Source organism: Paenibacillus sp. sg306046, from assembly GCF_059821225.1.
Genome location: NZ_JCAMRT010000013.1, coordinates 1 through 115,343, shown reverse-complemented (window position 1 = coordinate 115,343; position 115,343 = coordinate 1). Strand labels below are relative to the sequence as shown.

Here is a 115,343-nt window from a genome sequence, read left to right as displayed (position 1 = left end):
ATTTCGCCAAGCCGGATAACAGCGCCTTCGATGTACTGGCGGCAGCCAGCGGCAAGGTGACCATGGTGCAGAAAGATCCGATTGTCGGCAATCTCGTTGAAATTACACACAACAACGGCTTGGTTTCCGTCTACCAAAGCTTGGCTGATGTGAAGGTCGCACCGAACGCCGAGGTTAAAAAAGGCGATGTACTCGCTAAAGCAGGCCGCAATGAGCTTGAGAAGGATCAAGGTATTCATTTGCACTTTGAGCTTCGCCAGGGCCAAGGCGGACCGGCTCTGAATCCGGAGCAGCACATTCTGGAGCAATAACAGCAAGCGTGACACACCGGCAGGGGAGCAGCTCCCCCTGCTTTTTGCTTTGTCGGCTCGCTTGCAGGCGGTCGATCCCGTTCACCGAAGCTGAATATTGAAAATAATTGTACATTCCAGGCTTGTCATGGCCGTGAAACAAAGAATATAAGCGGTTGCTCCTCATATACTGTACCAAACTAACTCGAGTGAGGGAGGCGAGGGGAGTGCACGATTACATTAAGGAACGAACCATTAAGATCGGACGTTGCCTGGTGGAGACCAAGCATACGGTTCGCACCATAGCCAAGGAATTCGGTGTGTCCAAGAGCACGGTGCACAAGGATCTCACGGAGCGTCTGCCGGAAATCAATCCGGAGCTTGCCAATCAGGTCAAGCATATTCTGGAGTATCACAAGTCAATCCGCCATCTTCGCGGGGGAGAAGCGACTAAAATCAAGTACCGCAAAACCCGCAACCCGAAGGCACAGGAGAAGCTCGTTACGGTCAAGTAGCTCTGCTCTGATCACCTTCCCCTCGCTGGATCGGCGCACGAGCGAGATTTGTCGAAATAGCAGTCGTAAAAAAGAGGAATTTCCAATTCGATGACGAATTTACTTACATAACGCATATCACTCGCAGTGCCGCTTCTTCATTGAAGGTTGGACGGTTGGTTAGGGAGGACTAGGAAGGATGTTAAGCAAGGATATTGGAATAGATCTGGGGACCGCGAACGTCCTGATTCATGTCAAAGGTCGGGGCGTGGTCCTGGATGAGCCGTCTGTCGTAGCGATTGAAAGCGACACGAAGCGGGTGCTCGCAGTCGGCGAGGAAGCCCGTCGTATGGTTGGGCGGACACCGGGCAACGTCGTGGCGATTCGCCCGCTGAAGGACGGGGTGATTGCCGATTTCGAAATTACGGAAATGATGCTGAAATATTTCATTAATAAAATTGGCGGGAAAAACTGGTACAGCCATCCCCGCATTCTCATCTGCGCTCCGACGAATATCACATCCGTCGAGCAGAAGGCGATCCGCGAGGCGGCTGAGCGCAGCGGCGCACGGGAAGTGTTTCTGGAGGAAGAGCCGAAAGCGGCCGCGATCGGCGCCGGGATGGACATTTTCCAGCCGAGCGGCAATATGGTCGTTGATATCGGCGGCGGAACGACGGATGTGGCGGTATTGTCGATGGGCGACATCGTCACGTCCTCTTCCGTTAAAAATGCAGGGGACAAGTTCGACTTGTCCATCACGAAATATATTAAATCGAAGTACAAGCTGCTGATCGGTGAACGGACAAGCGAGGATATTAAAATCCGGATCGGAACCGTACACCCGGACGGAAAAAAAGAAACGATGGACATTCGTGGCCGCGATATGGTCAGCGGTCTGCCGCTGACGATGACGATCAACGCTCAAGAGATCAAGGAAGCGCTCTGGGAGCCGGTTTCTACGATTGTAACGGCGGCCAAAACCGTGCTGGAGCGGACGCCTCCGGAGCTGTCGGCGGATATTATTGACCGGGGCGTCATCCTGACGGGTGGAGGCGCTATGCTGCATGGCATCGACCAGCTGCTTGCGGACGAGCTGCGGGTTCCGGTGCTGATCGCCGAAGATCCTATGCATTGTGTGGTCAAAGGGACCGGCATTATGCTGGACAACCTCGACAAAGTTTCGAAACGAAAATTTTAGGGAGGCACAACATCCATGCTAAGAGGTTTGTACACGGCCGCTTCCGGGCTGGTCGCGCAGCAGCGCCGACATGATATTGTGACGAACAATATATCTAATATCAATACGCCCGGCTTCAAGGGAGGCAACGGCATCAACCGTTCTTTTCCCGAGATGCTGATCTCGCGTATGCGCGGCGGACAGGACGAGCCGGGTTCAACCTCGATCGGCGGCATTTACACGGGGGTACTGGCTGAGGAAAACGTATCGCTGCACGCGCAGGGCGATATTCAGGAGACGAATAACCCGCTCGACTTTGCGCTCGTATCGAATATTCAAGTGCCGGGCGCGCAGTTTGATCGGTCTGGTAAATACGTCGATGAAAATGGGCAGCGAATTATCCAGCCGCAGGCGTTTTTCACGGTCATCAATGCAGAGGGCGAGCAGCGGTATTCGTTAAACGGCAAGTTTTCGCTGGATGCAACGGGGCAGATGATTGATTCGGACGGACATCAGGTGATTGACCGCGACGGACAGCCGATCGTGCTCGTCGATCCGGCTACGAATACGCCGATTACGAACTTCCGGATTACACGCACCGGGGTGTTCACCAATGTCGATGGACAAGCCATCAACGGAGCGAATGGCCAGCCGATGGCGATGAGCATTACGCGCGTCGAGGACCCGAACGCCCTCATACGGGAAGGAAACGGGCTGTATCGGTTGAACAACCCGGACGACGGCGGTTTCCGGCTGACGAACGATCAGGATCAGGTTGAGGTGCGGCAAGGGTTTATGGAGCGTTCGAATGTGGACGCCGGCCAGTCGATGGTCGATCTGATGTCTGCGCTGCGGTCGTATGAGGCGAACCAGAAGATGGTGCAGTATTATGATAAAAGCATGGAAAAGGCAGTTAATGATATCGGGCGGATCTAATCTGCTGTAGGGGGAGGAGCAGTTCCATGAATAATTCGATGATCAACTCTTCGGTAAGCATGCATGCCCTGCAGCAGAAGCTGGACTTGCTTGCGAATAATATTGCCAACGTCAACACCTCCGGCTACAAGCGGAAGGAGGCTTCCTTCCAGGACGTGCTGACGAGTGTCAAGCAGCAGCCGCAAGGCTTTCAGAAGGATGGACGGCTGACGCCGCTCGGGTACAATCACGGCTGGGGGAGCAAGCTGGTGGAGGCGCAGCTGAATATGGAACAGGGTTCGCTGGAGAATACAACCAACCCGCTTGATTTCGCCATCGAGGGCAACGGTTTGTTTGAAATCGCGACCGTTGCGCTGGATGCGAACAACCAGCCGGTACAGACGACCCGCTGGACGCGCAACGGGGCGTTTGACATCTCGCCTTCCGTCGATCCGAATGACCCGAACGGCTTTCTGACGACCAAGGATGGCCATTATATTGTAGGAGCCGACGACAATCCGATTCGTGTGCCGCAAAATCATCGGATTATGGTGCAGCCGAACGGAACTGTAGTCGGTTATGACGAAGCAGACCGGACGGCGCCGCCTATTGATCTGGGGCAGATGAAGACGGTTCGCGTGATTCGGCCGCAGCTGCTCCAGCAGGTCGGAGACAACCTGTACGGCTTGTCCGCTGACATTACGCCGGCGCAGCGGGAAGAAATTTTACAAACCGTGACGGCTGAGAACAATGCGGTGGACCCGATTACGGTGCGCCAAGGCTTTATTGAGCAGTCCAATGTAAACCTGCCGCAAGAGATGACGGAGCTGGTCACCGTACAGCGGGCGTTTCAATTGAATGCCCGGGCGATTTCCTCCTCCGATCAATTGATGAATATGGCCAACAATTTGCGCATGTAACGGCCTTACGCAAAGCGAGGTAGAAGGGTTGAGCGATAACCGAAAGAAAGCGAAGCCCGCAGCCAAGACATGGGTCAAGGTAGTTAAGGCGATCATCCGGTGGACGTGGATTCCGGTGGCTTGCTTGGCGGCGCTTTTTATAGGGCTTTCGATAGGATATGTGGTGATTGGCAAGCAGCCGGCGGATGAGGTGCTTCGGTTGGAAACCTGGCGGCATCTGTTTGATCTGGTATTTGCCAAGACGTAAATCAGCAGCGTCAAGACTCCCGTGCAGGGAGTTTTATTTTTTTTCTGAACTAGGTATAATGGAAGGATGTAGGGAGGAGCTGGCATGGTGTGGAATGTGCCTAATCTATTAACGGTCGGCCGCCTGCTTCTGATTCCCTTGTACGGATTCGTGTTTGCGGCTGGGTTCGTCAAGAGCGCTTTCTTCATCCTGCTGGCCGCAGGGCTGACCGATGTGCTCGACGGCTATATTGCGCGAAGGCGCAACCTGGTGACTGCGCTCGGCAGCATGCTTGATCCGCTGGCGGACAAGCTGATGATGCTGACGGTCATTTTGTCGCTCGTCGGCTCCGGCATGATTGCCTGGCAGGCGGCGGGAGCGATTTTTTTGCGGGATGCGGGGATGATTGCGGGCTCTGCGCTGTTTCATTTCCGGGGCAAACGGACCGTGCCGGCAAACGCGCTGGGGAAGCTGACGACCGTTTTGTATTACATCGCTATTTTCCTGATCGTATTCCAGCTGCCGATGGCTCATGTCTGCCTGTGGTTTGTCATCATCGTCTCGTTTGTCACGTCAGGCCTCTATATTGTACAATTCATACGGCTAAACCAAAAGAGCGCTGATGCCTAACTGCGGCTTCCGCGCCCTATTTTCCCCATAAAGAAGAGCCTATGCCCGGCTTGCAGCGATTTGCTGCTTGTTGCCGCATAAGCTCCCTTATATCAACCTTCATTACTGCAGATCATGAAGGGACAAGCGTTATTTTTTGCCAAACAACGTCCGTTTATTCGGAGAAGGGAGTTTGTCCATTTATGTATAATGCTCAACAAATTCAAGACATCATTCCACACCGGTATCCGTTTTTGCTCATTGACAAAATTTTGGAGGTAGAGCCGGGGGTTCGTGCGGTAGGCTTGAAAAATGTAACGATTAACGAGCCGTTTTTCCAAGGGCATTTTCCGGGGTATCCGGTGATGCCGGGAGTGCTTATCACCGAAGCTCTGGCACAGGTGGGTGCTGTAGCACTATTGAAAGTGGAAAGCAATCAAGGTAAAATCGGGCTGCTGGCCGGCGTGGACGGCTTTCGGTTCCGCGATCAGGTTAAACCTGGCGATACGCTCATCCTGGAGGTTGTCATTACCCGTCTGAAGGGAAGCATCGGCAAGGGACAGGCAACCGCCAAGGTCGAAGGCCGCGTCGTCGCCGAAGGTGAAATTATGTTTGCGCTGGCGAACAAAGAGTAAAGCATCCGGGCAAGCGACATCTCGGGCAATTTCAGTTATATATATAACAATTGGGCAGAGGAGATGGAAAAGGATGAGCACGCAAACCCATGTACAGGAGCAATACGAGCTGTGGTTGAACGACCCGGCGATTGACGAGGCAACCAAGGAGGAGCTTCAGGCGATCGCCGGCAATGCCAAAGAAATCGAGGACCGGTTTTACCGGGACCTGGAGTTCGGTACGGGCGGACTGCGCGGCGTAATCGGAGCGGGCACCAACCGGATGAACGCTTATACGATTGCACGGGCTACGCAGGGGCTGGCGCAATTTTTGCTGAAATCGGGCGCGGCATCTCCATCGGTTGTTATTGCTTACGATTCCCGTAATCAGTCCCCGGAATTTGCACTGGAAACGGCTAAAGTTTTAGCTGGAAACGGAATCAAGGCGTACGTGTTCGAATCGTTGCGGACGACGCCGGAGCTATCGTTTGCCGTCAGGTTTTTGCAGGCGACTGCGGGCGTCGTTATTACGGCCAGTCATAACCCGCCGGAATATAACGGCTACAAGGCTTACGGAAGCGACGGAGGACAGCTTGTCCCTGATCAGGCAGAGCAGGTCATTGCCGAAATTCGCGGCGTGCAGTCGTTCGCGGATGTGCGCCGGTTGTCCCGCAGCGAAGCGGAAAGTCAGCGGCTGCTTGAATGGATCGGCGACGCAGTCGATACGGCCTACATCGAAGCTGTGACCTCGGTGAGCCTGAACTCCGAGCTGATCTCCAGTCTCGGCGACAGCTTCCGGATCGTGTTTACTCCGCTGCACGGTGCGGGCAACCTGTCCGTTCGCGCGGCGCTGGCGAAAGTTGGCTTTGAGCATGTACAGGTGGTGGCGGAGCAGGAGCTGCCGGATGCCAACTTCTCAACGGTCAAATCGCCGAATCCGGAGGAGCGCGAGGCGTTTACGCTGGCGATTGAAGCGGCGCGGAAGCTGGATGCCGATATTATTATCGGAACCGACCCGGACTGCGACCGGATGGGGGCTGTCGTGAAGGACCCGCAAGGTGAATATTTCGTGCTGACCGGCAACCAGTCGGGAGCGATTATGGTGGATTACCTGCTGCGCAGCCTAAAGGAACGGGATGAGCTGCCGGGGAATGGCGTCGTTGTCAAAACGATCGTCACCAGTGAGATGGGCGCGGTCATTGCCCGGCATTACGGGGCCCAGGTGGTTAATACCTTGACCGGCTTCAAATATATTGGCGAAAAAATGACACAATACGAACGTACGGGCGAAGCCCGGTTTTTGTTCGGGTATGAAGAAAGCTACGGGTATTTGGCCGGTACTTATGCCCGCGATAAGGATGCAGTAATCGCCTCCATGTTGATTTGCGAAGCGGCTGCGTATTACAAAAGTCAAGGCAAGACATTGTACGACGTGCTTCAGGAGCTGTATGCCCAGCATGGCTATTTCCTGGAGAAGCTGGAGTCGCGTACGCTCAAAGGCAAGGATGGGGTCGAAAAAATCCAGTCGATTATGCAGGACTGGCGGTTGCAGCCTCCAGCTGAGCTGAACGGGCTGAAGGTTGTGAAGGTCGAGGACTTCTCTGCGGGCTTGTACGGCTTGCCGGCCGAAAATGTACTCAAGTATACGCTGGAGGATGATTCCTGGTTCTGTCTGCGTCCGTCAGGTACAGAGCCGAAAATTAAAGTATATTTCGCGGTTCGCGGCGAAACGGGTGAATCGGCGGCCGAAGCGGTGGCCGGTCTGGTGCAGAACGTCATGGCCCGTGTCGATCAATTTCAGTGATAGTGGGAGCTGACAGCGTGAAGGAACGGTTTGGAAGATGGAACAAGTGGGCGTTGAAGGGGTTATGGTGGCTGGTCATCCTGGGGATGCTTGCTGCGCTGCCTGTTGCGTATGAACGGCATCAGACGGAGCAGCAATCCGGCCGCAAGGTGGATGTCGTCTTCGATTACCGCGACCTGCTCGAAATTTCGGATACACAGCCTGATCCGCGCAGCTTTATCGACAAGCAGCTGGAGCTGCTCAAGCAGCATGGCGTAAGATCGCTGGCTGTTTATGAAGCGACGCTGAACGAGCTGAAGCTGGCCCGGCGCATTGAGGTGTTTTCATCTCATGACGCGACGGCGCTGACGCAAACGCCGATTTCCCCCAACGAAAATTTTACCTATATCTTGTTGACCGAGAAGGAATCGGAGCAGCGAATTCGCGCGATGGTGGAGAAAAGCTTCAGCCAGCTGAATGTTCAGGTCCGTCCGTGGAGCTATAAAAACCAGCCAGGGCTCATTATTCAAATGGGGCTGGATGAGGCGCTTATGCAGACGATGGACCCTGATTTTCTGACGATGCAGAAGCTGAAGGAACAAGGGTTCTCCCTCGTTATCCGATTGTCCAATCGACGGCCGTTCCAAACGAATCCGATGGATAAGCTGTTAGGCGATCTTCAGCGGCTTGGCGTCAAATGGGTGATCGTCGACGGTGATTCCGTGCCGGGTTATGTCAGCGCCGAGGATACATTAAATCTCGATAAAATGGGCGAAATGCTGCGCGAGCATCAGATCGGCCTGGCGGCGATCGAGATGCAGAAAACGCCGCAGAAGGGCTTTAACGGCTTGGCCAAGCGAATCCACCATCAGGTCGTGCGGCTGCACTCCTTTACGGAGTCGGATTCGACGAAGCTGACGGAAAGCTTGACCAAGGAAGAATTAGACGGCCGCATCCAGGGGATGGCCGACCGGCTTGTGCTGGCGGTGAAAGACCGCAATATCCGGATGCTGTTCTTGAACGCCCGCGCGGTGAAAAGCGCCGAGCAGGGCAAAATCGTCAATCCGCTGAATGCGATGTATGAAGCGCTGGACGGTAAGGACGGGGCGCTGCCACGAATTGAGCAGGCAGGCTATAGCTTCGGCAACGCTCAAAGCTTCCAGCTCGTCCATTCCGGCTGGCAGACGGTCGCCAAGCTGCTGCTGTGGATCGGAGCGGTGGCGCTGATTGCGTTGACGATTTCGTATTTTGTCGCCGAGCTGGCGCTGCTCGTATTTTTGTTAGGCATGCTTGGCTCCGCCGGACTATTCGTCCTCAGCTCCAGCATATTTGCCCAGGCGCTGGCGCTCGGTGCGGGGACATGCGCCTCCTCGCTTGCCATTATGTTCGCTCTGCGGGCGGCAAAGCGTAAGCGGGAGCAGCCGTCGGGCTCGCGAGTCGGGTTCGCGGTCGGGCTGCTGCTGCGGTCGACGCTTATCTCGGTCATCGGCATTCTCTTTATCGTCGGCTTGCTGAACCAGATTACGTATGCGCTTGTGCTTGAGCAATTCCGCGGCGTCAGTGTGCTGCATCTGGCCCCGATTGCCATCGTTGCGTTGTACTGGCTGCTGTTTCTGGAGCCGATTAGCCACAAGGAGCGGCTGGGGCGTGCGCGTGAGCTGCTGTCGAAGCATATCAGCGTATTATGGGTCATTGCGGCGGCTTTGATTGCCGCAGTTGGCTTCTACTATTTGTCCCGGACCGGCAACGAGGGAACAACGACTGGCGTTGAGCGTTATTTCCGTTCGTTCCTGGAAAATACGCTGGGTGTCCGGCCGCGCAGCAAGGAGTTTTTAATCGCGCATCCGCTGTTTATTCTCGGCGCTTACTTGAGCTTTAAATACCGGAGTGCGTTGATTCTGATTTTGCTTGGTGTGATCGGACAAGCTTCGGTTGTTGACACTTTTGCGCACCTGCATACGCCGCTTGTTATTTCGTCGATCCGGGTTGTCTACGGACTGGCCTTCGGTACGCTGATCGGCTTCGCGTTTATTGGCGTCTGGGAAATTGTCACAAGGAGCTGGCGCCGATGGCTACCCCGAATCAACGCATCGTAATTTCCGGTTATTACGGATTTAATAACAGCGGCGACGAAGCTGTGCTGCAGTCCATCCTGTTTGCTTTGCAGGAGCAAGGGGCACGGCAGGGCGTAAAATTTACCCCTGTCGTGCTGTCCATTAATCCGGAGTGGACTTCCCGTACGTATGGCGTGGAGGCTGTACACCGGATGAGAATCAAGGAAGTATGGCAGGCGCTGCAGCAGGCCGACGGATTGATTAGCGGCGGGGGGAGCTTGCTTCAGGATGAGACAAGCGCCAAGACGATTCCGTATTACATCGCCGTTATTCGTATGGCCCAATGGCTGCGCAAGCCGGTATTTATTTATTCGCAAGGGATTGGACCGGTTCACCGCAAGCTGTTTTACGGCTTGATCCGGGGCGCCTTCCGCCGCTGTGAGCTGGTGATGGTTCGCGACGAGGAGTCGAAGGCGCTGCTGCAGCGGATGGGGCTCCATGAAACGCAAGTGAGTGTCGTGCCTGATCCTGTGATGGGCATGCCGCTGCGCGAAGGGGTTTCAATCCGGCCCAAGGAAGGAAAGCCAATTGTTGGCGTGTCTGTTCGCTGGTGGAATGAGGATCGCTCGGAGCTGAACGCGGTAGCCGAGGCACTTCGTCAAGTGCTGGAGCAGACGGAAGCGACCGTACGGTTTCTGCCGTTTCATCTCCCCTCCGATGAGCAGGCGTCCCTGTATGTCCAGGAGCGGCTGGGGGAACGCTACAAAAGCAGGATCTCCATCGCCCGCGATGTGACGCATCCGCAAGATATGCTGGCTGAGGTCGCGGGCTGCCATACACTGCTGGGCATGAGGCTTCATGCGTTAATCTATGCGGCCGGCCAGTACGTACCGATGGTGGGGCTCTCTTATGACCCGAAAATTGACCAGTTTCTGAACCGGCTCGGCATGAAGGCTGCTGCAAGCACGGCTCGGCCGGATGCGGACGCCATGGCTGCGGAGCTGTTGAATCAGCTGCGAAGCCGGGATAGCTGGCTGAAGGAGAAGCGGCGGAAGATCGCCAACCTGCAGAAGGAAGCGCAGCTTCCGGCAGATGGAATCGCTCGTTTTTTTGCAGATCGGTTGAAGAAATAGCGAATCAGGCGAGTAAACGTCCGGCGTACGGGGTAATATTTTTTTGAAAAAACGTGTCTGAGGGCGTAATTCGTAGTGAAAGTGATTTGCACGTAGGAAATTGTCCGAAAACCTTGAATAAACTATGAAAACCACAAAAAAACCGCCCAAATTGATTGAAATTGCATATGGAGTTTAGCTGAACGCGCGGGTATAATTTGAAGTGTTTGGGGCTTTCATAGACAAAAGGGGTTGTGAACAGGCATATGAGTTGGTTATACGCGATCGGATTCGTCGCAGCCATGTTAATCGCATTACTTATGACGCCGCTGGTCAAACGCTTCGCTTTCAAGGTTGGAGCCGTTGACGCGCCGAACCACCGCAAGGTACATAGCCGCATTATGCCGCGGCTTGGCGGCTTGGCTATCTTTATTGCTTTTGTTGCTTCCTATTTCGTTGTTTCACCGGCTATGGATGCGTTGAAGTCGGATGTCGTATTCGGGCTGCTGGTCGGCGGCGCAATTGTTGTCCTGATTGGGGCGTTGGACGATCGCTTCGACTTATCTCCGAAAATCAAGCTGCTCGGTCAGATTTTGGCCGCCAGTGTAGTTGTGTATTCCGGCGTTGTGATTGATCTGGTTAATGTACCGTTTGGCGATCAGGTGATTTCTCTAGAGTGGCTTGCAGTACCGCTGACGATTTTCTGGATCGTTGGTGTGACCAATGCCATCAATTTGATTGACGGGTTGGATGGGCTGTCGGCAGGCGTTTCCGGAATTGCCACGACAACGATTCTGATTCTCGCCTTGATGATGGGCAATGTAACGGTCGTATTGCTGTGCACGCTGCTGCTTGGCAGCATCGGAGGCTTTTTGTTCTATAATTTTCACCCGGCGAAAATTTTCATGGGCGACTCTGGCGCGCTGTTTCTTGGCTTTACGCTGGCTACCTTGTCCGTGCTCGGATTCAAACAAGCGACAGTTGTTTCCTTGCTTGTTCCGATTATGATTCTTGGTGTTCCCTTATCAGATACGTTTTTCGCGATCCTTCGCCGCTGGGTGAATAATTTGCCGATTTCGGTAGCTGATAAAAGCCATCTTCACCACTGCTTGCTTCAGCTAGGGTTCAGCCATCGGACGACGGTGCTTATCATTTATGCGATTGCCGCTGTATTTGGTTCATCCGCAGTGCTTCTGTCTTACATATCGCAGCAGGAGACATTGTGGGCCGCGGTGCTGCTGGTTGTTATTTTGCTCTGCGTGCTTGTGCTTGGCGCTGAGGCAATCGGTATCATTAGCAAGACGAAGAAGCCGGTTTTGCGCTTCCTGAACAAATTGGGGCTGAAAACCAGCGTGCTCGCCAAATCACGCAATAATTAAATGAAGAAACGCGATAAAGCAACAACCCGGACCCGGAGGTTCGGGTTTTTTCGTGCTGCAAATGAACGGGAGCCTAAATTTTTGGTTGATTTTAGCCGATAACATAGGTACACGAAACTTTTTCCTGGTCGTTATGCGATACGGAAGCAGCGGTGGAAGGAGGGCCATCGGTACGTTGGGAGTCGGCACTGGTTTACAATACATTATTTCGCTATGCAAGGAGGAGTAACTTTTGAAACGGCAAGCAACCCGAGTCACATCAGCATTGCTTATCCTGGTGATGCTGCTTACGTTATGGACGCCCTTACCAGCACATGCAGCAACTGCGATCACAATTGATATTTCCAATCTGAACAACGTATCGGCTGCATCTGCGGGAGATGAGCATAAGCCGTCCTCAGCCAACACAATTGATACGTTTACGACGAACCCGATTACGTTGACTGCGAACTTCGCAGGCATACCGGATAACCAGGTTCAGGGCATCTATTTGCGGATTACAAATACGACAACCTTGAAGGTTACCGAGGACAAAACGATCAAGCCGATTCAGAACGGCAACGAAATTACGTTTACTAACGTACTGCTGACGCAGGGCTTGAATAAAATTGAGCTTAAGCACGACTCGTTCGGTTACACGTCTGTGCCGGGCTGGGCCAACTTTTCTGCGGCGATGTCGATCAGCGACCTTGCTTTGAATAGCCAACCGCTGGTTGAAAATTCGACCGTTACCAAAACAGGCACGCTGCAATCCATTACAGGTACAGCTTATAATGCGGATGAAATCACGCTTTATTTAAATGGCGAGGCGTATTACCCTGCGAGCTTCGCGCGCAATAAGTTTACTTTCTATTTTAATACAGGCCGTGTCAGCGATATGAAGCTCAAGCCCGGTAATAACGAGCTGACCTTCGTCGCCCGGCAAAACAACAACACGTATTCCTTGAAGCGCAAGTTTATTTATGATGATGGCGCCGCGTATCCCTATGACATTGGCGTTTCTCAGCTAACGACTCCGCTCGATTGGAAGGAAATCGTAACGCGCCCGACAATTGAAACAACCGGCGTAACCGATGTGACGGCGCGGCTCAAGCTGAAGACGATCACATCGTCGGTTTACGAGTACGAGTACGCGTACATCTCTCTGGCGGGTATGGAGAGCCAGTATAAAGTACGGTACGACTTTCTTACCAGAAGCTTCACAGTCATGTCCAGCTTGCCGACTCCGCTGCTGAATAACGGCAACCCCGGCGTTAATACGCTGACAGCGCCAGTTGCCGTATCCGGAGACTTTGCTACGCACGAGATTCAGATTGATTTGCCGATTTCAGTCGGCAGCCAGACCCAGATCATGAAAGTTCAATATGAAGACACCAATTTCCGCCTGCCTCCGATTGAGGAGCTTTACTACTTTGATTTTGTGGATAAAAACAAGCCGTATGTCGATGGTGACGTTCAGCTCGTTGTTGATGAAACCGTGACGCCGAATCGGACCGTATCGCTGAATAAACCTGATGTCAGCACACAAATTAACCGATTCCCGTCCAAGCTGCGTATATTCACCAAAAATGCCGATCAGGTGCTGATCAAGGTGAATGGTCAGCCTTACGATGATCAGGATGCAACAACGCCTAATACCGGCGGTTTGTATACGGTGACCAGTGATCAGGCCGATGTTATTTTGAAGGGGATTTCGGACGGCTTGACCGTTTTTGAAGTTATTCCTTACAACGCAGGTTCGCCATGGCCAGCTTCCACCAAGTCGTACAACCTGCAGATTTCATCGTCGCCGCTGCTGATTTTGGATAACGTGTACAACGGGATGGTAATTTCGAATAAAGACCAGCTTCGCTACGGGTCTTTGCATCCGACGATTACCGGGCGCATGATGAACCGGGCCGGAGCGCCGGTCGAAGTGCTGCTGAACGGGTCAGCGCTCACGCTTGATTTTTCGGCTGATCCCAATGGAGAAGCGTTCGTTATTCCGGCAGCGCAGTTGAATGCGACCGGGGTGCTTGACCAGGACGGCAAGAAGTCATTGACGTTTACAGTTAAGGTTGGGACGCAAGAGGTTGTGTTCAAGTATGACTTTTTCATTATTTCGGACACCGGCCCGTCTATCGCATCGTTTGATCTTGATTACATCACAAGCGATTCGCGTTTTGTGAAGACAACAACCGGCTACACGACTACAGCTTCGCAAATTAACGTCATTGGCCAAGTGGTTCAAGGTACGATGACCCCGACTATTACATTAAGTGTTCAATATCCAGGCGCATCGACGGAAGTTCCATTGACGATTACCCAGACGAACGTTGGCGATGCACAGCGGACCGTCCAGATTCGGCTGGACAGCTACAATTTCCCGGCAGGCAATTATGGGGAGTACATTTTCACCTTGAAAGTGCGGTCGCCGAATGGCTCTGAGCTTCGCCAGCAGCTGCGCGTCAAACGCGAGCCGCAGCCGTTCCGGATTATAGATCCGTTGTCAGTTGGGTCTACGACGCTGCAGGACCTGGTGTTGGTCAAAAATACAGCAGGCAAAAGTCAGCTGAACATTAACAAAAACTATATGACGTTGTTTATCTATGCTGAAAACTCGACTAGTGTGCTCGTTGGCAAGGAAACAGCGCTGGCACAAAAAGCTTACCCGGGTTTATATCGTTATGATGTGACAAATTTAAAGGCAGGCAACAATGAGATTAAGTTTACGATTGTACGGGGCGACAATCAGCAGCCTGGCTCGATCGTGCTTAATAATACGAATACGCCAATTGAAGGCTTGCAGTACAAGGCGAAGATGAATACTTCATTTAAAGTATTCAGCGGCGACATCAGTCTGACGTTCCCTAAAGACACGAAGCTGATTCGCAATGATCGTGACAGCCGGTTTATTTCCACGGATCGCAGCCTGCTGTTTGCTATTGCGAGTACGGTAGACGGCCGGGTTGAAAAAAGTGAAACTCCGGCATTTAAAGATTTCCTGGTTGAAAAAACGGGACGCTTCCGTCCTGCGAGCAAACGTTATTGGATTGATGGGGGAACAATCGAAGAAATTTCAGACGTTGACCCTGATCGCGAAAACTTGATGACGCAAGCCTTGATCAAAGGCGGCGGACGTTTGCCTACAGAACGGTCCGATATCAACTCGGCGTTGGGCCAATTTCATAACCGTGATATCAAATACTTGGTTGTGCCAAGCAAGCCGGGCACGCTTACTTTGAAATTCGATACGGCCATACGTGATGAAGCCTGGAGATACTTGAGCGTATTCCAGTACAACGTCTTTGAAAATCCGAATGGCGGCAACATGCCGTCCCGTCCAAACGGCGAGTGGAAAAACATTGGCGGGGTGGTCAACAGCAAGGATAATTCGATTACTGTGCCGATTGACTCCTTCGGTTATTTCCAGGTCATGTACATGGATAACGGTTTTGGGGATTTGGATACAGCGTCCAATAAGCACTGGGCGAAGCTATTTATTGAAGCTCTGTACTCCAAAGGCGTTATGCGCAGCAAGGATACGGAGACAAGCCGTTTCCTGCCGGATGAGTTTATTACCCGTGGTGAATTTGTGCAGATGCTGGTCAATATTTTCAACATTCCGTTGGAAAACCCGGATACCCGCGTCGACACAAGCGATCGCACCTATAATGGTATGTTTATCGACGTGCCGCGCGGCAGCGACTTGCGCAGCGGATTCGGCTTGTATGACTTTAAGCATATTGAAGCTGCAGCTCGTGCAGGTATTGTACGCGGAACGGCAGGCAATATATTTGGGCATGATCAGACGCTGACGCGTTCGCAGGCCGCTTTGATGATTGCCCGTGGGCTCGACTTGAAATTATCGGATGTAACGAAAGCAACAGCGTCGCTTCAAAAGTCGTTTACGGACGGAGTAACGATTACTGACCCTGAGTTTATTCCTGCAATTGAAGCTGTCACCAAAGCCAAGCTGATGGATGGTATTCCGAATGATTTGCTGGAAGGCCAAACCAAGCAAACGGTTCGATTTGACGGCGGGTCTAACATTACGCGTGCGCAAGCAGCCGCCATTGCTTATCGTGTGCTGCAGCAGCAAAAGAAATTCCCTTAATAGCACAAGCACATAGAAAAGGCATCTGTTTCGGACCATGTCCGTTCAGATGCCTTTTTTTGTTGACTCCATATGGAGGCGGTCTAGGATTGGGTTCATGATTTTAAGCTATACGAATTGTATGGCAGATGGAAAATACTTAGTAATGACGCAGTTGATAGATAACGTGTATACTAAGTTTCGTAAGCGGGCGGCGCTGATTTAGACGAAGCGGGCTGCCGAGATGCGAAAGTTGGGGCATTAGAAAAAAACAAAAAGTTTTTTTCAAAGAGCGCAACTTTTCAAAGAACCTTGCGTTTAATACATTGAAACAACAAGGGCGCACAAAAAAAAGCAAACAAAGAGCAGGGTTTGGATAATATTCACAAAATACGCTCTTTACCTTTGTTGGCATGTCAGTGTATAATGTTCAATGGTATGTAATTGTCTATGATTAGTGTTTACTAGTTTCTGCAATTTTATACGTTGCAGACTTAACTAAGCTATATGACATTTTGCTCGCTCAACTCTGGGAAGGGGGTGAATCGGCTAATGAGGGAATCGGGCTATAATTTTTCTACAGAAAATTCTCAACAACCGAAAGATATTCGAGGAGGAGAAAAAAAGGTTATGAAAAAAAGTTTATCCGCAATTCTGTCTTTGGCTATGGCATTCTCGATGTTTTCTTCCGTGGCATTCGGTGCTGACGAAGCTGCTACAACAACGAAGAAATCATCTGCTGACTTTGATGATCTGAAAGATCTGACTGCAGAGCAAAAAGCAATTTTCGATAGCATGATCGGCGCTGGCATCTTCGACGGCACTGGCGAAAAAGAATTCGGTTTGAAAGACAAAATGAACCGCGCTCAATTCGCTAAAGTTGCTGCTTTGATTTTTGACCTGAACGTTGATCAATCCGTTAAAACTTCCAGCTTCTCCGATGTTAAAGCAGAAGATCCAGCTAACGGCTACGCTCTTCCTTACATCGAAGCTCTGAAAGCAGCTGGCTTGACTGATGGCTACGCTCCAGGCCAATACAACCCTGCTGGCGAAGTAACGAAGCAAGAGCTCGCTACTTTCTTGGTTCGTGGTCTTGGTTGGGAAGCTGATGCAAAAGCAAGCGCAGGCGTAAGCGACAAAACTGTGTCCGACTGGGCTAAAGGTTATGTAGCAATCGCGATCGAGAAGAAAATCTTGGATAGCGGCGCTGACGGTACTTTTGGCGGTTCTTCCGCAGCAACTCGCGACCTGCTGGTAATTGGCGCTTATAACGCTGACAAAGCTTATGTTCCAGCTGGTAAAGTAAGCCTGACTGAAGCTAAAGCAGCTGGCGCAAAAACAGTTCAAGTAACTTTCAACAAACCAGTTGATACAGATAAAGCTAAAATTTCTTTGAAAAAGGGAACTCTTGAGCTTGCTACAACTACAAAGTTCTCTGAAGATAAGAAATCTGCTGTACTGACACTAACTGACAGCAAAATTAGCGCTGGTTCTTACTCGGTTGCTGTTACAGGTCTTGATGCAGCGGTTGTCGACAAGACTACTGCTGAATTTACAGCAGAAGATGAGAAGCTGGTTAAACTCAGCTTTGTGAATCCAAGCGAAAAAATCGCTAAGTCGCCTAGTGTAACGATTAAAGTTAAAGGCGAAAACCAGTACGGTGAAAATGCATCTATTACTGGTGGAAACTACACAGCTATGGCTGGTGGCGAAACTAAAACTGTAAAAAGAAATGAAGATACAGGCGTCCTTGAAATTGAGTTGAACTCTGCTGTTAAGCCTGGTACAACAACTCAATATACAAGTGAGTTGGATGTTATTCCTGTAAACATCTACTTGACTAACTCTAATATTTCTGCCCAAAAGACGTTTAAAGTAGGCACAGAGCCTATGGTCAGCAAAATTGAGCTGGGAGCACCTGTTTACTCAACTGGCGCTTCGACTTTGAACGGCGAAGGCGAGTATGTTGAGTTGCCAATTACAAGATATGACCAATATGGTGATGTCTTTAAAGACAACGATAAATTTACTGGCGACTTTGCTGCTTTGAGTGATCGCACTAAGGCTGATGTTATTATTACACCTTGGAATGATGAGGCTTTGAAGTATGATGATACAACAGCTAAAAAAGACAAGCTGAAAATTAGCTTGAATAAAAATGTTGATAAAGCTGGCGAATATACTGCAACAGTATATGTTAGTGGCTCTTCCGCTACAGCTACACTTTCTGTTAAGTCGACGAAGCTCGCTACTACCGTAGACTTTGGAACATTTAACGGCGTGCTGGCGACAGGTGATCAAGAGAAGTACATTCCTATTGTTGCTTACGATGCTAATGGCGCTCAGTTGAGTGCAGATGATATCGTAGATAACGCTAAGAACAAACGCTTTACAATTTCTGTATCCGGTGCTTCGTTCCCGACAGGCTCCCTGGGTAACGGAAATGATGCAATTGTGACTAGTGGTGAGCACAAAGGTAAGATCAAGCTTGATTCGATTACATCCGGTAAAGGCGGAGTGGTTTACGTTAACTTCGGCATTTACACTGCTAACGTTCAAGTTAACAAAAACCAACAATTTACAGTTCAAGACTACCGGACAGCTGATACGATTAGATTGGTAAGCAGCGAGCCTAAGCACAAGGCTGTTGAAGGTGGAGCTTCCAAGGTTAAATGGGAAGTTAGAGACCAATACGGTGAAGTTCTTGATGCACTCAGCGCAGCTAACAAAGATAACTATCGCTTGGTAACAACTATAACTGGCGATGTTAATGTTAGTGGACCAGTTTCAAATGGTTCCGTTATTAACGGTGATGGGTTTAAGGCATTCAACGGCAAAGAAATTAAGCTGACTGCTAAAAATCCAGGTCCAGCAGCAACAAAAGTTAAGCTTGAAGTGAAATTGCTTGAAAATAAAACAGCATTTGCAGATTCTTCGAAAACAACAACTCTTAAAACGGTTGACAATGAAGTAGAAGTTCTTCCAAATACAAGTGACCTGACTTATACGGTTGCTGCTGTTAAAGATCTGTATGCAGTGTTGGATAGTGGTTTGACTGCAGCATTCAAAGGCGAAAACTATAAAGAGTACTATAACTCTTTGGGGAGAAACCTTGATGTTACGGCTAAGGACAAAGGCGGTAACGATGTAGCAGTACCAGAGAACCTTATTACCGGTGTTGCATCTTCTAACAACAACGTAGCTCACGCTGTTTATAACACTGGCTTTGGCTTTAGCTATGATGCTGCAACTGGAACTGTATCCCAAACTGCCTCTACCTCAGATGCTGGTAAAGCAGTAGTTGTAGGTAATAAAGCAGGTACTTCGCAAATTACTGTTCAGTACAGAACGGTTCTCGGTGAAACAAAAACTAGCATCGTTAACGTTAATGTAAAAACTGACGCAGTTTCTGTCGCTAGTGTAACTGCAGGTAATAAAAATGTAGATGCATTACGTAAATTTGCTGACCCTACTACGCTGGTAGATAATGCTACGGCATTGCTTGATCTGAAAGTAATTGATAATTATGGAATTGAGTATACTAAAGCCGAAATCTTTAACTTTAAACAGTTTACAGGTATTCTTTACTCGGTTTCGGACGCAGTAGGTGGTACTGTTTCTGTATCGGCAGACGGTGTAGTTACAGTGGGTAGTGGCGTTACTAAGTTTACTTTGAAAGCTGTATCGGGTAGCTTCTCTGTACAAACTGATGTAAAAGTTACTGGTACTGCTACTCCTTAGTAATTAATTAACAATTTTGCTTAAACAAAAGGGACCCGGAAGGGTCTCTTTTGCTTGGAGAGGAATGATAAGTATCAACTCCACGTATAAGTTTATTTTCGTAACTTCAATTTTATTTCTATGCATAACTTATATAGCGAATGCTACTCCGCCTGTTAATCAGCAACTTTCAGGTTCGATTGAAGATCCAATTATTACTAAAAGCTATTTTGATAGTAAAATAAAGGAACTAATAAACAATGGTTTTAAAGTCGAAGATACGGGCCCAAACAGTTTACCCAAAAATACTGATAATTCTCTACTAACATCCAACCTCACCGTCATCCAACTCCAACAAAATCAAACCCTGTATGGCGGAGCGGGTGCAGAAATTATCGTTCGGAGCGGGAAAGTAATTGCTACCAGCTCGGACGAGAGCGGGATGGCCGATGTTACCATTGGTAAAGACATAACGGCAGGGATGCCGGTTGAACTGAATCATTTACTTATTGTCCCGCGTGAGGGCCGTGGCATTAAAGCCGATCCGAAAAATAAACAAGATATTTATGTGATGGTTCGCGGAAGCTATTCCATTGTAAATGCCGACGGTACTAAAGTTTCTAACGCAGTGACTCCATAATTTTACCCGCAGCACCAATAGTTTATACGTGTTGTGCTCTTGGTTGGGGAGATAATAATCGCACATCAATCAAGAGGAGGTTTACTTATGTCGAAAAGCAATAAAAAAGTGGTACCAGAATGCGGAAAAGCGTTGGATGTTCTTAAATACGAAATAGCCGCTGAGCTCGGACTGCCCGTTGGCAAACAAGCCGCAGCGATGAATGTCGAATTTGCTACGGAGCTAGGAACAATTCCAGCTTATTCGGTTAAGGAAGACTACTGGGGCCATATCGCTTCGCGTGATGCCGGAGCTGTCGGAGGAACAATCACTGCTAGGTTGATCAAAAAAGCGGAGGAAACCTTATTTAGTTTATAAAACCCGGATAGTTTGAGTTTGAACTGATAATTTATTTAAACTAAGTACTTTGGCTCTAATCTAGAGCAATTGTTAATTTTCTAGAGCTGATTCCTCATGCATTGACACTATAGGGCAAATCCAGTAACATACAAATTGAAGGTAGCCAGAAAAAAACCTTTTCCTCCCGGAAAAGGTTGATTTTTTATAACAGTCAAAATTTTCTATTTATAACTAGTAGTAGGAGGTTATTGTTCATGTCTGTTCCTTCTGGTCGTCGTTTATTTACTTCCGAGTCCGTTACTGAAGGTCATCCGGATAAGATTTGTGACCAAATTTCTGACTCAGTGCTGGACGCCTTTCTGGCAAATGATCCGAACGCTCGTGTAGCTTGCGAAGTTTCCGTAGCTACAGGGTTGGTTTTGGTTATTGGTGAAATATCGAGTCAGTCCGAGTTTGTGGATATCCAAGCTATTGCTCGCCAAACGGTTAAGGAGATCGGCTATACACGTGCAAAATATGGCTTTGACTCCTCTACCTGCGCCGTATTGGTTTCTTTGAACGAACAGTCGGCTGACATTGCGCAAGGCGTTAATAAAGCGCTGGAAGCTCGTGAGGGCCAAATGTCCGATGATGAAATTGAAGCAATCGGCGCAGGCGATCAAGGTATGATGTTTGGCTTTGCTGTAAATGAAACGCCTGAGCTGATGCCATTGCCGATTTCGTTGTCTCATCAGCTTTCCCGTCGTCTGTCTGAGGTACGCAAAAACGGAACGTTGACCTATTTGCGTCCTGACGGTAAAACGCAAGTGACTGTTGAATACGATGGAGACAAGCCTGTGCGTGTGGATACCATTGTTATTTCGACGCAGCATGCGGAAGAAATTACCCTGGAGCAAATTCAAGCGGATATTAAGGAGCATGTCATCAAACCTGTTGTTCCTGATCACTTGATTGATGGCGATACCAAGTATTTTATTAACCCAACAGGCCGTTTTGTTATTGGCGGACCGCAAGGGGACGCTGGCTTGACAGGCCGCAAAATCATCGTGGATACGTATGGCGGGTATGCTCGTCATGGCGGCGGCGCGTTTTCCGGTAAAGATCCGACAAAGGTTGACCGTTCCGGCGCTTATGCAGCACGTTATGTAGCCAAAAACATTGTGGCTGCCGGTCTTGCCGATAAGTGCGAAGTTCAGCTTGCGTATGCAATTGGTGTTGCTAAGCCGGTTTCGATTGCGGTCGATACTTTCGGCACAGGCCGAGTTAGCGAAGAGAAGCTGGTTGAAATTGTTCGTCAAAACTTCGATCTGCGTCCTGCAGGTATTATTAAAATGCTTGACCTGCGTCGTCCGATTTACAAGCAAACTGCGGCGTACGGCCACTTCGGCCGTACGGATGTGGATCTTCCATGGGAGCGCACAGACAAAGCGGAGCAATTGAAGGCCGACGCACTGGCGTAAGGAAGTCTGGACGCTGACTTCTATTTTTCGCTTTTCTGCGAAAAAAGCTTTCCTGACGGACTGATGGCGGAAAACTATGTAAGCTACTTTAATGGAGATCATGTTGAACAGAATATGAGGTTCAATCTTTGACCTCTGATCTCTAACGGTTGATCTGTCTAAGCAAGACGATCCGAAAGCATGACGCGGATCGTCTTGTTTGCGTTCGAAGATTTTTTTACCTCTCAACTTTCGTAACTTTTCCAATAGAATCAGAGTCTATACATAGGGAGAGAGCAAATAGAGAGGAGCAATAACGAAGTGATTTTGCAAAAAAAATGGAGGAAGCTGTCGTGTGTCGTCCTTGCCGCATCCTTGTTTCTGTCCACCATGTCGATTACGCCGATGGCCTTGGCCGCAACTGACCCTGTTTTAACGAAGGTCGGTGAAGAAATTTTAACATCAGGCGCTATTTTGAAACGATACACCTGGGAAACTGTTCGCAGTAAAAAGGATGTCAAGGTGAATGCCAATGTCATTGAGGTTGATTTGACGAACCCGTACGTGAAGCTGGATGTGATGACAGGGACAAACAACCAGTTTACGAAAAAGCAAACGGTGCTGCAGATGGCGAAGGAAACGAAGGCCGTAGGTGGTGTAAACGGCGACTTTTATAATACGCAAGCAGAGGGCGTGCCGATGGGTCCGCAAATTTCGAACGGACAGTTGATGGCAACCCCTCCGTACTTGCCGGGATTTTATACGTTTGCGTTAGATCAAAACAATAAGCCAATCGTTGATCTGTTTACCTTTGCAGGAAATATCATCGCCAAGGACGGGGTAACCTATCCATTAGGCGGCATTAACAAAACGTACTATTGGTCGGAGCCGGAGGGCATTCACAGCCATATCGACGGGATGTTCATGTATACGAACGCCTGGGGGCAAGAGGATCGCTCCAATGATGGCGTAACGGTTCCGACGGAGGTATTGGTTCAAAACGGCATCATCAAGCAAATTGCAGATAATGGCGTGATTCGTATGATCGCTCCGACCGATGGATACATCCTGCGAGCTTCCGGCAAGGCGGCTGACTATGTGCGCACACACTTGAAGGTTGGCGATCCGTTGAAGGCGGACTATAAGGTTAGCGCGCAAAATCCAAACACCGCGTACGACGTGTCCAAGTTCAAAATGATGATCGGCGGGCATACGATTCTTGTCGATGAGGGGCAGCCGGCGGCATTTTCTCGGGAGGTTGCCAGTCTGTGCTGCACGCGTTCCCGCACAGCGTTAGGTTATTCCCAGGATCAACGCTATGCCTATATCATTACGGCCGATTATAGCGGTGAAAGCAAAGGTCTGACGATGGCTGAGCTGCAGCAGTTTATGATTCAGGTCGGCGTATGGAAAGGGTTAAATCTTGATGGCGGCGGTTCGACACAGATGGTGGCCCGGCCACTCGGGCAATTCGAACCGGTGCTTGCGAATAAAACGGAAACGGGCATTCAACGCCGGGTCGTGAATGGAGTGGGGGTATACTCGACCGCGCCGCAGGGTCAGCCTAAATCTTTATTCGTGCAAGCTCCGGGTGCGGTATTTATCGGCGAGGCCGCGGCTCTTGGCACAGGCGGCTATGACGAGTTTTACAACCCGATTGCTGCGGGCACAGTTAAAGCGCAATGGAGCGTAGCTGGCGGCATGGGTTCGTTTCAGGACAACGTTTTTACCGCGAGCCGGGCAGGAACCGCTAAAGTTACCGCAGCGGCCGGAAGTGCCAGCTTTACGACCGATCTCCAGGTTGCGGGCCGCAATCAGCTTGCCAGTCTGAAAATTATGGCTGACAGCATGGCTTTATCTGAAGGTGAAACGTATAAAATTCCGGTTGTTGCGACGACGACGTCCGGCGTAACACGCGAGGTGCCGCCTGAGCTGATTCAGTGGGAGCTGCGAGGGATTGAGGGCAAGGCCGAGAACGGCAAGCTGACGGTGACCAGTCTCAAAGGCAGTACAGGCGCCCAGCTTATCGCGCGTTACGACGGGTACAGCACGATGGCCTCAATCCCGATCGGGATTGACAAGCCGTTTTATGATCTGGACGAGCATGCCGTGATGACGCTGCCCGCACATAAGCCGGAGGAAGTTACGGCTGCGGTTTACATTAAGCCGTCCGAGACCGGCAATAAATATTTGGAGCTGAAATACGACTTTACCGGAGGAACCGGGAACAAATGGGCTTTTGCCACCATGGATACGGGAGTGCTCGTGGAAGGCCAGCCACAAATGCTCAAGCTGCGTGTAAATGGCGATGAAAGTCTGAACTGGCTGCGTGCCGAGCTGCTTGACAATAAGGGGGAGACGATTCGTGTTGATCTCGCCCGCAATGTAAACTGGAAGGGCTGGAAGCAGCTGTCCGCCGATCTGACCGAATACAACATTACGTATCCGATTCGCTTGCAAAGCGTCTATCTCGTTAATGAAGAAATCGGCCAGGATGAGCGTGCGGCTCAGGGCAGCATCGGAATTGACGATATTACGTTTACGTACCGCGGCGCTGTGTCGCAGCCTGCCAGGAATTCCGTCGGCTTGACCGTGGACAAAAAGTCGGTTACCGTTAATGGTAAGGGAATGACGTTGGAGGAGGCTCCGTATATTACGGAGGGCAACACCTTGATCCCGATTCGGTTCGTCACCGATGCGCTCGGCGGGACCGTCCGGTGGGATGATCAGGAGCGCAAGGTAACGATCATTCATGGAACGAAGCTCATCGACCTGTGGATCGACAATAAAGACCTCATCGTCAACGGGCAGCGCGTGACGGCTGAGGTCGCTCCAGTGATCAAAAGCAACCTGACAATGGTGCCGCTGCGCATCTTATCAGAGAACTTAGGCTGGAAAGTGACCTGGGATGCGAAAACAAGACAAATTACGCTACAATAATTAGTACTAGAAGCTCTCACAATCTTTTCTGAATATGGTACTATATTGCTAGTAACTTGAGAAAAATGGCGAAGGGGCTCTATCCGGATGCAAGTGGATGTCTTTGACCGCGTCATCAAAAATGCCATTGATGTCATGGAAAACAGCAAATATCAGGTCTTCGAAATCTGCGAGAGCGTCCGGACCGAACGCGAAGCGCTCAATAATGAGCTTCAATTAGTCATTGAAGAAACGAAGCGAATGATCGACACGGTAGATCGGTTTGAAGTCGAATATCGGCGCTCACGCGTCCGGCTGACCGAGGTAAGCCGGGACTTCAAGCGGTTCAATGAAGAAGATATCCGAGCTGCCTATGAGGCGGCTACACAGCTTCAGGCGCAGCTGGCTATTCATAGGGAAAAGGAACTGCATCTCAAGCATCGGCGGGACGATTTGCAGAAGCGGATCAAAAATGTGGACCGGCAGCTGGAGCGTGCAGAAGCGCTTGTTTCCCAGTTTAATGTGGTTTTGGAATATTTGTCAGGTGATCTGAACCAGGTGACCCGATTGCTCGAATCCGCGAAAAACCGCCAGCTGCTTGGCTTGAAAATCATTCTTGCTCAAGAGGAAGAACGGAAGCGCATTGCCCGGGAAATTCACGATGGGCTGGCGCAAAATATGGCCAACATGGTGTTGCGGACGGAAATTACGGAACGGATGCTGGCCAAGGAAGCTTATTCTGCGGTCAAGGAAGAACTGAATGATCTGAAGTTTAGCGTGAGGAGCGGGATTGAAGAGGTGCGGAAAATTATTTTCAATCTCCGCCCGATGGCGCTGGATGATCTTGGCTTAGTTCCGACGTTGCGCAAGTTTGTACAGGATTTCGAAGAAAAGGCGAAAATCAGCACCAAGTTTGAGATGGTGGGCAAAGAAATCCGCCTCCCGTCAGGCATGGAGGTAGCGGTGTATAGGCTCGTGCAGGAGACCTTCTCCAATGTGCTGAAGCATGCACAGGCTACGCACGTGACCTTGGAGCTGATGTTTCAGCAGCAGATGATTAAGCTGACCGTAAGCGACAACGGCGTCGGCTTCGCCGCTGATACGATTGATAAGAAAATTACAAGAGGCAGTCACTATGGCATTATGGGGATGCGGGAACGGGTTGAGCTGCTGGAGGGCAGGCTGGACATCCAGTCTGCGGTAGGAGCGGGCACAAAGTTTTCAATGGTGATTCCGATTAAATCCGAAAATAAGGAGGAGTAATTCAATATGGACATCATGGGCAATGTCAAACGTCCGATCAAGCTGGTGCTCGCTGATGACCATCAGCTGTTTCGCGAAGGCGTCAAACGTATTTTGAACATGGAAAGCGATCTGGAGGTTGTCGGGGAATGCGGCGATGGCATACAGGTTCTGGAACTGTGCAATACGCTTCATCCGGATATTGTGCTTATGGATATCAATATGCCGGTAGAAAATGGTGTCGTGGCGACGGAAAAGCTGAAGGATATTTTCCCCGATATTAAGGTCATTATTTTATCCATTCATGATGATGAAAGCTACGTATTTGAGACGCTGCGCAAAGGAGCCTCCGGCTACTTGCTCAAGGATATGGAAGCCGAGTCGCTGATCAATGCGATCCGTTCCGTAGTGGCTGGACATGCTTATATTCATCCTAAAGTGACAGGCAAGCTCATTAACCAGCTGCGCCGCATGACGTATCTGGATGAGCAGGGCGTATCGGGTACCGGTACAGCGGCGAAGGAAGCCGGGGTCAAATATGTACATATGGACAACAGCCCGTTAACCCGGCGTGAAGCTGAAGTGCTGAGGCTGATGGCTGAGGGCAAAAGCAACAAGATGATCGGGGAATTTTTGTACATAAGCGAGAAAACCGTTAAAAACCATGTCAGCAGCATTTTGCAAAAGATGGAAGTTGACGACCGGACGCAAGCGGTCATTATCGCGATCAAAAACGGTTGGGTTACGCTCTAGCTGCATCCGGGCAAGCTGATTTTATGCATTTGGTGGCACCATCCCTTTATAGGCGGCATATACTGCTTGTAAGGGAGGGAGCCTCTATGCTGATAGGCTTGATTTGGATTGTGTGCTTTTACGCCGCTGGAATCGCGGTCATCCATGGACTTCATTGGCGCTCCCCGCGCCGATCGCCGCACCATGTGCTGCATTATGTTCTTCAGACCAGAAACAACGGTCATCAGGTGGAATGGGTCATCCGCTCGCTTCATTTCCTGGCTTGGGTAAAGGGACGGGAAATCGTAGTCACGATTGCGGACAGCGGCTCTACAGACGATACGATTGCCATCGCAGAACGGTTAAGCAAGGAGCATCACCTGAGCATCTGGCTGGATGCCGGAGAGAGCTGGGAAGCCCGGTACCCGGAAGTTGAAGATGAGCAGCTTGTGATTATCCGGCTTAGCCGGGAACAAGATTTAGCAACCGCTTACAAAACCATGTGAATCCGGAATCGGAAAAGGAGAACCATGCGAGCATTTGTATATGCGTTGGATACCCCGCAAGGCACTTCATGGCATATGTCTGTTGAGTTAAGAGCGGATCGGAAGCACTGGGTTCGGGTACACGGTCAAGCCTTCAGGCTGCGTGTGCTGGAGCCGTCTTTGTCGTTTGGACAAGCCTTCAGGCTCATTCAGGCGCTGCAAGGCGGGAAGGCCGGTCGGGACGAGCATGATTTTCAAATGCTGCATCATGCTGCAGCAAGCGCCGGGATCAGGAGGGGCGAACAGCAGCCATGGCGGCTTTGGGCGTGGGAGCCCGCACACGAACCCGCACACGAGGCAGCGCTTGTGAGCGAGGACAGTGTCCACGCGGATTGGCGTGGGGAGGAGTCTGAGTTGGAGCGGCAGTCGAACGAGCTGTCCGGTCTGCTGCGGGTGCTGGAGGGAAGGAGTCTGCTGCCCGAGGAGCTGGAAGCGCTGCTGGCTGGAGGTGGCGAGGTACAGGACGGTCTGGGCAAGAACAGCCTGGGGAAGAACAGTCTAGGCAAGAACAGTCTGGAAGGCACAGCATCAATCAAGCTGTTACTACAGCTGGGGTGGCTGTCCGGCCAAATTAACATGGAGCCGGGTATTCGCTTCGGACGGAGCGTGGATCGAGAGGACGGCTTGTCGCGTTGGTGGAGACAACTGGCGCCGCTGAAGCGGGCGGCTCCCCTGACTTGCTTGCGTTGCGGCAGCGAAGGAAGCGAGACGGCCAGTGGTCGTAAGAGTCAGATGAGCAGGGACGGCCCGGAGCTTATCCGCTGGACGGCTTGTCCCGACTGTGGCGAGCCATGTCCTTACTGCGAAGCATGCCTGACGATGGGGCGGGTGCAAGGATGCAGTCCGCTAATCAGTCGCAGTTGTTCGCAGCAAGTGCCGGAGATGCAGGCGCTTCATCACGATGTTTACTACTTGGAGCGCTGGGGATTAAGCGATGTACAGGCGGCTGCCTCGGCGCAAGCGCTGCGTTTTTTGAAAGCAAAATCCCCCCATTCCAAGCAGCAACAGGAAATCCGGAAGTTTTTGATCTGGGCAGTAACCGGCGCCGGTAAAACAGAAATGATATTCCCCATGATTCATTACACACTCGATACGGGAGGGCGGGTCGCTGTCGTCACCCCGCGCAAGGATGTCGTGCTGGAGCTGCAGCCGCGGCTGGCCAAAGCATTCCCGGACAGCCCGCCAGTCACGCTCTACGGGGGAAGTGAGCAGCGCTGGGAGCAGGGGGCGCTGACGTTGGCCACGACGCACCAGATGCTGCGCTTCAATCAGGCTTTCGACCTCGTTATCGTAGACGAAATTGACGCATTCCCTTATCACAACAACCCGATGCTGATGTACGCAGTGGATCGTGTATGCAAGCCTGGAGGCGCGTTCATCCTGCTGTCAGCGACTCCGCCGCCGAAGCTGCAGCGCGACGTCCGGCAGGGACGGTTGCCGCATGTTCGCGTGCCCGCGCGGTATCATCGTCATCCGTTGCCGGAGCCGCGGCTTCTGAGCTGCCCTCCGCTCCACAGTTTGCTGCAGACAGGCCGGTTGCCTGCCGCGTTGCAAACGGCGCTCCGCCGGTCGCTGGAGCGTGGGGCGCAAGTATTTGTGTTTGTGCCGAACATCAAGTCGGTCGAGCCGCTTGTCCAGCTGCTGTGCCGATATTTCAGCGGCTATCCCGCAGCCGGTACTTCCTCCAAGGACGAGGAGCGGGCGGACAAGGTGATCGCTTTTCGCTCTGCGTCGATTAGCCTGCTCGTCACGACAACGATTCTGGAGCGGGGGGTGACGATTCCGAAGTCTGACGTCTATATCCTGGATGCCGGTTCCATGCTGTTCGACGCTGCTGCGTTGGTGCAAATGGCTGGTCGGGCGGGAAGATCGGCGCAGGACCCGCAAGGTGCGGTGTATTTTGCCGCCAAGGAGAAAACTCGCTCGCAAGTCGAAGCGCTGCGCCAGATTTCGTCGATGAATAAGCTTGCCCGGCGAAAAGGATATATTCAGCGCGCGAAGGGAGGCATGCAGGTATGGCCGCACTGGTTAGGCAATTGGAAGCGTGGATGAACGGTGCGCTTGGCTGGCTGCGCTCTGCTGAACGGCTGCTGTCGCCTGCCGAGCTGAGCTGCCAGGTGTGCGACAGCCGGGTCAGGGGTGGCGGACAGCAGGGCTTGTTGTGCTTGTGCCCTGCATGCGCTGCGGGTATTCCCTGGATTCTGGCATCGGAGGTGGCCTGCTTGCGCTGTGGTCGCGCGGAGTTGTGCCCTGATTGTCAGCGGGGACCGGCCTACTTCGTCCAAAACCGCAGCGCCGTTCGATATAACGATCAGATGAAGACGTGGCTGGCGGCGTACAAGTACCAGCGCAAGGAGTCGCTGCGCGACGTGCTCGGGCCGATGCTGCTGCATGCGTACCATTTGCACCGCCTTTCGATGGCCGATGCTGCGCCTGAGCTTCGGAGCAGAAGCGAAGCGTCGGCAAGCGCTTCAGGGCTGGCTCAGATTCAGGAGTACATCACCTTCGTACCGGTGAGCGCCGAGCGCTACGTCGAGCGGGGATTCAATCAGGCGGAGCAGCTGGCTGCCTTGCTGAGCGGGCTTACCGGAGCGAGTCTGCTGCCGCTGCTGCTGCGCACCCGGCATACGGAGAAGCAAAGCGCCAAGGGGCGCCACGACCGGATCGAAAATATGCAGGGCCTGTTTCAACTGGAGCGTTCAGGCGCCATGCGACTGCTGCAAGCGGCCCGCAGCGGTCCGATTTGCTTGTACGTCGTAGATGATGTGTACACGACAGGCAGTACGATGAACGCTTGCGCCGCTGCGATCCGTTCGTGGCTCCCCATTGATATCTACGGCATTACATGGGCCAGATAGGCTCTGCGTGGCTGTCTCTACGCTTCGGAAGAGGCCAAAAGTTGCAAAAAGCATGTGCATTGTTTCTGGTTATACGCTACACTAGGGTTAAATTAACATCTTGCAAAGGCTGAGGAGGGTCCCCGAATGAGTCTGAATGTAGCAAACTGCAGTCGTTGCGGCAAAGTGTATATGAAAAATACGTATGGCCTTTGCCCGGCATGCATCAAAAGCATCGAGGCTGAGTATGAGAAATGCTTGAACTTTCTGCGTCAAAACCGGCAATGCACCATCCAGGAGCTGAGCGATGAGACTGGCGTCGATGTGAAGCAAATTATGAAATTTATCCGCGATGGCCGCATTTCGATCCGCAATAATCCGAATATGAACTACGATTGCGATGTGTGCGGCACGCCGATCCGTGAAGGCAACATGTGCGAGCCGTGCCGGACAAGACTCCAGAAGGACGCTTCCGGGATGCTGGAGGACGAGCGCAAGAAGCAGGATCGGGCCCAGCAGCAGAAGGGCGGCACCTACAATATCAAGGACCGTCTGCAGGACCGGTTCAACTAAGGATTTTAGAGAACTTCTAAACTTTCAATCTACTCCCACCGATAAAAGTAGTAATGCTTTTACTGGTGGGGGTATTTATTTTACGCTATAAATGAGGTGAAATGATGAAAATTAACGGCAGTGATCGGATTGGTTCTGTAAATCCTTATAAGAAAAGTCAGGACTCTCAGTTGGCGGCGGGCCATAATAAGACAGGCCACAAAAAAGACCAGGTTGAGATTTCAAGCGAGGCGAAGGAATTGTTGGGTAACAGTGCGGTCAGTCATTCGGAAAAGCTGGACGCCTTGAAAAAGTCAGTAAGCACAGGTACGTACCAGGTTGATGCGCGAGTGTTGGCCGAGAAGATATTCCCTTTTCTGAAGGGGTAAACGAGGTGGCGGAAGATGTCTTTTCAAGCTTTGATCGAGACCATGACAGCGTTGAATGATGTGCATGCCTCTTTGCTGGACTCGGCCGAGCAGAAGAAGGGAGCGCTCATTCGCAACGAGGTAGATCAACTGACGCAGATCGTGACCAAGGAAAACAAGCTGATCAAAAAAATCGCGGAGCTGGACCGGCAGCGCGTAGACGATATCGGCGGATTTTTGCTGGAGAAGGGGTATAAGCCGAATCCGAAGGTAACCGTCAGCGATTTGACCCGGATTATTTTTAACCCGGACGATAAGAAGCAACTGCTCGACGCCCAGAAGCAGCTGCTGTCCACCATTCGGAAGCTGCGCGAGATGAACGCGGTCAATCAGCAGCTGATTGAGCAATCGCTTGCATTTGTCGATTATTCACTCGACTTAATTGTCGGGCCTCCGGATGATGAAGCGGTGTACCATAACCCTCAACAGAGCCAGGGCGGTATGAAACGTCCCGGTATTTTTGATGCAAGAGCCTAGCCGTCACAGGACCTATATGTTACAGAAGCGAGGGATAACCAGATGAGATCCACGTTCGGAGGTATAGAGATTGCCAAGCGTGCGCTGTTCGCTCAACAAACCGCACTCAGCACGACCGGACATAATATCGCCAACGCCAATACGCAAGGCTACACGCGCCAGGTTGTCAATCTGACGGCATCCCGTCCGATTGAGGCTCCCGGCATGATGCGGAGCAATATCCCCGGCCAGCTCGGCCAAGGTGTAGAGTTCGATTCGATCAAGCGCATTCGAGAGTCGTTCCTGGACCATCAGTTTTATAATGAAAATAAAGAGTACGGCAACTGGTCGGTTCGCAAGGATGTTTTGGAGAAGCTGGAAGCGATCACGAATGAGCCGTCGGATACAGGTATTCGTCAAGTTGTCGAAAAATTCTGGAATGCTTGGCAAGTATTTAGTAAAGAGCCGGAAAATACGACGGCAAGAGCCGCGTTAAAAGAAAGTGCGCTGGCGATGACGGATTCCTTTAATCACGTGTCCACCCAGCTAAGCGATCTTAGAAGCGACTTGACGGAAAACGTGCGGGTGAAGGTTAACGAATCCAACACCATTTTAACCCAGGTTGCCCGGTTGAATAATGAAATTTTCCGCATTGAAGGTTTGGGGAACGATGCAAATGATCTGCGAGACCAGCGTGATCTGCTCGTTGACCAGCTTTCAAAAGTGATGAACGTAACCGTAGAAAATTCAGCAGGCGGCTACAACATCCGGCTAAGCAACAATACGGCGCTTGTAGAGGGAATTAATGTCGTTAATTCGTTTGCTTTAACACCGGTTCCGGCTGCGGACGGCACCGTTACTGAACCGGCAACCGGCGTGACCTTCGATGCCTTGTACAGAAGCGGCGAGCTCAAAAGCGGTGAGGTTTTCGGCATGATCGAGGCAAGGGAAACGTACTTGTCCAGCTATGAGTTTCAAATGAACGCCATGGTGAAGGCGCTCGTTGAAGGCTCGGTCAAGGTCACGCTTCCTGCGGGTTCTGTGCTGCCTAAAAATCTCCCTGCGGGAACCGTGCTTGATGGAGTCACTTATTCAGGTACAGAAGTGCTCACGGATGAGCAGCGTGTACTGAAGCAGGATAAGGAAGTCACGTTAAAAGGATTAAACGCACTTCATTCGCTCGGATATTCGCTGGAAACCCCGCCTCAATCGGGTATTCCTTTCTTTACACTGCGCGGGGATCAAACGGAGTTCAACGCCGCCAGTATTACCGTGAATCCGGACATTGTATCCAATGTTTCGAAGATCGTAGCGTCTTCCCGTGTATTAACAGATGCGAACGGCAACATCGTCAAGGATGCAAGCGGCAATGAGACGCTGGTCAAGGGGAACAACTCGATTGCGTTGCTTGCCGCTGGCTTGCGCAATTCGAGGTTCGATTTTGATCCGGTTGGCGCGACCGGCATTCCTATTTTGACAAATGGCACCTTCGATGAGTTTTTCCGTGCTGTGGTTGGGCAATTGGGCGTGCAAACGCAGGAGGCCAGCCGCCAGGCAAATAACCAGAAGGTGCTGGTGGAGCAGGTTGATTCCCGCCGCCAGTCGATCAGCGGTGTGTCCACAGATGAAGAGATGGCCAACTTGATCAAATATCAGCACGCCTACAATGCGGCTGCCCGAGCCATGACTACCTTTGACGAGGCGTTGGATAAAGTGATCAATAGCATGGGTGTCGTAGGCAGATAATGAAACGGGGTGAAGCCGTATGATGGGTCGTATTACACAAAACATGTTAAGCTCCCAGCTGATTCGCAACTTGAACACAAACCTGAACAAGCTGAATACGTATCAGGACCAGACGGCAACAGGGCGCAAAATCAATAAACCTTCTGATGATCCGGTAGGGTTGAGCTATTCGATGCGATACCGCTCCGATATTACAGCGAATGAGCAGTATCAGGAAAATGTCGATACCGCAATCTCCTGGCTGGATTTCACAGACACGTTGATGGAGCAGGCAGGCACAGCTTTGCAGCGCATTCGGGAGCTGTCTGTGAATGCAGCCAATGGCAGTAACGATACGACAGCGAAAAAAGCGATTAATGCGGAAATTTTGCAGCTTACACAGCAGTTGATTACTGTTGGAAACAGTGAATTCAACGGCAAGCACGTATTTAATGGTCAAATTACCGAGCAGCCGCCTTACGCGCAGGCTGTACAGCAGGTTGCGCCGAGTCTCAGCGTGCAGGGGAACGTGGATGTGAATACAGCCAACGTTACAGCGGCGAACAATGAGCTTGTGTTATCGGTGAACGGACAGGAATTAAGAGTGACGCTTCCGCCAAAGGACTACGCGGCAACAGGAGCAGCCGAGTTTGCAACCGATTTGCAGACGGCCATCAATTTGGCTTCTACAAAAGGTGGCGTTGAGGTAACGGTCACTGCGGCCAACGAACTGAAAATCGCGACGTTAAACAACAGTGCGCAGGGCAGCGTTAGAATCATGGGTGGGTCGCTGGCTACGCAATGGCTAAGCACGGCGCGCGATCTGTCGGATCTCACCGCTACTACTAATCCGGCCGCGGCTGCAAATACGTACGTGTACGATGCACAATTTTCGTCAACGGACGATAAAGAGATATATTTCGAAATTGCGACAGGGATTCGCATGCCGGTTAATTTGATCGGCAATCGAGTATTTGGCGGGCCTGGTGACGCCGATAATATGTTTAAGGTACTCGGTGAAATTTCGACCGCGATTGAAAAAGAGGATACAGCGGCTGTGTCCCAATTGCTTGGTAAGCTTGATTCTAGACTGAATACGTTCCTGGAGGCACGAGCCGATCTGGGAGCCAAGCTGAACCGGATACAGCTGTCCGAGGAGCGTCTGAAGGACATTGATCTTAATTTGAAGACGCTGCAAAGTAAAACCGAAAGTGCGGACCTGGCCGAACTGGTCACCATGTTTAAGGCTGCCGAGAATGTGTACCAAGCGTCTTTGTCTGTCGGGTCCAAGGTCATTACGCCGACATTGGTGGACTTTTTAAGATAACCAGCTTCATACAAGAAAGGGGACGGGGAACATGGTTGCTATGCCGATCGTACAGATTCGACAAACGTATGCCAAGGTGGGAATTGATGCCGATCTCGGCAAGTTTTCCATTCGTCAGCCTCGCCCCGAGCTTCAGATTACCACCAAGGCGGCCAAGCTGGAAACCACCTATGTTCCTGGCGAGCTGAAGATTGACCAAGGCCCATCTTGGTCAGCGTTGGGGGTTGGAAGCACCTTCGATTTTTCCCGGCGAATTTCGAGTGAATCCCGGCAGCTGGCCTTGCAGGGCATTGCGAAGCGCGTGGAGGCCGGTAATCGTTTGGCTGCTATTCAGCATAAGGGAGCTAACCCGATCGCGGATATGGCTGCGGAAAGCATGTTTGAGGACTTCAAATTTAATTATGAAGGTCCATTTACTGTAGATAGCCCCGATATCCAATATACGGCGAAGCGCCCTCAATCGCAGTATACGCCAGGGTCATTTGACACAAAGGCTACCCTGCATGCGCCGGAAATTTCCTACGAGCGAGGCAAGCTGGATATTTATTTGCTGCAAAAAAATTCAATCGAGCTGATTCCCCCCGTCATAGATACACGTGTATAGCTGTAGGGAATCCAGGACACATGAGGTATACTAAGCACATGGCAGGAGAAGTTGCTTCTCGACATGGGCTTTTTATTTATGGAATGAGGGAGTGCTAGCGGTGAACTTGAATACGTTACGGTTCGGGGAAATTTCAGTAGATGAAGATAAGATTATTACATTTGAGCAAGGGCTTCCTGGCTTCGAGCAGCTACGCCGGTTCGTTATTCTGACGCCTGACGAGGAGCTGCCGTTTTCATTTATGCAAGCGCTGGAGGATGGAGACATCTCGTTCATCGTGTCTAATCCATTTGTTTATGTAGCGGATTATGATTTCGAGCTCCCAGCTGCCACACAGAAAGAACTGCAGCTTGCCGATGCAACTGACCTGATGGTGTTTACGATGGTGTCAATTAAAGAAAACGATGAAATTTCGTTGAATCTGCTGGCGCCGCTCGTATTGAATACACGGGCCAAGCTGGGCAAGCAGGTTATCCTGCATCACACCTCCTACCGTACGCGTCATGTCATTGCTAACCTGAATGACGCATCCGTCGAGGAGGGTGAGCTATAATGCTAGTGTTATCCCGTAAAAAAGGCGAGGCAATCGTAATTGGGCATGATATCGAGTTGACGGTCATCGGCGTGGAGGGCGATACGGTTAAGCTAGGTATTTCGGCTCCCAAGGAAGTGGAGATTTATCGTAAGGAAGTATACCTGTCCATTCAAAAATCGAATCAGGAAGCTTCACAAAGCGTCTTAAAGATTAGTGATATCAAGGATATTTTGCGAAAAAGGCTGTAAAATCTTGATAAGACGAGTTATTTGGAGATAACGTGCGAATAATTGCTTATAATTCACGTTTTAACGGATTTTTGCTTGAAATTCGTCCTCATAAACAAGCTGTCAAATTTCGATAAAATAAATAGAAGCTGAAATCTGGGGCGGCCGACCCAGACTCGGTTACATATCAAGTGCACACATGGATGTGGGCACGTACATTCAGGGAGGAAACAAGCAATGAGAATTAACCAAAACATTGCAGCGCTGAATACTTACCGTCAGTTGTCTGCCAACAACGTTAACACTGGCAAATCCCTTGAGAAGCTGTCTTCCGGTCTTCGCATCAACCGTGCTGGCGACGATGCAGCAGGTCTCGCGATCTCCGAAAAAATGAGAGCGCAAGTTCGCGGCTTGGACCAAGCTTCCCGTAACTCCCAGGATGCTATCTCGCTGATCCAAACAGCTGAGGGCGCATTGAACGAAACACAATCCATCCTGCAACGTATGCGTGAGCTGTCCGTACAAGCAGCTTCCGATACAAACGTAGCTGTTGACCGCGGCGAGATCCAAAAGGAAATCAACCAACTGACTTCCGAGATCAACCGGATCGGTAACACGACTGAGTTCAATACCATGAAGCTGTTGAATGGTGAGAAGCTGAATGACCTGTCTACAACTTTAACTGCCGGTAAAAACAATAACGGTGTTACATTGACTGCCGCACTGGCAGATGTCGCTATCGGCGCGACTTCGCCGAAATTCGATGGCGATGCGATCACGCTTGTAGCAAACAGCGGTTCAATTGTTGGTTTGACAGGGGATGCTTCCGGTTCGTCAGGTGTGTTTGCAATTTACAGAAGTGGCAATGAAGTCGTTGTTAGTGGTTTCATGAACAACGTTAGTGGAGGCACGCAAGCCATTTCCGGTTATGCTCGTATTACTGCTGACGCAAGTGGCAACTACACTTACAATGATAATGGTATTTCGTTCAAAATTACTTCCATTGAAGGCTGGGCAAGCGGTTCGGCTGACGCGGTAGTTTATACGAAGGCATCTGGAGTAAGTGGCGCTTCCGACCTTTCGCTTTCCACGAAGCAAAATGTATGGAGCTCGTTCTCTGGTTCGGGCGCTACCCGTGGTGCTGATGCAGTAAGTGGCGGAACGATCGAACTGGCTAGCGGCCTTGCAGCAGGCACCTACTACATCAGAATGGTCAGCAATGGTGACGGAACAAGTGGTACAATTGAAATTACGAGATCCGGTGCGGATGGATCTATTGAGCTGCTTAACCTGAACTCCGGATTTTCCGGAACAAAAGGCGTGTACTCTGCAAATGGTATCACCTTCGGATTTGATATGTCCGGAATAGGATCGGGTGGTTCCGGTATCCTTAAAATTGAGGTTGTTAGCGATGTAACAACTACAACTGGCGCAGATAACTCCCTCACCTTCCAAATCGGAGCTAACCAAAATCAGTCCATGTCTTTGAGTATTAGCGACATGCGCTCGAAGGCTCTCGGTATCAGTGCCTCTGGTGGCGGTAGTGACTTCGGTTCGTCCGCTAGTGTTACAGACGGAACGAATTCCACAAACAGCGAATACAGCCTTGATGTTTCGAGTGCTGCAAAAGCTGCGAAGTCGATCACGGTTATCAATAACGCAATTGAAAAAGTTTCCTCAGAGCGTTCTAAGCTGGGTGCTGTTCAAAACCGTTTGGAGCACACGATTAATAACTTGGGAACATCGTCCGAGAACCTGTCTGCTGCTGAATCTCGTATTCGCGATGTAGATATGGCTCGCCAAATGATGGAGTTCACCAAAAACAACATCTTGACGCAAGCTGCTCAATCCATGCTTGCACAAGCAAACCAACAACCGCAAGGTGTTCTGCAATTGCTTCGTTAATCGAAATTGGTACTCAAAAAGAGGCTCCCTTCAGGAGCCTCTTTTTGAGTATATGGACGTAGAAGCAGAGTGAATATATGAATACACAAGGCCCCTGTGTAAGATGGACTCAACTGCGGCCCGTAAAGATGCCCAATAAATATTACCAGATAAAAGGCCTGAAATATCGGGGATGATTTGACGATATAATACTATAGTATAGGTAACGAGAAGGGTGATATCAGTGCAATTAATTATTAATGAAAAAGAAATACAGCTACATAATAATTTTCTTGAGGAGATTGAACGGCATATAAATGAATATCTAAAAGAGAACAACGTTTATTTTAGTCACTTCAATATTGATGGTGTTGATGTTTTTAGTAACTATAGCTCATATCTAATCGAAAACTTAGAGAGTATAAATAAGATTAGAGCGGTAGTTTTGTCGGCAGCAGTCTTGAAAGAGAACGTCTTGCAGGATGCTTTACTTTACTTGGATAAAATTCAAGTTCAGTTTACATTATTTTTGGAGAGATTGGAAGGAAGCTTTAATCGGGAGAACCGCCATACATTAGGGGAATTGCTGGAGGGTGTTAATTGGCTTTTTGATGTATGTAAAAACACGGATGAGCCTACTCTTCTCGAGGTAAGCAAGAAAGCCGAAGTCATTGTTCCCCAGCTAATGCTTGCATATGAAGATGATAATACTGTGTTGCTCCTGGATCTATTAAGATATGAAGTTAAGCCAATCCTAGATGGCCTACAAGGCTATATAAGTCAAATCATTTCTAGAGGTAACTAACATGATTCTTGCTGATAATACGATACTCTTAAAGAGATTTTTTCCGGCAGTGTTGAATTTTTTCGATCATTATGAACAGAAGGTCGAGTTGGACCAAGTACAGATTGTTGATGCTAAAAATGGGTTTAAGACAATGATTCTTATCGAAAATGAAAAACGCTATCATTTGCATAGTATGTATGACCCCGTTGAGGAAGCAAAGCGTTTTGTAAATAATAACTTTCAAGATATAGGATCATATAAGCATGTATTTTTTTGGGGGGTTGGGCTCGGCTATCATGTTGACATATTTTTAGAAAAGCACCCGAATGTAAATTTTAGTCTTTTCGAACCGAATATGGCTACATTTTATCGTTTTCTTGAGCTTCGAACTTTAACGGATTTTCCTATAAAACAGCTAAAAAATATATATGTGGATTATAAGCATATACAAGCGTATGTAGACAATTTACTTAATGGAATCTATGATCAAGTACTGTTCGTTGTTCCTCCGGTTTATGAACAAGTATATTCGGAACAATTAGATGCGTTTTATGAGATGTTCAAAAAAAACATAATGCAAACAAGGCAGGCAATGCATACAAACTTAGGATATGAGAAGCTTTGGAGCTTTAACAGCTTTAAAAACTTCCCTAAAGTTCTAAAGACTCCAAATATTTTGAAAGAAAAAAAGCCTTTTTTTCATAACAAACCTGCGCTTATTGTCGCAGCAGGTCCATCTTTAGAAGAGGAATATGACAGACTTAAGTACATAAAAGAAAATAAACTTGGTTATATTGTATCGGTTGGTTCTGCTAATAAAGCGTTGCTGGCCCAAGGTATAGTACCTGATTTGGTTACATCCTATGATCCGAACCCGCATAATATTGATGTTTTTTCGGAAATTATTGAATCTGGCCGTGGTGATATCCCTTTAGTATTCGGAAGCAGTGTCGGATATGAAACCATAAAAAATTACCCTGGACCTCTTTTACATATGATTACAAGTCAAGACAACGTGTCAGCGTACTACTTAAACAAAGAAGAGCTTATAAGTCAAAAACAAATCATATTGGATGCTCCGTCCATAGCGGTGCTCACCTTGCAATTGTTAGCTGAACTAGGCGCTAATCCTATTATTTTAGTGGGACAAAATTTTTCATTTAAAAAAGATAAATACTACGCGGATGGCATACAATATTCTTCACGTGCGACATTTTTATCTGATGAGGAAAAAGAAGGTATGCTGCATGTAGAAAGTACTTCTGGGGATATGGTTTTAACCTCTAGCTCACATAATAGTTCAAGAATGCACATGCAAAATATGATTGCTAAATACCGTGGAATCATCACTGTGTTTAATTCAACAAATGGTGGGGCACAAATCGAAGGTGCAAGTTATATAGAACTTGAAGAGTTAATTCGTACAACCTTAATCAAGAGAGATGTTGTTACTGCGAACTGGTTTGTTGGAGAAAGTAACGGCTACGATAGGGATTTCATAGGCAAGCAACAAGTTCATCATGATGAAATCAAAAGAACTTTTAGTGTCAAAATGGACAGGCTAGTTTCTCAGTTAAAAAAAATGGAGCTGCTTCATAATAAAAAAGATTTCAAGAGTATTAAGAAAAGTCTCCCACAATTTGACAGCCTTGTTACTGATTTTATGAATAATGAATATTTCGATATATTTATTAGACCTTTATTGAGAACGGAACACGACATACTTTCAAGAGCATCGAAGGGCATCCAGCAGGAATCGAATATGTTAAAAAAAGCAAAATTGGCTATTGATAAGTTCGGCCCGTTCTTGTTTTCTTGCCAACAGATGTATATTTTAACCTCGGCTTTAACCAACGAAATATTAGAAGATATAGATGCCTATTGTTCAAATGAAACAAACAGCTGAGCCCGGATTTACAAATATGGAAGCGGGGGTATAAGAAATGTTGACTCAACAAATGAAATTTTGGCAAGGTGAGTTTGGAACTGAATATACAGAAAGAAATACTTTTGATCCAAGCACATTAAATCAAATCTATTTAGATCAATATGGACTTACAAGGCAAGCGATGAATGAAGAGTTTTTAAAAGAGCTTTCTATAAAAAATGTTCTCGAAGTAGGCTGTAATGTAGGTAATCAATTAAATATCCTTCAGCGAATGGGTCTACAAAACCTTTATGGTGTTGAGCTTCAGTGGTATGCCGTTGAAAAAGCAAAATCACTTACTAATAACATAAATGTCATACAAGGCTCAGCTTTTGATTTACCTTATCGTGATCAGTATTTCGAGCTTGTTTATACAAGTGGAGTACTTATTCATATATCACCTAAAGATATCAATAGTGTACTTGATGAAATTTATCGAACCTCCAGCAAGTATATTTGGGGTATGGAGTATTTCAATGAGGATTACATCGAAATCAATTATCGGGGTAATGGAGATAAAATGTGGAAAGGGGATTTTGCCCAGTTATTTTTAGATCGTTTTCCTGATTTAAAATTAATAAAAGAAACAAAATACCCATATACAAAAAATGATAATATCGATCAAATGTATTTACTTCAAAAAACTACTAGCTGAACTTGGGTGATGTTATGAATGGTCGTAAAAGTGTTTTCATTCAAGGGAATAGTGTGTATCTCCGTGGATTAGAAGAGGAAGATATCAACGGAAACTACCGTTTCTGGTTGAATGATCCGAAAGTCACAGAAAACATGATGAAGGGTTCGTATCCTACGACCCAAAATGATCTCAAGGCTTATTATCAGAGCGTTGTATCATCTTCTCAGCATTTGATTCTTGCCGTGATTGATGAAAAGACTGAAACGCACATTGGGAATATAGGCCTTCATAACATTGACTTTTTGCATCAATCGGCCGAACTGGGAATCTGTCTTGGTGAAAAAAACTATTGGGGTCGAGGGATTGCTAAGGAAATAATGAGGCTGATTTGCCGGCACGGATTTGAGCAAATGAACCTGAGAAGAATAGAACTGGGTGTTTTAGCGACTCATGTTAGTGCCATTAAGAGCTACGAGTCTGTTGGTTTTGTGGTGGAAGGTAAGAGGCGCTCGGCAGTATACAAGAACGGAATGTTTGTCGATGTTATCATTATGGGCTTATTGAAAGAAGAGCTATAATTACAGGGTGTGATTCGATGTATACTGCTAGTGTTATTGGTCTAGGGCAAATCGGTTTAATGTACGATTTTGATCCGAAACGCAAAAATGTGGCATCTCACGTTAAGGCATATGAAAGCAACGAAGATATTTCACTAGTTGCTGCTTCGGATGTAAGAGTTTCTCAGAGCGAGTTGTTGAAGCAAATTTCTCCTTTCGCTCTATTTTTTAGTTCTTATACTGAAATGCTTGGAGAACATAAGCCTGACATCATCAGTTTATGTTCTCCGCCTCATTTGCATTTGGAACAGCTCAAGGGCATCATAGGGGTTTACACACCCAAAATCATTTTCTGTGAAAAGCCTTTGGTAAATAATCTGGATGATGTTGCGGCCTTAAAGAGGCTAACATCTGCGCGTGAAGTATTGGTAATACCTAACCTGTCTAGGCGATGGTTAACCGGGTTTACCCGGATAAAAAATGCGATAGATGAGAATTTATTTGGTAGCTTGCAGAAAATAAATATCAGATATACACGAGGGATATTTAATACAGGTGCTCATATTATTGACCTAGTTCACTGGTTTGCGGGTAAATTAACAGAAGTAATGGTATTGAACGAGGTGCAAACTTCTTCCCTTAAAGAAAATGACCCATCCTATACATTTTATTTTAATACGGAGAATGACGTTGTTGGTGTTGCCGAAGCTTATGATGATAGGCAATACTATATGTTTGAGTTTGACATGTACTTTGAATATGGAAAGATTGAGATTAGAGATAGTGGAGATATCGTAAGGTATTATCATGTAAATGAACATAGACTGTTTTCCGGTTTTAACGCCTTAGAACTAAGGGAAATAGACGAGAATGTTTTATTGGAATCGAGCATGCAAAACGCGGTTAGTCATATTGTCGACGTCTTGGCGAATCGTACAGAACCATGTTGCACTATAAACGAAGGGGTGTACCCCCTGTACGTTGTGGAAGCATTACTAGAGTCATTTAATACTAAAAAAAATGTAAAGGTAAGGGGAATGATGGTATGAGTAAAATAGCTATATTGGGTGGTAGTCCAGTTAGAAAAGAGGCTATTCCTTGGGTTAATATATTAGGCGATGAAGAAACAAACGCGGTACTCGAAGTCATGCAATCAGGTAATATCTCGGCGTTTATAGGCAGATCTGGAGAAGGATTTCTAGGTGGACCTAAAGTAAAGGAATTAGAAAATGATTTTAGTAAAAAATTTGGAAGTAAACATGCGATTTCAGTAAACTCTGCAACAACGGCGCTTCATACTGCTATTGCGGCATGTGAGATAGGGCCAGGTGATGAGGTTTTAGTGACCCCATATTCGATGGTTGCTACTGCTAGCGCTATATTGATGAATAATGCTGTACCAATTTTTGTTGATATAGATGAGAAGACATTTAATTTAGATCCCCTTCAGATTGAAAAATGGATAACGTCTAGAACAAAGGCTATTCTTACTACCAATTTATTCGGATTGCCTTCCAATTTGCCTGTGTTAAGAGAACTTGCTGATAAAAACAATTTATTTTTAATTGAGGACAATGCGCAATCGCCAGGTGCTTCAATAGATGGAAAGTCAGCAGGTACATTTGGACATCTTGGGGTTTTTAGCCTAAATTACCACAAAGTTATTCATAGTGGTGAAGGTGGTGTTATCGTAACGGATGACGATAGTTTGGCTAGAAGATGTCAATTGATTAGAAACCATGGAGAAATGGTTGTTCAAGATGAGAATGATTATGAAACGGTTGTACTAGGTAATAACTATCGAATGACAGAAATCCATGCGGCTATTGCCATTGAACAGTTAAAAAAACTGGACAATTTTTTGGTTGATAGAAAAAAGTTGGCGGCTCTGGTTTCTGAAGGTATAAAAAATTTTGAAGGACTATCAACAGTTCATATTCCTGAGGGTTACGAGCATACATTTTATGTTTATCCAATGCTGTATAATCACGAAAGCTGGGGGATTAAGAGAGAAACATTTGCTGCAGCTATGGAGGGAGAAGGCTTTCCTCTTGGCGCTGGTTATCAGAAGCCTATATATTTGTTGCCTATGTACCAACACAAAAAGGTATATAATCAAACAACGTTTCCTTTTAGCTTAATTAGCCCGCCAACCCAGGAGTATCAAACGGGTCTTTGTCCGGTTGTTGAAAGGATGTATACTTCAGATTTGTTATATGCTGATGTTTGTCGAAAACCATTTACTGGGGAAGATATTTCCGATTTCTTAACAGCAATTCAAAAAATATGGAACGAGAAAGAAGCACTGCAGAAATATGAAAAAAGTATGGTTTCTAGCACATGATCCTGGGGGATATGATGTTATTTATCCGCTTGTTCTTCAAGTAGAAAGAAGTCAAACGTTTTTTTACGACTTTTTTTGTATTGGACCAGCTGGGAAAAGAAATCAACGTTTTCAGTTTGACGAGGCCCGTTTTATTAAATATTTAGAAGAAAAACTTGACGAAGAGCGAATTGATTTACTAGTTACTGGAACGAGTTGGGGACAACATTATGAACTTGAAGCCATCGAGCTATGTAAGCAAAGAGGCATAAAAACCATGTCCATCATTGATTATTGGGCTAATTATCGGTCAAGGTTTATATATCCCAATAAAGGTATCATTTTCCCAGACAATATTGTTGTTATGGATGAGTTGGCAAAGAGGGAGGCTTGCGAAGATGGGGTGCCGGAAGAGCTTATTCAGATTCTAGGCCATCCTGGCCTGGATGAATGGGTAAATGCTGCTTCGTACTTACCCAGTAACTCCAATCCTTCAATTCAAGTACTACTGTTGTCTCAACCAATATCAAATCTTTATGGGGAGACAATGGGATTTACTGAGTTTACGTTCCTTGAAGACTGTTGGACGTTCTTTGAATCGTTTAAATCTAAATATTCAGTGAGCTTAAAGCATCACCCCAAAGATAGTCGCGATTTTATTGAAGCATCCCGAAGTTTATCTATCCCTGTGGTCGAAGGACATCTGGATAAGATACTAATGGACTACGATCTCATTATCGGTATGAGCACAATGGCTTTACTACATGCAGCTATTATGGGCAAGACGGTTCTGAGCTATCAGCCTGGTTTGCTGACACCAGATGATTGTATAACCAACAAGTTAGGGTTTTCAAGGGGTTTCACATCATTTTCAACTTTTTCACAGTGGCTTTCTCATTATGATATGAATACAACAGATAAAATGACATCTGGGAGCTTCAAACATTTCATCTGGCAAGATGGTAAATCTGTAGATCGAATTATGTCTTATATAGAGAAAGTTGTGAAAACAAAATGAATATTAACGTTATTGTCGCTGCTAGAATGACTTCTACGCGATTGCCTGGTAAAGTAATTAAACCGCTCTTCGGCAAGCCTGCCTTGTGCAGATTAATAGAGCGGCTTCGCTGTTCTAAATACATCAATCAAATAGTTATTGCGAGTACAACCAATAAAGAAGACGATATTATCGAAGAAATAGCACAGAGAGAGGGCGTTCTTTGCTATAGAGGTAGTGAAAATGATGTACTGGGCAGAACACTTCAAGCGGCCCTTTATAGCAAAACCGATTTGATTGTTCAAGTCACAAGTGATTGTCCCTTAATTGACTCGATGACTATAGATTCGGTAATTGAAAAAATGCTAGAAAACAGCTATCTTGACTATGTTACGAATCAAATGTTTCTCACCTTTCCGCTTGGTTTTGGCGTCGAGGTATTTAGAACAAGTACATTGCTTGAAGTGGAACAATTGACATCCGATCCTAGTGATCGAGAACACGTCACTTTGTATATGTACGAAAGACCGGAGCTATACCATTTATCAAACATAGAGGCAAACAGATTTGTTAGACATCCAGAGTTTCGGTTAACCTTAGACACCTGGCAGGATTACGAGTTAATTGAAAAAATTTTTTGCGAGTTATATCCGGGAAATCCCAATTTTCAGCTTCACGATATAATTCGTTTGTTAATCAATAAACCTGAGTTGTTTGAAATAAACCGTTCTGTCATTCAAAAAAAAGCTAGAGAGTAGTGTTGATATATGACAAGTTTTCTAACTAATAAAAATGTGTTGATTATAGGTGGGACCGGTACTATCGGGCAAAGTTTGTTAAATTATATTTTGTTGTTTAGTCCAAAAGTCATACGAATATTTAGTCGAGATGAGCATAAACAATTTGAATTATACAATAAATACAAGGAATTTAAAAATATAAGATATTTAATTGGCGATGTAAGAGACGCAGATAGAGTTCTTAGAGCTATGGAAGGGATAGACTACGTGTTTCATGTAGCTGCCATGAAACATGTGCCTTCATGTGAGTATAATCCGTTTGAAGCGGTGCAGACGAACATTATTGGAACTCAAAATGTAATTCAAGCAGCTCTTACTGCTAAAGTCGAGCGAGTCATTTTTACAAGTACTGATAAGGCCATAGCGCCGACGAATACATATGGAGCATCGAAACTAATGGCTGAGCGCCTTGTGGCTTCGGCACAGTATAATAGCGGTTCACATCACACCAAATTTGCAGCAGTACGTTTTGGGAATGTAATGGGCTCAAGAGGGTCGGTCATTCCTCTGTTTAAATCACAAATTGAAACAAATCGTAAAGTGACATTAACTGATATCAATATGAGTCGTTTTATGATGACTGTACAACAAGCAACTGAATTAACGATAAAAGCAATGAGTTATGCACAAGGAGGGGAAGTATTTGTCCTCAAAATGCCGGTCATCAAACTGGGCGACCTCGCTGAGGTAATAATAGATAGAATGTGCGATTTGTTAGGTGTCCCTGTGTCCGATATTTCCATTGAAACAATGGGACTTCGACCAGGTGAAAAAATGTTTGAAGAGCTTATGACCATAGAGGAGTCCAAAAATGCAGTCGAATTGGCTGACATGTACATTATTCGACATGCGTTTTTAGATGAACCAGTCAAATATGAAGGGAGTAAGCCTGCTCAAATTCAAGATTACAGCTCTCATCATATAACACCTGTTTCAAAGGAACAAGTTGTAGAGATGATTACGGAGTCCAGATTATTGTTGAACTAGAAGTCATGAATTTAAGGGGGTGCTATGTGCTTGCAAGTGTATTTTTACATAGCAGCTGGGAAATTAGTAGGGTTAGGTCATTATAAGCGTTGTGGCTATTTAGCTTCAGTGCTACAAGAGTCGGGACTTTCGGTTTCAACGTTCGTGTTAGATAATTCGGTTTATGGAGGGGGCCGTGAATCGTGGGATTTTCCCCGCTTTTTTCAACATTGCCTAGCTAGGCCTCCTCAAATCATTGTTTTAGACATGCCAGTATATCTTATTGACCTTGAAGTCCTTAAGCAAATAAATGAGTTAGGTATTTTAATAGTAGCAATAGATGATGATGGTGAATTGGACTCCAATCCTAGCTTTGATTTTCATTTTTCTTGTAGCAGCAGATTTTTGAACTATCCTTCACAAGCGGGGCATTACTATGGGCCTGATTATATATTGTTGGACCCACAGTTATATAAAAATAAAAATCAGACATGCAAACTGATTTCTGAATCAGCGGAAAAGCTTGTCTTGTCGTTTGGCGGTTCAGACCCTGGGCATATTACTAAGCAAGTGATCGGATACTTAAACGAAATTCATGAACGCAAATATTATGTCGATATTGTGTTAGGAAGATTTGCAGAGTACATAGTAGAGGAAGCACTGGGAGATAGCCATGTTTTCACAATACATAGAGATGTAGATTATTTAGGGAAACTTATGATTAATGCTGATATAGCTATTATCTCGGGCGGTATGACCATGTATGAAGCTGGTTGTCTGGGTACCCCGTCAATAATCATCAATCAAAACACTGAACAATTGGCTGAAGCTGAATGTATGCATCAACAACAGGCGGTTTTAAATTTAGGAATATACCAAAAGGTTTCACTGAACACATTCAGGGAAGCTTTGAATCAGATGGTCTCTTCGGATCTCAGGATGAAGTTTTCTAAAAATTCGATGGCTTTGATTGATGGGCAAGGCGTACAAAGAGTTACTAGAATCATTGAGGGGGTATTACTATAATTCCTTTGGTATCTCCAAAAGTAGAAAAAGATGATATTGAGGCGTTAATTGAGTCACTTACCCAGACAAGAGAAGCCGATAAATATATGTATAACTTCGAGCAAGAATTTTGTAAGTTGGTTAAAAAGAAATACGCGGTGGCCGTCAATTCCGGAACTTCGGCTCTTCATTTAGCATTAATTGCTCTAGACGTTGGGTCGACAGATGAAGTTATCATTCCTTCTTATACCTGCACGGCCCTACTCAATGCGGTGCTGTACGTAGGCGCTATACCTGTAGTTACCGATTGTAACTACGATGTCATAGAGGGAGACTTTTCAATGTCTATTAAAGACGTTCAGGAGAAGCTCTCGACTAAAACGAAGGCTATTATTTTTCCACATATGTTCGGTAAAGCTACTGACATAGATCCCTTATTGCAACTCGGTATTCCAGTTATTGAGGATGGAACTCTTTCACTTGGAGCAGTGACTTCGAAAGGTACTGTTGTAGGGAAACAGGGATTAATTTCAGTATTCTCTGTTCACGAATCTAAAATGATTTCTGCGATTTCGGGAGGCATAATGCTTACTGACGATCAAGAAATTTATAATAGGATGAAACAATCACTTGAATCTAGTGACCACGGAAGAGTATATCAGGTTAGATATAATTATGAGATGCCAGCACTTCATGCCGCTTTAGGACTGCGTCAGTTAAGTAAGCTTTCAACATTTATACAGTATCGAAAAAAGATTGCTGAATTTTATGATAATCAGTTGGCTCAATATGATGGGCTTATCCTTAAGCCAAGGTTGGGTTCAGATCATATTTTCTTTAGATATATCGTACATGTACAAGAGATTCAGCCCGAAGAAGTTCTAAAATATTTCGCTACAAAAGGAATTCAACTAGGAAGAGGCGTGTTTCCTCCGCTTCACCGCTTTCTAGAACTTGATCCAGCGTCTTTTCCTAACACTGAGCAAGCTATTAATACTGTCTTTTCTATTCCAGTGCACCCCTCGATTTCCGAAGAAAATGCGCTGTATATCATTTCAACTTTAACCGACTTTATTAGGCTTAAACATAGAGGAGTAAATCTATCATGAACATAGTGGCAGTTATTCAAGCAAGGACAGGGTCATCGAGATTACCTCGAAAAGTATTAATGCCACTGGCTGATAAGCCGGTTCTTGAAATTGTTGCTCAGCGTGTGGGGGCCGCAACTGGAATAAATAAAATTGTCGTTGCAACTTCCGTAAAGCCTGGGGATGAAGAAATTGTGGGTCTTTGTAAAAATATAGGGTTAGATTGTACAAGAGGTTCCGAACTCGATGTGATGGATAGATACTATCAAACGGCAATTGAACATGGTGCGGATGCAATTGTCAGAATTACGAGTGATTGTCCACTGGTAGATCCGATAACCATAAGCGAAATTGTTTCTAAGTATCGCAGTGATCCGAGTGTTGATTATATTCTAAAAGAAGGTATGCCGATCGGCACAACGGCAGAGTTGTTTTCAATATCTGCATTAACCGAGGCACGCGAATCATCAAGCCAGAAGCATCACCGCGAACATATTATTACCGCATTTCTTGAAGATCCGATTAAATATAAGAATTTGATTTATCGAACAGAAGGAATTCTAAACCGGCCACAAATTAGATTAACACTGGATACGATTGAGGACTATCAATTGTTAAAGCAAGTTTTTGACCATTTTTACAAAATGGCTCCGTTAATACCTGTTGCAGATGTTTTAAGTTTCTTAGATGAACATAAGGACTTGCTAGCGATAAACTCTAACGTAGTGCAAAAAAATCCGTTTTTGGATTAACAAGGACAGTGTTGTTAGAACCAGATGAATAGGAACAATGAGCCACAATTACATAGAAAGATTTAAACATGCCAGATATAAAGTTTTAGACTCAAGGATCCATCATTATGATGTTAATCATTATGATGTTAATTATGGACTCATGACAATCTCTGCACAAACAGAATGATGTCTATCATAAGGAAAAGTGAAGTGAAGCGATTGTATGGCAAAAAAATTGATGGTTCTAGGTGCTAGTCGGTTGCAGGTTCCGATCATACAAAAAGCTAAGGGTCTCGGGATACATGTAATTGCTGTGGATTGGGATGAGAAGAGCTTCGCTAAAGATATGGCTGATGAATTTTATCAAATCAGTACAAATGATCGAGTTGCCGTGCTTAATTTGGCTGTAAATCTGGGCATAGATGGAATTATAACTAATTCAGACTACCCTATGCGGGTGGCAAGTTATGTAGCTGAGAAATTGAACCTCCCGCGGATGTCAACGATTTCTGCCCATATCGCAACAAATAAGCTGCTTATGCGCGAAGTGCTGCGGGATGCTGCTGTATCCATTCCATTATTTAGATGTATTAGCTCTGTGGAAGATGTTCACTATCATATGCGAGCCATTCCTTGTCCGTTTATTCTCAAGCCTGTGGATTCTTCTGCAAGCCGAGGAGTTACATTAGTTACTCATGAAGACCAGATTCCTGCCGCTTTCAATGATGCTATAGCTTATTCAAAAAATAAGATCCTGATTATGGAGCAATTTATTGAAGGCGAGGAGTATTCTGTCGAGAGCATTACGGTAAAAGGAAAGACTAAAATCGTGGCCGTTACCGAAAAAACGACATCTGGTGCACCACATTTTGTAGAAACTGGACATATTATTCCTGCTGCAATTGATATAAAAGAAGTTAAAACAATTGTTAGGTCTGCGTTAGTCGCTATTGGTATAGATACCGGTGTTACACACACAGAAATTAAAATCAATGCGCAAGGAATATTTATTATAGAGGTAGGTCCCAGATTGGGAGGCGATTATATCAGTTCAGACTTGGTGCCGCTTGCTACAGGATATGATTTAGTGGAAAACTCAGTTAGAATTTCTCTTGATATGGAACTTATAGATTTCCCACAGCTTATGCAGGCTGCAGCCATTCAATTTCTTACTCCCCGAGAGGGAAGACTTACTCATACTGAATGGTTAGTGAATCTCGAAGAAGATCCTTGTGTGAGTAAGGCCGAGCTATTTTTACAAGTCGGGGCAGAAATGAAAGAACTGAGAAGTAGCTCGGATCGAGTAGGATATTTTATAGTTACAGGTCAAAATCGTGAAGCTGCATTAGAGAAAATTAGTGAGCTGCAAAAAAAAATCAACTATTAAGCTTATAGATGATGGAGGCACATGATGAACTCTTTTCAAGTAAATGGACGATTGGTCGGAAATTCAAGTAAACCATTTATTATAGCAGAGATGTCTGGTAATCATAATCAATCCTTGAGCAGAGCTTTAGAAATAGTAGAGGCAGCAGCTAAGGCTGGAGCAGATGCTTTAAAAATTCAGACTTATACTGCAGATACCATGACACTTGACATTTCTGATAACGAATTTTTTATAGAAGATGAGGGCAATTTATGGAAGGGAAAATCTCTTTTTAATCTATATAAGGAGGCATATACCCCTTGGGAATGGCATAAGCCAATCTTCGATCGCTGCCGCGAGCTTGGAATGATCGGTTTTAGTACGCCATTTGATGAAAGTGCAGTGGATTTTTTAGAGAGTCTGGATGTGCCTTTATACAAAATAGCTTCATTCGAAAATATTGACTTGCCTTTAATAAAAAAAGTGGCGAAAACAGGAAAGCCAATGATTATATCTACAGGAATGGCTTCTTTAGCTGAGTTGGATGAAACAGTAAAAGCAGCGAAGGAAAATGGATGTGAGAATCTTGTGCTTTTAAAATGCACAAGTACTTACCCTGCTACACCTGAAAATTCAAATGTCCTGACCATACCTCATATGAAACAATTATTTAATTGTCAAATAGGGTTGTCGGATCATTCAATGGGAGTTGGCGTAGCGATTTCAAGTGTGGCACTGGGCGGGACCGTTATAGAAAAGCACCTTACTCTCAATCGGGAAGATGGAGGGGTAGATTCCGCGTTTTCATTGGAGCCTGCAGAATTTCACTCTTTGGTAGTGGAATCAGAACGCGCATGGCTATCGTTGGGGGAAGTTAAATATGGTCCTACAGAAAAAGAAAAGGCTTCGCTTCGTTTTAGAAGATCGTTGTACATATCGAAGGATCTGGAAGAAGGCGAGATAATCACCAGAGACAACTTGAAGGCAATCAGGCCTGGCCTGGGTCTAGCCCCCAAATATTACGATTTCCTATTAGGCAAAGTACTGAAAAAAGATGTTACAAAAGGAACACCGGCCACCTGGGATCTTTTCATGTAATTTTTGATCGAAGGAGATCAGTATGTCATATATCGAGAATCAAAGAAGTAAGTGGAACTACCTTCATGCTCTTGAATCTACCAGACTATTATTTCCCTCTGAGTCCGTAATACGTTTTTTGAGATCGAACTATCCGGTTGCTCGAGATGTTAAAGTATTAGATCTTGGATGTGGATCTGGAAGGCATGTACTTTTTGCTGCAAGTCAGGGCTACGATGTAACAGGTGTAGACTTTGCGGAAGAAAGCGTCAAGCTAACGGAATCATTGCTGGAGGAGGCTAACTTAACAGCTAAAGTCACTGTAGCATCTATTACGGACACAATGCTTGAAAGCGAACTGTATGATGCAATTGTTTGTTATGGTGTACTGTATTATTTGAATCGAGATGATATAAGTATTGCTATTAAACAAATTCATAAAATGCTCAAAAGAGGCGGAAAAGCATTTATTGTAGTCCGAGCATTAGATGATCTTCGAGTGAATATTGGAAAGCAAGTTCAAAGGAATACGTATGAGATTATTCATAATCAAACGAATGAACAAGGGATGATCATGTATTTCTTTGATGAAAAGGATATTAAGGAGTTATTCGCTGACTTCGTGTCAGTCCAAGTTGGATTCACTAAATTTAGTTCAAGTTCTCTCGAGGATTATAATTCTGACTACTTAATTACGGTAACAAAATAACACGATGAGTGGGGCGAAAAACCATGAACATTCTTCTCACCGGCGGCGCCGGTTTTATAGGTCGATGGGTGGCATTAAAGCTGCTGCAGGAAGGGCATCAGGTTTGGATTTTGGATGATCTGTCCAATGGACAGGAAAGCAATCTGGAGGAGTTTCGTACGCATCCCGGCTTACAGGCATTTATTCATGGCGATATCAAGGATGAAGCTTTGCTGGAGAAGCTGTTTGCGGACAATAAGTTCGATATTTGCTACCATCTCGGCGCTTCGATTAATGTGCAGGATTCGATTGATGATCCGCGTACAACATTTAACAACGACACCGTAGGAACGTTTTATGTGATGGAGCAATGCCGCAAGCATTGGGTCAAAGTCGTGTTTATGAGCACGTGTATGGTGTACGATCGCTGCACAGAACCAACCGGTATTACCGAGCTCCACCCGACTAAGCCTGCATCCCCATATGCCGGGGCCAAAATCGCCGCAGAAAATATGGTTCTCTCGTATTATTTCGCTTATGGGCTGCCTGTGGTGGTCATTCGTCCGTTCAACACGTATGGTCCTTATCAGAAGACTGGCGGTGAAGGCGGCGTTGTTGCGATTTTCATCAATAACAAGCTTGCTGGCAAGGATGTGCAGATCTATGGCGAGGGTACACAAACTCGCGACCTGCTGTATGTATCGGATTGCGCGCGGTTTGTGGTTGAAGCAGGCTTCTCTGATCAGGTGGACGGCCATATTGTCAATGCCGGGCTTGGTCGCGATATTACGATCAATGAATTGGCGAAGCTCATAGTTGGCGATGAATCGCGAATCCGGCATGTCGAGCATATTCACCCGCAAAGTGAAATTCAGAAGCTTCTTTGCGACTACACGAAAGCGAAGCAGCTGCTGAACTGGGAGCCGCTTGTTAGCCTGGAGGAAGGCATACGATTGACAGAGCAATGGATTGCGTCAGGCTCGTATCGCGTATAGCTATGAAGGCAACGTTGGGGGTAATTAGGGTTACAGGGGTGAAACAGCATGGATGAGTTGGCGATTAGCGGAGGACTGCCTGTCAGAAAGCAGTTGCTTCCCTATGGAACACAATGGATTTCGGATGAAGATATTGAGCAGGTTGTTCGCGTGCTGACAAGCAATTACTTGACTCAAGGCCCGACGATTGCGGAATTTGAGCGCAAGGTAGCCGAGCATGCTGGAACAGACTATGCGGTTGCGTTTTGCAATGGCACGGCGGCGCTGCACGGGGCCTGCTACGCTGCGGGTATAGGTGCCGGTGATGAGGTCATCACGACGCCTCTCACCTTTGCGGCTAGTGCGAATTGTGTGCTTTACGTGGGGGGAACGCCGGTTTTCGCCGATGTTAATGAGCAAACGTATTTGCTCGACTTGCATGACGTGGAGCGGAAGCTTACGCCTCGTACAAAGGCAGTGGTTGCTGTAGACTTTACCGGGCAGTCTATTGCGATGCGGGACTATAAGTCGTTTGCCGAGAAGCATGGACTTGTATTGATTCAGGATGCTGCTCATTCCTTGGGCGCTTCCTTCGCTGGAGAGCCTGTTGGCGCAGTAGCTGATATGACGATGTTCAGCTTTCACCCGGTTAAGCCGGTTACAACGGGTGAAGGCGGGGTTATTGTCACCAATAATCCAACGTTCTATCAGCGGTTGCTGATGTTTCGTTCACATGGAATTACAAGGGATGTTTCTTTGTATCAGGGTGCGGATGAAGGCCCTTGGTATTATGAAATGCAAGAGCTCGGTTACAATTATCGAATCACCGATCTACAAGCCGCTCTGGGATTAAGTCAAATGAGCCGTCTTGACAGCTTCATCTCGCGTCGTCAGGAGCTGGCAGCTCAGTATCGGTCACTGCTTCAGCCGTTGGAGGATGAGGGATTGATCCAACTGCCTTGGACCCATCCTGAAGCTAGCTCAGGCTGGCATTTGTATATCATTAGATTGAAACTGGACCGATTGCAGGTAGGCCGTAAAGCGATTTTTGAGGCGCTTCGTGCTGAAAATATCGGTGTAAATGTACACTATGTTCCGGTGTATCAGCTCCCCTACTACCAAAGGTTGGGATATGAGTCAGGCTGCTGTCCGGTGGCTGAACAAGTTTACCAAAGCAGCATTACGCTTCCTTTATTCCCAAGAATGGGTGAGGGTGATTTAAAGGATGTCGTCAATGCTGTATATAAGGTGATAGATCACTATCGTGTCTGAACATCTTTTCTGGTTATAAAGTCTCATAACACTAATAAAATTCGAGATCTTTTCCGATATACAAAGTAACTATACTCACTTTGAATCGGGGGAGATCTTTTTGAGTTCTGATTTTTCAGTGAACAATGCAGCCAGATACACGGGTCCGGAGGTTGCATCTTCTACCAACCAGCAGAAAGCCGCGGAAGCGGTTGCCGCTACGACCATGACTTCGTCTAACCATCGCGCCGCAGCAATGAATACATCACAAGACCTTAAGATTGCAGCTCTGCAAGGCGAAAAAATATCTATCGGAGAAGAGCAGCTAATCAAAACCATTGAAAAGGCGAACAAGGCACTGCAGGGAATTACAACTTCATTCGAATTTAGAATTCATGAGGCTACGAAGCAAATTATGGTGAAGGTGCTTGATAAGGAAACGGGCAAGGTCGTTCGGGAGATTCCGCCGGAAAAAGTGCTGGATATGGTGGCCAAGCTGTGGGAGAAGGCCGGAATTCTGATGGATGAGCGGAGATAGTCAATCAGAAAGGAGATGAGGAGTCTTGGTTACACGGGTTAACGGTACCTCTGGTATGGATATTGATACGCTGGTCAAGCAACTGATGCAGGCCAGGCGAGCTCCAATGGAAAAACTGCTACAGAAGCAGCAAACCTTGCAATGGCAGCGAGATGATTATCGCGCCATGAATACAAAGATACTGGATTTGAAAAATACCGCGTTCAATATGAAGCTGCAGTCGGCGTACTTGACCAAGAAGGCTGCTTCGGCGGACGATTCCATTGTATCGGCCACAGGTACCCCGAGTGCGACAGATGGCATTTACAAAATCGAGGTAAAGCGTTTGGCTGAAGCGGCAGGTGTAACTTCTGACCCGCTTGCCGCGACTGTCAAGCTTTCGAGCAAAGTAGAGGAAGTGTTCGCAGCGGCGCCTGCGATGACGGCCTTGACAATCAGTGGCGAGAAGGGTACCTCGACGATTCAAATTGACAAGACGGATACGTTGGCCGGGTTTATTAACAGCTTCAATGATAAAGCCTCGCAAACCGGTGTGAAAGTAAGCTACGATGATACGATGCGCCGCTTCTTTTTTGTCTCGTCTACGACTGGCGATGCGGCTAAAGTGGAATTGAACAGCAGCGAGCCGTCGTTTCTTACCGATGTATTGAAGCTTGGTGTGACAACTGCCGGTTTAACTGGGGAAGAAGTGAAGGGGGCTATTTTTAAAACGACACCTCTACCGGCTCCCGACATTAATAGAATGGTTGATCATACCCTATCCAGCCCACAGGCATTAAGAATAGGGTATGAGGGAGCTAACTATGATTTTGTTATTTCTAGCACAACCTCCGTTGGCGCGCTGCTCAACAGCATAAACAACCAGCCTGGCTTAAAGGCCGCCGGAATAAAGGCGGGTCTTGATGCGACGACAGGCAAGCTGACTTTTCAAATGCCGGACAGCTCCAAGCCGATTACGTTCTCCGACCAGTCGGTAGATAGTACGGATATTGTATCCAAGTTAGGGCTGCCTTCCACGCCAACGGCCAGCAGTGTTATCACAGGGGCAGAATTTACAACCATTGGGGCGCCATATGTTGATCCGACCAAGATCATTAATAGTGATCTGACCGAGGAGCAGAAACTGCGGATTACTTATGACTCCAAGGACTATGAGTTCAGCATCAACAGCAACACCAGTATAGGTGCCCTCATCTCGACGATCAATTCTTCGGACTTGGGCAAGCTGGGGATCTCGGCACGCTTGAACCGTGATACAGGTGAACTGGTATTCCGTACTCCCGATGAAACTAAAGATTTGTCATTTTCGGATCAAACCGCAGATAGCGTAAATATTTTAACCTCTCTGGGACTGACGACCGGAGTTAATACGAGCTCAACTTATACGTACAGCCAGGTCAAGGATACGGGACTAAATGCACAGGTCAAGTTTAACGATGTGGATGTCGAGTACGCTTCGAATAATTTCTCTGTGAACGGGATCAACTTTACAGCTAAAAAAGCGGCGCTTGGTACGAGTGTAAATGTTACAATCTCCCAGGATGTAGATGCTGTCTATACATCTATTAAATCTTTTGTTGATAAATACAATGAATTATTGGAAACGGTGAATAGCAAAATATCCGAGGAACGGTTTCGGCAGTACCTCCCGCTTAGTGAAGAACAAAGAAAAGCGATGTCGGAAAGTGACGTCAAGCTTTGGGAGGAAAAGGCAAAAAGCGGCCAATTACGTAATGATGGCATTCTTTCATCCGCAGCGAGCCGGTTTCGGATGAACTGGTACGAGTCTGTATCCAGTGCGGCTGGCGGGGATTACAGTCAACTGTCGGACATTGGGATTACGACCTTGGATTATTCGGAAAAAGGCAAGCTTTATATCAGTGAGTCCAAGCTCAAGGAGGCTTTGTCGAAAAATCCGGAGCAAGTCATGCGGCTGTTCACGGCCAATGACAACGATAGCAAGACTACCAGCGGAGATGGAATTGCCGTGCGGTTGTATGATGCAGCCGATCAAATTTTGCTTCAACTCAAGGAGAAAGCCGGTACCTCCACAACCGTGACTTCCCAATATCAGATTGGCAAACAATTGACACAGCTGAACAAGGACATCACCCGGTGGCAGGACCGCTTGGAGGACTATGAGAATAGCTACTACCGCCGATTTACCGCTATGGAGCAAGCGATGAACAAATATAATTCACAAAGCTCCTACTTGTCGCAGCTGGCTGCAAAATAATAGTTAGGGAGGAACTCGCATGCTGCATGCTCAGCAGAATAAGTATCTCGAAAACGTGGTGAATACAGCGACGCCCGCGCAGCTTCTGATTATGCTATGTGACGGCGCCATACGATTCTGCAAGCAAGCGATTGAAGCATTGAAGTCGAACAGCTTCGAGGATGCCAATCGAAGTATTATCAAGGTCCAGAACATTATCAAGGAATTTGTGATAACCTTAGATAAAAAATCCCCTGTTGCCGAAAGCCTCTTATTGATGTACGACTATATAGAGTACAGACTCATCGAGGCAAACCTGCATAAGTCTGTAGAACAAGCGGAGGAAGCGCTGGGCTACTTAGTTGAGCTTAAGAGCACCTGGGTCGAGGCGGGAAAATTGATGCACATGAAACCGGTTGGAACGGTTCATGGATGAACTTCTTCGTCAACTAGACAACATGACTAGTGAGTTTGTTGCGGCTATTGAGCAGGTCGAATATGAAGCTGTAGAACAATTTGTAGTTGAACGGGAAGCAATTGTTGAACAGCTAAGGCATGTAACTGAACATGTGCTTACAGAATCGGATAAGCAGGTGTTGAATCAGCTTGCAGCCCATGACGAAGTCATCCGTGCCAAAATCGAACAGCTGCGTGTCGAAGCAGGCCGAAAATTGCGTGAAATTAATCAAGCCAATAGCCGTAGAAATGCTTACGACATGGAGGGCTACGGTACAGAAAGCATGTTTTTTGATCGAAAAAAATAACAAATCCAGAGTCCAGCCCTGATGAAGAGGCTGGTCTTTTTTTATGAATGAAGCGTCAAGCGCGAGGAGGAACTGCCCGGCTTGCAATCTAAATAAAGAGAACAAGATTGGGATATAGTTATCCACTCACACCTGTGGATAATGTGCATAACTCTGTGAATAACCTTGCGGAAAATGTCGGAAAACCGCGACAGTATAGGCTTTTATGATGTGAATAGTTTATTAACGGATTGTTAATACTCGAATTTTCTAAATATTTAGCTAACACGCTTAAAGTTGGATTGACAGCGGTTACCGCCAGTGATATATTCGAATTGTAGGCAAATGCTTACAGTTATTTGACGACGAAGGGAATGTTATTGCATGCAAGGTAAAGTGAAATGGTTTAACGCAGAAAAAGGCTACGGTTTCATCGAGCGTGAAGACGGCGGCGACGTATTCGTTCATTTCTCCGCAATCCAAACCGATGGCTTCAAAACGTTGGAAGAAGGCCAATCCGTTGAGTTTGATATCGTTGAGGGCGCTCGTGGTCCTCAAGCAGCTAACGTCGTCAAGTTGTAATCATCCCCGCCGTCTTCGGCGGCCCGTATAGATGGTTATGGTTTTGAGTGAATGTGGCAGCGATAACCGACACCCTGGAGTGATCCGGGGTGTTTTTTCGTGTACATCTAGAGGGCAGGATATGACCTGATAACAACTTAATCTAACGATCAGACTGGAATAAGAATGCGACTTGGCGCCTGCCAATAATTGTTCAAATATTTTGTAAATTTATCTTGTCGTTTATGAAGGATTTTTGAAGGTTAAAGGGGAATATAGTATACTGTAGGTATGAGAGGAGGAGTTGTACATGAAATTCAATATCCGTGGCGAGAACATCGAAGTAACCGAGGCTTTGAGAGACCATGTTGAGAAGAAGCTGAGTAAGCTGGAAAGGTACATTGAAGCTCCCCCTACATCTGAAGTGCATGTCACGCTTAGCGTGCTGAAAGGCTTGCAGACAGTTGAGGTCACCATCCCGCTCCCGGCATTTATGCTGCGTGCAGAGGAGAAGCATGCTGATCTGTATGCGGCGGTTGATCTGGTTGTGGACAAGCTGGAGCGCCAGATCCGTAAAGCGAAAACAAAAGCGAATCGCAAGGTGCGCCAGCAGGGCGGACTGAAGGATTTATTCCTTTCGGAGTCAGCCGCTACGGCTGTCGCTTACGAGGAGGAAGAAGATGACTTCGAGCTGGTGCGGACGAAGAAGTTCACACTTAAGCCGATGGATATTGACGAAGCGATTTTGCAGATGAACATGGTGGGTCATAATTTCTTCGTATTCGCCAATTCAGATACATCGCAGGTCAATGTTGTGTACAAGCGTGATGACGGGAAGTATGGCTTGATCGAGCCGGCTCGTTAATCTCGCAGTCAAGCGCCATTCTAAACTGTAACTTCCAGAGCTTGTATCCGGTGCTATATGCGCTTGGGACAAGCTCTTTTCATTATCGGCCGGTGATGTCCGCAGGATGGACGAATTCATGAAACTTTTTTCATGGTGAGGCGTCTGTAGGTGTAGGGGTAAGCGCAATAGCAGCGATCCAATGAAACGATGCGGCATACGGCCGTTTACGGCACGTTCGGCTCAGGTTCAAGAGCTGGGCAACCATGTGGCAGGCTGATGAAATGCGCTTGACCAAGAGATACTAAGCATATGAAGAGGAAGCGTGGAAGCGCCGAATTTCCTTTGCGCCCGTCCAGCCTTTGGTTGCGGGATATGTCGCAAAAATGATACAATTTAAGCTAATGATTATGGTTCGATAAAGGAAGGGGTTTAGCAGCATGCTAGGACTCGTTAGAAAGCTGTTTGGCGATCAGAATGAGCGTGAGCTGAAGCGGTTATGGAAGGCCGTTGAGTATATCAATTCGTTGGAATCTGGCATTGCAGCATTGTCGGATGAGCAGCTGAAAGGGAAAACGGTCGAGTTCCGCGGACGCGTAGAGAACGGCGAGGAATTGGACGCGTTGCTGCCGGAGGCGTTTGCGGTTGTGCGGGAAGCTTCCAAACGTGTGCTTGGCAAGCGTCACTACGATGTCCAGCTGATCGGCGGCATGACGCTTCATGAAGGAAAAATTGCCGAGATGCGCACAGGGGAAGGTAAAACGCTCGTCGGCACGCTCCCGGTATACTTGAATGCCCTCACAGGCAAAGGTGTACATGTGGTGACGGTTAACGATTATTTGGCTGCGCGCGATAGCGGGGAAATGGGAAAAATTTATGAGTTTCTCGGCATGACCGTCGGGGTTAATTTGCCGAACCTGTCCCATCCTGACAAGCAAGCTGCTTACGCCTGCGATATTACGTACGGAACAAACAATGAATTTGGCTTTGATTACCTGCGCGACAACATGGTTGTGTATAAAGAGCAGATGGTTCAGAAGCCGCTTTATTTCGCGGTTATTGACGAGGTGGACTCGATTCTGGTCGATGAGGCGCGGACGCCGCTTATTATTTCCGGACAAGCTGCCAAGTCGACGGATATGTACTACATGGCCGATCATTTCGTAGGGAAGCTGACGGCAGAAGAGGACTACACCATTGATGTGAAGCTGCGCAGCGTTGCCTTGACGGAAGAAGGGGTAGCGAAGGCGGAGAAAGCATTTGGCGTGGAAAACTTGTTTGACCACGAAAATGTGACGCTGAACCATCATATCCAGCAAGCGCTGAAGGCGCATGTAATTATGCGTCTGGATGTAGACTATGTTGTTCAGGAAGGCGAAATCGTCATCGTCGATGAGTTTACCGGACGGCTGATGGTTGGACGCCGGTACAGCGAAGGGCTGCATCAGGCGATTGAAGCCAAGGAACGGCTGCAGGTGCAAAATGAGTCGATGACGCTGGCGACCATTACGCTGCAAAACTACTTCCGGATGTACCGCAAGCTGTCCGGGATGACCGGTACGGCCAAGACGGAAGAAGAAGAGCTGAAGAAGATTTACGGGCTGGATGTCATTGTTGTGCCGACGAACCGTCCGATGATCCGAAAGGATATTCCCGATGTGGTGTACAAGTCGGTAGGCAGCAAGTTCCGTGCGGTTGTCAATGAGATCGTGGAACGTCATAAGCTGAATCAGCCGGTGCTTGTCGGTACGGTGTCGATTGAAAATTCGGAGCGGCTGTCGGAGATGCTCAAGAAAAAGGGCGTCTCACATAAGGTTCTGAATGCGAAGTACCATGCAGAGGAAGCGGAAATCGTTTCCCGCGCAGGTCAGGCCGGAGCGGTGACGATCGCAACCAACATGGCCGGACGCGGTACGGACATTATGCTCGGCGAAGGCGTCGCAGAACTCGGCGGGCTGCATATTATAGGTACGGAACGTCATGAAAGCCGCCGGATTGATAATCAGCTTCGCGGTCGTGCAGGTCGTCAGGGTGACAAAGGTTCCTCGCAGTTTTATTTGTCGCTGGAGGATGAGCTGATGCGCAGATTCGGCGCAGAGAACATCATGGGCATGATGGACCGGCTTGGCTTCGAAGAAGATCAGCCGATCGAAAGCAAGCTTATTTCCCGGGCGATTGAATCGGCGCAGAAGCGCGTTGAGGGCAACAACTTCGATGTGCGGAAGGTTGTTCTGCAATATGACGATGTGATGAACCAGCAGCGCGAAATTATTTACAAGCAGCGCCGCGAGGTCATTGAGTCTGAAAATATCCGGGACGTTGTGCTGGGGATGATTCTGCCGGTTGTCGATCGGATTGTCGAGGCTCATTGCCCGGCTGATCTGGTACCGGAGGAGTGGGACCTGCAGGCGATCATTGACTATGCGAATGGTACGTTCCTCCATGAAGGTCAGTTGACGGCCGAGGAGCTGTGGGGCAAGGAGAAGGAAGAAGTCGTCGAGCTTGTCAAAGACCTGCTGACCCGTTTGTATGAGGAGCGGGAGCAGCAAATTGGCGAAGAGTTTTTCCGCGAGTTCGAAAAGGTTGTTGTGCTGCGTGCGGTAGACAGCAAATGGATGGACCATATCGACGCGATGGACCAGCTGCGCCAAGGGATTCATCTGCGGGCTTACGGCGGAACGGACCCGCTGCGTGAATACCAGTTCGAGGGCTATGAGATGTTCCAGGAGATGATCCAGAGCATTCAAGAGGAAGTGTCGACGTACGTCATGAAGGCGCATGTGGAGACGAATCTGGTGCGTGAAGCGGTTGTCGATGAGCATGAGATGGCGACGAATGCGGAGCCGGCCGTGAAAAAGCCAACGGTGAACAAGCAGGACATCATTGGCCGCAATGATTTGTGTCCATGCGGAAGCGGCAAGAAATACAAGCAATGTCACGGCGTGTAGGGCAAGCAGGCTCGTAGTCGGGCAAGCCGCAGGAATGACAGAAGAAGCGGATAGCAAGGGGGAGGTCGGAGCGCTGCTCCGGTCTCCTTTTTCCACGAATAGACCGTAGAGGACTTACGGCAAACTAAACGAATGCAGAGGTGCTGGATATGTTGGAAGCGGATGTAAAACGGGATTTACAAGAAACGGCCAAGCGATTGGCTGAGCTTAGGGGGTCTCTTTGACTTAGATCTCAAGCTGGAGCAAATTGCGGATTTCGAGGAAAAGATGTCGGCGCCGGATTTTTGGGATGACAATGAAAAGGCGCAAAAGCTGATCGCTGAGATGAATGCGGTGAAGGGCGGCGTTGACCAGTTCAAGAAGCTGGAGTCCGAGTTCGAGGATTTGGAAGTGCTGGTTGAGCTGCTGGCTGAAGAACAGGATGCGAGCATGGTCGGCGATATTGAGTCCGGCTTGGCGGCGTTGATCCGTAAGCTGGAGGCGTTTGAGCTGCAGCTGCTGCTGAATCAGCCGTATGATCGACTGGACGCCATTCTGGAGCTGCATCCTGGCGCTGGCGGCACAGAGTCGCAGGACTGGGCGGAGATGCTGCTGCGCATGTACCGCCGCTGGGCCGAGAAGCGCGACTTCAAGGTCGAGGTACTCGACTATTTGCCTGGCGATGAGGCGGGTGTGAAAAGCGTGACGTTGTCGATCAAGGGCTACAATGCATACGGCTACTTGAAAGCGGAAAAGGGCGTTCATCGGCTGGTGCGCATTTCGCCGTTTGATGCGTCTGGCCGTCGGCATACGTCCTTCGTGTCATGTGATGTGATGCCGGAGATTGACGATGATGTGGAAGTTGAAATCCGCACTGAAGATTTGAAAATCGACACTTACCGTTCATCTGGAGCGGGTGGTCAGCACATCAATACAACCGACTCGGCGGTGCGGATTACGCATATGCCGACGGGTGTTGTGGTCAGCTGCCAAACCCAGCGCTCGCAGATCAAAAACCGTGAGCAGGCGATGAAAATGCTGCGCTCGAAGCTTTACGAGAAGAAAATCGAAGAGCAGCAGAAGCATCTGGCTGAAATTCGCGGCGAGGTATCGGATATCGCGTGGGGCAGCCAAATTCGTTCGTATGTATTCCATCCGTACAGCATGGTGAAGGACCACCGGACGCTGGAGGAAACGGGCAATGTGGGAGCCGTGATGGACGGAGAGCTGGACCCGTTTATTGACGCCTATTTGCGCCAGCAGATCACGAAGCCGTCCAAGGAAAATTAGACGAAATTAGACGAAATTTTGCAGGAAAGGGGAGCGTGGCCGAGCGGGTTGCGCGTATGCTTGCGGCCTGGCTACCGGCGTCGGCGACGGACGTAAGCAACAGGGTGAACGAAGGCGGTCGCTCATGACGGGGCTTGCCGTGGTTCATGGATGTTGCTTATGGTCGCTGCGCGATAGGGGCTGGCGGCAAGCGGAGAGGTAGCGCGGGCGTCTGGCGAAACGCGGGTGTGCGCCTTGGAGAGTCGAAGCGAGCGGTTCCGAAGCAAGAAAGCAAAACGGTCGGCAGGACATGAACCGGTATTGACGCAAGAGCAAGCTTCGGCCGCGCAGCGGGATGTGCCTGAGCAGCCGGATCGCCAGGATGAGGAGGTCGAGGCAGCAGCTGAACCGGTTATGCGGACAGCAGGCTCAAGCTTGATGGAGTGGTCGAGTCTGATGGAAAAGCTGGGGCGAGCGGAAGCGTTCGCCCGGACGGTGAGCGCGGGCTTTCCGCAGCAGGCGGAGCTGATCGAGAAGCTGGGCCAGTCTCGCATGTCGGTTCAAAGCGCAGATGCGGACGAAGGCGAGACGGCGGGGCAAGCGGAACGGCGAGACAGCGCAGCTGCGTCGGCCGAAGCTGATGAACCGAAGGCGGCAGAACTGAGGACCGAGAGGCAGAGCTGGCCTGAGACGGTGGCTGCTACCTCGACAGGGTCAGGCCAGCTGGAAACAGCCGAGCAAGCAGAGCATTGTGGCCGGGCTGAAGCTGCCGCTGCTTCCGAGGAAGCAAATCGGCCAGGCGAACTCGTTCTGAATGAAGAATTAACCCGGGCGAAGCGCCATCGACGCCGTCCCAAGGGAAAACTCGACAGTACGCGGCACCGGGTGCTTGAGTATATACTGCTTGTTATCGGCTCCTTGTTGATCGCGCTCAGCTTTAATTTGTTTTTCTACCCGAATCAGCTCGCATCCGGCGGGATTTCGGGCATCAGTATTATTACCGATACGTTGTTTGGGTTTGAACCGGCGTTAACCCAGTGGGCGCTGAACATTCCGCTGTTTTTCGCCGGGACGTTCCTGATCGGCCGCAGCTTCGGAGTAAAGACGGCTGTCGGCTCCGTACTGCTGCCGCTGCTTGTGCTGCTGACCCGCAGCGTGCCGAGCTTGACTACCAACATTTTGCTGGCCAGCATTTATGGGGGAATTTTGCTCGGTATTGGAATCGGACTTGTGTATCGCGGACGAGGTTCGACGGGCGGATTTTCGGTGGCGGCGCAAATTTTGCACAAGTACACGGGCATTGGCTTTGGCTTATGTGTGGCGCTGCTGGATGGACTTGTGATTTTGACGGCCGGTATCTTTATTTCACCGGAGAAGGCGATGTATGCGCTGATCGGGCTGTTTGTGACCAGCAAGACGATTAATGTTGTGCAGCTCGGATTAAGTTATTCGAAGGTCGCGTTTATTATTTCGGATTCGGTGGACGAAATTCGCGAGGCGATTTTGTATGAGCTGGACCGCGGCTTAACGAAGCTGCAAGCGACAGGCGGATATACTGGAGAAGACCGTACAGTGCTGATGGTTGTTGTCGGTCAAACAGAGGTTAACCGGCTCAAGGAGCTCGTTCGTTCGGTCGACCCGAATGCCTTTGTCATTCTGAGTGATACGAACGAGGTGTTGGGTGAAGGCTTCAAGCTTGCGGGACCATCCTGAAGTCGAACATGGACTTGAGTCCTGTAAACATTGGTGCAAGCAAAGCAAACAGGCGTGCCGCTGCTCGCAGCGGCCGCTACCTCACGCACGAACGGTGCGGTAACCCGAAAGTGATGCCGCAGTCAACGCTGCTCGCAGGTAACAGATAAGGATTGCAGCAATAGGACGCTTGCCGGGTTCGGAGCTCAACTGCTTATTGATAAACCAAAGGACTGGACAAGCGCCCATCGGGCAGCATAGCGGTACAAGCTCTTGTGTCATACGGCTATCGAAGCTGCAAGAAGGAACGCATAGATAAGTCACAAACTGGCGTTAACAAGACCCGTATAGACATAAAATTCACATTGTATTTTTATACTTATGAATGTATAATAATACATAGCTTTCAGGTGGAGGGACGGACCATGGGAAATAAATTAAGAGCGGCCATCGTAGGATCGACCGGATATGGCGGCGTTGAACTAATCAGATTGTTACTGACACATCCAAATGTAGAAATTACTTCCGTTATTTCATCATCGACGGCTGGCGTACCGATTGCGGACGGTTATCCGCATCTGAATCAAATTTTAACCGACCAACTGGACGGCATTGATGTTGCGCAAATCGCCGCCAAGGCTGATGTTGTATTTTTGGCGACGCCGCATGGCGTTAGCATTGAGTTGTCGCCCAAGCTGCTTGATGCGGGTCTCAAGGTGATCGATCTGTCCGGCGACTTCCGGCTGAAGGATGGCAGCTTGTATGAGCAGTGGTATAAGCATAAACCGGCCGATCCGGCTTACCTGGACAAAGCGGTTTATGGCCTCTGCGAGCTGTTCGGCGATGAGATGCCGGGTACGGCGTTTATTTCGAATCCGGGCTGCTACCCGACTGCGTCGATTCTCGGACTCGCTCCGCTTGCCGCCAAACGGTGGATTGATCTCAAGTCCATTATTATTGACGCCAAGTCAGGCGTGTCCGGTGCGGGACGCGGCTTGAGCCAGATGGTACATTATGCGGAAATCAATGAAAATTTCGTGGCCTATAAAGTGAACCGCCATCAGCACACGCCGGAAATCGAGCAGGCAATCAGCCGCTTGGCCGATGAGGATGTGACCGTAACGTTTACGACGCATCTGGTGCCGATGACGCGCGGAATTATGTCCACTATTTACGTTAGTATGAATGACAACCGCAGCGAGCAGGACATCCATGATTTGTTCACCAGCTATTATGCAGGCAGACCGTTCGTTCGGGTGCGCCCGCTGGGAAAATATCCGGGGACGAAGGAAGTAACCGGGTCCAACTACTGCGATATCGGGTTGTCGCTGGATGCGCGTACAGGGCGGCTGACCATTGTATCGGTTATCGACAATATGGTCAAGGGCGCGGCTGGACAGGCGATTCAAAATTTAAATCTCATGATGGGCTGGGATGAAGCGACAGGACTTGCATTCACCCCGGTTTATCCATAAGGCGAGGACGGGGGAAGGGTCAACATGTCGAATCAACAATCGTTTACGGTCGTGCCGGACGGCTCGGTAACGACTCCGAAGGGCTTTCAGGCCGGAGGCCTGCACTGCGGCTTGAAAAAAACGGAGCGCCACGACCTGGGCGTCATTTATTGCGAAGTGCCTGCTAATGCGGCGGGTGTTTATACGTTAAATCAATTTCAAGCGGCTCCGCTGCATGTGACCAAGGAAAGCATCGCCCAAGCCGGCAAGCTGCAGGTTATGCTGGTCAACAGCGGCAATGCCAATGCCTGCACCGGCCAACAGGGCGAGGACGACGCTCGTGCGATGCGCGCAGCGGTAGCTGAAGCGTTTGGCGTAGCCGAGCATCTGGCTGGCGTGACGTCAACCGGCGTCATTGGCGAGCTGCTGCCGATGGGCAAGGTGCTGAGCGGGATTGAGCGCCTGCCGGCCCAAGTGAAGGCGGACGGTGGCGATGACTTCTGCCAGGCGATCCTGACCACGGACCTCGTGAAAAAGGAAATTTGCGTCAGCGTCAGCGTGGGCGGCCAAACCGTACATATTGCGGGCGCAGCCAAAGGCTCGGGCATGATTCACCCGAATATGGCGACGATGCTCGGCTTCATTACGACGGATGCCAACATCGAAAGCGCTCATCTGCAAAAGCTGCTGAACAACAGTACGGACTCCACCTTCAACATGATTACCGTCGATGGCGATACGAGCACCAATGATATGGTGGTTGTTATGGCTAGCGGCCTTGCCGCCAACGATGCGCTGACTCCGGACCATCCGGATTGGGAAGCATTTGCCGCCGGTTTTACTTATGTTGGCGAAGTGCTGGCCAAAGCGATTGCTCGTGATGGCGAAGGCGCAACCAAGCTGATCGAAGTGAATGTCGCCCATGCGGATTCCCGTGAAGCCGCGCGTGCGATTGCCAAAACCGTCATCGGCTCCAGCCTGGTGAAATCCGCCTGCTTCGGCGCCGATGCAAACTGGGGCCGCATCATTGCGGCCGTTGGCCGCGCCGGTTACCCGGTTAAAACGGATACGGTCGATATTCGCCTCGGCGATATCGCTGTATTGGAGCAATCCCGCCCGGTCCGCTTTGATGAAGATCGCGCCGAAGCGTATTTGAAAGGCGAACTTGTGCAAATTTTCGTAGATTTGCATATGGGCGACGCCTCCGCTACAGCCTGGGGCTGCGATCTGACATACGACTACGTTCGTATTAACGCCGCTTACCGCACGTAGTCAAGGGGGCGAGTGATCCTGTCGAGGGCAGGGAAGCCAGCCCAATGACAGGCCATTCGCTCCGCGAGAAAAGAAAGCGTGAACGAGCCCATCATCCGTTGACCTGCACCCAACAAAACTAAGCCTGTCGAGGGCAAGCGAAGCCGCCCAATGACAGGCCACTCGCTCCGGTGAGAAAAAAGGAAGCACGAAGCAGCACTTCATCCTTGTGATCTGCAACAAACAAAACTAAGCCTGTCGAGGGCAGGGAAGTCAGCCCAATGACAGGCCACTCGCCCCGGCGAGAAAAAGGAAGCGCGAAGCAGCACTTCATCCTTTGATCTGCACCAAACAAAACTAAGCCTGTCGAGGGCAAGCGAAGCCGCCCAATGACAGGCCACTCGCCCCGGCGAAAAAGGAAGCACGAAGCAGCACTTCATCCTTTGATCTGCACCAAACAAAACTAAGTCTGTCGAGGGCAAGCGAAGCCGCCCAATGACAGGCCACTCCGGCCGGGCAACCCAACCGGCCGTCGCGGCGAAGCCGCCGCCCTGCTCGAACGAGAGCTTCATGACAACGTCATGTGGCGGCTCCTCACTCGCAGCAGCTCATCACGCAACACCGGCGCGCCCTAGTCCCTGAGGCCAACGTAGCGGAAGAACGCCGTCTGCAAGCGGCCGCCCGGTAAGGGCGGGGAAAGCGGTCCTGCCAGCGAACCGTTGCTTCAACGACGGCCCCGCAGCAGGCACGCTCCATTTCGGGGTCTTGGGGCGAAGCGCCCAAGTCCTCCCCCCTTGCGAGCAAGGGGGGAAAGAGGGGGGATCGGATAAATTGTTTGTCATGAAATGCGGAGGCAGCACATTGGCTGCGCTGCCCGATACGTTTTTTGAAGATTTGAAGCAGCTTCAGCAGGAGGGTGAAATTCCCGTCATCGTACACGGAGGCGGCCCGGCCATTTCCGATACATTAGGCAAGCTGGGTATTGAGACCGAGTTTGTCAACGGCTTGCGTAAAACCAATGAAGCGGTGCTTGATGTGGTCGAGATGGTGCTCGCGGGACAAATCAACAAAGAAATTGTCCGCAAGGTACAGCGCTCCGGCGCGAAGGCGGTTGGCCTCTCCGGCGTGGACGGCCATCTCATTCAGGCACAGCCGGTTGCGAACGCGCAGGAGGTTGGTCTCGTGGGCGATGTGACGCAGGTCAACGCGGAGCTGATCCGCGGCTTGGTTGCGATGGGCTACATGCCGGTGATCGCCCCGGTCGGGATCGGAGCCGACGGCGGACAGCGGTACAACATCAATGCCGACACGGCGGCAGGCGCTGTTGCCTCCCATTTGGGCGTTGAGCGGATGATTGTGGTTACCGATGTGCCAGGCATTCTCAAAACGATCAATGGCGAGAAGCAGGTGCTCCCTTCGGTAACGGTGCAGGAGATTGATGAAATGATCGCCAGCGGCGACATTTACGGCGGAATGATTCCGAAGGTGCGCGCGGCGGTGCAGTGCATTCAGGGCGAGGTGCGTGAAGTGGTCATCGTCAATGGAGCAGAGCCGCAGGTGCTAAGCAAAACGCTGAAGGAAGGCCGAATCGGTACCCGAATCGTGAGAGGCTGAAGCGGCATAACGTTTAAAATTACAATTCAAATCTGATCAAAAGGAGTGATTAACGTGGGAGAAGCTCAGAGTGCTTTGTTTCCGAATTATGCCAGATATCCGTTTACATTTGTGAAGGGGGAAGGCAGCCGCCTGTGGGATGAAAACGGCAAGGAATACCTGGACCTGATGTGCGGGCTGGCCGTTACGAATCTGGGGCACGCCCCGAAGCAAGTCACGGAGCGCCTGAAGGCGCAAGTGGATACGCTCTGGCATACGAGCAATCTGTTTCATATTCCGGGACAGCAGAAGCTGGCTGAGCTGCTGGTGGCGAACAGCTTTGCGGATGCGGTGTTTTTCTGCAATAGCGGGGCGGAAGCTAACGAAGCGGCGATTAAAATCGCCCGGCGTTATTTCGCCAAGGTGCTGGAGCAGCCGGAGCGCTATGAGATTATTACCTTCGACATGTCATTCCATGGCCGGACGCTGGCGACCTTGACCGCAACCGGTCAAGCGAAGGTGCAGGAAGGCTTCCATCCGCTGCCTGAGGGCTTCGTTTATGCGCCGTATAATGATGCGGAAGCTGTGGAAAAGCTGATTTCTCCGCGAACATGCGCCATTATGCTGGAGCTGGTTCAAGGCGAGGGCGGCGTGAATCCGGCTGATCCGGTTTTCGTCAAGGCCGTGGCGGAGCTGTGCGAGCGTCATGGGCTGCTGTTGATTCTGGATGAAATTCAGACCGGCATCGGACGTACCGGCAAGCTGTTCGCTTACGAGCATTACGGCATCGAGCCTGACGTGGTAACGTTAGCCAAAGGCTTGGCCAGCGGCATGCCGATTGGGGCGATGCTGGGCAAGGAAAAGCTGCGCGGCGCATTTACCGCAGGCTCGCACGGCACAACCTTTGGCGGCAACTACTTGTCGACCGCAGCGGGGCTGGCGACGCTGGAAACGATGCTGCAGGAGGATGTTTCGGCGAAGGCGGCGGCCATGGGCGACTATATCGTCAGTGAGCTGCAAGCCAAGCTGGCGGACAATCCGCTCGTTCGCAACATTCGCGGACTCGGCATGCTGATCGGAATCGGGCTGCATGTGCCGGGCGCGGAGCTGATCAAGTCGATTCATGAGCAGGGTGTGCTGGTTGTGCCTGCGGGACCGGATGTGATTCGGTTAGCGCCTAGCCTGTTAATTTCGAAGGAAGATATCGACCGGGGACTGACTATTATTTGCGAGACGCTGGCAAAGGCTGCAGCTGCAGCGGTATAAGGCTTACCAACCAAGCGACATAAGATGGCTGGAGGAGTGTACAGCAGGTGCGTCGGGCAGGTGTCCGGCTTACATGCTGCACACTCCATTGGCTCATAGATAGGGTGATCGGCTGGCGAGCCGCATGCAAACACCGAATTACGGGAACAGGGAAGGGAGAGGCACGGATTGGCTGAAACTGCAGAACAAACGATAGCTTCACAGTTAAAAGGCCGGGATTTCATCGGTTTGGTCGATTATTCGTCGGAGGAGATCCGTTACCTGATTGATCTGGCGATTGAGCTGAAAAAGAAACAAAAGGCGGGCGAGGTCTACCAGCCGCTCAAGGGTAAAACACTGGGGATGATTTTCGAGAAATCATCGACGCGTACGCGTGTTTCCTTCGAGGTCGGCATGTACCAGCTCGGCGGCCATGCGCTGTTCCTGAGCAAAAATGACCTGCAAATCGGACGGGGAGAAACAATCTCCGATACGGCGCAAACGATGTCCCGTTACCTCGACGGCATTATGATCCGGACGTATGCGCATCGCACCGTCATTGAGCTGGCTCGTAACGCAACGGTGCCGGTAATCAACGGATTAACCGATCTGTCGCATCCGTGTCAGGCGCTGGCTGACTACCAGACGGTGCTGGAGAAGAAGGGGCGGCTGGAAGGGCTGAAGGTCGCTTATATCGGGGACGGCAACAATATGGTTCATTCGCTGCTGATGGGCGCTGCCAAGCTGGGGATGCATTTCGCGGTCGCGACGCCTGCAGGCTACGAGCCGGACGACGAAGTGCTCAAGCTGTCGCGTGAAGCGGCGGCCAAAACAGGCGGCAGCGTGCTGTTCACCAACGATCCGCAGGAAGCGATCACGGACGCGGATGTTGTGTATACGGATGTGTGGGCGAGCATGGGCTTCGAGGCGGAGCAAAAGGAGCGGGAAATTGCATTCAAGCAATTCCAGGTCAACGAGGCGCTGGTGAAGTATGCGAAGCCGGACTATTTATTTATGCACTGCCTGCCGGCGCATCGCGGGGAAGAAGTGAGCGAAGGCGTAATCGACGGCGCCAATTCCGTGATCTTCGACCAGGCGGAAAACCGGCTGCATGCCCAGAAAGCGGTTATGGCTGCGATTATGTAGGCTTCGGCCGCGCTTCGGCGCGCCGGGCTGTACGGAAATGTTAACCAGAGAAGGAGAGCGGAACACGATATGGCAAAGCAAAAAATTGTACTCGCTTATTCGGGCGGCTTGGATACGTCCATTATTTTGAAATGGCTGAAGGAAACGTACGACGCGGAAATTATCGCGTTCACAGCCGATATCGGCCAGAAGGACGAGCTGGACGGTCTGGAGGAAAAGGCGCTGAATACCGGCGCATCCAAAGTATACATCGACGATCTGCGCGAGGAATTCGCTCGCGACTTCATTTTCCCGATGTTCCAGGCTGGAGCTTTGTATGAAGGCCAATATTTGCTCGGCACGAGCATCGCGCGTCCGCTGATCGCCAAGCGGATGGTAGAAATCGCTCTGGCTGAAGGCGCAACGGCGATTGCACACGGCGCAACGGGCAAAGGCAACGACCAGGTTCGTTTCGAGCTGACGGCGGCCGCATTGACCCCGGATGTAGACGTAATCGCGCCATGGCGTCTGGAGCAATTCCGCGAGGAGTTCCCGGGACGCGCCGAGATGATCGCATTTGCTGAAAAGCACGGAATTAACGTTACCGCCTCGGCAGCCAAGCCGTATTCCATGGACCGCAATTTGCTGCATATCAGCTATGAAAGCGGCGTGCTGGAAGATCCATGGTTTGATCCGAGCGCCAAGGAAAACAAGGAAATGTTCCTGCTGAGCGCCGATCCGGAGGATGCTCCGGATGAGGCTGAGTACATTGAGCTGGAGTTCGAGCAAGGCAACTGTGTCGCGATCAACGGCGAGCGGATGATTCCGCTGCACATTATGGAGAAGCTGAACGAGCTGGGCGGCAAGCACGGAATCGGTCGCGTCGATATGGTCGAAAACCGCTTCGTCGGCATGAAGAGCCGCGGTGTGTATGAGACGCCGGGCGGTACCATTCTGTTCACCGCTCACCGCAAAATCGAGTCGATTACGATGGATCGTGAAGTGATGCATTTGCGCGACTCGCTCATTCCTAAGTACGCTTCGCTCGTATATAACGGCTTCTGGTACGCGCCAGAGCGTCTGGCGATTCAGGCCCTCGTCACCGAGAGCCAGAAAAACGTTAACGGTACGGTTCGTCTGAAGCTGTACAAAGGCAATGTGATCGGTGCGGGCGTACAAAGCCCGGTCAGCTTGTACAATCCGCATATTGCGACGATGGAAGCTGATCCGACCAAAGCTTACGACCAAGGCGATGCGACTGGCTTTATCCGTCTGAATGCGCTCCGTCTGCGCGTGGCGGCCGGTGTGAACCAGGCTCAGGCGAAGGATAGCAAGTAAGGCGGCAAGCGAATAAGCTCGGTGCAGGGTTTTCCGTTCAGGGAAGCCCTGTGCCTGTGTCAGAGGAAGAAAGGGGTTTTGCATCGTGTCCAAGTTGTGGGGCGGGCGTTTTACGAAAAAAACGGACCAATTGGTCGAGGAATATACAGCATCCATCCTGTTTGACAAGGAATTAGCCGAGGAGGACGTGCAGGGCAGCTTGGCTCACGTATCCATGCTGGGCAAATGCGGCATCGTGCCGCAAGCCGATGTGGAGACGATCAAGGCCGGCTTGCTGAAGGTGCAGGACCTGATCCGTCGCGGCGAGCTCGAATTTTCGGTTAGCGACGAAGATATTCATATGAATGTCGAGAAGGCATTGATTGACGAGGTCGGGCCGGTCGGCGGCAAGCTGCATACCGGACGGAGCCGCAACGATCAGGTGGCGACCGACATGCATCTGTGGCTGCGCAAGCGGGTCGTTGAATTTGTCGGCCTGCTGAATAAAGTGCAGGAAGCGCTGCTTGAGCAAGCGAAGCAAAATCTGGACACCATCGTACCGGGTTACACGCATTTGCAGCGCGCGCAGCCGATTTTGTTCGCGCATCATCTGCTTGCCTACGTGTCGATGTTCCAGCGCGACGCGGAGCGGCTGCAGGACAGCTACAAGCGGGTTAACGTGCTGCCGCTGGGCGCAGGGGCGCTGGCGGGTACGACGTTCCCGATTGACCGTCATTTTGTGGCGGAGCAGCTCGGCTTTGACCGGGTGTATGAGAACTCGCTGGATGCGGTGAGCGACCGTGATTTTATTCTGGAGTTTTTGTCGAACGCCTCGATGATTATGATGCATCTGTCGCGGCTGAGCGAGGAGTTTGTGCTGTGGTCCAGCACCGAGTTCCGTTTTGTTGAGCTGGACGACGCGTTTTGCACAGGCAGCAGCATTATGCCGCAGAAGAAAAATCCGGATGTCGCCGAGCTGGTGCGCGGCAAAACGGGCCGGGTATACGGCAACCTGTTCGGCCTGCTGACGGTGCTGAAGTCGCTGCCGCTGGCGTATAACAAGGATATGCAGGAAGACAAGGAAGGCATGTTTGACACCGTGCGGACGCTGCAGGGAGCCTTGCAGCTGTACGCGCCGATGATCGCCACGATGAAGGTGAACAAGGATCGGATGCGGCAGGCTGTCAATCAGGACTTCTCAAATGCAACGGACATCGCGGACTACCTGGTTAACAAAGGCATGCCGTTCCGTCAGGCGCATGAAGTCATCGGCAAGACGGTGCTGTATTGCATTCAGCAAAACAAATACTTGCTTGACCTCAAGCTGGAGGAGTATCATCAGTTTTCTGAGCTGTTTGCAGACGATATTTATCGGGTGCTGCAGCCGGAGACAGTTGTCAATGCGCGTAATGTATATGGCGGCACTGCAACCGTGCAAGTCAGCGCGGCGATTGAGCGTGCGGAAGCGGTGCTTGCGCAGTCCGCGGCCTGGTTCGACGAATACTTCAACAAAAGCAGATAAAGTCAAAAAAGACAAGCCCGTTGCTTTCACATGTCTCCACGGTTCGCCTGAAAGCGGACTGCTGGGAATGTGATGCAGCGGGCTTTTCCAAAAAACTTGCCGTTATTTTCGGTACGTTTTGGCGTATCAGCTAGAACTGCGAATTTAAAATTTAAACACGTTATTAAAAAATAAGCCAGCACCTGCAAATGGAGCCAACCTACAAGAATGTACGTATTTTATCCAGACATTCATTGACGACTTCATCGGGAGCTCTTCCGACGACATCTATACGCCGAGCTCGCCAATCCAGATTTTTAATTTGATCCGTTAGAATGACCCCATCAAAAACCAATTCATCCGGCAACGATACTTCAAATCCCCATCCTCTGGCCGTATGCGTGATAGGACAAACTGAAACAAAACCTGTCGTCTGATTGAATGCTGCTGGTGACAACACAATGGCAGATCTTCTTCCTGCTTGTTCGTGACCGGCTTGAGGATTAAAATTGATCCAGACTAGATCTCCCCGATCTGCACTCATTTACAATAATTCCTTCCCTTCTCTGCCCCAATCAATTTCGTCGTGGCGATTTTCTGGTTTGCATTGAGCTAACAATTCTTCCAAGGTCGGCTTTTTCTTTTTGGGCACCACGGTTAGTGTATGATCATCACCTACGATCAAATCGACCTCAGTTCCTTGGCAAACCTCAATTTTTTCAGCAATATGACTTGGAATTCGAATACCTAGACTGTTTCCCCATTTCTGTACGGTAGTCGACATGGAAAACCCTCCTTGTTTTTGAGGTCTTTGATTCATTCTAGCACACCTCCGTCTCGATGTATACACATAGTATATACAATATGATCGAAATGATACTTAATGGTGAACTCCGATAGTGGGTAGGCGCAACCACCTCCACATACATCGAATGTTTGCCTAGGCTCCAATCTACCCATTCAGCAGCGCTGCTTCCACCTTCAACTCGATCCTCTGCTTTACCACTATCGTTGGTACGGTTCTACATATCGGTTGACCAGTCAGAGCTTCAGCGGAAAACAGGTCCCTTCACGCCATCCTCGATCAGCGGCGCGCCGTCGCTCCCCGGCTGGCTGCGGTCCGGATCTGAGTCGCCGTCGCTGGACCCGGAGTTGACAGCTACGAGTTGGGGCTGGGCCGCATACTTATCGCGTGACAGGCGCTCCCGGCTGACTTCGACTCCGTTTTGCTTTTTAATCCGGTACGTTTCGACGATATAGCCGGGCTTGCCGAGCGCGAGAACAACCTGCTTGCCCCGCGGCAAGGTCGGATTGTGCACATATTTGGTCGGGGGCGCCAGCTTCTCCAGGGTACGGGATTCGACCTCATACGTCAGATCCGGCGGAGTTTGTCCGAACAGTTTGACCGTTAGTCCTGCGCTGTCGGAGGCGGTGCGAATCAGCACGTAGTGGGCGGTATTGTTGCGGAACTTGAAATTAATGTAGCCGCCGGCGAAGGTGGCGTCCTGGCCGAGCGGCACATAGCTGATCGGGAGCGAGTGGTTGCGCCGCTCGACGATGTCAAGCCCGGCGAGCAGCGCCGCGTTGTACAACGTGGACGACACCTGGCAGATGCCCCCGCCGACGCCGGGCACCAGCTTGCCGCCCACGATGACGGGCGCTTCGCGATAGCCCGCCGTTTTCTCCGTCTGCGCGATATAGGGCGCATAATCAAACACGGCGCCGGGCGCGAGCAGCGTGTCCTGCAGCGAAGCGGCCGTGCACTGCACATTGTGCAGCCGCCCGGCCGAGCCGGCTGCGCCGGTTCCGGACGGCGGGGGCGGGTACGCCGTCCGGAACTCCCCGATCTTGCGGGCGACGCCTTGCGCCCGCAGCGTCTCCAGCGTGACCGCCGGGCCCCAGGCCCTTAGCGGCACGCTCAGCTCAAGCGGCGCAGGCGGCGGCTGCGCCTGCTCCCAAGCGGGCAGCGCTGCGAGCAGGCCGGCCGCCAGCGCTGCCTCGTCAGGCTGCACGGTCGGCTGCTCCGCGACCAGCTCAATCGTATCGTCCGCACGGACGATGCGCACGGCATCCTTGGGCCGGTTGCTGTACACGTGCGGGTAAGCTTGCTTGAGCGCGGCCGTCAGCCGGCCGGCGTCAAGAGTTGGCTGCGCGGTCCACAGGCCGCCGCGCAGCTGCCAGCGGGCCAGCGCCCGCTGGAGGCGCGAGCCTTGGCGCAGCGGCAGCGTGCGGTCAAGCAGCGGGCGCGTGTCCAGCGCCACGCCCAGCTCGCCAAGCGTCCGTTCGGCGACGGACCCTTCCGTCCCGGCGGTCGCCGCGTCGACCGCCGCCTTCCCCGCCGCCGAAGCGCCGTCCACCACCGCCGCCTTCCCCGCCGTCGCCGCGCCGATCGCCGATTTCTTCGCCGTCGGGTCCGCCGCTGATTCAGCCGCCGCTCCGCCGTCCAGCTGCAGCCGGACGGCGGAGGCGAGGAAGGCGGCTTGACGCCGCGCCAGCTGCTGCTCGAATTCGATATAGGTCAAGCCGCCGACCGCCCATGCCCCGACCTGCAATCCTGCTGGCAGGCGGGAGGACGAGCCGTACAGAGCCAGAGCGCCGCCGCCGACGGCTGCGGCCGCCAGCACCGCGAGCAGCAGCCGGCTGGCGGTTTTGACGATGCGCGATACAGGGAGCATGAGGATCGGACCTCCTTTGCCGGGTAAGGGGTAAGCTCGTACAATTTTGGCGCTTGCGTGTTGTCCATGCCCCCTCATTGTATGCGCGCTCCGCCGCAAACTTTCCGTCCCCCGCATTTTGTCTGCGTTCCGGGACTGCCCGGAGTGCGACATTTGTGACAAGCTGTAGAAATTCACTTGGCATTAAAGGAATTTGCGAACTTATGTCGAACTTATAAAGGCTAGTTCATGTTTTTTCCAGCGCTTTCGCTACTAAATTCAGGATGTGATACCGTGATCGAAATGCACGACGTTTGGAAAACGTACTCTGACGGGAGCCATGCGCTAAAAGGCATCAGCGTCAAGGTGGACCAAAGTGAATTCGTCTATGTCGTCGGACCGTCCGGAGCGGGCAAATCGACGTTTATGAAAATGATCTATAGAGAGGAACGTCCGACCAAGGGGACGATCTTTGTCAACGGCTTTAATCTCGAAAAGCTGAAGCAGCGCAAAATTCCGTACGTGCGCCGCAATATCGGCGTTGTGTTTCAGGATTTCCGCTTGCTGCCCAAGCTGACCGTATACGAAAATGTCGCTTTTGCGATGGAAGTCATCGAGGCGCCCAAAAAAGTGATCCGCAAGCGAACGTTGGAAGTGCTGGAGCTGGTCCGTCTGAAGGACAAGGCCGGTTCTTTGCCGACTCAGCTGTCCGGAGGAGAGCAGCAGCGCGTCGCAATTGCCCGGGCAATTGTCAACAATCCGTCTGTTATTATCGCTGATGAGCCGACAGGTAATCTCGACCCGGAAACGTCCTGGGGAATTATGAAGCTGATGGAGGAAATCAACTTCCGCGGCACAACAATTGTGATGGCCACGCACAACAAAGAGATTGTGAACACGATGCGCAAACGGGTTATCGCCATTGAGGCCGGTAAAATCGCCCGTGACGAAGCAAGGGGTGAGTACGGCTATGAAGATTAGCACAGCCGGCAGGCATCTTCGTGAAGGCACGAAGAACGTGCTCCGCAACGGCTGGATGTCCTTTGCTTCGATCAGCTCGATTTCCATCTCGCTGTTTATTTTAGGTGTTTTTCTTCTTCTCACATTAAATGTAAATTTTCTGGCCAAGCAAATTGAGCAGCAGGTTGAAATTCGGGTTTTTCTCGAGATCGGTACGTCCCAGGAGCAGATCGCTCAGCTGCAAAATGAAGTTGCTGCGCTGCCGGAGGTCAGCAAGGTCACCTTCGTCTCGAAGGAAGAGGGCCTTGTCTTATTGCGCGAAAGAATGGGAGAAGGCGGCCAGCAGTTCCTGGAAGGCTTTGATGGAGATCAGAACCCGCTCAACGACTCGTTTACCGTCGAGGTCTCGCAGCCGAGATCGGTTGCCAGCGTGGCGCAGCAGGTGACGAAGCTGAACGACGGCAAGCCGGCCAAGCCGATTTTCCGGGTGACCTACGGGCAAGGCACGGTAGAGACGATGTTTAAGGTGACGTCGATCGTGCGCAATGTCGGGCTGGTGCTTGTCGCTGCGCTCGCACTAACCGCGATGTTCCTGATTTCGAATACCATTAAAATTACGATTGTGGCCAGACGCCGCGAAATTTCGATCATGAAGCTGGTCGGCGCCACCAATTCGTTTATTCGCTGGCCGTTTTTCATTGAAGGGGCGCTGCTCGGCATCATCGGGTCGGCGATTCCGGTCGGTATTTTGCTGACAGGCTACTGGCAGCTGATGAATTCGCCGCAAGTCGATTTAAGCATGCTGCTCATCAAGCTGCTGCCTTACGAAGAGGTGGCTTACCAGACGGCGGGACTGCTGATCGGCATCGGCATTTTGATCGGCATTTGGGGAAGCGTGCTGTCCGTACGTAAGTTTTTGCGCGTATAGCTTGCGCTGGACGTTCAGGGTGAAACAAACAGATGCTCAAGGAGGAACGGGTATTGAAAAAGTCTTTTCTACCGCTTGTCTTGTCCGTAGGTCTCGTCGGTACGCTAGTGGTGCCGCAGTCCGGGTTTGCCTTGAAAGCCTCCCAGCGCATTGAGCAGGAGCTGAAGCAGCTGAAGCAGGAGAAGGCTGCCGTTACCCAGAAGGGGAATGAAACCGAGAAGCAATTGAATCAAGTGACGGCGGAAAAGCAGCAAACGGAAAATGATATCGAAGCGCTGCTGAGTCAAATTGATAAAACAAATGAAAGCTTGAGCAACCTGAACAATCAAGTCACCGAGGTGTCGGAATCGCTGCAAACGAACGCCCAGCAGCTGGAAGAAGCCGAGGGACGGGTGGAGACCCGCGACCAGACGCTTCGCTCCCGGGTGCGGCTGATGTATATGAACGGCACCGTGTCTTACGCCGATGTATTGCTCAGCTCGACAAGCTTCAGTGATTTTCTGGACCGGCTGGAAGCTTTGCGTTCCATCGTGAATCAGGACAAGGAAATTTTGGAGGCCAACAAGCGGGACCGCGATACGATCACTGTGAAAAAAGGCGAAATTGAGCAGCAGCTTGTTCAGGTGAAGCAGCTGTATGCCCAGACGCGTGCGATCAAGGCCGAGCTGGTCGTGAAGGAAAAAGAAAAGGAAGTACGGATCGCTAGTCTCTCCGACAAAGAGAAGCAGCTGCATGAGATCAGCGAGGAAGTTGAGAAGCAGCTGCTCCGGGTCGCCAGCCAGGAAGCGGCCAAGCAGAAGGCGCTGAAGGAAGCGAAGGCAGCGGAAACGGTCAAGAAAACCGGTCAGCCTGCTCCGTCCGTGTATGCGCTGAAAGGCGGGAAGTTCGGGTATCCTCTGCCAAACGTGGTGAACATGTCGTCGGATTTCGGTACGCGGCGGGACCCTTTTACCGGCAGGTCAGCCACGCATAACGGCATTGATCTTCCGTCGCCGGGCGGGACAAGCATTCTGGCCGCTGAAAGCGGCGTCGTTATCGTCGCCTCCTGGTGGAGCGGCTACGGCAACACCGTTATTATCGACCATGGCGGCGGCATCTGGACCTTGTACGGCCATATCCGCAATGACGGGATCGTCGTCCAGAAGGGCGATGTGGTTAAACGCGGCCAAAAAATCGCGGAGGTCGGATCGACCGGCCGTTCGACCGGCAATCACTTGCATTTTGAAGTGCGGAGCAATGAGTCGCCGATTGATCCGAAGCCGTATTTGAGATAAACGCAACAACCAGAGCTGATCATAAATCCGGGGAGCTTGTCATAAACTAGAAAGACAAGTTGTTTGACCAGGAATAGGGACAATCGGCTCTGATTCAACAGGAAGCCGGATTGCGACCGGGACCAGCAAAGGCGGTGTGAAGAAGCATGGTGTTCAGAGGACGGACAGTAGTTGCTTTTATTTTATTATCCATGTTTGCCAGCAGCATTATGACCTTGACCATCGTGCATCCGTCGATGTTTACGGCGGCCAAGCAGGAGAGCGGAGCGGCCTCAGCCGATGGCAAAGGCTTGAACAACAAGGATTTGAACAAAATCGCGACAACGTACCAGCTGATCGAAAAAAAGTTTCTCACCGAGGTCGATCATGACAAAATTGTCAACGGAGCGATCAACGGGATGCTCGCCACGCTGGATGATCCGTTTACGGTGTACATGGACCAGACCGAAGCGAAGCAATTTGACGAAAATATCACGTCTTCCTTTCAGGGGATCGGCGCCGAGGTGGCCTCCGATGAAGGCAGAGTGATGATTGTTGCGCCGATCAAGGGATCTCCGGCCGAGAAAGCGGGCCTGCATGCCAATGATGTGCTCGTAGCTGTCAATGGAGAGAAGCTGGAGGGGCTGACGCTTAACCAGGCGATTATGAAAATACGCGGACCGAAAGGGACGCAGGCGAAGCTGGAGGTTATGCGTCCCGGCGTCGCCGATCTGATTCAGCTCATCGTTGTTCGGGATGACATTGATGTGGAGACGGTGTACGGAGAGATGCTGCAGGGCAATATCGGCAAAATCGAAATTCGCCAATTTTCCAGCAACACGGCGGCCCGCTTCAAGGAAGAGCTTGCTGCGCTTGAAGGCAAGGGGATGAAGGGTCTCATTATCGACGTGCGCAACGACCCGGGCGGCTTGCTGCAATCGGTCGTGCAAATTGTCGAGCCGTTCGTGCCCAAGGGCAAAGCGATTCTGCAGATTGAAAACCGCAACGGCACCAAGGAAGAAACGAAGTCGGAGAACAAGGGCGAGGGCAAGCCATACCCGGTCAGCGTGCTCATTAATAAAGGCAGCGCCAGCGCTTCGGAAATATTGGCAGGCGCTCTGCATGACTCGGTTGGCAGCCAGCTGATCGGCGAAACGACGTTCGGCAAAGGCACGGTACAGGTGACGTTCCAGGATGAAATGGCTGACGGCAGCAATATCAAGATGACGGTGTACAAGTGGCTGACGCCGAACGGAACGTGGATTCACAAGAAAGGGATCGCGCCGACGATTCCGGTTGAGCAGCCTGCTTATTTCCGGGTAGCGCCGCTGACGAAAAAAGAAACGTTGAAGCAGGACGCCAACAACGAGGATGTCAAAAACCTGCAGATTATGCTGCAGGGGCTTGGCTACAACCCGGAGCGGGCGGACGGGTATTATAGCGATAAAACGACGCAGGCGGTCAAGGCGTTCCAGCGTGCGAACGGACTGCCGACGAGCGGCGAGGTGGATGCGGAAACGGCAGGCAAGCTGGAGCGGGCGATTTTGGCTGCGATCCGTGATCCGAAAAACGATGTGCAGCTCAAAACAGCCGTGGACACGATGCAAAAGCTGATCAAGTAGCCCGGTTGCTCGCACCTGCGCCAAGCGCCTCGCGCGCCTTGTGCGACCGGACATGAACGGGGCCGCGCCAACGGCCAATTTCCGAAGGTGTGCAGGAAATAAACGAACAGGCGTCGAATTGACAAAGAAGGCGATTCTCCACGCAAGCCGGGGAACCGACCTTCTTTTTTCTTCGTATTCACCGGCTGTCACGGCCGATTATGACGTTAGCTAAGCAAAGGAGCGGGCTATGGACTGGATTCAAGCTTTCGGATGGCAATGGCTGCACGCGCTGGCTCAGCTCTTTTTGCAGCCGATGTATGTAGTGGGCGTGCTGTTTATTGCATTGATGTACCGCAGGCAAATTGCGCTGGAGCGCAAGCTGTTCTCGACGAAGCTGCACGGGCTGCTGTCAGAGACGTGGCGGACCGTTTTATGGGGTTGGGTCGGGGGATTGGCGGTATCTGTGGTCATGGCCGGTGTCGGGGCGACGATGACTCCGGATGCGGTTCTGCTGCTGTGGCTGCTGTCGCTGCTGCTGCTGCTCGTGAGGGTTCGGTTTTTATGCTGGGCCTACGCGGTAGGCGCGATCGGCGTGCTGCAGGTGATCGCGGCTGCGATTCCCGGTCTGCGGACGTCGGCGGACTGGGCGTGGCCGGTGAAGCCGCTGCTGATGCTTAACGTGCCGTCGCTGCTGGCGCTCGTAGCGGTGCTGCATTTGGCGGAAGCGGTGTATGTCCGTCTACAGGGCGCAAGGTTCGGCATGCCGTTATTTGTCGAAACGAAGCGCGGTAAAATCGTCGGCGGCTACCGCCTGCAAGGCTTCTGGCCGGTAGCATTATTTCTCATTGTGCCGCTGCAGCAAGCCGGAGCAGGTCCGGTCTTGCCTTGGACGCCGCTGCTGGGCGGTGAGGCGTGGCTGAACGGCTGGACGATCATCGGATTCCCCGTTATGATCGGGTTTAGCGAGATGACTACGTCCCGCTTGCCGCATATGAAGGCGCGAGCGACATCCGGTCTGTTGTTTATTTACGCAGCCGCCGTGCTGCTGCTGGCTGCGCTTAGCGCCTGGCAGCCTTTTTTCCTCATCCCTGCATGCCTGCTGGCAATCGCGCTGCATGAGGCGATGAACTGGTACAGCCGCTGGGACGAGTCGAGACGCAGTCCGATTTTCGTGCAGCCTGAGCAGGGGATGAAAATTTTGGCGGTGCTCCCCGGCAGCCCGGCTGAGGAGCTTGGCTTGAAGGCCGGAGAAATCATCCTTCGGGTCAACGGATCGGTTGTGCGCACGAAGCAGGAGCTGCATCAAGCGTTTCAGATCAACCCGGCGTTTTGCCGGTTGGAAATTGTCGATCAGGCGCAGGAGAAACGGCTGCTCAAGCGCGGTATTTTTGCCGGAGAGCATCATCAGCTTGGCATTGTGCTTGTCCCTGATCAGGATGTGCTGTATTATGTCGAAGAACGGCAGGATTCGTTCTGGGCTTACGTGAGCCGCAGGCTGGTCGGAATTATCCGCAATGAGCAGCGTCCGGGCAGCATGTGACCCTCAGCAGGGAAGCTGCCGGGCTTGCGGCATTGAGGGCGGCCAACGGGTTCGCTCTGCTGCATGCCTGCTCTGGCGGCAATTCACATGATTCACATGAAAAAAAGACGCTTTCCGCTCCGCATAATCCGGAATGGGAAAGCGTCTTTTTTACGTGGACCGAATCGTGTTACTCCGGCATCATACCGGTGCTGATCGCGATCCGGTTCCAGCTGTTGATGGTGACGATGGCCATAATCAGCTCGCTCATTTCCCGCTTATCGAAATATTGCGCCGCCTCTTCGTACACCGCATCAGGCACATGCTCCTTCGTGATGAGCGTGACGGCTTCTGTCAGCGCCAGCGCCGCCCGCTCTGCAGGCTTGAAGTAGGTCGTATCCCGCCAGGCGCTAAGCGCATAAATGCGCTGCTCGGTTTCGCCAAGGGCGCGTGCGTCCTTGGTATGCATATTGATGCAGAAGGCGCAGCCGTTGATTTGCGAGGCGCGGATTTTAACCAGCTCTTTCAGGGAACTGCTCAAGCTGGAGTCGCCGAGAAATTTTTCCAAGCCCAGCATAGCCTTGTAAGCGGCCGGGTTTTCTTCGCTGATTGCCAAACGTTGTGTCATGTGAATCGCTCCTTGCCAGGTTGAGATGGCCTGTTAGCGATGCCGCTGTCAGGCTTCTCTTCTTAGACAAGGCAGCCCGGCGATTTGTGACAGTGTGGCAGCCGGTGATCGGTGACTTTATATGGAGCTAACGCAGCACCACAATTTCAACGCGGCGATTTTTGGCCCGATTTTCCTCGCTCGTATTTTCCACGACTGGCCGGGTGTCCGCGTACGAAGTCGAGACGAACTTTTTGGCGTCCAGCTGCGCGTCATAAATAAAGTAACGAAGCACGGACAAGGAACGGGCCTGCGACAGTCCCCAGTTGTCCCTGTAGACCGACCCCGTCGATAACGGCAAATTGTCGGTATGGCCTTCAATGCTGACTGTGGAACTCAGCTGCTGGAACAAACTGGCGAGCTGTGTCAGGATTGGCGTGGCTTCGGGCTTCAGATCGGCTTTGCCGAGGTCAAACAGAAACAGATCGTTTAAAGTGACGGCTACGCCGCGACTCGTATCGGCAGCCGATACTTGCGCTTGCAGGTTATTGGTCTGGATATAAGCCTGCACCTTCTGCAGCAGGTCCTCCAGCTGTTTCTCCTTCAGCTGCTGGAGCTCCGCTTCCTTTTGCTTGAGCGCTTCCGCTTCCGTCAACTGGTCCTTGTCGGGCGGCGGGTTTGGCGGATGCAGGGAGCCTGTAAGTCCTTCCCCTTGCTGCAGAATCGAATCCGCCTTCGTAAATTCGAACTTGAGCGATTGGGCCAGCACCTCGTACTTCTGCACGTCAATCTTGCTCATCGCGTACATGATAATGAAAAAAATCAGCAGCAGCGTAATCAGATCGGAATACGTAATCAGCCAACGTTCGTGGTTTTCCGGCGCGCTCCGCTGCCTGCGTCTACTTCTCCTCGCCACGGGCTCCACCTGCGCTCTCGGCTGTACGTTCCTCGCGCTCCTGAATGAACGAGTACAGCTTCTTCTTGATCAACTGCGGATTTTCCCCGGCCTGGAGCGCCAGCATGCCTTCCAGCTGCAGCTCCATCTCCGCTACCTGCAGCTGGCTGCGCAGCTTGATTTTGCTTGCGATCGGCAAGTAGATGACATTCGCTGACGCAACGCCGTACAGGGTAGCTGCGAAGGCAACCGCAATGGCCGGGCCGAGATTGCCCGGATCGGACAAATTGCCCAGTACGTGAATCAGTCCCATAACGGTACCGATAATACCCATCGTCGGCGCGAAGCCGCCGGCGGTTTCGAACATTTTGGCCCAGCCTTCATGACGGCGCTCCAGTGAATCTATTTCCAGCTCCAAAATTTGCCGCGTCAGCTCCGGATCGGTGCCGTCCACGACCATGGTCAGTCCTTCCCGCAGAAACGGATTGCTATGCTGCTGGGCCGGCGTTTCCAAAGCGAGCACGCCTTCGCGCCGGGCGATAGTCGCCATCTCGACCAGCTCTTCGATCGACTGGCGCGGATCATGCCGATGCTCGCGGAAGGCCATCGACAGCGCTTGTCCGAACTGGCGCAGCTGCGCGCGCGGAAAGCTGACAACGACGGCCCCGATCGTACCGCCGAAGACGATCAGCATGGCGCTTGGCACGAACAAAGCGTCAAGATGACCTCCATCCCATAAGTAGCCGCCGATCAGCGCGGCCAGACCGATAAGCAGTCCGATTAATGTGGTAATATCCACGTTGCTCCACCTCTGGCTTCATTAAAAATAGGACGAGCTGCCTTTGCCCGGTCCGCCGACAGGCAGCGATAACCGATTGCAACACGTTTGGAAAACAGGTATAATGTATGGGAACAAATATTCCTATACAGCTACAATAATGCGAACATAGATGATCAGATTTGCATAGATGCCTACTTGTTTAATCGGAACTTTGCCGTACAAAGTTTAGAGAATGAAACTCTTTTCATGAACGGGTGATAAGATGAACGAAGGTAATGAAGTCTTTGTGAGCGACAGGAAGTTTCAGCTTGTGTCCGATTTCCGGCCGCAGGGCGACCAGCCTGCTGCGATTGAGCAGCTGCTGACAAGCATTCGGTCCGGGCAGCGCCACCAGACGCTGCTGGGCGCGACAGGCACCGGCAAAACGTTCACGGCCGCTCAGGTGATCGCCCAGTTGAACAGGCCGACGCTGCTGATCGCACACAACAAAACCTTGGCCGCCCAGCTGTGCAGCGAGCTGAAGGAGTTTTTTCCACACAATGCGGTGGAATATTTCGTTAGCTATTACGATTACTACCAGCCGGAGGCTTATATTCCTTCATCGGATACGTTTATCGAGAAGGATTCCAGCATCAATGACGAGATCGACAAGCTGCGCCACTCGGCGACCAGCTCCTTGTTTGAGCGGCGCGATGTCATTATTGTCGCGAGCGTTTCTTGTATTTACGGTCTCGGCTCTCCGATGGAATACCGGAGCCTCGTCATGTCGCTGCGCGTCGGGATGGAGCGCTCCCGCAACGATATTCTGCATCGGTTGATCGACATCCAGTACCAGCGCAACGATCTGAACTTTATTCGCGGCACGTTCCGCGTACGGGGCGATGTCGTCGAAATTTTTCCGGCCTCGCATTCGGAGCATGCGATTCGCGTCGAGCTGTTTGGCGATGAAATTGAGCGGATCACGGAAATTAACGTGCTGACCGGTGAAATTATTGGCGAGCGCGACCATATCGCGATTTTTCCGGCTTCTCACTTCGTCACCCAGGAGGAGACGATGAAGGTGGCGCTTGTCAACATCGAGCGCGAGCTGGAGGAGCGGCTGACTGTGCTGCGCGAGCAGGGAAAGCTGCTGGAGGCGCAGCGGCTGGAGCAGCGTACGCGTTATGATATCGAGATGATGCAGGAAATGGGCTTTTGCTCCGGCATTGAGAATTATTCCGGTCCGCTGACGTTCCGCGAGCGCGGAGCGACGCCGTACACGCTGTTCGACTATTTCCCGGACGACATGCTGGTTGTCATCGACGAGTCGCATGTCACGCTGCCGCAGGTGCGGGCGATGTACAACGGCGACCGGGCGCGGAAGGAAGTTCTGGTTGATCACGGCTTCCGGCTGCCTTCGGCCATGGATAACCGTCCGCTGCGCTTCGAGGAATTCGAAGGGAAAGTGAATCAGCTTTTGTATATTTCCGCGACGCCGGGGCCTTACGAGCTGGAGCATTGTCCGGAGATGGTGCAGCAGATCATCCGGCCGACAGGCCTCGTCGATCCGTTAATCGAGGTGCGTCCGACCAAGGGGCAAATCGACGATTTGCTCGGTGAAATTCAGGACCGCATCCAGAAGGATGAGCGTGTGCTCGTGACGACGCTGACCAAGAAAATGTCGGAGGATTTAACGGATTATTTCAAGGAAATCGGGATCAAGGTGCGGTATCTTCACTCCGAGATCAAGACGCTGGAGCGGATGCAAATTTTGCGCGATCTCCGGCTTGGCGTGTTTCATGTGCTTGTCGGCATTAATTTGCTGCGGGAAGGACTGGATTTGCCGGAGGTTTCACTTGTAGCGATTCTGGATGCCGACAAGGAAGGCTTTCTGCGCGCGGAGCGCTCGCTGATTCAGACCATCGGCCGCGCCGCGCGGAATGCGAACGGCCGGGTTATCATGTACGGGGATAAAATTACCGATTCCATGAATAAGGCGATCACGGAGACGGCGCGTCGCCGTACGATTCAGACGGCCTACAATGAGCAGCACGGCATTACGCCGCAGACGATCCAGAAGAAGGTTCGCGACGTAATTGAAGCGACCAAGGTTGCAGAGCAGAAGGCCGATTATCTCACCGATGTGAAGCAGGCCAAGATGTCGAAGAAGGATCGACTGGCTCTGATCGAGCGGTTGGAGCAGGAAATGAAGGAAGCCGCCAAAAATCTGCAGTTTGAGCGGGCCGCCGAGCTGCGCGACGCCGTGCTGGAGATGAAGGCCGAGCTGTAAAGAGAAAGGTAGGAACCTGCGCGTGGCTAGAGACAATATTGTGATCAAGGGCGCGAGAGCCCACAATCTCAAAAACATTGACGTGACGATTCCCCGTGATAAATTTGTCGTGCTGACGGGGCTTAGCGGCTCCGGCAAATCGTCCTTGGCGTTTGATACGATTTATGCGGAAGGTCAGCGCCGCTATGTTGAATCATTATCGGCTTACGCCCGGCAGTTTTTGGGCCAGATGGATAAGCCGGATGTCGATTCGATCGAAGGGCTGTCGCCCGCCATTTCCATCGACCAGAAAACGACCAGCCGCAACCCGCGTTCGACGGTCGGAACGGTTACGGAAATTTACGACTATTTGCGGCTGCTGTTCGCACGGGTCGGACGTCCGCATTGCCCTACGCATGGTATCGAAATTACTTCGCAGACGGTTGAGCAGATGGTGGACCGGATTATGGAATACCCGGAGCGGACGAAGCTGCAAATTTTGGCTCCGCTTATCTCCGGCCGTAAAGGGGAGCATACGAAGCTGCTGGCTGATATTCAAAAGCAGGGCTTTGTGCGCGTCCGGGTGAACGGCGAAATCCGCGACCTTTCGGAAACGATTGAGCTGGAGAAAAACAAAAAACATACGATCGAGGTTGTCGTTGACCGGATCGTCGTGAAGGAGGACGTTCAGACGCGTCTGGCCGACTCGCTGGAAACGGCGCTCAAGCTGGCCGAAGGCCGGGTCATCGTGGATGTGGTGGAGCAGGAGGAGCTGCTGTTCAGCCAAAACCTCGCCTGCCCGGAATGCGGCTTCAGCATTGAAGAGCTGGCTCCCCGGATGTTTTCGTTCAACAGCCCGTTTGGCGCCTGTCCGGAATGTGACGGTCTCGGCCAGAAGATGATTGTGGACCCGGAGCTGCTTGTGCCTGATCCTAAGCTGGCGATTGAAAACGGAGCTTTCGAGGCATGGGCGGGCAGCACCTCCAATTATTATCCGCAATTTCTTGCCGCTGTCTGCGAGCATTACGGAATCCCGCGGGATGTGCCGGTGCAGGAGCTGACCAAGGAGCAGATGAGCAAGCTGCTGAACGGTACAGGCGGCGAGAAAGTCAAATTTAAGTATGAAAACGACTTTGGTCATAAAAAGGAAGCAATGGTTGCTTTCGAGGGCATCGTGCATAACCTGGAGCGCCGCTACCGCGACACGTTCTCCGAGGGGATTCGCGAGCATATCGAGCAATATATGAGCGCTAAGCCTTGCGGGAAATGCAAAGGGCATCGCCTGAAGCCGGAGTCGCTGGCGGTTACGATCAACGAGCGCAATATCGCCCATGTCACCGCCTTGTCCATCGGGGAGGCGCATGACTGGTTTGATTCGCTAAGCTTGTCGGAGCGCGAGCTGCAAATCGCTCATTTGATTTTGAAAGAAATCAAGGCGCGACTCGGCTTCCTTGTGAACGTCGGCCTTGATTACTTGTCGATGCACCGGGCGGCGGGCACATTGTCCGGCGGCGAAGCGCAGCGTATTCGGCTTGCGACACAGATTGGCTCCAGTCTGATGGGTGTGTTGTATATTCTCGATGAGCCGAGCATCGGACTCCATCAGCGTGACAACGACCGGCTTATTCAGACGCTGGTGCATATGCGCGATTTGGGCAATACGTTGATCGTGGTCGAGCATGACGAGGATACGATGCTGGCTGCCGATTACATTATTGATATCGGACCGGGCGCAGGCATTCATGGCGGTCAAGTGGTCGCGCAAGGAACGCCGCAGGAAATTATGGAGGATGCCCAGTCGCTGACCGGCCAATATTTGAGCGGACGGAGATTTATTCCCGTGCCGGCCGAGCGGCGCAAGCCAAACGGCAAATGGCTGGAAATTCGCGGGGCGAAAGAAAACAATTTGCGCGGCGTCAACGTGAAGATTCCGCTCGGTGTGTTCAGTTGCGTAACCGGCGTGTCCGGTTCCGGTAAAAGTACGCTCATTAACGAAATTTTGTACAAGACGTTAGCTAAGGAATTAAACGGGGCCAAGGTGAAGCCCGGCGAGTACAAAGAGTTTAAAGGGCTGGAGCATGTCGACAAGGTGATCGACATCGACCAGTCGCCAATTGGCCGGACACCGCGCTCCAATCCGGCAACGTATACGGGCGTATTTGACGATATCCGTGACCTGTATGCGACGACGAATGAAGCGAAGGTTCGCGGCTACAAAAAGGGCCGGTTCAGCTTCAACGTCAAGGGCGGGCGCTGTGAAGCTTGCCGCGGCGACGGCATTATCAAAATCGAGATGCATTTCCTGCCGGACGTCTATGTGCCCTGCGAAATTTGCAAAGGCAAACGGTATAATCGCGAGACGCTGGAAATCAAATATAAGGGCAAAAGCATTGCCGACTTGCTTGAAATGACGATTGAGGATTCGTGCGAGTTTTTCAAAAACGTGCCGCGAATTCATCGCAAGCTGCAAACGATTCTGGATGTTGGGCTTGGTTACATGAAGCTGGGGCAGCCTGCCACGACGTTGTCCGGCGGTGAAGCCCAGCGCGTGAAGCTGGCGGCCGAGCTGTACCGGCGCAGCACGGGCAAGACGATTTATATTTTGGACGAGCCAACGACTGGCCTGCATATCGACGATATCGACCGGCTGCTCAAGGTGCTTCACCGCTTGGTGGAAAATGGCGACTCCGTTCTCGTCATCGAGCACAATCTTGATGTGATTAAAACCGCAGACCAGTTGATCGACCTCGGACCTGAAGGCGGTACACGCGGCGGTACGATCGTTGCGACCGGCACGCCGGAGGAGGTCGTTAAGGTCGAGGGCTCCTACACGGGGAAATATTTGAAGCCAATTCTGGAGCGTGATCGCGAGCGTTCAGAGGATTATTACAAACGGTTGAAGGAGCTGGCGGATACGCCGGTGTAAGTAGGCATTAGATGAAGGAAAAAAACCTCCGCTGTATCAGCATCCTGCAGGATATTGATATAGCGGAGGTTTTTAGCACGTCTCCAGCGCACTTACTATGACTCAGGCGTTACCCCTTCCACCGCCGCAATCGTAAAATAGGCTCTTACTCCGTTTGGGATATTTTCCGCTCCGTACGTCTGGTGATGCAGCTGAATGATTTCCTTGACGATGGACAGCCCGAGTCCTGTGCCGCCAGCCTTGCGGCTGCGTGAATCTTCCCCTCGGTAGAACCGGTCCCGGATCAGCGGAAGCTGGCTGTCCGGAATCGTGGCCCCTTCATTGGAGACGGAGACGCGGAGCTGTGTGTCCTGCCTCTCCACTCGAATCCGCACCGCGCTGCCTTCCTTGCCGATATAAGATTTATCATGTTACTCCTGCGGCTGATGCTGATGGTGGTGGAATTGGTGACACGCTCGATACTTATATGAAAAGACATGGGAAAGGTGAAACTATAAAAGTACATAGACATAATAGCGGCTATGGAGCAAATGCTGGTAGATGGGCACAAGCTAATTATCAATATGCTAAAACATAGAGGGTCAGTCTCAACAAATTAGACATCATGGATCCTAATTATTGTTCCAAATTTCTTTGGCAGGCTTTTTTCCGGGGAGAAAAGATAGACATTATAGGAAAAGGCTTTAATCAAAACGAAATCTCTTTCGTATATCCTGTATATTTTACATTATTTAACTGTACACTGAATAAAAAGTTGACAATCTTGTTACACTTTAAAGGAATGCTCGCTCTGTAAAAAGCCAGTTTGACAAATGTCTTGCACTTCGCAGCCAGTCAGGCTAAGATTAGGATAAGATATTTCTGCATAGAGAAGGAGGTCCCTCCATGTTTTTGGCTGAAGCGGCAGCTAGCTCTGCCAGTAATTTTAACGGTTTTGACATTTTTGTCGTCCTGTTTACGATCGTGATTTTAATCGGGGTTGTGCGCCAAGTGATGGCACCGAAGAAAAATTTGTTTGCGATCGGCTTTGGGATCGTATCGTTAGCTGTTTTCGTGACGATGAACGTTGTTATGATTCAGGGATGGATGAGCTAACAAGCTATCGTCATCATTTCCTGTTCAAATAATAAGCGCACGAAACCAAAAAAGGTGTCTCCAACGGGGAGACACCTTTTTTGTGTTTCACAGCGTTTTGTGGACAGCTTACACCCACCACATTTGGCCGAGCGGCTGCTTGATCAGCACTTGCTGGAGGTTTTGCACGGCTTTGGCGAAGCCTTCTTCAATGGACATCAGGCCGTCTTCATGCTCGATGCTGACCACATCATCATAGCCGACGAGACGAAGGGCGCTGATAATATCAGCCCATGTTTTCAGATCATGTCCGAAGCCTACGGTACGGAACTGCCAAGCACGGTCCAGCATGTTGGTGTACGGCTGCATGTCGGTTAAGCCATGGCGATGTACGTTAACCGGGTCAATCGTCGTGTCCTTGGCATGGAAGTGATGGATGGCGCCCGCGCGGCCAAGAATGTGAATCGCTTGCACAGGGTCGATGCCTTGCCACCACATATGGCTCGGGTCGAGGTTCGCGCCGATCACTTCGCCAGCCGCTTCGCGCAGTCTCAGCAGTGTGGCCGGTGTATGCACCGAGAATCCGCCATGCAGCTCCAGACCAAACTTCACGTTGCGGTCTGCTGCATACTTACCCGTTTCCGTCCAATACGGGATGACTTTGTTGGCCCACTGCCAATCGAGAATTTCTTTGAAATCCGGCGGCCATGGAGCAACCGGCCAGTTCGGATATTTCGCATCGTCGGAATCGCCGGGGCAGCCTGAGAACGTATTGACGACCGCAACTTCCAGCCGTTGTGCGAGATCGACCGTTTGAATGATCGCATCGTGGAATTCCTTGGCGATGGCCTTCTGCGGGTGAAGCGGGTTGCCGTGAACGCTCAGGGCGCTGATGGTCAGTCCGCGTGAGTCTACGGCTTGCTTGAAGGCTTTGAGCTTTGCGTCGTCTGCCAGCAGCTCAGCCGGGTTACAGTGGGAATTGCCCGGATATCCGCCGGTTCCAATTTCTACAGCTTCCAGACCATGAGCGGCGATAATGTCAAGTGCTTCTTCCAATGGCTTCTGTTGGAACAAAACTGCGAAAACCCCTAACTTCATGAACAGGCACCTCCGGATAATTTCAAAATGAACGCGTGTACAATGCATGGATCTAAAGCAAATTATAGCATTTCTCCGCCAGGTTATCCAAGTACGGATTTGCGACATCCGTTGTTTCGGCAGCCGTAGTGCCGCCCGCGCAGAACCGTGCGAACGGTTGGCAGCTGGCCAAGCGGCCGGAATTCCATTTGCCTCGGATAGGATGTGCTTCTGGAGCAAAAGCTAAGTAAGGAAAACTTGCCGGGTCGGGTCCTGCAGGGCTTCGTGACGGTCCTGTGACAAAGTTTGGTTTCGACAAACGTGCTCGACAGTATTCCCGTTTCTTTGTAAAGCACTTCACTTATAATGGGAACTACCTTCCGAGGAAGCAGGCAACTAACCTTTGATAAGAGAGGGCGGATTGTGTGGTAAGAATAAAAGATACTCAGCTCGTAGAAACGGTTGCAGGTACATGGCTGCGCTTCCCCAACAACTTCAGAAAGTTTAATTGCCTGGTCGAGCTGCCTGGTCAGATGACAATGAACATCAATTCCAAATCGGGCAGCATTCACATTCACAAAAAGGACAGCAACAACGTCTATCAGCCATTTGGCGAGCTGTCGCTGTCCTCCACCGGCAATCAGCTGCAATCGGCGCTGTACGGCATCCAACCGGCATCTCTGCCGACAGGAGCTGTGGAGAAGCCGCTTAGGCAGTCAGATGCAAGCTAACCTCTAGGATGAACTAAACAAAAAGCGGGTCTTGCGAAAAAAGCAGCGCTTCGGGGAACGGAGGTTAGTCCGTCAGCCGAAAACGCTGCTTTTGTTGCCTTTCATGACCACGTCCAGTGGGTCAGACCGTTGTATATTTTTAACACCGTAGCGCTGTCACCGCTGTAAACGATCACGGCTGCCGTAACAAACAGCTGCGTTAGAGCGCAGCGGGCATAAAAGTACCGTTTGGACACCTTCCGCTTGTTGACGGTTGTCAGCCCGAAGAAGTTTTCCAGAGCAAGCAGTAAGCCATGATAGACGCCCCAGAGCACATACAGCCAGCTGAAGCCATGCCATAGGCCGATCAGCACCATGACGAGCATGGACAAGCCGGCAGCGGTCCATTTCGTCGGCGTCTGCCGAGAGACGAACATAAAGATATGATCGCGGAACCAATCGCCCAGCGTCGCATGCCAATTGCGCCAATATTGGGTGAGGGTAGGCGACTGGAACGGTTTCTTGAAGTTTTCCGGCACATTGTAGCCCATCAGACGGCCAAAGCCGACGGCGATATCGGAATATCCGGAGAAATCAAAGAAAATCAACGCATAAAACCAGACCATCAGAAATAGCGATTCGTGAACCTGCAGCTGCTCGGCGCCGGAGACGCGACTGAACACATCCGTCATCCAGGTAACAAGCACGATTTTTTTGAACATGCCGAGAATGATCCGTTTGACGTACTGCTCCGTCTGAGCCGCATCGACCTGGTAAGGCTGCTTCGTATCGGCCATGAAATCGCGGAATTTGAGAATCGGACCGGAGGTGAACGTCGGGATAAACAAAATATAGTTGAAATAGTCCAGCATGCTGGCGCGGGAGTCACGGCCGATAAAGTAGGCGAAATACAACGCGTCAATGACCTTTAGCACGTTATAAATCAGCCCGAGTGTTATAACGACGTCAAACAGCGGGTGCGTGAACAGCTCCATCCCGAACAGCCGCAGCGAACAGACGGCCGCAACGTTAGCTGCGACCAGCCCGATAAAAGCGGTTTTGCGCAGCTTCTGTATGCGGCCTAGCCCGATAAAGGCCATATAGTTGAGCGCCGTATAAGCTAAATAAAAGACAAACAGCTTCTGGCTGAAGACGAGCAAAAAGCACAGATTGAACGCCAGCAGCAAATAGCGCTTGTTGCCCGGCAGGCGGCGGCTCAGTGCAAGCACCAGCACCATGCCGATCATCGCCAGCACGGCGTTCATATTTAAATACCACATGGTCGGTTATCCTCCAAGCGCGCAGCGTAGGCGTCCCCTTCTGAGCAGCCTATACGGCGCCCAGAACTAAAATCCTTCGTAAATAAACAGCCCTTTCCCGGTAAAGTACACGAGCACAAGGATGAGCATGATCAAATAAATCACGACTTCGACGATGCGGCGAGCGAGGCGAGCCATGCGTCCACCTCCTTCGTAAACACGGGAGCGCCTTCCTGGCGGCTCAGATGGACGAGATCATGGAAATACGCCGGATCATACGTTTGCAGCAGATCAAGCGAAGGCACTCCTGCAGCCTGCAGTCTCGCGTCGACAGTCCGCTTCAGCTCCGGCATATAACGCGGCAGCTCGTAGCTGCGATTCCACGGCATCCATACGACCCGCAGCGGCAGACGCTGGGATTCGGCATACCGGATAATCCAGTCGAGAGCGGCCAGGTTGTCCTTATACTCGGCAGGGGTCGCCCATCCGTACTCGCGGTCGTAATCCAGCTCTTTTTCCTTCATCTTCTCCGGCTCCATATGGCCGAAATACAGCATTTTATCAATCCAGCGCGGCTCGTAACGCAAAACCTCCGCAGGGTCAAGCTGGACGAGTCCCCGGTAGAGCTGCTTGGCGGCCTCCGTGCCCGAATCTCGGAAGTAGTCGCGGTATGCATACACATACGGCTCGTACCATGGCTTGAACCACGGATACGTCGGATCGGTTTCCATAAAGTCGAGCATCGTATGGACGTCGATCCCGACGACGAGCTGCCCCTCCACGTGGAAGCGGCCCTGCTCCAAAATCGCCTTGAGATCGGTCAGCTTCCCATAGGACAGTCCCATCTCAATCAGCTTCGATGTGGAGTCCGGTTCGATATAGGCGCCGGTGACAGCCGAGTTGCCGTAAAATACCGGTCCGCTCGTCTGCCCGTTGTGGTGATAGATCGTTTTGGTGAAGTCGTTTTTGTAAAAACGCCGCGACGTGTCCATCGGGTCCCGCAGCGAGAGCAGGACATCCGAGGCCACGAAAGCGGCGAGCAGCAGCAGCACGAAGCTGTTTTTGCGCAGAAAAAGGGTTGTTTTGTGCATCATGCCGTCGTCTCTAGACTGCCAGCCGCTGCCAGGCCGCAAATTGCTCGCGGAAGGCGGCCGGCCAGTTCGTTTCATCCAGTCCATACTGAGCGAGGAAGGCGAATGTCCAACGCTCGATGCCGAAGCCGACGCAGCCGGTAACGGCCGCACGTTTGCCCATGGAAATATTGAAAGCATTGCCGAACGTATTACTGTGGAAGTTGACCGAGCTGCACGCAATCGACTTTCCGATATGCGGAATCGTCAGCCGCAGTTCATACTTCATCTCCTGATTGCGCTGGAACGAAGCTTTTACCTGGAAATCGTTGGTGAAAAAAGGATCATTGGCAACCTCCAGGATGCTGTCCACGTTCCATTCCACGGCTAGCTCTTTCAAGTATTCGATCGCACGCAGCCGGTTTTCCTTGACAAAGTCAGGCTTGCCGACGAAGATGATCTCCCGCATGCTGAAATCAAGCAGCCGGCCAAAGTCGGAATGGTTGCGCGATTCGAAGCGGTGGCACTTGGAAATCGCGGTTACGATCCGGCCTTCGCCTTCCAGCGTTTCGTTCTGCAGACCCTCGTAGCAATGGTAACAGGTCGAAGGGTTCATCGTGAACTTGGGCTTCGGCATATTGGCGTTCAAATCCAGCGGCGTTTCGTTTTTCCAGCCCCCGGTATCGCGGATCGACTGGGAAAACGCCTCGATAATGTCCAGATCCTCGCGCAGATGGCTCAGGAAATGAATATGCTCGGGGAACGAAGTAAAATGATTCGTTTTATTCAGCGTTTCCGCATGAATGACCGCCGGGTATTCTTCCGTTGTCAGCCCCTCGAACCGGTTGGCCACCTTCGTTACAAAGCTGTAGTCGAAGAACCGCATCAGGCTGGAGAACGGCTCGCGGAAAATAAACAGCCCCGGCTCCAGCACCTTGATGATCTTTTTATCCGCCAGCTCGGCAATAATGTCGCCTTCATATGGCGTAGCCGTGCGATGCTCGAACAGAATGTTTTCCTTAAAGCCGAAGTCGCCTTGGGAAAACCGCTCGATCAGCTTGCGCACGCGTTCCTCGATGGCTTCGTTGCCCTTGGGCGATTGATGCACGATCCGGATCGAGTCCGCATCAAGCTGAATATCCTGAATCGTCTCGTCGATAAACGACGCGGCGTACTTTAATTGTCCATGCTGGCTGGCCGCCAGTCCTGCGAGCGATACGATGCATTCCACGTTGCGTTACCTCGCCTTCTTAGAGTGAATAAATGCGGCGATTTCCCGCACCGTGTTCATCGGGTGCAGCATCAAATCCTGCGGCGTTACCTGAATGCCGTACGTTTGCTCAATATGCGCAATCAGCGCCGTGGCGCCCATCGAATCAATAAAACCGTAATCGAACAAATGGACATCTGTCGAAAAATCGTCGTCGTCCTGGTCGATATCGTAACGGCTGCGGATATGCGTCTCCAACTCGTCAAGCAGTTGCTGCATAGGTAAAGCCTCCTTGGTCGATAGTTAGGCATCAGCGATGCGTGTCCGGTCAAGCTGTTACCAGGCGATGGTTAGCTGCACGGGGTCTCCGAAATGAGTAACGGTGTAGCTGTAGCCGCCAGCCGTCTGCTCCTGCTGGATGGTCAGCTCCGGGCCTTCAATCTGCAGCGGTTCCGGGCTGTGCAGCCTGACCTGCTGCATGCCGGCCGCCTGCAGGCTTAGCTGCCAGCGCCGGTCTGCCGTCTGCAGCGCATACGGCACGTTCACACGCTGCATATGGAGCGTGTCGGCGGAGCCAGCGGTCGTTGGCGAAGTTGCCGCCGTGTTTGCCGTTGCGAGCGGCGTGCCCGCGGTGATTGCAGAGGCGTCAGCGGCAGCGAGCGGCGTGCCAGCCGCTTGTGCGGCGCCGGAAGCGGCTGGCGGCGACGAAGGGACTGGCGGCGACGAAGGGACTGCGGCGGCAGACGCCCCGGCGTTTGGTACGGAGCCGGTGGCTGCAGTGTCAGCAGCCGTGCGGCTAGCGGGCAGCTTCGGCAAGGAAGCTGCCGGGCTTGCAGCGGCAGACGCGTCTGCCGCAACCTCAGTCTGCTGCGTCAACGACGCTGCTCCTGTCGCCTCAGCCTGTCCAGCCGGAGGCTTCGCAAAATGCACCGTCTCGGCCTGCGCCGCGCCGACGTACAGCTTGCCGCCGCGCAGGTCGCGGACCGCGGCGTCGGTGGCGGGCAGCCGTCCGCTGTAGGCGCTGCCCGGCTCCACGACCAGGCCGAGTGTTCCACGGTACTCGGCTGCCTGCTCCGGTACGCCGGATGGGTCCGGCGTAAGCTTGAAGCGCGGGTCGGCCGACAGGCCGAGCAGCCGCTTCACCCGCAGCGTCACCGCGTCCGTCCAGGGACGGGACAGCTTGACCGCGGTCGTCTTCGCATTGAGGACCGACCGGGCCATCTGGGTTTCGGTCATAAAGTTATAGCTGTGCGTATTGCGCAGCTCGTCCAGATACGTGACAAATTCCAGCAGCTCCCGCTCACGCAGCGGAAAGTGATATTCAATATGCTCGAAATAGTTGATCGGCAAATCATTTGCGGCATAAGCCTCGAACAAATCCTTCGTCGAGTAGGCCGAGTCGGTGCGCAGCACCGGAGCCGGGGTCGACAGCAGCATCGGCTGCTTCAGGTCCGGTTCTCCGGCCGCATCGGTCATCAGAAATGGCATTCCCCAGTTGTATTCCACACCAAGCCGCGGGTCGGCCTTGATGAAGGACGGCTTAAAGCCAAAATTAAACCAGATGTCCGCTGCCCGCTCATTGTTCAGCGTTTGCGTCCGGTCGGGGTTATTGATGCGCCAGGTGTGCTGGTTGGTACCCGTATGCTTCCACGGAATGCCGAGCTTTTCAAACGCCTGCCGATGGAGAGCGATTTCCTGCTTCTCCTGGGCGTCGCTCGTAAACTGATGGAAAAACAGATGCGGGTACAGCTCCAGCCCATTTGTTTTAGTGTAGTCGATAAAGGCGGCAAGCTGCTCCGCGTAAGGAAAGGCGGGATCGTCGATCGGCACCGGGTTGCTGAACTCCAGCTGCCCGACGATCAGATCGTCCCGGCCGTCGCCGTTCAGGTCATGCCAGAGCGGGACGGCGTTATGCCCGCCGACCAGCGCCCGGCTGCCGAGCTGGTTCAGCCCGGCGCCTTCAAGCACGCCCGCGTCCCGCCAGGTGACGCGGCCCGCTGCATCGACCTGCTGCACGTACACGCGCAGGTCTCCCTCCAGGCCGCCGACAACGAGGTCGGCGCGCCCATCCCCGTCCATATCCCGGATGGACGGGGCGGCAAAGCTGGACGGCAGCCGGACAAGCGGCTGCCCGGAGCCCCAAGCGAGCGCTCCGCCGGAGCCGCGCTCGCCGGGGTACAGCGTCACCGCGCCAGTGCCGTCCCCGACCACGAGGTCGGGGACGCCGTCTCCGGTGACGTCGCCGACAGCCGCCGCCACCGGAGCGGCGGCGCGAATCGGCTGCCCGCCGCCAAGCAGCGCGGCAGGCGAAGTAAATACGCCGCCGGGCTGCCCGTAGGCGGCGGCCAGCGAGCCGTCCGACCGGCCGATGATCAGGTCGGGCCGGCCGTCGCCGTTCAGATCGTACGCGGCTGCGCTGGCGTACGATGCACCAGCGGTCAGCGGCGCGCCCCCGGCGGTGCGCAGGGCCGTCCGCTGACCGAAGGCCAGCGGGGGCGGCGTCCCCGCTGGCAGCTGCTGGGCCGCGTAGCCCGCGGCCCCCTTGGCGTCCCCGGCTGCAAGGCCGGGGTACATATACAGCGCGCCGTCGCTGGAGCCGACGAGGAGATCAACCGTCCCGTCGCCGTTGATGTCGGCGAGCGCCGGGACGGCCCGAACCGGCTCCGTAATGGCGTCGCCGAGCGAGCGGTAGCTCGGGTACGGCGCGAGCCGAATCGGCTGTCCGTCCGCGAGCAGCCGCGTGCCGCTGGAATAGAAGGAATTGGGCGTCTCGCCTGCGAAGGCGGGCTTGGCGTTTGTGCCAGTGTTCAGATGGACGACGACCGATTCCTGCCAGTGTCCCCACGTAAACGCGGAGCGGACGAGCGAGAAGGACGGCACCTGCCGGTAGCGGCGCAGCAGCTCCGCCCATTGGATGCCCTCTCCGTCGCGGATCGCCTCCATCGCCTCGAAGTGGTTCTGATGCGCCATCGCAGGCCGCCCATATGGGCCGAGCACCTTCTTGACGCTGTAGCCAAGCTTGAGCCGGGACACATAGGCGGCGTATTCCGTGCGGAGCAGCGCATTGCCGGAGGAGAACGTAAAGTGGAAATACGGCTCCGTCTGCAGCTGATTCCGATCAAAATACAACGCGCCCACCGACGGCTTCAACGCGGCGTTGTCCTCGGCGGCTACCCGCTCGAAGCCAAGCGCCGGGTCGATGCCGCTTTTCAAATCGTAGCCGGTCACGAAATACCGGTTCGGCAGCAGCATGCCGCTGAGAAACACGGTACCCTCACCGACGCGGTTGACGCTGTACAGCGTCAAGCCGTCCATCGTGACGAGCGGCTGCGCCGTCGAGGGCCGGATGCCCTTGCCCCAGGAAAACCGGCTCAGGCTAGCTTGCGTATCGTGGCGGAAAAACGTATCCGCGAACGTCCGCAGCACCTGCTGCACACCGAGCACATCGGCGTCCACGCCGGGGTATTCCCACAGCGTGGCGCCGGGCGCCGTCGGCAGCTTCGTTTTCGCCGGAGCCGGGACATCGACCACCTCGGCCGCTCCGAGAAAGGCGGGGGCGAAGTCGGCGGCAAAATCATTTTCAAGGAACAAATGTCCGCCCTGCCGAACGTAAGCCTCCAGCAGCAGCCGCTGGTCATCCGTCAGCTTGCCGTGCAGGGACGGGTCCAAATAAATCGTATCGTAGCCATGTAACGTGCGGGCCGACAGCTTGTCAAGCTCGCCCCGTTCCAGCGTCAATCCAGCCAGCAGCGACTGCTTCAGCTGACCGTAGGCGGCGGGATCGAAGCTTGCTCCCTGCGAGGCGTACAGCATGCGAACCTCCAGCCGCTTCTCGACCGGGAACAGAACAAACAGAAGAACCGCAAGCGGCAGCAGTCCGAGCGCGGTTACAACGACCTTGCGGAAAGGAGTACGTATCAAAGCAAATCCCTCATTAAACGTGATGCAACGCAAGCCGCGGAGCGAAATCCGCCGAACGTTGTCAATCCATGGACAGTCCTTCGCCATTATAGCACGGATAGCGGTCTTTGTTAACTTGAGGAGGCCGTTAGACAGGGCAATCGAATGGGCCGGCGGAGGCTCAGCAGCGCGGCCTCCCCGGCTTGTCCTGCCTGCACGTTTACTAGACCGCCGGGGAGTGATGAACGAGCAGCCGGTTGCGGCCGCTTTCCTTGGCAGCATACAACGCCTTGTCGGCATCCAGCAGCAGCTCCCCGGGCGCTCCGCCCGGATCAGGCAGGATGGAGGCCAGGCCGATGCTGACCGTCACATGTCCGGCAATTTTGGAGCGGGCATGGGGCAGCGCGAGGTCAACGATTTGCTTTCGAAGCTGCTCGGCGATCCGGATGGCTTCCTCCAACTCGACGCCTTCCAGCACAGCGGCAAATTCTTCGCCTCCATAGCGGGCGACAAAATGGCCGTTTCCCCGGATCAGCGCCTCCGCCGTGCGGGCAACGACACGCAGCGCCTCGTCACCGCCCAGATGGCCGTAGCAGTCATTGTACCGCTTGAAATAGTCAACATCGAACAGAAACACCGTGAGCCGGGTTTGCTCGGCGGCTGCGGTCATCCATGCCTGAGCTAATACCTCGTCCAGCCGCCGGCGGTTCGGGATGCCGGTCAATCCATCCAGATCGGACAGCTTCTGGAGCTTGTCGAGCGCTTCCTGCAAGCTTTTCTCGGTCATCTTGCGGTCGGTGACGTCGCGGACGCTGAGCAGCAGCGCCTGTTCATCCTGATAGACGATCAGGGAGAGCGAGATTTCGATATAAAGCCGGCTGCCATCCGGCCGGATAAGAATGTCATTAAGCAGCTGCGGCTCAGAGCTGTTGCCCTCCAGCAAGCTGTTCAACAGCAGCGTTGCCCGCTGTCGGGTCCGGTCCCTGTGCGAGGGATGGATAAATTCATAATAATACCGGTTCATGACATCGTGACGGTTTGCTTCCTGTAGTAAGGCAACTCCGCGGTTATTGGCAAACGTAATGCGGCCATCGCGCATGATCACGAAGGTGGCGTCCGGCGAGGCCATCATCAGCTTGCGATAGCGCTCCTCGCTTTCGGTCAGCTTGCGGGTAGCCGCGTGCGTGCGGACGATGTATAAAAATACGCTGACAGCCAGCACGCCCATCAGCGATGAGCTGAGCGTATGATACAGCATCACCTGATACAGCTCGGCGAGCTTGCCGCTGCGGCTCAGATTGAATCCGATCGTGGTAAGCACGAGCAGCAACGCGACGGTATTCATCGCCAGAAAGCGGCGGATCGTCAGCCCGCTGCGTCCGGCGAATAAGCTGCATACAAGTGCAACAGTCAGCAGCATGACGGAGGCCGAGACCGAGGCGTAAGAGACGCCGAATAGCCCGATTCGACCGGTATTAATCAGCAAAGCCGCCATAAAAGCGGGGACAGGTCCTCCTTGCAGAGCGGCGATCACGACAGGAATATGGCGAAGATCGGCAATGGTGTTATCATCCAGCCGCAGCGCATACAGCATCAGCAGCACGCCAAGCAGGCCGAAGCACACCCCTCCGAACAGCTTCCACTTTAATGGGGATTCCCGTGTCAGCGAATGTCCCTTGAAAATTTGCCCGATGACAAAAAAGGCTGCGACGAGAATGGAAGCATTGACCACAAAATCTTTGAGCATGACAGACGGTTCACCACCGAAAATGTAGAATATAGATGATATTCGTCACGATTTGACAAATTCCCTTGTGGACGGACAAAAATTGACTACATTTTGATTCTTACGTCCCGGATATGCCTGCTGGAGGCGATGGTGGTTGCGGACGGTTTCTGGTACACTAGAAGAAGGGACGTGCATACGTCCTTAATTTTGGTTTTCATAGCTTGGAGGAATTAAACATGACGCTGCGTGATATTCGCAAATCACATATAGAGCTGCTGGCCCCTGCAGGCGACTGGGACTGTCTGCGGGCGGCGGTGGCGAACGGGGCCGACGCCATATTTTTCGGCGTAGAGAAGTTTAATGCGCGTGCGCGCGCCCATAATTTTCATACGGACGAGCTGCCGGATATTATGTCCTTTCTGCACCGTTACGGAGTCAAGGGGTATTTGACTTTTAATATCCTCGTCTTCGAGGAGGAGCTGGACGGGGCGAAGGAGCTGATCGAAGCCTGTATCGACGCGGGGGTGGATGCGGTCATTGTGCAGGATCTCGGTCTGGTGCGGATGATCCGGGAAATTTCGCCGGACTTCCCGATTCACGGCTCGACGCAGATGACGATCACCTCGCCGGAGGCGGTTGAATTTACGAAGCCGTTTGATCTGGAGGTTGTCGTGCTGGGGCGCGAGAACAATCTCAAGCAGATCAGGCAGATCGGGGAGCAGGCCAAGCTGCCGATGGAGGTATTTGTCCATGGGGCGCTCTGTGTGTCGTATTCCGGCCAATGTCTGACCTCTGAAATGTGGGGCGGCCGGTCGGCCAACCGGGGCGAGTGCGCCCAGGCGTGCCGACTGCCGTACGACCTGATCGTGGACGGCGAGCAGAAGCCGATGGGCGATGTCGCTTATTTGCTGTCGCCCAAGGATTTGGCGGCGATCGAGCTGATCCCGGAGCTGATTGAGGCGGGCGTGAAGTCGTTCAAAATTGAAGGCCGGTTGAAAAGTCCGGAATATGTAGCCAATGTCGTCAGCAAATACCGCCGCGCGATTGACCGCTACTTTGATGGAGAAAACCCGCTGCCGACGAAGGAGGAGCTGCGTGAGCTGGAGCAAAGCTTCTCCCGCGGCTTTACGCACGGCTTCCTCAAGGGAACCAACAACAAGCAGCTTGTTGAAGGCACGTATCCGAAAAGCCGCGGGGTGTATCTCGGCCGCGTAAAGCAGCTGCTGCGCGACGGGGTTGCCTGTGAGCTGGAAGCGCCGCTCAAGCGCGGCGACGGCATTGTGTTTGACGCGGGCGACCCGACGAAGAAGGAGGAGGGCGGACGTGTGTACGATTTGCGCCGCCACGGCGTAAAGCTTGAGGGCGAGGCGCCAGGCGGCCTGATTGAAATCGTACCGGGCCGCAGCGATGTCGATCTGAAGCGGGTCCGGGTCGGCGACCGCATCTGGAAAACAAATGATCCGCACCTCGACAAGCGGCTCCGCCAGACGTATGAGACGGACAAGCCTTACCGTACGTTTCCGGTGCGGGTGAAGGTGACGGGAGCGGCCGGACAGCCGCTGCGCAGCATCTGGACAGATGCAGGCAGCGGAGCGGCCGTGACGGTGGAGTCCGAGCTGCCGCTTGTGCCGGCGGAGAAGCGTCCGATGGACGCCGCGTTGTTCGAGGAGCAGTTCGGCCGTCTCGGCGGCACCGTATTTGAGCTGGAAGCCGTCGAGGTTCACCTGAACGGCGAGCTGATCGTGCCGATGCGCGAGCTGAATCAGATGCGCCGCCAGGCGGCCGAGCTGCTGCTGGCGGAACGCGAGCGGCCGCGCGCTTATGTGAAGCGTCCGGTCGAGACGTACGGCGATGCCGCCGGGCTGCTGCCGGTGTCGGCTGCGCCGCAAGGAGGACAGCCGCGCTCTGCGCTGACTGTGCTGTGCCGCAGCCTGGAGCAGGTGGAAGCGGCCGTGACGACCGATGTCGAGCTGATCTATGCCGACTTCGAGTTTATCAAGCAGTTCCCGGCAGCCGTCGAGGCATGCCGCCGCGCAGGCAAGCGGATTGCCCTGGCGACGCCGCGTATTCATATGCCGGGTGAAACCGGCTATTTCAGAAACATTCTCAAGCTCGGGCCGGACGCTGTGCTTGTCCGCAATACCGGTGCGGTGTACTGGTTTATGCGTTATTTGGCTGAGCATCCGGAAGAACCGCAGCCGGAGCTGATCGGGGACTTCTCGCTGAATGTGGCGAATCATAAAGCGGTAGCGCTGTTCACGGATGCGGGCTTGTCCCGCGTGACGCCGTCCTACGATCTGAACATCCAGCAGATGGTCGACTTGCTGCGGCGCTCGGACACCTCCAGGCTGGAGGTTGTCATCCATCAGCATATGCCGATGTTCCATACCGAGCATTGCGTCTACTGTACGTTTATGAGCCCTGGCACCGACTTTACGAACTGCGGCCGTCCATGCGAGGAGCAGCGGGCATCGCTGCGCGACCGGGTAGGCTTCTCCCATCCGGTGCGGGTGGATGAGGGCTGCCGCAATACGGTATACAATGCGATTGACCAGTCCGGCGCCGAATACTTGACAAACTTTATGGAGCTGGGCGTTAATCGGTACCGCGTCGAATTTCTCGAAGAAACCCCGGACAAGGTGCTCGAAGTGATTTCGCTTTACGATCGTGCGCTGCGCGGCCAAGTAAGCGGCACCCATGTGTGGAAGACGTTGAAATCGACCAACCAGCTTGGCGTCACACGCGGACAGCTGGTGAAGTAACCTGCCGTGCAGGCGTGATGGCATAACAGGGCAGTCCGACGGTTCAGTTGCGTTGCTTTGCCCCGGCAGACGAAGGCAAGAGGCCGAATTTTTTGCTTGCCCCACATGAGGAAAACCTCCCGATTCACAGCGATGGCTGTGCAGCGGGAGGTTTTTTGGCGCAGGACGAATATCGTCCGTCATGGCTAACGCTTGTGAGGGACTAACGGTACAGCCAGCCGGAAGCGGCCGCCCATGATGGGGCTGCGGGAGCGGGTCTCCCGCCCTTGTTAGGCGAGCGGCGGCAGCGGCCACAGCGGGCAAGACGTTCGCCTAATCGCCGCCTCCGCCGCAGCTGCTGCAGGAGGAGCCGGAGGAGCAGCTGGACGATGAGCCTTCGCCGGAAGCTCCCGAGTCTCCTGAATTTCCGGAGTCGCCGGAGTCGCTGCCGGAATGGCCGCTGTCGTCATACGGGGCATGGCGGTGATCGTCTGTCCCGTCGGGAAAGCTGTATGGGCCGCTGAAGGAGGAGCTGGAGCCGTACAGATGCTCTTCTTCCTCCTCGTCGATGTGTTGGCCCATCAGCTCGTCGAAATTCGCCTGCTCCGATACAGAGTAAAACATCAAGGCGCCAGCGATGTAGGGCATATGGTCGGTGGAGTCGGCGGCAGGCTTCTCCGCCCCGTAGGTCGCGCCAGCCGCCGCGGCCCTGGCTTGCTCCTTCGCCCGCTTCACCAGCCAATCGACGGTTCCGCGAAGCTCGTCGAATTTGTCCGCCGCCGCTTTGTTGAACTTCGCTGCCGCCAGCTCGCCGGGCGTCTGCTCCCGCAGCTCGGCCAGCAAAGCCGGACTGAGCGGATGGCGGAAAAACGGTCCCCAGATCCGGGCCGAATAAGGGGTCGGCACAAACAGCTGCGCGTACACCCAGTCGAACCAGGCCCGGCCGCCGGGATCGGGCGCCGCCGCTCCGGTATGCGGAGCGTGATGTATGGTTGATCCGACAAAATCATGCCCGAGACGATTGTATTCGCGTGTAAACATCAGCATCTCATGCCACAGATCGTCTACAGCTGTGCTGAACATCGGCACATCGCGCAGGACGGCCGTCATGAGGAAATACCGTTTCAGCTCAAGAAATGTCCAGTTAAATTCAGCATCGCTCATGGCGGGCTGTCTGGCTTGCAGGCGCGCCTTGAGTTGCGTGACATAAGCGGCGTCCAGCGCACGTTCCAGCCTGTCGGCGGAAGGATGCAGCGGGGCATCCGGCTGCAAGCCCAGCGACTCGGGCAGCGGCGTGTCCGCATAAGCGCGCGGCGCAGCGCGTCCCGGCTCCGGCCTCGGCTTTGTCCGGGCCGGCTCGTAGCGCCCGCTATGCCGTCCGGGTTGGCGCGCAGCTTTGCGTCTGCCGAGCAGCACAACTACAAGGACGGCAGCTGCCACGAACGGACTGTACATAAGCAGTGTTGTGAACATGCGATGTAATCTCCTCTCTCACCCAACCGAATAGGTTGTGACCTGCCTTCAGCTCGCCTAAACGGCTTATAGTTATAGTACCACAAGAGAAGCCAAGCAAGCATTCGGTGCATTGGTTTTCTTGACATGAGCTTGTTCACAATTTAGACACATGAAATTAAGCCTGCTTTCAGGTTGGGTTAAGCTGGGATTATTGTTTGCTGGCTATAGTGTGTGTGGCGGTTAAACGGCTGCAAAGTTGGATATGGCTGTAGCAAGGCTATGTGGAACGATAGGGGGTTTCGATGTGCTTGAGGTTAAACAGGTAAGCAAGCTCTATGAGAACCAGAGGGGCGTTCACAACATTGATTTTGCGATGACACGCGGGGAGATTGTCGGATTCCTCGGCCCCAATGGCGCAGGCAAAACGACGACGATGCGGATGATCACCGGTTACTTGAACCCGACGCGCGGGTCCATTGCGATTGACGGTCTGCCGATGGCGGATCATCCGAAGAAGGCGCGGCAGAAGATCGGTTATTTGCCGGAAACGCCGCCGCTGTACCCGGAGATGTCGATCACCTCGTATTTGCGGTTTATCGCGGACTTGCGGGATATTCCGGCGCGTCAGCAGAAGTCGCGGATCGGCGAAGTGATTGAGCGGCTCGGCTTGCAGGGCAGGGAGCGGCAAATTATACGCAGCTTGTCCAAAGGCTACAAGCAGCGCATTGGGCTGGCGCAGGCCATTCTTCATAATCCCGACCTGCTGGTGCTGGATGAGCCGACCTCGGGTCTGGACCCTAAGCAAATTATTGAAATTCGTCAGCTGATCCGCGAGCTGGGCGAAAATCATACGGTGCTGCTCAGCACCCATATATTGCCGGAGATCAATGCCCTCTGCAACCGGGTGCTGATCCTGCATCAGGGGCGGATCGTGCTGGACGGTCAGCCGGATCAGTTGGCGGGCTCGCTGAACGATACGTTTGAGGTAGCGCTGGAGATCAAGGGCGAGCGCGAGACGGTGCTGGCCGCGCTGCGCGGCACGCCGGGCGTGACAGAGGTGCGCGAGGTGGGGCCGGAGCCGAAAACAGAAACGGTGCAGCCGAGCGGCGTGGGCAAGTCCGATGACGGCATGGCCTACGAGGAGAAGTCGGACGCGAACTCCGCGGACGAAACCGGGCCGTCTCTGTCAGCAGGTCTGTCCGTTAGTCCGTCCGACGCCATATCAGGCTCAGTCGATCGTAGCGAGCAGGAAGCGTCTGCTGCGGCATCAGGCGGGGGGACGGTCAAGGTTGTTGTTGCTTCAGCGGAACGGCAAGATATTCGCGAGGCGCTGTTTTACCAATTGGCCGAGAAGCGGCTGCCGATTTTGTCGATGAAGAAGGAGAGCTTGAGCCTGGAGGATATTTTCCTGAAGCTGACAACCGACGAGCAGCTGGAGAGTGGAGCGGATGGCTCCCCGGTGTCTGTTGAGGATACGGCTTCGGAAGCCGAACCGGAACGTGGAGGTGAGCCTCGTGCGTAGAATGATGGCGATAGCGCGCAAGGAGCTGCAGATGTACTTTTACTCGCCGATTGCGTATGCGGCGTTTGCGTTTTTTTTCGTAATTGCCGGGTATTTTTTCAGCGCCAATTTCCTGTACCCGCCGTATGTGGTGGATGTCCGGCCGGTGTTCGGCAACATCACGTTTATTTTTCTGTTTATTGTTCCGCTGCTGACGATGCGGCTTGTCTCCGACGAGCTGCGCCAGGGAACGGATGAGCTGCTGCTGACCTCGCCGGTCAGTATAACGGAGATTGTCCTCGGCAAGTATGCGTCGGCGCTGGCCGTGCTGCTGCTGCTGGTCGCCGGCAGCCTGCTGTATCCGTTGATCCTGAGCGCATACGGCCCGCTGGATCAGCCGGTGCTGTGGCTGTCCTATCTCGGTATGTTTCTGGTTGGAGCGGCGATGATGGCTGTCGGACTATTCGCGTCCTCGCTGTCCGCTCATCAGATGGTGTCGGGCATCGCTTCGTTTGCCCTGCTGCTGGTGTTTTGGACGGTTGAATGGCTTGGCGATACGATTGGCGGCAAGGTGAAGGAGTTCCTCGGCTTGTTTTCATTGGTGAGCCGGGCGGCCGATTTCCAGAAGGGCGTGCTTGATTTCGCCGACGTGCTGTTTTACATCACATTCGTTCTCGTGTTTCTGCTCCTGAGCATACAGGTGCTGGAGCGCAAGCGCTGGAGATAACAGGCGCACCGGGCTGCTACCAGTCCCGTCAGCGCCGCAGGAGAAAGGGGAAGGTGCAAGGTGAACAAATGGATTCGCGGAACCAATGCGACCGTGCTGTCGCTGGCGGTAATCGGCATCTTTATTGTGCTGACGATTTTCCTGAATTCGGCTAAGGGACTGCAGGTCGATCTGACCGAGAACAATAAATTTACGCTGTCCGACCAGACAAAGCAGACGCTGGCCGGCTTGAGCCAGGACGTCAAGCTGATCTCGCTGACCACCTCGGAGACAAACCCGTACATGAAGCGCGAGGTCGTCGAGCTGGCGCAGGAATACAAGAAGCGCTCGGGCAGCATTACGTTTGAGGAAGTCGATGCGCTGCAAAATCCGGCGGTAGCCAAACAATACGAGGTCAGCCCGGCCGGGACGCTGATCGTCGAGAGCGGCGCGCAGAAGAAGACGCTGAATTTTTACGACATGTTTTTGCCCAGCCAGCAAAACCCGAACGGCTACAGCTTCGCCGGGGAAGAAAAGCTGACCCAGGCGCTCGTCAATCTCAATGTGAAGGAGAAGCGCAAGCTGTACTTCCTCTCCGGGCATAATGAAATTCCGCTGGCTGAGATGGGGCTTTGGCGCACCGGGCTGGAGGAAGCGGGTTACGAGGTGAAGGAGCTGAACCTGCTGCGCGACGGCAGCATTCCGGCTGACGCCGAGGTGCTGGCGATTATCGGGCCGGAATCCGACTTGAGCGACAAGGAGGCGGAACTGGTCAACACCTTTTTAGCGGGCAAAGGCAAGCTGTATCTGGCGCTGGGCTTCAATCCGGGCATGGCGACCGCCTGGAAAAACCTAGACGCGCTAATGACGGCCTACGGCATTCAGGATCAGCATGCTGTGGCCATTGAGCCGAAGCAGAGCGCGATGAACAGTCCGCTGAGCATCGTGCCGGAATACAACGGGCATGAAATTACGCGGAAGCTGGAGGAATACAACCTGCTGACGGTGATGACGCTCGCGGTCAGCCTGAATGCGGATCAGGCCAATGCCGACTATCCGGCTACGCCGATTTTGAAGACGACCTCCGCCGCCTACGGCGAAAAGGACCTCCAGACGTTGGCCGGGCAAGGCTCGACCCGGAAGGATGCGGCTGACGTGGCGGGACCGCTTAACCTCGGTTACGTGGTGGAGAGCAAGGACAGCAAGCCCAAGGCGGTTGTGCTGGGCGGCTCGACCTTCCTCGTCGATCAATACATCCAGCTGCAAGGGAATCGCGACTTTGCGCTGAACAGCATCGGCTGGCTGCAGGAGCAGTCGGATCAGGTGACGATTCGTCCGCGGGAGGGCGACAACTTGTCCACGGCGCTTGTCACCAATGAGCAGGCCAATTTTATTTTCCTTGGCACCGTTATTTTGTTCCCGCTGCTGTTTCTGCTCATTGGCGGCGTGATTTGGTGGAGGAGGAGAGCGGGATGAAGCGGCTGCTTCCGACCTTAGTGCTGGTTATGCTGTGCGCGGGCGGCTTCTGGTACGCGTCAAGTCAGGATTTCTTCCGGGAGAAGACGCCGGAATCGCCGACGCTGGTCGCCGGCAAGCAAGAGGAAGTAACCGGCTTTACGATCGGCGCGAGCGGCTCAGCTGTCGCTTTGGAGCGTCAGGGCGCGGGCTGGGCGATGGTTCAGCCGTCGTCGCTGCCGCTTGATGCTTACGCCCCCGGCGTATGGGTAGATACGTTTCTTTCGCTCAAGCGGGACAAGGTCGTGGCGGAAGCGGCAACCGACCTCGCGCAATACGGCTTGGCCGAGCCCAAGCAGCGCTTCAGCGTCAAGCTGACGGGCGGCAGCGAGCAGACCCTGGAGGTCGGTGACGCCACGCCGGTCGGCGGTTCTTCGTATGCGACGCTGGGCGGCTCAGCTGCCGTCTTCCAGCTGGCAGATGCGACACTGAATGAGCTGGCGAAGCAGCCGATCGACTTTATGGAGAAGTCGGCTGTGCAGGTGGAGCGGGAGCAGGTGCGCGCCTTGACGGTGGACTGGCAGGGAACGAGCTGGACACTGACCAAGACGGAGCCGGACAAAGCCTCGTTCGAAGCAAAGTGGAAGCTGGGCGACCGCGAGCTTGCGGGCACGGACGCAACCGGCTTTATGGATCGCGCCGCATCTCTGGTGACGGAGCAGCTCGTCAGGAAAGCGGTCGAAGTGCCGGGGCTGGCCCAGCCGGAGCTGCGGCTGACGCTCAAGACGGCCGACAGCAGCGGAGCCGCAGCCGACACCGTTTATACCGGCAAGGTGGAGGGCGAGCTGGTATGGCTTGCCCGCACAGGCGGCGAGTGGGCGTATGCCGTCCCCGCGGGAGCGGTGCAGGCGCTGGCTGATCAAGGAAAGCCGCAGCCGGCAGCGGCCGATACTTCGCCGGAGGCGCCGTCCCCGGCGACTCAAGGGGATGCGGGGACGGGCGGTTCGGGCGCAGGCACGCCATAGCGCGTTGGCTGCTTAACAGGCAGGGCACCGCTGCGCGACCGGGCGGGCTTCACCCATCCGGTGAGGGTGGATGAGGGCTGCCGCAATAGGTCGTCAAGGCGTCGTTAAGGCGAGCCCAAGACCCCGTTGCTTGCCAGCAGGCGCTTCGGGATGTAATGCAGGCATTCAGGAAGCTTCGGGCTATTAGTTCAGGAATGGCAGCGAAAACCTTCGTATTCCGCGCTATAATCGGTGGATACGGAGGTTTTTTGCGTTTTTTCGGAGAAATTTGCAAGTCTGTGCTTTAAATCACTGTTGCAGCGCGCAGATTTTGTCGATAACTAAACGTATGGTTAACTTTGTAAAAAGTAATTGCATTGCTAGTACAAAGGAACTATAATTTTTCTCAACCGATCGGCTTTTTGTAAAAATGTGTCGAAAATCACATTTTGCAAACAGGTTTACAAGGGGGGCGGACTGTTCAGATTCATACACATGAAATCCTGTCGATCGCATTACTGCTGGCAACAACCTGAATTTAATCCAAGAAGATTGGCGAGGTGCTGAAGGTGAAGTGGTTTTTGAATCTAAAAACAGCCGTAAAGTTAATTGTTGCGTTTGTAGGAGTCGCGCTCGTATTGGCTTTTGTCGGCGTGTATGCGCTGACACAGATGAGCGAAATGAAGGACAGTATGGATGAACTGTACAGCAACAATCTGATTTCGGTCCGGGAGCTGTCCGCCGCGCAAGCTGCTTATGAGAGTATGCGGATCGTCATTCGCGACGCGCACATCGCGCAAAATGAGAGCGACAGGGAGCAAACGTTATCAGCAATTGCCGGTCTCAAGCAAGGAATTAACAAAACCATCGACGGTTACCGCAATACCCCGCTTACACCGCCCGAGGCAGCCGAGCTGAAGCAATTGGACGCGGAATGGGCTGCTTACCAGAAATTGTTCGACCAGGCGGTAACGCTTGTCCGCAAGGCCGATCAGACGGAATTTCTGTTGTTCCTGCGGAAGGACCTGATGGAGCAAGGAAACCGGGTCAAGAGCAGCCTGAAAACCTTGACTGATATGAACGTCCAGCTCGCCGAGCGCAAAAACGATTCGAATGCACAGTCCTATTCGAACGATCGCAACATGCTGGTAGCCGTTATTACCGCAGCGTTTATCCTTAGCGTTGTCGTCGGATATGTGATTTCGCAAACCATCGCTCGTCCGCTCGGACAGATGGTCGCAGTTGTCAGTCAAATCGCCGACGGGGATCTGCGGAACAAGATCGACCGGGATTCGAAGGATGAAGTGGGTCAGCTTGCGATGTCTATTAACCGGATGGTCGACAGTTTGCGCAGCTTGCTCAGCGGAATCTCCTCTTCCTCGCAGAGCTTGGCGGCGGCGGCGCAGCAAATTTCCGCGACAACCGAAGAGGTTGCCGGGGGCAGCGCTACGCAAGCAAGGTCGGCGCAGGCGATTGCGGAGCTGTTTACGGAGCTGTCGTCTGCAATCAACTTTGTAGCGAAAAGCGCTGAGCAGGCAGCCGAGCTGACGGGCAACACGGTGCAGACGGCGGGCGAGGGCTTGAGCATTGTCGAAGGCTCCATTCAGGGCATGGACAGTGTGAGCCGCTCCATCTCCGCGCTGGAGAAGGATTCCTTGAAAATCGGAGAAATTATCGAGGTTATCGACGACATTGCCGATCAAACGAACCTGTTGGCGCTGAACGCCGCAATCGAAGCGGCCAGAGCCGGGGATCAGGGACGCGGGTTTGCCGTCGTCGCGGATGAGGTACGCAAGCTGGCTGAGCGCAGCGGCTCCGCAACCAAAGAAATTACGTCGATTATCAAAGCGATGCAGGAAAATACAAAGCGCAGCGTCGAAGCGGTATCGTCGAGTGTTTCACAGTCCGTGCAGACGGGTGAAGCGTTTAACCGGATTGTATCCATGGTCAACGCGTCGTCCAGCAAAGTGAATGAAATTGCGGCGGCTTGCGAGGAAGAAGCGGCCCAAGCCTCCGAGGTCATGACTTCCGTTGAGCAAGTGGCCGCCTCCAGCGAGGAATCGGCAGCGGCTTCGGAAGAAACAGCAGCTACTTGCCAGACGCTGGCTTCCTTAGCCGAGGAGCTGAATGTGGCGGTTGCTGTGTTTAAGATCAATTAACCCGGAGGCGAGGCTATGTCGGATTACAGGCAGCAGCAATATATTGAGCTGACCGTAGCTGAAGAATCGTATGCGATCCAGATCTGCGTCGTGCAGGAAATTATTCGTATGCAGGCTATTACCGGGCTGCCCGGCAGCGGGCCGCTGATTCAAGGGGTGATTGAGCTGAGGGGAGAGGTTATTCCTGTTATGAGCCTCCGACGGTTATTCGGTCTCCCTGAAGCAGCGGTCACCAAGGATACGCGGATCGTTGTCGTGACCTGTGACGACGCCTTGACCGGAATCATCGCTGACCGGGTAAACAAAGTTATCGTCTACGATAGCATCCAGACACCGCCGGAAGGCGCGGGCAGCCTGGGAGCCGGGTACTTGGCAGGCATTGGCTTGCGGGAAGGCGCAATGGCCGGTATTTTGAACGTTCAGCAGTTGGGTTTGAAGTGATGATCCCGAACCAGGATAAGCCTTGACGGTCATCGTCAGGGCTTTTTGTGATCGTGATGCTTCGAGGTACAGGAATGAATGGGAGACGTGCGTGGAATGATGCAGGTAGAGTAAACTATTTTTGTTAGACATGGAAAATAGGAGTTTATACCTGTTTCAATTTAAGGTTTATTGGGTATATGGTGTAAAACGAATTTCGAGATGTCGTACAATATCTGTTGTACGA

General features: G+C 51.8%; 96 protein-coding genes (1 of these 96 running past the window's edge). 81 read left to right on the top strand and 15 right to left on the bottom strand.

From position 1 onward, the window contains the following. From AC6ROY_RS14940 to argH, 65 genes are all read left to right on the top strand, one after another. A protein-coding gene (locus AC6ROY_RS14940; protein WP_500101369.1) for a peptidoglycan DD-metalloendopeptidase family protein crosses the window boundary here: on the top strand, positions 1 to 311 show its 3' portion. The gene continues 424 nt to the left of window position 1, outside the view; 311 of the gene's 735 nt are visible here — the last part of the coding sequence; its start codon lies beyond the left edge, outside the window; it ends in the stop codon at positions 309 to 311. Between the two features lie 206 nt (positions 312 to 517). Then, complete coding sequence (gene spoIIID, locus AC6ROY_RS14935) at positions 518 to 805, top strand: sporulation transcriptional regulator SpoIIID (RefSeq protein ID WP_010499429.1); 288 nt, start codon at positions 518 to 520, stop codon at positions 803 to 805. A gap of 178 nt (positions 806 to 983) precedes the next feature. Then, positions 984 to 1,982, top strand: a complete 999-nt coding sequence (locus tag AC6ROY_RS14930; protein WP_500101368.1) for a rod shape-determining protein — start codon at positions 984 to 986, stop codon at positions 1,980 to 1,982. Positions 1,983 to 1,997: 15 nt separating this feature from the next. Beyond that, positions 1,998 to 2,897, top strand: coding sequence for a flagellar hook-basal body protein (locus tag AC6ROY_RS14925; RefSeq protein ID WP_500101367.1), 900 nt, complete (start codon positions 1,998 to 2,000; stop codon positions 2,895 to 2,897). 26 nt (positions 2,898 to 2,923) lie between these two features. Beyond that, the gene (locus tag AC6ROY_RS14920) at positions 2,924 to 3,796 is read left to right on the top strand and encodes a flagellar hook-basal body protein (protein ID WP_500101366.1); all 873 of its coding nucleotides are present in this window, start codon (positions 2,924 to 2,926) and stop codon (positions 3,794 to 3,796) included. 28 nt (positions 3,797 to 3,824) lie between these two features. Then, positions 3,825 to 4,043 carry a DNA-directed RNA polymerase subunit beta gene (locus tag AC6ROY_RS14915; RefSeq protein ID WP_500101365.1) on the top strand — a complete coding sequence of 73 codons (219 nt, stop codon included), beginning with the start codon at positions 3,825 to 3,827 and terminating at the stop codon, positions 4,041 to 4,043. Between the two features lie 87 nt (positions 4,044 to 4,130). Further along, on the top strand, positions 4,131 to 4,652 hold the full coding sequence (locus AC6ROY_RS14910) for a CDP-alcohol phosphatidyltransferase family protein (protein ID WP_500101429.1): 522 nt from the start codon (positions 4,131 to 4,133) through the stop codon (positions 4,650 to 4,652). A gap of 182 nt (positions 4,653 to 4,834) precedes the next feature. Further along, on the top strand, positions 4,835 to 5,266 hold the full coding sequence (gene fabZ, locus AC6ROY_RS14905; protein WP_500101364.1) for a 3-hydroxyacyl-ACP dehydratase FabZ: 432 nt from the start codon (positions 4,835 to 4,837) through the stop codon (positions 5,264 to 5,266). 73 nt (positions 5,267 to 5,339) lie between these two features. Then, the gene (locus AC6ROY_RS14900) at positions 5,340 to 7,049 is read left to right on the top strand and encodes a phospho-sugar mutase (protein ID WP_500101363.1); all 1,710 of its coding nucleotides are present in this window, start codon (positions 5,340 to 5,342) and stop codon (positions 7,047 to 7,049) included. 17 nt (positions 7,050 to 7,066) lie between these two features. Next, a complete protein-coding gene (locus tag AC6ROY_RS14895) occupies positions 7,067 to 9,124 on the top strand; it encodes a DUF5693 family protein (protein WP_500101362.1) in 2,058 nt (685 codons plus the stop codon). Further along, the gene (gene csaB, locus AC6ROY_RS14890) at positions 9,097 to 10,215 is read left to right on the top strand and encodes a polysaccharide pyruvyl transferase CsaB (protein WP_500101361.1); all 1,119 of its coding nucleotides are present in this window, start codon (positions 9,097 to 9,099) and stop codon (positions 10,213 to 10,215) included. The genes AC6ROY_RS14895 and csaB overlap by 28 nt, the downstream gene beginning before the upstream one ends. 245 nt (positions 10,216 to 10,460) lie before the next feature. Beyond that, positions 10,461 to 11,573 carry a glycosyltransferase family 4 protein gene (locus AC6ROY_RS14885; RefSeq protein ID WP_500101360.1) on the top strand — a complete coding sequence of 371 codons (1,113 nt, stop codon included), beginning with the start codon at positions 10,461 to 10,463 and terminating at the stop codon, positions 11,571 to 11,573. A 232-nt stretch (positions 11,574 to 11,805) separates the two neighbouring features. Next, the gene (locus tag AC6ROY_RS14880; RefSeq protein WP_500101359.1) at positions 11,806 to 15,669 is read left to right on the top strand and encodes an S-layer homology domain-containing protein; all 3,864 of its coding nucleotides are present in this window, start codon (positions 11,806 to 11,808) and stop codon (positions 15,667 to 15,669) included. 531 nt (positions 15,670 to 16,200) lie between these two features. Further along, complete coding sequence (locus tag AC6ROY_RS14875; RefSeq protein ID WP_500101358.1) at positions 16,201 to 19,389, top strand: S-layer homology domain-containing protein; 3,189 nt, start codon at positions 16,201 to 16,203, stop codon at positions 19,387 to 19,389. 64 nt (positions 19,390 to 19,453) lie between these two features. Then, positions 19,454 to 20,008 (top strand): hypothetical protein, encoded by a 555-nt coding sequence (locus AC6ROY_RS14870; protein WP_500101357.1) that lies wholly within the window; start codon positions 19,454 to 19,456, stop codon positions 20,006 to 20,008. Positions 20,009 to 20,095: 87 nt separating this feature from the next. Then, positions 20,096 to 20,365 (top strand): alpha/beta-type small acid-soluble spore protein, encoded by a 270-nt coding sequence (locus tag AC6ROY_RS14865; protein ID WP_500101356.1) that lies wholly within the window; start codon positions 20,096 to 20,098, stop codon positions 20,363 to 20,365. 236 nt (positions 20,366 to 20,601) lie between these two features. Beyond that, positions 20,602 to 21,807 (top strand): methionine adenosyltransferase, encoded by a 1,206-nt coding sequence (metK, locus tag AC6ROY_RS14860; protein ID WP_500101355.1) that lies wholly within the window; start codon positions 20,602 to 20,604, stop codon positions 21,805 to 21,807. 300 nt (positions 21,808 to 22,107) lie between these two features. Next, positions 22,108 to 24,726: a stalk domain-containing protein gene (locus tag AC6ROY_RS14855; protein WP_500101354.1), complete on the top strand. Its 2,619-nt coding sequence runs from the start codon at positions 22,108 to 22,110 to the stop codon at positions 24,724 to 24,726. A gap of 87 nt (positions 24,727 to 24,813) precedes the next feature. Continuing rightward, positions 24,814 to 25,968, top strand: a complete 1,155-nt coding sequence (locus AC6ROY_RS14850) for a sensor histidine kinase (RefSeq protein ID WP_500101353.1) — start codon at positions 24,814 to 24,816, stop codon at positions 25,966 to 25,968. A 6-nt stretch (positions 25,969 to 25,974) separates the two neighbouring features. Continuing rightward, a complete protein-coding gene (locus AC6ROY_RS14845; RefSeq protein ID WP_500101352.1) occupies positions 25,975 to 26,700 on the top strand; it encodes a response regulator in 726 nt (241 codons plus the stop codon). Between the two features lie 86 nt (positions 26,701 to 26,786). Further along, complete coding sequence (locus AC6ROY_RS14840; protein ID WP_500101351.1) at positions 26,787 to 27,185, top strand: hypothetical protein; 399 nt, start codon at positions 26,787 to 26,789, stop codon at positions 27,183 to 27,185. Positions 27,186 to 27,209: 24 nt separating this feature from the next. Continuing rightward, complete coding sequence (locus AC6ROY_RS14835; RefSeq protein ID WP_500101350.1) at positions 27,210 to 29,276, top strand: ATP-dependent helicase ComFA; 2,067 nt, start codon at positions 27,210 to 27,212, stop codon at positions 29,274 to 29,276. Further along, a complete protein-coding gene (locus tag AC6ROY_RS14830) occupies positions 29,240 to 30,082 on the top strand; it encodes a ComFC family protein (RefSeq protein WP_500101349.1) in 843 nt (280 codons plus the stop codon). The genes AC6ROY_RS14835 and AC6ROY_RS14830 overlap by 37 nt, the downstream gene beginning before the upstream one ends. A gap of 126 nt (positions 30,083 to 30,208) precedes the next feature. Then, on the top strand, positions 30,209 to 30,634 hold the full coding sequence (locus AC6ROY_RS14825) for a TIGR03826 family flagellar region protein (RefSeq protein WP_500101348.1): 426 nt from the start codon (positions 30,209 to 30,211) through the stop codon (positions 30,632 to 30,634). Positions 30,635 to 30,738: 104 nt separating this feature from the next. Further along, positions 30,739 to 31,002, top strand: a complete 264-nt coding sequence (gene flgM / locus AC6ROY_RS14820; protein WP_500101347.1) for a flagellar biosynthesis anti-sigma factor FlgM — start codon at positions 30,739 to 30,741, stop codon at positions 31,000 to 31,002. Between the two features lie 15 nt (positions 31,003 to 31,017). Beyond that, entirely contained in the window at positions 31,018 to 31,518 is a 501-nt protein-coding gene (locus tag AC6ROY_RS14815) for a flagellar protein FlgN (RefSeq protein WP_500101346.1), read from the top strand. A gap of 42 nt (positions 31,519 to 31,560) precedes the next feature. After that, entirely contained in the window at positions 31,561 to 33,243 is a 1,683-nt protein-coding gene (gene flgK / locus AC6ROY_RS14810; protein ID WP_500101345.1) for a flagellar hook-associated protein FlgK, read from the top strand. Between the two features lie 19 nt (positions 33,244 to 33,262). Next, the gene (gene flgL, locus AC6ROY_RS14805) at positions 33,263 to 34,549 is read left to right on the top strand and encodes a flagellar hook-associated protein FlgL (RefSeq protein ID WP_500101344.1); all 1,287 of its coding nucleotides are present in this window, start codon (positions 33,263 to 33,265) and stop codon (positions 34,547 to 34,549) included. 31 nt (positions 34,550 to 34,580) lie between these two features. Beyond that, positions 34,581 to 35,153: a DUF6470 family protein gene (locus AC6ROY_RS14800; protein ID WP_500101343.1), complete on the top strand. Its 573-nt coding sequence runs from the start codon at positions 34,581 to 34,583 to the stop codon at positions 35,151 to 35,153. A 100-nt stretch (positions 35,154 to 35,253) separates the two neighbouring features. Further along, on the top strand, positions 35,254 to 35,706 hold the full coding sequence (gene fliW / locus AC6ROY_RS14795) for a flagellar assembly protein FliW (protein ID WP_500101342.1): 453 nt from the start codon (positions 35,254 to 35,256) through the stop codon (positions 35,704 to 35,706). Then, positions 35,706 to 35,936, top strand: coding sequence for a carbon storage regulator CsrA (gene csrA / locus AC6ROY_RS14790; protein WP_500101341.1), 231 nt, complete (start codon positions 35,706 to 35,708; stop codon positions 35,934 to 35,936). The genes fliW and csrA overlap by 1 nt, the downstream gene beginning before the upstream one ends. 216 nt (positions 35,937 to 36,152) lie before the next feature. Next, the gene (locus AC6ROY_RS14785; protein WP_500101340.1) at positions 36,153 to 37,820 is read left to right on the top strand and encodes a flagellin N-terminal helical domain-containing protein; all 1,668 of its coding nucleotides are present in this window, start codon (positions 36,153 to 36,155) and stop codon (positions 37,818 to 37,820) included. A gap of 223 nt (positions 37,821 to 38,043) precedes the next feature. Further along, positions 38,044 to 38,604 carry a DUF8042 domain-containing protein gene (locus tag AC6ROY_RS14780; protein ID WP_500101339.1) on the top strand — a complete coding sequence of 187 codons (561 nt, stop codon included), beginning with the start codon at positions 38,044 to 38,046 and terminating at the stop codon, positions 38,602 to 38,604. A gap of 1 nt (position 38,605) precedes the next feature. Next, positions 38,606 to 40,492: a motility associated factor glycosyltransferase family protein gene (locus tag AC6ROY_RS14775; protein ID WP_500101338.1), complete on the top strand. Its 1,887-nt coding sequence runs from the start codon at positions 38,606 to 38,608 to the stop codon at positions 40,490 to 40,492. A gap of 37 nt (positions 40,493 to 40,529) precedes the next feature. Continuing rightward, positions 40,530 to 41,168: a pseudaminic acid biosynthesis-associated methylase gene (locus AC6ROY_RS14770; RefSeq protein ID WP_500101337.1), complete on the top strand. Its 639-nt coding sequence runs from the start codon at positions 40,530 to 40,532 to the stop codon at positions 41,166 to 41,168. Positions 41,169 to 41,182: 14 nt separating this feature from the next. Next, positions 41,183 to 41,728 carry a GNAT family N-acetyltransferase gene (locus tag AC6ROY_RS14765; RefSeq protein WP_500101335.1) on the top strand — a complete coding sequence of 182 codons (546 nt, stop codon included), beginning with the start codon at positions 41,183 to 41,185 and terminating at the stop codon, positions 41,726 to 41,728. Between the two features lie 17 nt (positions 41,729 to 41,745). Beyond that, a complete protein-coding gene (locus AC6ROY_RS14760) occupies positions 41,746 to 42,756 on the top strand; it encodes a Gfo/Idh/MocA family protein (protein ID WP_500101333.1) in 1,011 nt (336 codons plus the stop codon). After that, a complete protein-coding gene (locus tag AC6ROY_RS14755; RefSeq protein WP_500101331.1) occupies positions 42,753 to 44,051 on the top strand; it encodes a DegT/DnrJ/EryC1/StrS family aminotransferase in 1,299 nt (432 codons plus the stop codon). Before AC6ROY_RS14760 ends, AC6ROY_RS14755 begins: the two co-directional genes overlap by 4 nt. Continuing rightward, the gene (locus AC6ROY_RS14750) at positions 44,023 to 45,048 is read left to right on the top strand and encodes a hypothetical protein (RefSeq protein ID WP_500101330.1); all 1,026 of its coding nucleotides are present in this window, start codon (positions 44,023 to 44,025) and stop codon (positions 45,046 to 45,048) included. Before AC6ROY_RS14755 ends, AC6ROY_RS14750 begins: the two co-directional genes overlap by 29 nt. Beyond that, the gene (locus tag AC6ROY_RS14745; protein WP_500101329.1) at positions 45,045 to 45,785 is read left to right on the top strand and encodes a cytidylyltransferase domain-containing protein; all 741 of its coding nucleotides are present in this window, start codon (positions 45,045 to 45,047) and stop codon (positions 45,783 to 45,785) included. Before AC6ROY_RS14750 ends, AC6ROY_RS14745 begins: the two co-directional genes overlap by 4 nt. Before the next feature lie 9 nt (positions 45,786 to 45,794). Further along, positions 45,795 to 46,814, top strand: coding sequence for a UDP-N-acetylglucosamine 4,6-dehydratase family protein (locus AC6ROY_RS14740; protein WP_500101327.1), 1,020 nt, complete (start codon positions 45,795 to 45,797; stop codon positions 46,812 to 46,814). Positions 46,815 to 46,844: 30 nt separating this feature from the next. Beyond that, positions 46,845 to 47,819 carry a hypothetical protein gene (locus AC6ROY_RS14735; protein ID WP_500101326.1) on the top strand — a complete coding sequence of 325 codons (975 nt, stop codon included), beginning with the start codon at positions 46,845 to 46,847 and terminating at the stop codon, positions 47,817 to 47,819. 5 nt (positions 47,820 to 47,824) lie between these two features. Beyond that, positions 47,825 to 48,907 carry a DegT/DnrJ/EryC1/StrS family aminotransferase gene (locus AC6ROY_RS14730; RefSeq protein WP_500101324.1) on the top strand — a complete coding sequence of 361 codons (1,083 nt, stop codon included), beginning with the start codon at positions 47,825 to 47,827 and terminating at the stop codon, positions 48,905 to 48,907. Beyond that, positions 48,904 to 49,638 carry a cytidylyltransferase domain-containing protein gene (locus AC6ROY_RS14725; protein WP_500101323.1) on the top strand — a complete coding sequence of 245 codons (735 nt, stop codon included), beginning with the start codon at positions 48,904 to 48,906 and terminating at the stop codon, positions 49,636 to 49,638. Before AC6ROY_RS14730 ends, AC6ROY_RS14725 begins: the two co-directional genes overlap by 4 nt. 205 nt (positions 49,639 to 49,843) lie before the next feature. Next, a complete protein-coding gene (locus AC6ROY_RS14720; protein WP_500101321.1) occupies positions 49,844 to 51,007 on the top strand; it encodes an ATP-grasp domain-containing protein in 1,164 nt (387 codons plus the stop codon). A 24-nt stretch (positions 51,008 to 51,031) separates the two neighbouring features. Next, positions 51,032 to 52,084: a pseudaminic acid synthase gene (gene pseI, locus AC6ROY_RS14715; RefSeq protein WP_500101319.1), complete on the top strand. Its 1,053-nt coding sequence runs from the start codon at positions 51,032 to 51,034 to the stop codon at positions 52,082 to 52,084. A gap of 22 nt (positions 52,085 to 52,106) precedes the next feature. After that, positions 52,107 to 52,772: a class I SAM-dependent methyltransferase gene (locus AC6ROY_RS14710; RefSeq protein ID WP_500101317.1), complete on the top strand. Its 666-nt coding sequence runs from the start codon at positions 52,107 to 52,109 to the stop codon at positions 52,770 to 52,772. Between the two features lie 23 nt (positions 52,773 to 52,795). Next, the gene (locus AC6ROY_RS14705) at positions 52,796 to 53,746 is read left to right on the top strand and encodes a dTDP-glucose 4,6-dehydratase (protein ID WP_500101316.1); all 951 of its coding nucleotides are present in this window, start codon (positions 52,796 to 52,798) and stop codon (positions 53,744 to 53,746) included. Between the two features lie 48 nt (positions 53,747 to 53,794). Then, positions 53,795 to 54,997 carry a UDP-4-amino-4,6-dideoxy-N-acetyl-beta-L-altrosamine transaminase gene (gene pseC, locus AC6ROY_RS14700; protein ID WP_500101314.1) on the top strand — a complete coding sequence of 401 codons (1,203 nt, stop codon included), beginning with the start codon at positions 53,795 to 53,797 and terminating at the stop codon, positions 54,995 to 54,997. 100 nt (positions 54,998 to 55,097) lie between these two features. Further along, positions 55,098 to 55,514 carry a flagellar protein FlaG gene (locus tag AC6ROY_RS14695; protein ID WP_500101312.1) on the top strand — a complete coding sequence of 139 codons (417 nt, stop codon included), beginning with the start codon at positions 55,098 to 55,100 and terminating at the stop codon, positions 55,512 to 55,514. A 25-nt stretch (positions 55,515 to 55,539) separates the two neighbouring features. Beyond that, complete coding sequence (fliD, locus tag AC6ROY_RS14690) at positions 55,540 to 57,750, top strand: flagellar filament capping protein FliD (protein ID WP_500101310.1); 2,211 nt, start codon at positions 55,540 to 55,542, stop codon at positions 57,748 to 57,750. A gap of 19 nt (positions 57,751 to 57,769) precedes the next feature. Further along, entirely contained in the window at positions 57,770 to 58,165 is a 396-nt protein-coding gene (fliS, locus tag AC6ROY_RS14685; protein WP_500101308.1) for a flagellar export chaperone FliS, read from the top strand. After that, positions 58,158 to 58,493 (top strand): flagellar protein FliT, encoded by a 336-nt coding sequence (locus AC6ROY_RS14680; RefSeq protein ID WP_500101306.1) that lies wholly within the window; start codon positions 58,158 to 58,160, stop codon positions 58,491 to 58,493. The genes fliS and AC6ROY_RS14680 overlap by 8 nt, the downstream gene beginning before the upstream one ends. 363 nt (positions 58,494 to 58,856) lie before the next feature. Then, complete coding sequence (locus AC6ROY_RS14675) at positions 58,857 to 59,054, top strand: cold shock domain-containing protein (protein WP_010496818.1); 198 nt, start codon at positions 58,857 to 58,859, stop codon at positions 59,052 to 59,054. A 289-nt stretch (positions 59,055 to 59,343) separates the two neighbouring features. Next, entirely contained in the window at positions 59,344 to 59,898 is a 555-nt protein-coding gene (gene hpf, locus AC6ROY_RS14670; RefSeq protein WP_500101305.1) for a ribosome hibernation-promoting factor, HPF/YfiA family, read from the top strand. A 419-nt stretch (positions 59,899 to 60,317) separates the two neighbouring features. After that, a complete protein-coding gene (gene secA / locus AC6ROY_RS14665) occupies positions 60,318 to 62,825 on the top strand; it encodes a preprotein translocase subunit SecA (protein WP_500101304.1) in 2,508 nt (835 codons plus the stop codon). A 149-nt stretch (positions 62,826 to 62,974) separates the two neighbouring features. Next, a protein-coding gene (gene prfB / locus AC6ROY_RS14660) for a peptide chain release factor 2 (protein WP_500101303.1) occupies positions 62,975 to 64,094 on the top strand; the annotation gives its coding sequence in 2 pieces (ribosomal slippage) (positions 62,975 to 63,046 and positions 63,048 to 64,094; 1,119 coding nt in all). 864 nt (positions 64,095 to 64,958) lie between these two features. Beyond that, a complete protein-coding gene (locus AC6ROY_RS14655; RefSeq protein WP_500101428.1) occupies positions 64,959 to 65,786 on the top strand; it encodes a YitT family protein in 828 nt (275 codons plus the stop codon). A 404-nt stretch (positions 65,787 to 66,190) separates the two neighbouring features. Beyond that, positions 66,191 to 67,240: an N-acetyl-gamma-glutamyl-phosphate reductase gene (gene argC / locus AC6ROY_RS14650; protein WP_500101302.1), complete on the top strand. Its 1,050-nt coding sequence runs from the start codon at positions 66,191 to 66,193 to the stop codon at positions 67,238 to 67,240. Between the two features lie 24 nt (positions 67,241 to 67,264). Continuing rightward, a complete protein-coding gene (gene argJ / locus AC6ROY_RS14645) occupies positions 67,265 to 68,491 on the top strand; it encodes a bifunctional glutamate N-acetyltransferase/amino-acid acetyltransferase ArgJ (protein WP_500101301.1) in 1,227 nt (408 codons plus the stop codon). Positions 68,492 to 69,310: 819 nt separating this feature from the next. Then, on the top strand, positions 69,311 to 70,084 hold the full coding sequence (gene argB / locus AC6ROY_RS14640; protein WP_500101427.1) for an acetylglutamate kinase: 774 nt from the start codon (positions 69,311 to 69,313) through the stop codon (positions 70,082 to 70,084). Between the two features lie 54 nt (positions 70,085 to 70,138). Continuing rightward, positions 70,139 to 71,329 carry an acetylornithine transaminase gene (gene argD, locus AC6ROY_RS14635; RefSeq protein WP_500101299.1) on the top strand — a complete coding sequence of 397 codons (1,191 nt, stop codon included), beginning with the start codon at positions 70,139 to 70,141 and terminating at the stop codon, positions 71,327 to 71,329. A 168-nt stretch (positions 71,330 to 71,497) separates the two neighbouring features. Then, positions 71,498 to 72,454, top strand: coding sequence for an ornithine carbamoyltransferase (argF, locus tag AC6ROY_RS14630; RefSeq protein ID WP_500101298.1), 957 nt, complete (start codon positions 71,498 to 71,500; stop codon positions 72,452 to 72,454). A gap of 69 nt (positions 72,455 to 72,523) precedes the next feature. Further along, on the top strand, positions 72,524 to 73,771 hold the full coding sequence (locus AC6ROY_RS14625) for an argininosuccinate synthase (RefSeq protein WP_500101297.1): 1,248 nt from the start codon (positions 72,524 to 72,526) through the stop codon (positions 73,769 to 73,771). An 85-nt stretch (positions 73,772 to 73,856) separates the two neighbouring features. After that, positions 73,857 to 75,272 (top strand): argininosuccinate lyase, encoded by a 1,416-nt coding sequence (gene argH, locus AC6ROY_RS14620; RefSeq protein ID WP_500101296.1) that lies wholly within the window; start codon positions 73,857 to 73,859, stop codon positions 75,270 to 75,272. Between the two features lie 199 nt (positions 75,273 to 75,471). Here the strand turns inward: argH and AC6ROY_RS14615 are convergent, their stop codons facing one another. From AC6ROY_RS14615 to AC6ROY_RS14605, 3 genes are all read right to left on the bottom strand, one after another. Then, on the bottom strand, positions 75,472 to 75,795 hold the full coding sequence (locus tag AC6ROY_RS14615) for a type II toxin-antitoxin system PemK/MazF family toxin (protein WP_500101295.1): 324 nt from the start codon (positions 75,793 to 75,795) through the stop codon (positions 75,472 to 75,474). Further along, positions 75,796 to 76,071 (bottom strand): AbrB/MazE/SpoVT family DNA-binding domain-containing protein, encoded by a 276-nt coding sequence (locus tag AC6ROY_RS14610; protein WP_500101293.1) that lies wholly within the window; start codon positions 76,069 to 76,071, stop codon positions 75,796 to 75,798. Between the two features lie 229 nt (positions 76,072 to 76,300). Then, positions 76,301 to 77,926 carry a VanW family protein gene (locus AC6ROY_RS14605; protein ID WP_500101292.1) on the bottom strand — a complete coding sequence of 542 codons (1,626 nt, stop codon included), beginning with the start codon at positions 77,924 to 77,926 and terminating at the stop codon, positions 76,301 to 76,303. Between the two features lie 273 nt (positions 77,927 to 78,199). On the opposite strand from AC6ROY_RS14605, the gene ftsE reads away from it, so the two are divergent. The 5 genes from ftsE (at position 78,200) to AC6ROY_RS14580 (ending at position 84,190) form a co-directional block, all read left to right on the top strand. Then, entirely contained in the window at positions 78,200 to 78,886 is a 687-nt protein-coding gene (ftsE, locus tag AC6ROY_RS14600) for a cell division ATP-binding protein FtsE (RefSeq protein WP_500101290.1), read from the top strand. Next, positions 78,876 to 79,793, top strand: coding sequence for a permease-like cell division protein FtsX (gene ftsX / locus AC6ROY_RS14595; protein WP_500101289.1), 918 nt, complete (start codon positions 78,876 to 78,878; stop codon positions 79,791 to 79,793). The genes ftsE and ftsX overlap by 11 nt, the downstream gene beginning before the upstream one ends. 53 nt (positions 79,794 to 79,846) lie before the next feature. Then, a complete protein-coding gene (locus AC6ROY_RS14590) occupies positions 79,847 to 81,067 on the top strand; it encodes a murein hydrolase activator EnvC family protein (protein WP_500101288.1) in 1,221 nt (406 codons plus the stop codon). A gap of 146 nt (positions 81,068 to 81,213) precedes the next feature. After that, on the top strand, positions 81,214 to 82,668 hold the full coding sequence (locus tag AC6ROY_RS14585; protein ID WP_500101287.1) for a S41 family peptidase: 1,455 nt from the start codon (positions 81,214 to 81,216) through the stop codon (positions 82,666 to 82,668). 229 nt (positions 82,669 to 82,897) lie between these two features. Continuing rightward, positions 82,898 to 84,190: a PDZ domain-containing protein gene (locus tag AC6ROY_RS14580; RefSeq protein WP_500101286.1), complete on the top strand. Its 1,293-nt coding sequence runs from the start codon at positions 82,898 to 82,900 to the stop codon at positions 84,188 to 84,190. A gap of 169 nt (positions 84,191 to 84,359) precedes the next feature. On the opposite strand, the gene AC6ROY_RS14575 is transcribed toward AC6ROY_RS14580, so the two are convergent. From AC6ROY_RS14575 to AC6ROY_RS14565, 3 genes are all read right to left on the bottom strand, one after another. After that, on the bottom strand, positions 84,360 to 84,797 hold the full coding sequence (locus AC6ROY_RS14575) for a carboxymuconolactone decarboxylase family protein (RefSeq protein ID WP_500101284.1): 438 nt from the start codon (positions 84,795 to 84,797) through the stop codon (positions 84,360 to 84,362). Positions 84,798 to 84,924: 127 nt separating this feature from the next. Further along, entirely contained in the window at positions 84,925 to 85,692 is a 768-nt protein-coding gene (locus tag AC6ROY_RS14570) for a flagellar motor protein MotB (RefSeq protein ID WP_500101283.1), read from the bottom strand. Next, the gene (locus AC6ROY_RS14565) at positions 85,676 to 86,470 is read right to left on the bottom strand and encodes a flagellar motor protein (RefSeq protein WP_500101282.1); all 795 of its coding nucleotides are present in this window, start codon (positions 86,468 to 86,470) and stop codon (positions 85,676 to 85,678) included. Before AC6ROY_RS14565 ends, AC6ROY_RS14570 begins: the two co-directional genes overlap by 17 nt. A gap of 244 nt (positions 86,471 to 86,714) precedes the next feature. Here AC6ROY_RS14565 and uvrB point away from each other — a divergent pair, with 244 nt between their 5' ends. Both uvrB and uvrA read left to right on the top strand, forming a co-directional pair. Beyond that, on the top strand, positions 86,715 to 88,721 hold the full coding sequence (uvrB, locus tag AC6ROY_RS14560; protein WP_500101281.1) for an excinuclease ABC subunit UvrB: 2,007 nt from the start codon (positions 86,715 to 86,717) through the stop codon (positions 88,719 to 88,721). A gap of 22 nt (positions 88,722 to 88,743) precedes the next feature. Continuing rightward, on the top strand, positions 88,744 to 91,626 hold the full coding sequence (gene uvrA / locus AC6ROY_RS14555; RefSeq protein WP_500101280.1) for an excinuclease ABC subunit UvrA: 2,883 nt from the start codon (positions 88,744 to 88,746) through the stop codon (positions 91,624 to 91,626). Between the two features lie 95 nt (positions 91,627 to 91,721). Here uvrA and AC6ROY_RS14550 read toward each other — a convergent pair whose 3' ends face one another. Then, the gene (locus AC6ROY_RS14550; protein ID WP_500101279.1) at positions 91,722 to 92,000 is read right to left on the bottom strand and encodes an ATP-binding protein; all 279 of its coding nucleotides are present in this window, start codon (positions 91,998 to 92,000) and stop codon (positions 91,722 to 91,724) included. Positions 92,001 to 92,511: 511 nt separating this feature from the next. Between AC6ROY_RS14550 and AC6ROY_RS14545 the strand changes: the two genes are divergently transcribed. Further along, on the top strand, positions 92,512 to 92,721 hold the full coding sequence (locus AC6ROY_RS14545; RefSeq protein WP_500101278.1) for a DUF2759 family protein: 210 nt from the start codon (positions 92,512 to 92,514) through the stop codon (positions 92,719 to 92,721). Between the two features lie 108 nt (positions 92,722 to 92,829). On the opposite strand, the gene AC6ROY_RS14540 is transcribed toward AC6ROY_RS14545, so the two are convergent. Next, on the bottom strand, positions 92,830 to 93,798 hold the full coding sequence (locus AC6ROY_RS14540) for a sugar phosphate isomerase/epimerase family protein (RefSeq protein WP_500101277.1): 969 nt from the start codon (positions 93,796 to 93,798) through the stop codon (positions 92,830 to 92,832). Between the two features lie 404 nt (positions 93,799 to 94,202). On the opposite strand from AC6ROY_RS14540, the gene AC6ROY_RS14535 reads away from it, so the two are divergent. Continuing rightward, complete coding sequence (locus AC6ROY_RS14535) at positions 94,203 to 94,508, top strand: hypothetical protein (RefSeq protein ID WP_500101276.1); 306 nt, start codon at positions 94,203 to 94,205, stop codon at positions 94,506 to 94,508. Positions 94,509 to 94,609: 101 nt separating this feature from the next. Here the strand turns inward: AC6ROY_RS14535 and AC6ROY_RS14530 are convergent, their stop codons facing one another. The 6 genes from AC6ROY_RS14530 to AC6ROY_RS14505 form a co-directional block, all read right to left on the bottom strand. Then, positions 94,610 to 95,767 carry an MBOAT family O-acyltransferase gene (locus AC6ROY_RS14530; RefSeq protein ID WP_500101275.1) on the bottom strand — a complete coding sequence of 386 codons (1,158 nt, stop codon included), beginning with the start codon at positions 95,765 to 95,767 and terminating at the stop codon, positions 94,610 to 94,612. Positions 95,768 to 95,907: 140 nt separating this feature from the next. After that, positions 95,908 to 96,840, bottom strand: a complete 933-nt coding sequence (locus AC6ROY_RS14525) for a hypothetical protein (protein ID WP_500101274.1) — start codon at positions 96,838 to 96,840, stop codon at positions 95,908 to 95,910. A gap of 10 nt (positions 96,841 to 96,850) precedes the next feature. Next, the gene (locus AC6ROY_RS14520; RefSeq protein ID WP_500101273.1) at positions 96,851 to 98,047 is read right to left on the bottom strand and encodes a class-II aminoacyl-tRNA synthetase family protein; all 1,197 of its coding nucleotides are present in this window, start codon (positions 98,045 to 98,047) and stop codon (positions 96,851 to 96,853) included. Between the two features lie 6 nt (positions 98,048 to 98,053). Further along, positions 98,054 to 98,305 (bottom strand): acyl carrier protein, encoded by a 252-nt coding sequence (locus tag AC6ROY_RS14515; RefSeq protein ID WP_500101272.1) that lies wholly within the window; start codon positions 98,303 to 98,305, stop codon positions 98,054 to 98,056. 57 nt (positions 98,306 to 98,362) lie between these two features. Further along, positions 98,363 to 101,947 (bottom strand): FG-GAP repeat domain-containing protein, encoded by a 3,585-nt coding sequence (locus AC6ROY_RS14510; RefSeq protein ID WP_500101271.1) that lies wholly within the window; start codon positions 101,945 to 101,947, stop codon positions 98,363 to 98,365. Positions 101,948 to 102,149: 202 nt separating this feature from the next. Beyond that, on the bottom strand, positions 102,150 to 103,673 hold the full coding sequence (locus AC6ROY_RS14505) for a diguanylate cyclase domain-containing protein (RefSeq protein ID WP_500101270.1): 1,524 nt from the start codon (positions 103,671 to 103,673) through the stop codon (positions 102,150 to 102,152). 218 nt (positions 103,674 to 103,891) lie between these two features. Here AC6ROY_RS14505 and AC6ROY_RS14500 point away from each other — a divergent pair, with 218 nt between their 5' ends. Beyond that, positions 103,892 to 106,417: a U32 family peptidase gene (locus tag AC6ROY_RS14500; RefSeq protein ID WP_500101269.1), complete on the top strand. Its 2,526-nt coding sequence runs from the start codon at positions 103,892 to 103,894 to the stop codon at positions 106,415 to 106,417. Positions 106,418 to 106,729: 312 nt separating this feature from the next. Here the strand turns inward: AC6ROY_RS14500 and AC6ROY_RS14495 are convergent, their stop codons facing one another. Continuing rightward, positions 106,730 to 107,869: a UCP032817 domain-containing protein gene (locus AC6ROY_RS14495; RefSeq protein ID WP_500101267.1), complete on the bottom strand. Its 1,140-nt coding sequence runs from the start codon at positions 107,867 to 107,869 to the stop codon at positions 106,730 to 106,732. Positions 107,870 to 108,155: 286 nt separating this feature from the next. Here AC6ROY_RS14495 and AC6ROY_RS14490 point away from each other — a divergent pair, with 286 nt between their 5' ends. From AC6ROY_RS14490 to AC6ROY_RS14465, 6 genes are all read left to right on the top strand, one after another. Beyond that, positions 108,156 to 109,373: an ABC transporter ATP-binding protein gene (locus AC6ROY_RS14490; RefSeq protein WP_500101265.1), complete on the top strand. Its 1,218-nt coding sequence runs from the start codon at positions 108,156 to 108,158 to the stop codon at positions 109,371 to 109,373. Further along, positions 109,366 to 110,079: an ABC transporter permease subunit gene (locus AC6ROY_RS14485; RefSeq protein WP_500101264.1), complete on the top strand. Its 714-nt coding sequence runs from the start codon at positions 109,366 to 109,368 to the stop codon at positions 110,077 to 110,079. Before AC6ROY_RS14490 ends, AC6ROY_RS14485 begins: the two co-directional genes overlap by 8 nt. Positions 110,080 to 110,139: 60 nt before the next feature. After that, positions 110,140 to 111,534 carry a GldG family protein gene (locus AC6ROY_RS14480; RefSeq protein WP_500101263.1) on the top strand — a complete coding sequence of 465 codons (1,395 nt, stop codon included), beginning with the start codon at positions 110,140 to 110,142 and terminating at the stop codon, positions 111,532 to 111,534. Next, entirely contained in the window at positions 111,531 to 112,538 is a 1,008-nt protein-coding gene (locus AC6ROY_RS14475) for a DUF4340 domain-containing protein (protein WP_500101262.1), read from the top strand. Before AC6ROY_RS14480 ends, AC6ROY_RS14475 begins: the two co-directional genes overlap by 4 nt. A gap of 560 nt (positions 112,539 to 113,098) precedes the next feature. Beyond that, positions 113,099 to 114,676: a methyl-accepting chemotaxis protein gene (locus AC6ROY_RS14470; protein WP_500101260.1), complete on the top strand. Its 1,578-nt coding sequence runs from the start codon at positions 113,099 to 113,101 to the stop codon at positions 114,674 to 114,676. A 15-nt stretch (positions 114,677 to 114,691) separates the two neighbouring features. Then, entirely contained in the window at positions 114,692 to 115,117 is a 426-nt protein-coding gene (locus AC6ROY_RS14465; protein ID WP_500101259.1) for a chemotaxis protein CheW, read from the top strand. Positions 115,118 to 115,343 lie beyond the last annotated feature (226 nt).

What these genes read in the sequence shown, in the direction of transcription:
- AC6ROY_RS14930 (WP_500101368.1), top strand. Translation starts at nt 984, where the DNA reads ATGTTAAGCAAGGATATTGGAATAGATCTGGGGACCGCGAACGTCCTG.
- AC6ROY_RS14925 (WP_500101367.1), top strand. Translation starts at nt 1,998, where the DNA reads ATGCTAAGAGGTTTGTACACGGCCGCTTCCGGGCTGGTCGCGCAGCAG.
- AC6ROY_RS14920 (WP_500101366.1), top strand. Translation starts at nt 2,924, where the DNA reads ATGAATAATTCGATGATCAACTCTTCGGTAAGCATGCATGCCCTGCAG.
- fabZ (WP_500101364.1), top strand. Translation starts at nt 4,835, where the DNA reads ATGTATAATGCTCAACAAATTCAAGACATCATTCCACACCGGTATCCG.
- AC6ROY_RS14900 (WP_500101363.1), top strand. Translation starts at nt 5,340, where the DNA reads ATGAGCACGCAAACCCATGTACAGGAGCAATACGAGCTGTGGTTGAAC.
- csaB (WP_500101361.1), top strand. Translation starts at nt 9,097, where the DNA reads ATGGCTACCCCGAATCAACGCATCGTAATTTCCGGTTATTACGGATTT.
- AC6ROY_RS14885 (WP_500101360.1), top strand. Translation starts at nt 10,461, where the DNA reads ATGAGTTGGTTATACGCGATCGGATTCGTCGCAGCCATGTTAATCGCA.
- AC6ROY_RS14875 (WP_500101358.1), top strand. Translation starts at nt 16,201, where the DNA reads ATGAGGGAATCGGGCTATAATTTTTCTACAGAAAATTCTCAACAACCG.
- AC6ROY_RS14870 (WP_500101357.1), top strand. Translation starts at nt 19,454, where the DNA reads ATGATAAGTATCAACTCCACGTATAAGTTTATTTTCGTAACTTCAATT.
- AC6ROY_RS14865 (WP_500101356.1), top strand. Translation starts at nt 20,096, where the DNA reads ATGTCGAAAAGCAATAAAAAAGTGGTACCAGAATGCGGAAAAGCGTTG.
- metK (WP_500101355.1), top strand. Translation starts at nt 20,602, where the DNA reads ATGTCTGTTCCTTCTGGTCGTCGTTTATTTACTTCCGAGTCCGTTACT.
- AC6ROY_RS14850 (WP_500101353.1), top strand. Translation starts at nt 24,814, where the DNA reads ATGCAAGTGGATGTCTTTGACCGCGTCATCAAAAATGCCATTGATGTC.
- AC6ROY_RS14845 (WP_500101352.1), top strand. Translation starts at nt 25,975, where the DNA reads ATGGACATCATGGGCAATGTCAAACGTCCGATCAAGCTGGTGCTCGCT.
- AC6ROY_RS14840 (WP_500101351.1), top strand. Translation starts at nt 26,787, where the DNA reads ATGCTGATAGGCTTGATTTGGATTGTGTGCTTTTACGCCGCTGGAATC.
- AC6ROY_RS14835 (WP_500101350.1), top strand. Translation starts at nt 27,210, where the DNA reads ATGCGAGCATTTGTATATGCGTTGGATACCCCGCAAGGCACTTCATGG.
- AC6ROY_RS14830 (WP_500101349.1), top strand. Translation starts at nt 29,240, where the DNA reads ATGGCCGCACTGGTTAGGCAATTGGAAGCGTGGATGAACGGTGCGCTT.
- AC6ROY_RS14825 (WP_500101348.1), top strand. Translation starts at nt 30,209, where the DNA reads ATGAGTCTGAATGTAGCAAACTGCAGTCGTTGCGGCAAAGTGTATATG.
- flgM (WP_500101347.1), top strand. Translation starts at nt 30,739, where the DNA reads ATGAAAATTAACGGCAGTGATCGGATTGGTTCTGTAAATCCTTATAAG.
- AC6ROY_RS14815 (WP_500101346.1), top strand. Translation starts at nt 31,018, where the DNA reads ATGTCTTTTCAAGCTTTGATCGAGACCATGACAGCGTTGAATGATGTG.
- flgK (WP_500101345.1), top strand. Translation starts at nt 31,561, where the DNA reads ATGAGATCCACGTTCGGAGGTATAGAGATTGCCAAGCGTGCGCTGTTC.
- flgL (WP_500101344.1), top strand. Translation starts at nt 33,263, where the DNA reads ATGATGGGTCGTATTACACAAAACATGTTAAGCTCCCAGCTGATTCGC.
- AC6ROY_RS14800 (WP_500101343.1), top strand. Translation starts at nt 34,581, where the DNA reads ATGGTTGCTATGCCGATCGTACAGATTCGACAAACGTATGCCAAGGTG.
- csrA (WP_500101341.1), top strand. Translation starts at nt 35,706, where the DNA reads ATGCTAGTGTTATCCCGTAAAAAAGGCGAGGCAATCGTAATTGGGCAT.
- AC6ROY_RS14785 (WP_500101340.1), top strand. Translation starts at nt 36,153, where the DNA reads ATGAGAATTAACCAAAACATTGCAGCGCTGAATACTTACCGTCAGTTG.
- AC6ROY_RS14775 (WP_500101338.1), top strand. Translation starts at nt 38,606, where the DNA reads ATGATTCTTGCTGATAATACGATACTCTTAAAGAGATTTTTTCCGGCA.
- AC6ROY_RS14770 (WP_500101337.1), top strand. Translation starts at nt 40,530, where the DNA reads ATGTTGACTCAACAAATGAAATTTTGGCAAGGTGAGTTTGGAACTGAA.
- AC6ROY_RS14765 (WP_500101335.1), top strand. Translation starts at nt 41,183, where the DNA reads ATGAATGGTCGTAAAAGTGTTTTCATTCAAGGGAATAGTGTGTATCTC.
- AC6ROY_RS14760 (WP_500101333.1), top strand. Translation starts at nt 41,746, where the DNA reads ATGTATACTGCTAGTGTTATTGGTCTAGGGCAAATCGGTTTAATGTAC.
- AC6ROY_RS14755 (WP_500101331.1), top strand. Translation starts at nt 42,753, where the DNA reads ATGAGTAAAATAGCTATATTGGGTGGTAGTCCAGTTAGAAAAGAGGCT.
- AC6ROY_RS14750 (WP_500101330.1), top strand. Translation starts at nt 44,023, where the DNA reads ATGAAAAAAGTATGGTTTCTAGCACATGATCCTGGGGGATATGATGTT.
- AC6ROY_RS14745 (WP_500101329.1), top strand. Translation starts at nt 45,045, where the DNA reads ATGAATATTAACGTTATTGTCGCTGCTAGAATGACTTCTACGCGATTG.
- AC6ROY_RS14740 (WP_500101327.1), top strand. Translation starts at nt 45,795, where the DNA reads ATGACAAGTTTTCTAACTAATAAAAATGTGTTGATTATAGGTGGGACC.
- AC6ROY_RS14725 (WP_500101323.1), top strand. Translation starts at nt 48,904, where the DNA reads ATGAACATAGTGGCAGTTATTCAAGCAAGGACAGGGTCATCGAGATTA.
- AC6ROY_RS14720 (WP_500101321.1), top strand. Translation starts at nt 49,844, where the DNA reads ATGGCAAAAAAATTGATGGTTCTAGGTGCTAGTCGGTTGCAGGTTCCG.
- pseI (WP_500101319.1), top strand. Translation starts at nt 51,032, where the DNA reads ATGAACTCTTTTCAAGTAAATGGACGATTGGTCGGAAATTCAAGTAAA.
- AC6ROY_RS14710 (WP_500101317.1), top strand. Translation starts at nt 52,107, where the DNA reads ATGTCATATATCGAGAATCAAAGAAGTAAGTGGAACTACCTTCATGCT.
- AC6ROY_RS14705 (WP_500101316.1), top strand. Translation starts at nt 52,796, where the DNA reads ATGAACATTCTTCTCACCGGCGGCGCCGGTTTTATAGGTCGATGGGTG.
- pseC (WP_500101314.1), top strand. Translation starts at nt 53,795, where the DNA reads ATGGATGAGTTGGCGATTAGCGGAGGACTGCCTGTCAGAAAGCAGTTG.
- fliS (WP_500101308.1), top strand. Translation starts at nt 57,770, where the DNA reads ATGCTGCATGCTCAGCAGAATAAGTATCTCGAAAACGTGGTGAATACA.
- AC6ROY_RS14680 (WP_500101306.1), top strand. Translation starts at nt 58,158, where the DNA reads ATGGATGAACTTCTTCGTCAACTAGACAACATGACTAGTGAGTTTGTT.
- AC6ROY_RS14675 (WP_010496818.1), top strand. Translation starts at nt 58,857, where the DNA reads ATGCAAGGTAAAGTGAAATGGTTTAACGCAGAAAAAGGCTACGGTTTC.
- hpf (WP_500101305.1), top strand. Translation starts at nt 59,344, where the DNA reads ATGAAATTCAATATCCGTGGCGAGAACATCGAAGTAACCGAGGCTTTG.
- secA (WP_500101304.1), top strand. Translation starts at nt 60,318, where the DNA reads ATGCTAGGACTCGTTAGAAAGCTGTTTGGCGATCAGAATGAGCGTGAG.
- argC (WP_500101302.1), top strand. Translation starts at nt 66,191, where the DNA reads ATGGGAAATAAATTAAGAGCGGCCATCGTAGGATCGACCGGATATGGC.
- argJ (WP_500101301.1), top strand. Translation starts at nt 67,265, where the DNA reads ATGTCGAATCAACAATCGTTTACGGTCGTGCCGGACGGCTCGGTAACG.
- argB (WP_500101427.1), top strand. Translation starts at nt 69,311, where the DNA reads ATGAAATGCGGAGGCAGCACATTGGCTGCGCTGCCCGATACGTTTTTT.
- AC6ROY_RS14625 (WP_500101297.1), top strand. Translation starts at nt 72,524, where the DNA reads ATGGCAAAGCAAAAAATTGTACTCGCTTATTCGGGCGGCTTGGATACG.
- AC6ROY_RS14615 (WP_500101295.1), bottom strand. Translation starts at nt 75,795, where the DNA reads ATGAGTGCAGATCGGGGAGATCTAGTCTGGATCAATTTTAATCCTCAA.
- AC6ROY_RS14610 (WP_500101293.1), bottom strand. Translation starts at nt 76,071, where the DNA reads ATGAATCAAAGACCTCAAAAACAAGGAGGGTTTTCCATGTCGACTACC.
- AC6ROY_RS14605 (WP_500101292.1), bottom strand. Translation starts at nt 77,926, where the DNA reads ATGCTCCCTGTATCGCGCATCGTCAAAACCGCCAGCCGGCTGCTGCTC.
- ftsX (WP_500101289.1), top strand. Translation starts at nt 78,876, where the DNA reads ATGAAGATTAGCACAGCCGGCAGGCATCTTCGTGAAGGCACGAAGAAC.
- AC6ROY_RS14585 (WP_500101287.1), top strand. Translation starts at nt 81,214, where the DNA reads ATGGTGTTCAGAGGACGGACAGTAGTTGCTTTTATTTTATTATCCATG.
- AC6ROY_RS14580 (WP_500101286.1), top strand. Translation starts at nt 82,898, where the DNA reads ATGGACTGGATTCAAGCTTTCGGATGGCAATGGCTGCACGCGCTGGCT.
- AC6ROY_RS14575 (WP_500101284.1), bottom strand. Translation starts at nt 84,797, where the DNA reads ATGACACAACGTTTGGCAATCAGCGAAGAAAACCCGGCCGCTTACAAG.
- uvrB (WP_500101281.1), top strand. Translation starts at nt 86,715, where the DNA reads ATGAACGAAGGTAATGAAGTCTTTGTGAGCGACAGGAAGTTTCAGCTT.
- AC6ROY_RS14545 (WP_500101278.1), top strand. Translation starts at nt 92,512, where the DNA reads ATGTTTTTGGCTGAAGCGGCAGCTAGCTCTGCCAGTAATTTTAACGGT.
- AC6ROY_RS14540 (WP_500101277.1), bottom strand. Translation starts at nt 93,798, where the DNA reads ATGAAGTTAGGGGTTTTCGCAGTTTTGTTCCAACAGAAGCCATTGGAA.
- AC6ROY_RS14530 (WP_500101275.1), bottom strand. Translation starts at nt 95,767, where the DNA reads ATGTGGTATTTAAATATGAACGCCGTGCTGGCGATGATCGGCATGGTG.
- AC6ROY_RS14525 (WP_500101274.1), bottom strand. Translation starts at nt 96,840, where the DNA reads ATGATGCACAAAACAACCCTTTTTCTGCGCAAAAACAGCTTCGTGCTG.
- AC6ROY_RS14515 (WP_500101272.1), bottom strand. Translation starts at nt 98,305, where the DNA reads ATGCAGCAACTGCTTGACGAGTTGGAGACGCATATCCGCAGCCGTTAC.
- AC6ROY_RS14505 (WP_500101270.1), bottom strand. Translation starts at nt 103,673, where the DNA reads ATGCTCAAAGATTTTGTGGTCAATGCTTCCATTCTCGTCGCAGCCTTT.
- AC6ROY_RS14500 (WP_500101269.1), top strand. Translation starts at nt 103,892, where the DNA reads ATGACGCTGCGTGATATTCGCAAATCACATATAGAGCTGCTGGCCCCT.
- AC6ROY_RS14495 (WP_500101267.1), bottom strand. Translation starts at nt 107,869, where the DNA reads ATGTTCACAACACTGCTTATGTACAGTCCGTTCGTGGCAGCTGCCGTC.
- AC6ROY_RS14475 (WP_500101262.1), top strand. Translation starts at nt 111,531, where the DNA reads ATGAAGCGGCTGCTTCCGACCTTAGTGCTGGTTATGCTGTGCGCGGGC.
- AC6ROY_RS14465 (WP_500101259.1), top strand. Translation starts at nt 114,692, where the DNA reads ATGTCGGATTACAGGCAGCAGCAATATATTGAGCTGACCGTAGCTGAA.